This is a genomic window from Streptomyces paromomycinus (assembly GCF_003865155.1).
In the GTDB taxonomy this organism is placed as follows: Bacteria; Actinomycetota; Actinomycetes; order Streptomycetales; family Streptomycetaceae; genus Streptomyces; species Streptomyces chrestomyceticus.
The window spans coordinates 6,872,043-6,983,458 of sequence record NZ_BHZD01000001.1 but is presented as its reverse complement, the minus strand read 5'-3'; the positions used below and the strand labels follow the sequence as shown (position 1 = coordinate 6,983,458).

The following is a 111,416-nucleotide window of genomic DNA, read 5'->3' as shown; positions in this document are numbered from 1 at the left end:
ACCCCTCGGTCGCACTCGGGGTCGTACCCCGCGTAGCGCAGTGCCCAGCCCGCCGCCTCCTCGGCGGCGACCACCGGGCCGCGCCCGGCGAGCACCACGGCACCCGCGCACCAGGGCGCGGGCCCCTCGGTCGCCTCCCGCACCCCGTCGACCAGGCACCGCATCCAGGCGGGGTCCAGCCCCGCGGCGGCGGGGGTGCCGTGTCGCAGTCCGGTTGCGTTCAGAGCCTGGTCCTCTCGCCGGTCCCGGTGGCGGTCTCCTCCCTACGCTGCCACGGGCGGCACATTCCCAGGAAGCTCAGCAGCGCCAGTACGCCGCAGGAGAGCTGGACCACGGCCATCGGTACGGCGGTGTGCTCGCCCGCGATGCCGACCAGCGGCGAGGCGACGGAGCCGAGCAGGAAGGTGGAGGTGCCCAGCAGCGCCGAGGCGGAGCCCGCCGCGTGCCCCGAGCGCAGCAGCGCCTTGGTGTTCGCCGACGGCATGACCAGGCCCATCGCGGACATCAGGACGAACAGCCCGGCGGCCATCGGCCACAGCCCGACGTCACCGAAGACGCCGCCGGCCATCAGCAGCAGCACGGTCGCGGCGGCCGTGATCAGGCCCAGGCCGATGCCCAGCACCACGTCCAGGCTGACCCGGCCGACCAGCACCTTGCCGTTGATCTGGCCGACCAGGACCAGGCCCACGGAGTTGACGCCGAACAGCAGGCTGAAGGTCTGCGGGGAGGCGCCGTAGATCTCCTGGATCACGAACGGCGAGGCCGAGATGTACGCGAACAGCGCGGCGAAGGCGAACGCGCCGACGATCAGGTAGCCGGAGAAGGCGCGGTCGGCGAGCAGGCCGCGCATGGTGTGCAGGGCCTCGCCGAGGCCGCCGGAGTGCCGCCGCTCGGGCGGCAGCGTCTCGTGCAGGCGGCGCCAGACCAGCAGGGTGAGCAGCACGCCGACGACGGTGAGCACGACGAAGACCCCGCGCCAGTCGGTGACCTGGAGGATCTGCCCGCCGATCAGCGGCGCGACGACGGGGGCGACGCCGGAGATCAGCATCAAAGTGGAGAAGAAGCGGGCCATCGCCACGCCGTCGTACAGGTCGCGCACCACGGCCCGCGCGATGACGATGCCGGCCGCGCCCGCCAGGCCCTGGAGCAGGCGGAAGGCGATGAGCAGCTCGGCGTTGGTGGCCAGCGCGCACAGCGCGGTGGCGATGACGTAGATCACCATGCCGGCCAGCAGCGGCCGGCGGCGGCCCCACTTGTCGCTCATCGGACCGACGACCATCTGCCCCAGGGCCATGCCCGCGAGGCAGGTGGTCAAGGTGAGCTGGACGGTGGCGGCCGGGCTGTGCAGCGCTTCGGTGACCTCCGGCAGGGCCGGGAGGTACATGTCCATGGAGAGCGGGGGCACCGCGGTCAGGCCACCGAGGACGAGGGTGACCAGCAGGCTGGTACGGCGGGACGCGGCGGGCGCCGCCGCCACGTCCCGCTCGGCTATCGGAACGCTGTCCTGGGGCTCCGTCGTGCCGGTGCCGGGGTCCGTCATGAGTGTCTCCATGGATGATTGATGGCTTGACCATGGTGTCATGCACGGAACGGGCCCCGCGCCCTTTCGGACAGGACCTTCGGCGGGGGTCCAGGGTCCTAGGACCGGAACCGGGCCCCGGTGGTACGGGGATCAGTGGGCCCCCGGTGATACGGGAGTCAGGGGCCCCGGTGGTACGGGCCTCAGGCCGGCTTCAGCCCCGGATCGCCCGCCTCGGACACGAACGACCCGGCCGTGATCACCGGCGCCCCCGGCTTCGTCACCTTCGCCACCGTACGGAAGTCGGCCCGCGCCTTCTCGCGGTCCAGCGTGACGGTCACGTAGCCGCGCCGGCCGTTGTAGAACTTCAGGTGCGGGTTGGCCGCCATGTAGGTGCCCCAGTTGGCCGGCTTGTCCGCCCCGTCCTCGCCGCTGGCGATCGAGGTGGTCACGAACTCCACGCCCGCGGTCCGCGACGTCTCGTCCCGGAAGTCCCGCTTGATGTCGAACGCGTAGTGCACGTGCACGTCGCCGGTCAGCACGACGAGGTTGTCCACGCCCGCCGCCTCCGCGCCCTTGAGCACCCGCTCCCGGGAGGCCGGGTAGCCGTCCCAGGAGTCCATGCTCAGCTTGTAGCCGGGTCCGGTGGCGTTGCGCCGTTCGGCGAAGGTGACCTGCTGCGGCAGCACGTTCCACAGCGCCGAGGAGGAGCGCCAGCCGTCGATCAGCCAGCGCTCCTGCTTCGCGCCGGTCAGGGTGCGCTTAGGGTCGGTGGACTCGGGGCCCGGGGTACGCCAGCCGTCGCCGTACGCCTGGTCGGAGCGGTACTGGCGGGTGTCCAGCACGTCGAACTGAGCGAGCTGTCCGAAGTGCACGCGACGGTAGAGCTGGGCGTCCGGCCCGTTGGGGCGCTGCGGGCGGCGCAGCGGCTGGTTCTCCCAGTACGCACGGTAGGCGGCGGCCCGGCGCAGCAGGAACTCGCCCTTGGGGGCGTTGTTCTCGCTGATGTCGTCGGCGTAGTTGTTCTCCACCTCGTGGTCGTCCCACGTGACGATGAACGGGTGCGCAGCGTGCGCGGCCTGGAGGTCGGGGTCGGACTTGTAGAGCGCGTACCGCAGCCGGTAGTCCTCCAGCGTCACCGTCTCGCGGTTGAAGCGCGCGGGCAGCTTGCGGTCGGTGTACTTGCGGGCGCCGCCGACGGCGTCCACCGGGTACTCGTACAGGTAGTCGCCGAGGTGGAAGACCACGTCCAGGTCCTCCTTGGCCAGGTGCCGGTGAGCCGTGTAGTAGCCGTCGTGGTACGCCTGGCAGGAGACGACGCCCAGCCGCAGCTCGTTGTTCTTCGCGCCGCGCGCGGGAGCGGTACGGGTGCGGCCGACCGGGCTGATCCAGTTTCCGGCCCGGAAGCGGTAGTAGTAGACGCGGTCCGGGGCGAGGCCGGTGGCCTCGATGTGCACCGCGTGGTTGAACTCCGGGTGCGCCTCGGCCCGCCCGCGCCCCGCCAGCCGCCGGAACTTCTCGTCGTACCCGACCTCCCAGCGCACCGTCACCCGGGCCTTGGGCATACCGCTGCCCGGCTCGTACGGCTTCGGCGCCAGCCGGGTCCACAGCACGACGGAGCCGGGCAGCGGGTCGCCGGAGGCCACCCCGAGCGTGAAGGGGTTCTCGGTGATCTTGCGGGCGTCGGCCTCGACGGCGGCGTACGCGACGCCGGTGCCCGGCAGGTTGGCCGCGAAGGCCAGCGCCGCGGCGGCCCCGGTACCGGTGAGGAAGCGGCGCCGGGCGAGCTGTGCGGCGGCGGCCCGCAGCTCCTGCGTGTACGGGGCGTCCTGGGGCCCCTGCTCGGGCCGCGCGTCCTGCTCGTACTGACCTTGACGGGCCATCTGCCCCTCCCTGGACTGGTGTTGTCACCAGCGATTGGAGGGGCGGACGAGGGCGTTCCGCTGTCCCAGGTTCGACGCACACATGACAACCGGATGATGTCTGCGCCCGTATCGGACGCCCCCGGACAATCACGGCGCGGCCCGGCGGCCCCGGGGCCGCCGGGAGCCCCGGGACCGCCGGGCGCAGCCTCCGCCGCCCGAGCGGCGCTTCCGTAGGATTCGGGGCATGGCTGAACTGATGGTGCGCGACGGCACGTGGTCCTTCGACGGCGACCGGGTGTGGATCGTGCCGGGGCAGGAGCGGAGCGTGCACCGGCTGCGGCAGGACCTCGGCGAGACCTCCGTCCCCCTGGAGGCGCTGGCGGGCATCGCGTACGAACCGGCGCGCAAGGGCGGCCGGTTGCGCCTGCGGCTGCGGGACGGCGCCGACCCGCTGCTGCACGTCACCGGCGGCAGCCTGCCGGACGACGCCAACCCCTACCAGGTGAGCGTGGACCCGGACCGTACCGGCGTCGCCGAGTACTTCGCCGACGAGGTGCGCCAGTCTTTGCTCCTCGACCAGGTGGTGACCGGACCCACCGACCGCTACCTGCTGCCGGGCCCCGCCGTGCCGCTGTCCGCCGCGGGCGTGGACGGTGTGGCGACCTTCGACGGGGAACGGGTGCGCATCGACTGGCGCTGGACCACCAGCGAGAGCAAGAAGCACGCGGGCGCGCGGGACTTCGCCCTCGCCGACCTGGCCGGGGTCGACTGGCGGCCCGCCTCCGGGCTGGAGTCCGGCTATCTGCGCTTCCGCCCGAAGGGCGTCACGGCGAAGCTCAAGCCGGAGCACGACCCGAACGCCATCGAGCTGTGGGGCTTCAAGAAGGAGAGCGGCCGCACCGCGCTGCTCGCGGCCGCGGTCGCGGCACGGCTGCCGCACCCGTCGGGCGGTTCCGCACCGACCGCGGCGGCCCCGGTGGCCGCGGCACAGCCCGTACCGTCCCTGAAGGCTGCGGCGGACCCGGGCCCCCAGGGCGGCGGCCAGGACGCCGACGTCCTGCTCCGCCGACTGCGTGAACTCGGCGAACTCCACCGGGACGGCATCCTGACCGCCGAGGAGTTCGCCGCGGCCAAGGCGGCCGTGCTCAAGAACTTTCACGGGGCGGGGTGAACGGTTCGTCCGCGGCGGCTCCGCGAGCCCGCCCCCGCGGGCGTGCGGGCCGCGCGCCCGCTCGATCGGCCGTGACCAGTCCGGCGCCCCCGCCCCCCGCGGGCGTGCGGTCCGCGCCTTACCCTGCCGCCATGACGACACCCGAGACCCGCCCCGGAACCACTCCCCCGCCCGCGCCGACCGCCCTGATCACCGGCGCCGGTTCCGGCATCGGCCGGGCCGTCGCCCTGGCCCTCGCTGGGGCCGGCTGGTCGGTGGTGCTCGCCGGACGGCGCGCCGACGCGCTGGAGGAGACCGCCCGCCTGGCGGAGCGGAGCGGCGACGGCCCCGAGGGCCCCGCCGCCCTGTGTGTCACGGCCGATGTGACCCGCCCCGACCAGGTGGACGCCCTCTTCGCCGCCGCTCGCGCCCGCTTCGGCCGGCTGGACCTGCTCTTCAACAACGCCGGAACGTTCGGCCCGCCCGTACCGCTGGAGGAACTGGCGTACGACGACTGGCGTACGGTCGTCGACACCAACCTCACCGGCGCCTTCCTCTGCGCCCAGGCCGCCTTCCGCGCCATGAAGGAACAGGACCCGCGCGGCGGCCGCATCATCAACAACGGCTCCGTCTCCGCACACACACCGCGCCCGCACTCCGTCGCGTACACCGCCACCAAGCACGCCATGACCGGCCTGACCAAGTCGCTCTCGCTGGACGGGCGTCCGTACGACATCGCCTGCGGACAGATCGACATCGGCAACGCGGCGACCGAGATGACCGGACGGATGCAGACCGGCATCCTGCAGGCCGACGGCAGCACCGCGGTCGAACCCGTGATGGACGCGGCCGACGTGGCCCGTACCGTGCTGCACATGGCGCAGCTGCCGCTGGGAGCGAACGTGCAGTTCGCGACGGTGATGGCGACGGCCATGCCGTACATCGGCCGCGGCTGACGGCCTCCCGTCCGCCGCCCCGCCGGCCGGACTTCGGCGCGACGCGCTCCTGACAGACGGCGCGTCCGGTGGGACTCTTCCTGACGCACGTCCATCCGCACCGCTCATCTGCCGGGCCGCGGAACCCGCGGCCACGTAGTCGACGGCCGCGCGGTTCGCCACCACGCGGCCTTGCAGAAGGAGTCACGCGTGAGACGAAACGTCAGCACCTCCCCCGGCACCCGTCGGCGCGGCGCGTCCCGTGCCGTCGCCTGCGCCCTGACCGCCGCCGGCGCCCTGCTCGTCTCGGCTCTCCAGACCGGTGCGGCGGGTGCGGCCGGTCCGGCCGGCACGGATGCGGCCTCGGCCTCGGTCCGTACGGGTACGGGTGCGCCCTCCTCCGTGGCCGACTTCTGGACGGCGGAGCGGATGCGCGAGGCCACCCCGCTGGACCTGCTGTCGGCCGGGACCGACGGGTCCGCGAAACGGTCGGCCACGGCGGAGAATCGATCCGCCGCTGCGAAGAGCCGATCCGCCACCGCGGAGAAACGGCCCGCCACTGCGGAGAAACGATCCAGCAGCGCGGCGGGCGCGAACCCCGCCACCACACCCACCCGACGCGGTTCCGAACGCACCGTACGCCCCACCCTCCCCGCCACCGCCACGTCCACCCCCGCGTCGGCCCCGGCCCCCAAGTCGTTCCCGCAGGCGGGCGCCCCGTGGACCGGTGACGGCGCCGTGACGAACACCGCGGGACGGGTGTTCTTCACGTACCAGGGCCGTACCGCCTCCTGTTCGGGCAACGCCGTCACCAGCGCGAACAAGAGCACGGTGCTCACCGCCGGGCACTGCGTGAAGCTCAACGGCGCCTGGCACGGCGACTGGGTCTTCGTGCCCGGCTACCACGACGGCCAGGCCCCGTACGGCAAGTGGGCCGCCGCCAAGACCCTCGCCACACCGCAGTGGACGGCGAGCGAGAACATCAACTACGACATCGGCGCCGCGGTCGTCGCACCGGTCGGCGGGCAGCGGCTCACCGACGTCGTCGGCGGCCAGGGCCTCGCCTTCAACACCGGCTACAACAAGCCGATGTACGCCTTCGGTTACCCCGCCGCCGCGCCGTACGACGGCAGCAAACTCATCTACTGCAGCGGCAACACCATCAAGGACCCGCTGTTCTCCACGGACCACGGCCTGTCCTGCAACATGACCGGCGGCTCCAGCGGCGGGCCGTGGTTCACCTCGTTCGACGAGGCGAGCGGCACCGGCCTGCAGTCCTCGGTGAACAGCTTCGGCTACACCTTCCTGCCGAACACCATGTTCGGGCCGTACTTCGGTGACGATGCCGAGAACCTCTACGACGAGGCGCAGTCGAGCTGACCGGACCGCCCCGCCCGGCCCGGACTCCGAACCGAGGGGCCGTCACACACGCCGTCCGGAGGGGTGCGCCCAGCGGCCGCCCCTCCGGACGGCAGGCACCGCACGGGGTTGTTCCCCGGAGTTCTCCTTTCCGGGGCTGCCCGACAATTCACGCACACGTTATGCGGAAATCGGTATGCCCCCGGCGCCATTCTCACGCTTTTCATGACCTTCTCATCAAAAACTCATCAACCCCCGTCCACCAGCCGCCTTAGCGCCGGAGCAGCCCTCGAACGGATCATGAATTCCCCACCCGCCACCGTCCCCCCACTGTCCGATTTTTTCTCTTGCGGAATGAAAGACCCCCACTCCGGGCAATTCGGTGCTAGCGTCCACCGAGCGGAAGTGCACTTCCTGCTCACTGATTCCTTGCCCGACCATCCGTCGCGAGGGGACTTCCATGGCAGTGACCGACAGCAGTGCGAGCAGCGGCCCGGCGCCCGCCCCCGAAGAGGTCGGCGCGATGTACGACCGGTTCGGCGACCTGCTCGCCATGGTGCTCGGCCGCAGCGCCCTGCACGTCGGCATGTTCGTCCCGCACGGCGAACGGACCGCGGCCACCTCCCTCCTCGGCCTGTCCGACCTCGCCCAGGACCGGCAGACCGAGTTCCTCGCGGACATCCTGGCCGAGGGCCTGCCGCCGGACCCGCGCCTGCTCGACATCGGCTGCGGCACCGGCGGCCCCGCCATTCACCTGGCCCGGCGCACCGGCGGCCGGGTCACCGGCATCACCGTCAGCCGGGAACAACTGGCCCGCTGCGGGGAACGGCTGAACGCCGCCACCGGCCTCGAAGGCCGCGTCGACTTCACGTACGGCAACGTGATGCGGCTCGACCACGCGGACGACACGTACGACGCGGCCTGGTCCGTCGACTGCTTCCCGCACCTCTCCGACCGGCCCGCCGGACTGCGCGAGGCCCGGCGCGTCCTGCGGCCCGGCGGCCGTCTGCTGATGACGGAGTTCGCCCGGCGCGGCACCGGCATTCCCCCGGAGACCGAGGCATTCACCCAACTGTGGGCGTCCCCGCCGCCCACCCCCTTCGCCACCCTTCTCGGAGAGGTCGAAGAAGCCGGATTCCGCGTCGCCCGCGTACAGAACATGACAGCGAACGTCGCACTGTGCGGCGAGCTGATGTACGTGCTTTATCAAGAACGGCGCGACGAGATCGAGCAGCGTTTCGGAAAAGAGGCCGTCGCGCACACCGATCCACTGATGGAACCGTTCCGTGCGTTCTGCCGGGACCACGTGGACTATTACCTGCTGCTGCTCGGCAAGCCGGAAATCTGACCGGCTGATCCGATCCGGGCCCGGCAGCCCCGCCCGCACCGACCCGAGAGCTGACTTCCCCCTATGGTCGCCAAACCGCCCTCCGGCCTGCCCGTTTCCCCGCCCTCCCCGCCTTCCGCCGCCTCCCCCACGCCGGCCGCACCGCTGTCACCCCCCGCCCAGCGCACGCCCCCCTTACCTCCGGACACCGCACCGGGCCGGCGGCCGCGCCGCCGCTGGGAGGTGTGGCGCTCGCCCGAAGGCCAGCCCCGCTGGGCGCGACCCGCGCTGCTCGGCGTCGCGGCCCTGGCCGCGCTCCTCTACGCCTGGAACATCACCGCCGGCGGCCTGGCCCCGTACTACTCGGTCGCCGCCCGCAGCATGACCGAGAGCTGGAAAGCCTTCCTCTTCACCGCCTACGACCCGTCCGCCACCATCACCCTCGACAAGATCGGCGGCTTCCTCTGGCCGCAGGCCCTCTCCGCCCGCCTCTTCGGCTTCCACGACTGGGCCCTGACCCTGCCGCAGTGCATTGAAGGCGTCGTCGCCGTCCTGGTCCTGTACCGGGTCGTACGCCGCTGGCAGGGCCCCGCGGCCGGCCTCCTGGCCGCCGGACTGCTCACCCTCACCCCCGTCACCGCCTCCCTCTTCGGCCACCCGATCCCCGACGCGGCCCTGATCATGTGCCTGGTGCTGGCCGTCGACCGCTTCCAACTCGCCGTACGCGGCGCCCGCCTGCGCTCGCTGGTGTGGGCCGGCGTGTGGGTGGGGCTGGCCTTCCAGGCCAAGATGATGCAGGCGTGGCTCATCGTCCCCGCCCTCGCCATCGGCTACCTCGTCACCGCCCCCGTCACGCGGCGCGCCCGGATCGGCCACCTGCTGACCGCCGGGGCCGTGCTGTTCGCGGTGTCCTTCTCGTGGGTGCTGATGATGACCTTCACCCCTAAGGACGTACGTCCGTACGCGGACGGCTCGACGAACAACAGCGCGCTGTCGACGGTCTTCGAGTACAACGGCTTCAGCCGCCCGGCGGACAACGGGCCGGGTGGGCAGGGCGGTCAACCCGGAGGCACCGGAGGTCACCCCGGAGGCCCCGCCACAACCGGAGGCCCCACCGGCCACACCGCCACCCCACCCGTCGCAGGCACGCGACCGCGCCCCCGCCCAGCCACCGCCACCGGCGGAAAACCCTCCCACTCCCACCGCAAAATGGTCAGCCTCGGCAGCGAAAAGAACACCTGGTACAAGCTCCTCACCCCCCGCTTCACCCCGCAGATCGGCTGGCTGTACCCCCTCGCCCTCATCGGCCTGGTCCACGGCCTGGTGCTGCGCGGCAGGCGTCCCCGTACCGACCGGCTGCGCGGCGGCTATCTGATGTGGGGCGGCTGGCTGCTGACCACGGCCGTCGTCCTGAGCGTGGTCGACATCCCGCACACCGCGTACGTGGCGGGCCTGGCCCCCGCGCTGGCCGCGCTGGCCGCCGCCGGAGCCGTCACCCTGTGGCGCACCCACCGCACCGCCACCAGCGCCCCTGCACGCCTGCTCCTCCCCCTGACGATCACCGTCCAGGCCGCCTGGGCATCCTCCCTCGCCGCCGACCACACCGGCTTCGCCCCCTGGCTCATCCCGACGATCATCACAGCAGCGCTCGTCAGCATCACGACCCTTCTCTCGTACGGCCGCACCACCGGCCGCCGCCTGCGCCCCGTGGCCCTCACCGCCCTGACCGCCACCTGCGTCGCCCTCTTCGCCGCCCCGGCGGCCTGGTCGCTGTCCGTACTGGACCAGCGGTACGCGGGCTCGTCCTTCGAGGCGCACGCCGGCCCCGGCGGCCAGAACGCCTCGGCCGGCGCACCGGGCAGCGCGGTGTACGGAGGCGCGGGCGGCGCCTCGTACGACATGTCACCGGCCCCGCTGACCGCCGCCCAGAAGCGCCTGCTGGGCTACGTACAGCGGCACCACGGCAACGCCACGTACACCCTCTCCGCCGACGGCGGCTGGGCCCGCTCCCGGGCCATCACCCACACCGGCCTGCCGATCCTGCCCCTGGGCGGCTTCGCCGGAATGGCCACGTCCGTCACCCTCGCCGAGTACCGGCACCTCGTGGCCTCGGGCCAGCTGCGCTTCGCCCTCCTGAACCCCACCGTCCCCGCGGCCGGCCGCCCCTCCGAGACCTCCAAGATCAACACCTGGGTCCGCGCCACCTGCACCAAGGTCAACCCGAAGGCGTACGCCTCCGACCCCACCACCCCCGAACCTCTCTACGACTGCGCCCCACCCTCCTGACCTCCGCTCTCCCTCCTTCTCCTCCTCCTCCTTCTCCTCCCTCCCTCCCCGTGCCCTCCCACCCCTCTCCTCGTTCACCGTGATGTGTCTCACGAGGCGTGTGGTGGCCCGTGAGGCGGGTATCCGCCCCGGAGTCACGGGGCAGAGCACCGGTATGAAATGGTAGAAATACGGAGCAATGCCCCCCGCGGAGAGGAGACGTCATGTCGTCGAAGCGACGCCGTAAGAAGAAGGCACGCCGGAAGAACGGCGCCAACCACGGCAGCCGTCCCCAGTCCTGAGCGGCCCCGCCCGCCGGACTCCGGACATGCGAAGACCCCCGGGACACCGTCCCGGGGGTCTTCGCTGTCTCAGGGCGCTGCGTACCCGTTACGCGGCGTCCACGACGCCCGAGGACTTCACCTCGACGTTCGCGGAGGTGGCACCGGAGCGGGAGCCCAGCCCCTCGATCTTCTTGACCAGGTCCGAGCCCTCGACGACCTCGCCGAAGACCACGTGCGCGCCGTCCAGCCACGGGGTGGCCACGGTCGTGATGAAGAACTGCGAGCCGTTGGTGTTCTTGCCGGCGTTCGCCATGGAGAGCAAGAACGGCCGGTCGTGCTTCAGCTGGAAGTTCTCGTCCTCGAAGCGGTCGCCGTAGATGCTCTTGCCGCCGGTGCCGTTGCGGCGGGTGAAGTCGCCACCCTGGAGCATGAACTCCGGGATGACCCGGTGGAAGGGCGACCCCGCGTAACCGAAGCCGTGCTCGCCGGTGGCCAGCTCGCGGAAGTTGCGCGCGGTCTTGGGGACGACGTCGTCGTACAGCTTGAAGACGATGCGGCCGGCGGCGTCGCCGTTGATGGTGATATCGAAAAATACGTTGGAACTCATGGAGCCCATCCTTCCACTTCCCCCGCCCACCCTGACGCCCCAGGGCGACGCTGGTCGCCGGCCGCCCCCGCGCTGAGCATGAAGAAAGCCTCCACCGCTCCGGTGAGGAAGTGACGCGGGACACATGGCCCCGAACCGATCGCACAGGCCGGCCGACGGCCTGCCGGGCGAACGCGACCAGCCCGGCGAAGGCGGTGGGTGCGGCGTCAGGGCCGGCCCGTCCGGGTCGTTGCGGTCACGGACAGGGGCCACGCCATGCGAAGTGGCGAGGTTCGTGGCGACCTGTTGCCACTGTGGAAGGACGGGCGCCAGATGAAGGCCCGGGAGCCGGACGTCACGAGATGCCCTTCCGCGCCTGCTGAAGCAGTACCCCTGGTCCAGCCCGAGAGCGCTTCGGCCTGTAGCCGAGGTATTACCGCAACAGCGTTAACGCGCACGCGGGTTACCCATCCAGCAGCGCACCCCGCCGCTCCGTCGGGGAGCGGCGGGGCGCGTGCGCGGACCGGCCCCGCCGGTCAGACGGCGGCTCGCCGGGCGAACTCGACCAGCCCGGCGAAGGCGGTGGGGCGCAGCATCAGGACCGGGCCGTTCAGGTCCTTGCTGTCACGGACGGGGACCACGCCGCGCGAGGCGACGAGGTTGGTGGCGACCTCTATGCAGTCGCCGCCGTTGTCACTGTATGAAGACTTGGCCCAACGAGGGGCAGGGGGATCGATTATCACAAGGTGCCCTTTCGCAACTGCTCGATCATGGCCACAGACGCCGCCTGCGACAGCGATTCGGCCTGGAGTTGATGGTAGGCCGTCATCATGGGCATCACGACCGTGGCCTCTCGGTCTAAGTTTCCCTGAGCCTGGGACTCGGCATAGCAGACCACAGACCGGTCTGGGAGCGTCAGGATGTTGACGGGCAGATTGAGCGTGCGACGCTCACCCATTTCATATGGGGCCACCTGAAGGATCGTGTTCGGCCGCGCAGCGAACTCCACTAGACGTTCCTGTTGCCTCGCCATGAGCTCGGGGCCGCCAACGGGTCGGCGGATGCAGCTTTCGTCCATGATCACAAACACCATGGGTGCACGGGGCCGAACAAGCATGGCCTGTCGCTCCGCCAGGAGCGCGACCCGTTCGTCTGCCTGGGCCCTGGTGATCGCCTCCCTCTCCACTGCGCTCTGCGCCAGTACCGCCGCGTACTCCGGCGTCTGCAACAGCCCAGGAATGATCCCGATGTTGTACAACCGGATCTCCACGGCCCGGCCCTCGTACCCGACGTACTCCGGGAACCCTTCCAGCAAACTTCCGTGCTTGATCTCACGGAACTCGCGCTCGAACGAGTTCGCGACGCCGACAAGGCCCAATGCCCTGTCGGTACTACGCGAGAACGGAAGGGTTGGAGGTTTGCGACCAGTTTCGACCGCCGAAATGTGCACGCTGGAGTACCCCATGCGTCCGGCGAGATCTTCTTGGGTCCAACCTCGCCCTTCACGCAGACTGCGCAGGCGCGCCCCGAAGGCAGCCTGCGGACTGCTGCCCGGCCTCAACTCTTTGCGGTTCAGGTGGATTCACCAGCTCTCCATGCGGGTTCGGCAAGTTGAAGGAGCACCGACTCTAGGCCACGCTGAACCCCTCCGGTAGCCAATCGACCACGGAGCGGAGTGAAATCCTCGCCGCGCAGTGAATCCCGATTGACGGGGCTGCGCGACTTGATCGTATTTCGGCGTTCCCCCCACGAACGGTGACCACAAGTGACCAATTTCCACCCCAGCCCCGGCCGGCAGAACCTCACCCGGCTCATGCGCTCACGCGGACGCGACGGCATGCTCCTTTTGCGCACCAGTAGCAGCAGTGACGCCGCCGTCAACACCCCTCAACCCGAAGGCGAGACCATGACATCTCCCGCCCCCGTACCCACCCGCAAGGAAATCCAGATCACCGGCATCCGGAGGCACGTCGCCGAGTGCGTCACGTCCGTCAAGGACGGCCCGTGCGGCGCCCGTTCGAATTCCTGGGACTCCGCCCTGCACCTGGACGTGTGGATTCGCGCCCACGCGGACGAGTACGAACACAAGAAGTTCGTGAAGCGCACGGAAGAGCCGGTCAACGTCTACACCAAGCCCACCCAGGGACGGCAGTGAGAGGCAGCGGTGACGCGTCAGCGCCCGGACGCCGGCCGCCGGGAGGCCGGTGGGCCGGCGGGCCGGCGGCCGAGAGGTTCCCCTAAGGGCGGTCGAATACTGCCGACATACTGGTGAACGGTAGGGCACCCGCAGTGTTCGCGGGGCAACTGCGCTTGTGCTGTGCGGGGTTGGCCTCAGGGGCGCAGCAGGGTGGGCTCCTACCGGGGGAAGACGACACCTGGCGGCGCGTCGCCGATGGTGGTGGTCCACGAGTCGGATCCTACGGCCCTCCGGGAGGACGTATGCGTAACCGCCACCTCACCCTGCCCACCCCCACCGCGGGAACGGTGACCACCTCGGACGACGACCAGGACCGGGCGGCTCTCGATGCACTGCTCCGCAGGCAGGAGCAAGCCTGGGCGGACAAGGACGGCGCGGCATTCGCCGCCACGTTCGCCAAGGACGCCGACCTCGTCACCTTCAACGGTGATTACCTGCGCACCCGGGAGGCGATCGCGCAAGGCATGCAGTACTACTTCGACCACTACATCGAAGACACCACGCTCCGCACGCTCGATGAACATGTGCGCTTCGTCAACCGGCGTACAGCCGTCGTCGTCCGGACGACCTGCCAGTTACCGGCGGGCGAGAGCGAGTGCCGGGCGGGCTCGGAGTCCGTCAACACCAATGTGCTGACCAAGAAGAACGGGATATGGCTCCAGCAGTCCTTCCAGAACACCCGTAAGACGGCGCTGCCTCGCTCATGACGTGACAGTCGCAGTCTCCCTCCGGCCCGGCGTCCTGCCGGGCCGGAGGGCCTTGCGACGGCTGGCGGCGGACGAGTCGGCCTGTACGCCGGGTTCTGTCACCGAAGGGCCTTGCGGCCCGTCGGGAGACGGCCATCCATCTAGGGCTGCCGTTGCCGGCAGCCTCGTGCGGTCTACCCGCGGACTCGGGCGGGCCGCCCTCGATCGTCCGCGCAGAAACACCGGGGTGTTTCCTCTTGACCTTGCTCCGGGTGGGGTTTACCTAGCCCTCCGAGTCACCTCGGAGGCTGGTGGTCTCTTACACCACCGTTTCACCCTTACCGGCGCCTTGCGGCACCGGCGGTCTGCTTTCTGTGGCACTGTCCCGCGGGTCACCCCGGGTGGGCGTTACCCACCACCCTGCCCTGTGGAGCCCGGACGTTCCTCGGGAGGATGCGGTGCATCCCCACGCGGCCGTCCGGCCGGCTCGTCCGCCGTGCGGACCATGGTACCTCCCGGTCGGCCAGGGCTTGACCTTGTCGCAGCGGCAACGTTTTTACTGTCCTTACTGGGTGCAGGAACGTATCGGGAGGGGGCGTTACGTGGACGAGGGACGCGGTGGAGGCGCCGGGCGGCGGTTACTGGCGTACGAGAAGCGGTGGATGGCCAGTCTGGGCCTGTGGGTGACGCGGCGGCGGGACGGCGTGGGGGCCGGGGAGCGTGCGCTCGGGTATGCGCGGGCGCAGGCGCCGATGTGGTACGGGCTGCTGTTCGTGTGCGTGGTGGAGACGGTCGGCGCCACGATGCTGCTCGCGAAGATTCCTGTCGCGCACTGGGTCATGCTGGTGCTGGACGTGTACACCCTGGCCCTGGTGCTGGGTCTCCAGGCCGCCGCCGTGACCCGGCCGCACGTCGTGGGGCCCGGCGGGCTGCGCGTGCGCAACGGCGCGCTGCTGGACGTGTGGATACCGCTGGAGCGGATCGCGTCCGTCCGCTACGACCTGCGCTTCCCGAAGACGGAGACGGCCGGGCGGCAGACGCAGGAGCAGGACGGTGTGCTGGAGCTGGCGGTTGCGGCGCAGACCTGTGTGACGGTCGAGCTGACCGAGCCGGTCACCGCCGTGAAGCTGCTGGGGCAGCGGGTGCAGGCCCGTACCGTGCGCTTTTACGCGGACGAGGGGCGGGCCGCGGTCGCCGCCGTCAGGGAGGCGATCGCCCACCGCGAAGAGGGGGCGGGTGCGGACGGCAGGAGCGTGATCACGCCGGTGTGAAGCGGACCGGGGACCGCCCCGGGTCGGCTTCGGTGAGGCGGACGGGCAGGCGGTGGCCCAGTGGCAGCGCCGGGACCTGCTCGCCGCCGTCGAGGCGGCCGATCACCGCCGGGTCGTCCAGGTGCACCGTGCCCCGGTCCGGCCGGTCGTCCCGGACGTCGACCACATAGCCGTCGAAGACCTCCCCGAGCCGGTGCTGCATCAGCGCCGCCTCGACCAGGTCGACGCACTCCCGCTCGACCCGGGCGGCCCGGCGGCCGCCCTCCGTCATCTCGCCGGGCAGGGCAGGCAGTGCCGTACGCACCCAGTCGGGCGGTTCCCTGCCCGCCGCGGCGGCCAGGCACAGTTCGGCGCCGTAGCGGTCGGCGAGGCGCCGCAGCGGCGCGGTGACGTGCGCGTACGGGGCGGCGACGGCGGCGTGCCGGGCGTGTTCGGGGGGCGGTGGGTCGCCGTCGAAGACGGTGTAGCCGGCGCCGCGCAGCAGGGCCGTGCAGTCCTGGAGGAAGGCGGCGTGGGTGGTGCGGGTGGGGTCGAGGGTGCGGACGAGGGCGGCGTACGAGGTGTGGGGCGGCCAGTCGACGCCGAGGGCGTGGGCGGTGCGGCGCAGGCGGGCGACGGCGCCGTCCGGGGCGGCGGGGAGCGTCCGCAGGACGCCGGTGCCGGAGGAGAGCATCAGCTCGGCCGCGGCCATGCCGGTGAGCAGGGAGATCTGGGCGTTCCAGGCGTCGGCGGGGCGGGGCGCGCGGTAGGCGAGGGTGTAGCCGTCCGGATGCTCGACGATCTCCTGCTCGGGGACGTTGAGGGAGATGCCGCCGCGGGCGACCTCTTGGTCCTCGCGGAGGCGGCCGATCGTGCGGAGGAGGGAGAGGGGCTCCTCGGCGGTGCCGGTGTCGATGGCGCGTTGCACGCCCTCGTAGTCGAGGCGGGCGCGCGAGCGGACGAGGGCACGGCGTACGTCGGTCGAGCGCAGCGCGCCGTCCGCGTCGAGGTCGAGCCGCCACAGGACGGCGGGGCGGTCCTCGTCGGGGAGCAGGCTGGCGGCGCCCTCGCCGAGGACGGGCGGGTGCAGCGGGACGTGTCCGTCGGGGAAGTACAGGGTCGTCACGCGGCGGTGTGCCTCGGCGTCCAGCGCGCCGCCGGGAGTGACGAAGGAGGCCACGTCGGCGATGGCGTAGTCGACGCGGTAGCCGCCGCCGGGGCGCCGGGAGAGGTACATCGCCTGGTCGAGGTCCATCGAGCCGGGCGGGTCGACGGTGAACAGCGGGATGTCGGTCGCGTCGGTGGCGGCGGTGTCGGCGGGCGGGTGCGGCCAGCGCGCGGCACTGTCCGCCTCGGCCTGCGCGGAGAGCGGGAACGTCTGGGGGATGTCCAGCCGCGCCCGCAGTTCCCGCAGCGCGGCACGCACGGGTGCCTCTGCTGCTGCGGTCACGCGGAGGTGGCGGCGGGGCATGTTTTTGAGCGTAGGGCGGTTGGGGGGCCGGGGCACCTCAGGGAGAGGGCGGCGGGAGGGAGCGCCGGGGCGGGGGCCCTCGGGCTGCGGTTCGTGCGTGCGGCGAACCGTAAAGTGGCGGGGCCAGTGCACAGAAGGCTAAGGAGAAGCGCGTGCTCGTGTTGTTGCCGCCGTCCGAAGGGAAGGCCGCGTCCGGGGGCGGGAAGCCGTTGGACCTGGGGGCGCTGTCCCTGGCCGGGCTGAATCCGGCGCGGGAGGCGGTGCTGGAGGAGTTGGTCGGACTGTGCGCGGCGGACGAGACGAAGGCACAGGAGGTCCTGGGGCTGAGTGACGGCCTCAAGGGCGAGATCGCCAAGAACGCCGGGCTGCGCGCGGCCGGGACCCGGCCGGCCGGGGAGATCTACACGGGCGTGCTGTACGACGCGCTGGGGCTCGCCACGCTGGACGCCGGGGCGCGGCAGCTCGCCGAGTCGTCGCTGCTGGTGTTCTCGGGGCTGTGGGGCGCGGTACGGGTGGGCGACCGGATTCCGTCGTACCGCTGTTCGATGGGGGTCAAGCTGCCGGGCCTGGGCGCGCTGGGCGCGTACTGGCGTGCGCCGATGGCCGAGGTGCTGCCCGAGGCCGCCGGGGACGGGCTGGTCCTCGACCTGCGGTCGGCGGCGTACGCGACGGCCTGGAAGCCGAAGGGCGAGGTCGCGGAGCGTACGGCGACGGTGCGGGTGCTTCAGTCGAAGATCGTGGGCGGGGTGGAGAAGCGGTCGGTGGTGAGCCACTTCAACAAGGCGACGAAGGGGCGGATGGTGCGCGACCTGCTGACGGCGGGACGGACACCGGACGGTCCCGCGGAGCTGGTCGAGGCGCTGGGCGATCTCGGGTACGTGGTGGAGGCCGAGGCGCCGGCGAAGGCGGGCAAGGCGTGGGCGATCGATGTGGTGGTGAAGGAGCTGTAGGGGCGCAGCCCTGGCGGCACCCATAGCGTTGCAGCATCCGCAACGATCGTTGCGGATGCTGCGGGACGGGCGCACTATGGGCACCGTGACTGACGCTGCCCCCTCCCCCGCCACCCCGCCCTCCGTGCTGGGCCTCGCCCCCGTGATCCCGGTCGTCGTCCTCGACGACGCGGCCGACGCCGTCCCGCTCGCCCGCGCGCTCGTGGCGGGCGGGCTGCCCGCCATCGAGGTGACGCTGCGTACGGCGGCCGCGCCGCGGGCGATACGCGCCATCGCCGACGCGGTCCCGGAGGCGGTCGTCGGCGCCGGTACGGTCCTGACCCCCGAGCACGTGGACACGGCGGTCGCGGCGGGCTCCCGCTTCCTGGTCAGCCCGGGGTGGTCGCCGCGGCTGCTGGCCGCGATGAAGGCCACCGGCCTGCCGTTCCTGCCGGGTGTCTCGACGGCGTCGGAGGTGGTGACGCTGCTCGACGAGGGCGTGACCGAGATGAAGTTCTTCCCGGCGGAGGCCGCGGGCGGCACGGCGTACCTGAAGTCGCTCGCCTCGCCGCTCCCCCGGGCCCGGTTCTGCCCGACCGGCGGTATCGGCCTGGCCTCGGCGCCCGCCTATCTGGCGCTGCCGAACGTGGGCTGCGTGGGCGGTACGTGGATGCTGCCGTCGGACGCGCTGCGCGCCAAGGACTGGGGCCGGGTGGAGCGACTGGCCCGCGAGGCCGCGGCGCTGCGCTGAGGCAGCGGCGCGGCCGGGCGGGCGCTGCGGCCGCGTGCGCCTGCGAACAACGCCGCGGCCGGGCGGGCGCTGCGCGCCGAAGCTCTACGGCGTGACGATCGGGAACGACGGGTCCGGCACCGTCAGGTAGCCGAAGACCGTGTCCGCGGCCGGCTGGTCGTCGACGTGGATACTGCCCGCCTTGACCGCCGCGTCGAAGTTCCGCTGGAACAGCGGCCCTTCGAGGACGAGCGAGTCGAACGTCGCCCTGGTCAGGGAGATGGTGGCCTGCGGCTTGCCCGCGTACAGGTCCTTGCCGTCCACGTAGACCAGCACGCCGTTGCGCAGCGTGGTGGTGCACTCCTGGCCGGTGTCGGTGAACTGCCACTGGAGGACGATCGCGGCGCGCTGCTCCTGTGCCGCCGTCGGCCCGTCCACGCTGCGTGCCATCGCCGCGAAGACCTGCTCCAGGGTCATGCTGTGGACCAGGTCCGGCGCGCCCTTGCTGGTGGGCTGCTGCGGGCCGGTGCGCAGTTCCTCGGCGCCGGTCAGATAGAAGTTGCGCCACGGCCCGTTCTCGGCGCCGTAGCCGAGCTGGGCGAAGACCTTCCTCTGGAGGGTCTTGGCGTCCTGGACCGCCTTCTCGGAGACGGTGGCGGGGTCGGCGAAGAGGACGTGGTTGAGCAGTTCGGCGATCCAGCGGTACGTCCGCGAGTCGCCCTGGGGGCTGTCGTACGCCTCCTGTGCCTTCCGCACGACGGCTTCGGCGCCGCCCATCGCCGCCACGTACCGCGTACCGGCCTCCGTCGGCGGCAGGTTCCACAGGTGGGCGGGATTTCCGTCGAACCAGCCCATGTACCGCTGGTACACCGCTTTGAAGTTGTGGCTGAGGGAACCGTAATAGCCCTGGTTGTACCAGTGCTCGGCGAGACCGGAGGGCAGGTGCTGGAGTTCCTCGGCGATCTCGATTCCGGTGTGGCCCCGGTTGATGAGCCGCAGCGTCTGGTCGTTGAGGTACGCGTACATGTCCCGTTGATTGCTGAGGAATTCAAGGATGCTTTCCTTGCCCCAGCGCGGCCAGTGGTGCGAGGCGAATTCGGTTTCGGTGTGCTCGCCGAAGGTCTGGATCGCGTCGGTGAGGTATTTCGCCCAGGCGTGTGCGTCCCGCACCTGGGCGCCGCGCAGGCTGAGGATGTTGTGCTGGTTGTGGGTGGCGTTCTCCGCCATGCACAGGGCGCGCAGTTCGGGGAGGTAGATGTTCATCTCCGCGGGGGCCTCGGTGCCGGGCGTCAGCTGGAAGAGCAGCCGTACGCCGTCGATGACGCGGCGGTGCAGCCCCTCCCGCCACGGGATGACGTCGGCGGGCGACCAGTCGTCGCTGGTCACGGCCTGGGCGCTGCCGATGTAGTCGGTCGGCGGCAGCAGGGTGACCTCACCGGTGGAGACGGTCAGGCCCAGGCCCGAACCGACCTGCGCGTACGGGCTCTTGCCCAGCTCCGCCGCGTACATGTACTCGGCGCGGCGCTGCATCGCCGGGCCCGCGTAGACGTTCTCGCTGACGGCGTGCTCCAGGAACCCGTCGGGCGCGACGACCGGGAGGCCGGCGGGAATCTCGTCGTTCCGCTCGGCGAACAAGCCGCGGGCGCCGCCGAAGTGGTCGACGTGGCTGTGGGTGTAGATCAGCGCGCGGACCGGGTTCCGGTTCCCGGTGGTGTCGCGGTACAGCTTCAGGGCGGCCTGCGCGGTCTCGTAGCAGGCCAGCGGGTCGATGACGATGAGCCCCTGGTCGCCCTCGATGATCGTCATGTTGGACAGGTCGTAGCCGCGCACCTGGTAGACACCGCCGCGGGCGCCGGAGGTGACCTGGAACAGTCCGGCCACCGCGGTGAGCCGGCCCTGGCGCCACAGGCTCGGACTGACGGTCGGGGGCGCCTGATCGTCACCGTCGGTCAGGAAGTCGTACGCGGTGAAGCTCCACACCACCTTGCCGCTGTCCGACCGGGAGTAGATCACCGGTACGTCCGGCTGCGCCAGGAGCCCCCGCTGCGCGTCCTCGAAGTCCTGCGAGCCGCTCTGCCGGAGGCGCTCCGCCGCCTTCCGGTTGGCCGCCGCGACGGACGCGGAAATCTCGACGGGCTCGGTGTACTCGCTGGGCATACCAACCTCCGTACAGGCATGCGGAATTCACGCATGTGGCGAGGGAAAAGGCGCTGGTCGCGCCGTGGTTGCGAGTGACGTTATGGAACCGGTGCACGGGTTACAAGGAACCAATCAAGCCAGCAGCGGTAACCGGTCCCGCACCGGAGAAAAGCGCAGGATTCACGCCAGATGAAAGGGGCTGGAATGGAGGGGGCGGGAGGCCGGCAGCGGCACGGAAAAAACCGACCGGTGATACGGAAAACCGCCCGCGGCCCTTCTGGGGCACACGGGCGGGGAGGTTCCTCAAGGCGCCTCAGGGACGCACGGTCCGCAGCGTCAGCGCAGATGCGCCGTCTCGTTCAGCAGCCGTACCGACGCGTTCCCGTCGGAGTAGTACGCGACGGCCGACAGGGACGCGGCGGAGAGCTCCATCCGGAACAGGGAGTCCGGCGGGGCGCCGAGGGCGAGCCGTACCAGCGTCTTGACCGGGGTGACGTGCGTGACCAGCAGCACCGTACGGCCCGCGTACCGGGCCAGCAGCTTGTCGCGGGAGAGGGCGACGCGGCGGGCGACCGAGGCGAAGGACTCGCCGCCGGTCGGCGCGGCCTTGGCGGAGCCGAGCCAGGCGGCCAGGTCCTCGGGGTGGCGCTCCTGGACCTCGGCGAAGGTCAGCCCCTCCCAGGCGCCGAAGTCGGTCTCGCGCAGCCCCTCGTCGACGCGTACGTCCAGGCCGAGGCGGGCCGCGACGGTCTCGGCCGTCTGCCGGCAGCGCTTGAGCGGCGAGCTGACGACGGCCTGGACGGTGCCCCGGGCCGCGAGCGCGGCGGCGACCGCAGCGACCTGCCGGTGCCCGGCCTCGGACAGCTCCGGGTCGGAGCCGCCGCTGCCGGAGAACCGCTTCTGCGGTGTCAGCGCGGTCTCGCCGTGCCGCAGCAGGACGAGGGTGGTCGGCGCGCCCAGGTCGGCGGGCGCCCAGCCGGCCGGCGGCGTCTTCGGCCCGTCGGCCGTACCGGTCTCCGCGGCCTCGGCCGCCGCGTCGGCCGCGCGGGCGGCGGCACTGCGCGCCGGGCCGCCCGCGTCCAGCTCGGCACGGGAGTCGCGCGGCTCCCACTGCCGGCCGGCCTTGCCCGCGTCCATGGCCTCGTTGGCGAGCCGGTCGGCGTGCTTGTTCTCCTCGCGCGGGATCCACTCGTACGTCACCCGCGAGGGCGGGAAGACGCTGCGCGCCTCCGCCGCCAGCGGCCGCATGTCCGGGTGCTTGATCTTCCAGCGCCCGGACATCTGCTCGACGACGAGCTTGGAGTCCATCCGCACCCGGACGTCCGCCTCGGGGTCCAGCGCGTGCGCGGCGCGCAGACCGGCCAGCAGCCCCCGGTACTCGGCGACGTTGTTGGTCGCCGTGCCGATGTACTCGGCGGCCTCGGCGAGCGCCTGCCCGGTCTCCGGGTCGATGACGACCGCGCCGTAGCCCGCGGGCCCCGGGTTGCCCCGGGACCCGCCGTCGGCCTCGACGACGAACGTACGGGCCACGGTCTACAGGCCCGAGTCGGGCGTGCGCACCAGGATGCGGCTGCAGTTCTCGCAGCGCACGACCTTGTCGGCGGGCGCGCTGCGCACGTCGTTCAGCTCGGTGATGTCCAGCTCCAGGCGGCAGCCCTCGCAGCGGCGCTGGTAGAGGCGGGCCGCGCCGAGGCCGCCCTGCTTCTCGCGCAGCCGGTCGTAGAGCTTGAGCAGGTCGGCGGGGATGTCGGCGACGGTCAGCGCGCGCTCCTTGCGGACCGTGTCGGCCTCGGCGTCGATCTCGGCCCAGGCGGCGTCCCGGCGGCCGGTGGCGTCGTTGACCTTGGCCTGGACGGACTCCACGCGCCCGGTCAGCTCGGTGACCCGCTCCTGGGCGGACTCGCGGCGCTCCATGACCTCCAGGACGACGTCCTCCAGGTCGCCCTGGCGCTTGGCGAGGGAGGCGATCTCCTTCTGGAGGTTCTCCAGGTCCTTGGGCGAGGTGATGGCGCCGGAGTCCAGGCGCTGCTGGTCGCGGGCGGCGCGCTGGCGCACCTGGTCCACGTCCTGCTCCGCCTTGGTCTGCTCGCGGGTGGTGTCGCTCTCCTCGGTCTGCGCGGCGACGAGCAGGTCGCGCTGCTGGGTGAGGTCGCCCTCCAGGGTCTGGATCTCGGCCAGCTCGGGGAGGTTCTTGCGCTTGTGCGCGAGCTGGCTGAGCCTCACGTCCAGGGCCTGGACGTCGAGGAGGCGGATCTGGTCGGCGGGCGCGGCGTTCAGCGGGGGGCTCCTGATGTATTCGTCGGGGTCGTGCGGGCGTCGGACGCCGCGTGGGCGGTCCAGGGGTCGGTGACCGTGCGCGACACATGGGTGCGCAGGTTCCAGCCGTGCCGGTCGGAAATCTCGTCGAGCTGGGCCGCGGCCTGCTCGCACCAGGGCCACTCGGTGGCCCAGTGGGCGGCGTCCAGCAGCGCCAGCGGGCTCTTCTGGGTCGCCTCGGAGGCGGGGTGGTGGCGCAGGTCGGCGGTGAGGAACGCGTCCACACCGGCCGCCCGTACGTCGTCGAAGAGGCTGTCGCCGGAGCCGCCGGAGACGGCGACCGTGCGGATCGTACGGTCCGGGTCGCCGGCGATCCGGACGCCCTGCGCGGTGGCGGGCAGCCGGGCGGCGGCGTACGGGCCGAACTCCGCGAGCGTCATCGGGCGCGGCAGCTCGCAGATCCGGCCCAGGCCGCGGCGGCCGTGCGGGTCGGTGTCGTCCGGCACCAGCGGACGCAGGATCCGCAGGTCCAGCGCGCCGGCCAGGGCGTCGGAGACGCCGGGGTCGGCGGTGTCGGCGTTGGTGTGCGCGACGTGCAGCGCGACATCGTTCTTGATCAGTGTGTGCACGACGCGGCCCTTGAAGGTGCCGGCCGCGACCGTGGTCGTACCGCGCAGGTAGAGCGGGTGGTGCGTGACGAGCAGGTCGGCGCCGAGCCGGACCGCCTCGTCGGCGATCTCCTGCACGGGGTCGACGGCGAACAGGACCCGGCGCACCTCGGCGTCCGGATCACCGCAGACCGTGCCGACGGCGTCCCACGATGCGGCCCGCTCGGGGGGCCAGAGGGCGTCGAGCGCGGCAAGGACTTCAGACAGTACGGGCACGGGTGGAAGGTTACCTCCCAGCCGTACCGGTGTGCCGGGCCGCTTCGGGCGGCGGTCCGGCAGGCCGGGGGCCGCGCGGCCGCCGGGGCGTACCGCCAGGACGGGCTCCGCCGGGGCGCTCCGGCGCCGTGGCCGTGCCCGCCGCCGCCCCGGCCTGCCGCACAGAGCACATCCACCCCCACACCTCAAGGCGAACCGGACATCGGCCACTCTTTTGCGTGAAGTGCCGCAACCTTCCCTGCTCGTTTGAGAGTGCGAAAACTAGCTTCGACCGCACTGACTGGAGGTGAGCACCCGATGACAGCCTGTGTCACCGAGGACGCCGCGGCGCCGGACACCTGGCAGCACGGCGCGGCGCTGACGATCGCCGCCGACGGCTCCTACGCCGCCCGGCTCGCGCGGCACGCGAGCACCGGGAGCTGGTACCCCGAGCGCTGGACGCTGGCGGGGCCCGAGCCGTACGCGGTCCCGCTGCCCGGCCACCAGCCCGAGGAGGCGGACACCGGGCTGCTGCCCCTCACGGACGGCCGGGTGCTGATCCGGCGCCGGGCCGCGGACCGCTGCACGCTCGGCCTGCTGTACCCGACCGGTCCGGGCACCGGCGAGCTGCCGCTGGGCGCCGTCGAGGCGGCGGAGCTGACGCTGCTGCCCGCCGCGCCGTGCGGCTCGCGCGCGTACGCGCTGGCGCCCGGCGAGCACTCCACCGTGCTGTGGCTGGTGCACGACGGCCGGCAGTCCACCGTCCCCGGCCGGGCGCGCTCCGTCCCCGCCTGCGTCGCCGAGATCGAGGGCCGCTGCACGGGCGGCGTCTGGCTGGACCGTACGGGCCGGCTGCTGGCCCTGGACCAGGAGCTGGCGGGGCGCACCAAGACGGTCGCGGTCGACCTGGAGCGCGGCGGTGAGATCAGCCCGCTGCTCCAGATCACCGAGGAGAGCAACGACCGGCTGCTGCTGGCCGACCCGGACAGCGGGCTGCTGGTGCTGCGGTCGGACGCGGCGGGGCACGACCGGCTGGGCTGGGGCGTGCTCGGCAGCGCGCTGCCGGTGCGTTTCCCGGAGTGCCTGCGGCTGCCGGACGCGGCGCTCCGGCCGTTCGCCGTGCAGTCGGGACAGGCGCTGGCGCCGGAGAGCAGCGCGGTGGCGTTCCGTGTGGACGCGGCCGCCGGGACCTGGCTGGGCGTCTGGCGGCCGGCGGAGCGCCGGCTGCGTCAGCTGCCGCCGCCGCGCGGCTGGCTGGCGGGCACCGGGCTGTGGACGCGGGACGGTGAACTGCGGCTGCCGTTCGAGACACCGGCGGTGCCGTGCGGGGTGGCCCGGCTGCCCGCACAGGCCACGGGGGCGCAGACCCGGGATGCCGCGCCCCTCGTGCTGTCCGGCGGTGCCGGGCGCCGCGCGGAGCCGTCCGGCGTGCCCTGTTTCGCCGGTGATCCCTGCGGTGCTCCCTCCGGCGACCTGTCACCCACCGGTTTCCCGGTCAGAGCGGCACGATGGGTACGTATCCCCGCAACTCCCGCGGGGATGCCCGTCCGTACGCAGCCACCGCCCGCCCCCTCCACATCATCCTCACAAACGGAACCCGTGACGCAGGAACCGTTCGACGCTGCCGGACATCCCTCTCCGTGCAGACCGGTGCCGCTGCAACAGGCGCCGCTGGCGGTCCGGGAGGCCCGGTAGAGCAAGATCGTTCGCTTCGTTAGTATCGGCGGTCGACCGGCCGCCGACGGCATCTCGCCGCGGCACTTCCCAGTGGTGACTGGGAGAGGTCCGACGCGTACCGCCGTAAGCGATCCGACGGAGTGACTCCCCGCATGTCCGAAGCCCGAACCGATACGACCCAGGCGCGCCCGCAGGACGCCGGCCGGGCCGCCACGGCGGCAGGCGCCGGCAGACACCGCGGCCCGGCCGCCTCGGAGGACACCGAGGCGTCCCCGAACGGCAGGCACCGCCGGGACCAGCAGCCCCAGGACGCCTGAGAGCCCGCGTCCGGGTTTCCGGGGCGCCCCCCCGGACCGGGCGCCACCCGACGGCCGTGACCTCCGTACCGCCCGGTCAGGGGTACGGCGGGCACGGCCGTCGGGTGTGTGCGGGGCCGGAGGGCTCGCCTCAGGAGGCCGGAGGACGCGGCTGGTTCAGGAGGCCGGAGGACGCGGCTGGTTCCGGAGGCCGGAGGGTTCACCTCCGCTTGAGGCCGAGCACCTCCGCCGCCGCGAACGTCTCGTGCGGCGGGCGCTCCGCGTAGTACGGCGTCAGCACACCGTCCAGCTCCGCGTACGTGAAGGCGTCCTTCGCGGTGTCGAACTGCGCCGCCACCTTGGGCCGTTCGACCACCGCGACCATGCCGCCGTGCACCACGAGCAGCTGCCCGTTGACCCGCGCCGCGGCGGGCGAGGCCAGATAGCCGACGAGGGGCGCGACGTGTTCGGGGGCCAGCGCGTCGAGGGCGCCGTCCCCCGGCACCTCGAACCCGGCGAAGACGTCCTCGGTCATCCGGGTGCGGGCGCGCGGGCAGATGGCGTTGACGGTGACCCCGTACTTGGCCAGGGCGAGCGCCGAGGAGGTGGTGAGGCCGACGATGCCGCCCTTGGCCGCCGCGTAGTTGGGCTGGCCCGCCGAGCCCGCGAGGAACGCCTCGGACGAGGTGTTGACGATCCGCCCGTACACGGCTTCGCCGGCGGCCTTGGACCGTTCGCGCCAGTGGGCGGCGGCGAAGTGCGTGGTGTTGAAGTGGCCCTTGAGGTGGACGCGGATCACCGAGTCCCACTCGTCCTCCGTCATGGAGAACACCATCCGGTCGCGCAGGATGCCCGCGTTGTTGACCAGGACGTCCAGCTTGCCCCAGCGGTCCACGGCCTGCTGGACCAGGCCGCGGGCCGTCGCGTGGTCCGCGACGTCACCGGCGTGCGCGACGGCCTCGCCGCCCGCCGCGCGGATCTCGGCGGCGGTCTCCTCGGCCGGGTCCGCCGACGCGGCGCCGGAACCGTCGCGGCCGGGCTGCCCGTAGTCGTTGACGACGACGGCCGCGCCGAGCCGGGCGAGTTCCAGCGCCTCCGCCCGGCCCAGGCCGCGGCCCGCCCCGGTGACGATCGCGGTCAGGCCGGCGAGCGGCCGTTCGGTGGGAGCAGTCACGTTCTCGGCTTCCTCTCGTTCGTCGGGGGCGTGCCGCCCGCGCCGGGACGGGTCACATCTCGATGCACGTACGGAGCGCGACACCGGTCCGCATCTGCTCCAGCGCCTCGTTGATCTCCGGAAGCCGGACCCGGTGGGTGATCAGCCCCTCCAGGTCGATCCGGCCCGCCCGCCACAGCGCGATGACCTGCTCGTACGAGCGCAGCACGGCCCCGCCCCCGTAGAGCGACGGCAGGATGCGCTTCTCGTCGAAGAACAGCTCGAACATGTTGACCCGGAAGTGATCGTCCATCGCCCCCGCGCCGACCACGCAGAGCGTGCCGCCGCGCCGGGTCGTCTCGTAGGCGGTGCGGGCGGTGGCGGACCTGCCGACGACCTCGAAGACGTAGTCGAAGCCCTCGCCCGCGGTGATCCGCTGGATGGCGTCGGCCAGTTCCTCCGGGGCGACCGCTTCCGTGGCGCCGAAGCGCAGCGCCGCCTCGCGGCGCGCGGCCACCGGGTCCACCGCGACGATCTGCGCGGCGCCGCACACCCGCGCGCCCTGCACGGCCGAGATCCCGACGCCGCCGCAGCCGATCACCGCGACCGACGCGCCGGGCGCCACCCGCGCGGTGTTCACCGCGGCGCCCAGCCCCGTCGTCACACCGCACCCGACCAGCGCCGCGATCTCGTACGGCACGTCGTCCGGGATCGGTACGGCGCAGTTGGCGGCGACCACCACCTCCTCCGCGAAGGTGCCGGTGCCCGCGAAGCCGAAGACGTCGCACGGGTCGGCGCCGGGACGGCGGAAGTTGGGGGTGCCGGCGTTCATGAACCCGGCCAGGCACAGGTGGGTCTGGCCGCGCTTGCAGGACGGACACGTACCGCAGGCGGGCAGCCAGCACATCAGCACCCGGTCCCCCGCCGTCAGCCCCTCGACACCGTCGCCCACCTCCACGATCTCGCCCGCGCCCTCGTGGCCGGGGACGAAGGGCGCGGGCTGCGGCAGCACCCCGCTCATCGCGGACAGGTCGGAGTGGCACAGCCCGGTGGCCCGGATGCGGATGCGCACCTTGCCCGGCCCGAACCCCACCGCCTCGACGCCGTCGAGGACTTCCAGCTTCTCCTGCCCTGTCTGGTGCTGAATCGCTGCGCGCATGTGCGCTCCCTTCGCGGGGCGGCCAGAGTGGGGTGGTCATGTACGGCCGGGCGTGTCCTTACACACCCGGCGAGCCGGTCTCGACGACGGTGTCCGCCAGCACCGGCGCGTCCTCCCGATCGGCCGCCGTGACCGACACCAGGACCCGCTCCGGCTCCCGCCACATACGGACGCGCAGCGTCTCGCCGGGGAAGACCACCCCGGCGAACCGGGTGGTGTACGCGGCGACGCGCGCCACGTCGCCGCCCAGCACCTCGTCCACCACCGCCTTCAGCGTGATGCCGTAGGTGCACAGCCCGTGCAGGATCGGCCGGTCGAAGCCGGCCAGCTTCGCGAACTCGGGGTCGGCGTGCAGGGGGTTCCAGTCGCCGGACAGGCGGTAGAGCAGGGCCTGGTCCTCCCGTACGGTCCGTTCGACGGTACGGTCCGGCGCGCGCTCGGGAAGTTCCCGCCGGCTGGACGGGCCCCGCTCCCCGCCGAAGCCGCCCTCCCCCTTGACGAAGATCTGCGTGTCGCACGTCCACAGCGGCCCGTCGTCGTCGGCCGTCTCGGAGCGCAGCACGATGACCGCGGCCTTCCCCTTGTCGTACACGGCGGGCACGGTGGACGTCTGGACGGCCCGGCCCCGTACGGGCAGCGGACGGTGCACGGTCACGGTCTGGCCGCCGTGCAGGACGGCGGCCAGGTCCACGTCGATGCCGGGCGCGGAGAGGCCGCCGGCCAGCGCCATGCCGCCGCCCGCCACCGTCGCGAAGCTGGGCAGGACGTGCAGTCTGCTCTCCAGGGTGTAGCGCAGCTCGCCGGGGCCGGTGGCGGGCACGCCGGCGCCGATGCCGAGGTGGTAGAGCAGGACGTCCTTCGGCTCCCAGGCGAGTTCGGTGGTCCGCGGCTCGGCGGAGGTGGCCTTGGCGGCGTCGATGGGCATGGGGCTGCTGCTCCTTCACCACGGTGGGAAGACCCCGGCCCGGCCGTCCGCACCGTCGGCCGTGCCGGGGTCGCCTGCGGTCGGCCGTCGCGTCGGCGGTCCGGCGGTACGGGGCCGGCCACGGCGTCCGGCCCACCGTTCTAGAACGCGTTCTATCCGACGGCTCCCATGTATAGCCGATCCGGCGGAAGCCCGGAACCCCTGACGCCCCGTCAGGTGGGCGCGACGCCCCCGCCCGCCCGGCTCTGTGACATTTGTCGGTACCGACCGCGTACATTCACCCCTGCCGGGGCCGCGGGCGCCGTCGGTAGCGTCGCGGACGGAGTACGGACAGCGGCGCGGAACAGGGAAGAGGCAGTACGGAACGTGCGCAGGAACCGGCAGACCGAAGCGGACAGCCAGGACGGACGGGGCGGCCTGGAGGCGCAGGAGGCGCGGGACGCGTGTGACGGGCGGGGCCGGCTCGGCCGCCGCCGTACCCGTAAGCCCACCGCGCCGGGCTGGTCCGGTCTGCTCGACGTACCGGTCGAACCGCACAAGGGTGCCGGGGCCGAAGAAAGCGACGGGCGCGACTCCACCAAGGGCAAGGGCCCGCGTGCCTACACCTTCCTGCCGTGGCTGCTGATGGGCATGGGCGCCCTGTCCAACATCATCAGCGGCAAGTCCCAGAACACGTGGCTGGCGGGCGTCGGGCTGCTCGCCTTCAACTCCCTCTACATCTTCGTCGTCTTCTCCGCCTTCAACCCCCGCTACCGCGACTCCCGCGTCCCCGTGTACGGGCTCGCCGCCCTGACCGCGGTCACTTACACCATCTCCATCGCCTTCGGCCACGCCTGGCTGCTGTTCTTCCCGCTCCTGTCCCTGGCCTCCGGCGCGGTCCGGGCGATCCGCGGCAAGCCCCACTTCATCCTGCTGTTCGTCCTCAGCGGCTCCGCCGGCACCATCGCGGGACGGCTCGTCGGCGACCACTGGGAGGCCGCCGCCATCGGCTACGGCACCTTCATCTCCGGCATGGTCACCGCGACCGTCCTGAGCCTCTTCGACACCGTCAAGCAGCTCGACGCGACCCGCCAGGAGCTGGCCCGCACCGCCGTGGAGAAGGAACGCCTGCGCTTCTCCCGGGACCTGCACGACCTGCTCGGCCACACCCTGTCGGTGATCGTGGTCAAGGCGGAGGCGGTACGGCGGCTGGCGCCGCGCGACCTCGACGCGGCGCTGGCCCAGACCGCCGACATCGAGGCGGTCGGCCGCCAGGCGCTCACCGAGATCCGCGAAGCGGTCACCGGCTACCGCGAGGGCAGCCTGAGCACCGAGTTGGACCGCGCCCGGTCCGCCCTGGAGGGCGCCGGCATCGAACCCGTCGTACGCCAGTCCGGGCCGCCGCTGCCCCCGCAGGCGAGCGCGCTGCTCGGCTGGGTCGTCCGTGAAGGTGTCACCAACACCGTGCGGCACAGCGGCGCGACCCGCTGCGAGATCGAGGTCCGCACCGACGCCGCCGGCGACCGGGCCCGCCTCACCGTCACCGACGACGGCCACGGCCCCGCCCCGGCCGCCACTCCTCCCGTGACCGGCGGCACCGGCCTCAAGGGCCTCACCGAACGCCTCGCGGCCGCCGGCGGCACGCTGGACACCGGGCCGGACGGCCGCCGGGGATTCCGACTGGTGGCGGAGCTGCCGTTGGGCGGCGAGGAGCCGATGAGGCGCTAGCGTGTTCCTTACCGCACAGTTCCGCCCCACGGTGCAACTTCGCTCTCATGGGATAACTCCCGCCCCGTCCGGGACAACCTCTAGCTGAGTTCCCGCGACTACGAACGGAGAACCCCTGTGCGCATGACCGACATCCAGCGGTGCGAGGTCCGGCCCGGACGCCTCGTGGAGTGGACGCTGCACCCGGCGGTGGTCGAGGCCGCCATGAGCCTGCCGAACGACGTACGCCCGCCCGCGTACATCCAGGAGTCCCACGTGCGCACGGCACGATCCGTACGCGAGGACGGGCTGTTCGTCCCCACCTGGCTCGGCACCGCCTTCGACATACCGCGCAGAGTCGACCTCGACGTCCTGCAAGAGGCGCTGCGGACCTGGACCCTCCGCCACGAGACGCTGCGCAGCGGTTTCCGCTGGGCGGGCGACGAGATGCAGCGGTTCACGCTCGACGCCGACGACGTCGTGCTGCACCGTACGGAGGTCGGTGAGTTCACCGACGCGGCGGCCCTGACCCAGCATCTGCAGGACCGTTTCGACACCGCGGCGGACGCGCTCAGCTGGCCGAACTTCATCTTCACCGCGGTCGTACGGGACGACAGTACGAGTGTCTACATGGCGTTCGACCACAGCAACGTCGACGCGTACTCCATCCAGCGGATCACCGCCGAGATCCACGAGCTCTACGCGGCCGGCCTCGACCGCCGCACCGTGGACACGGCGCCGGTCGCCAGCTACGTCGACTTCTGCGCGACCGAACGCAGCACCGCCGACCAGGTCGACGACACCCACGAGATCGTCGCCCGCTGGCGGAAGTTCATCGCCCAGTGCGACGGGAAGCTGCCGAACTTCCCCCTGGACCTCGGCCTCGACCCCGGCGGCCCGCTGCCCACCCAGAAGTTCCTGCACGAGATGCTGGTGGACGACGCGGCGGCGGCCGCCTTCGAGGCGTACTGCCGCCCGTACGGCGGGAGCTTCATCGGCGTCCTCGCGGCCACCGGCCTCATCGTCCGCGACGTCGGCGGCCACCCGGTGTACCGCACCGTCGTGCCCTTCCACACCCGGGCGAAGTCCCAGTGGTCGGACTCCGTGGGCTGGTACGTGGGCGGCGCGCCGATCGAGGTGCCCGTGGGGCAGGCGCCGGACTTCGTCACCGCCATGCAGATGGTCCGTACCGCGTTGCGCGAGAACCGCTCGCTGTCCCGGATTCCCCTCGCCCGGGTCCTCCGGCTGCTGGGCTCCGACTTCCGGCCCACGTCCCCGGACCTGTACTCGATCGTCTCGTTCGTCGACGCGCGCGGCGTCCCCGGCTCCGCACAGTGGCAGGACCTCAAGGCGTACGGGCTGATCCGGGTCTCGTACGGCGACCAGGTGTGCGCGTGGATCACCAGACTCCACGAGGGCCTGCAGTTCGCCGGCCGCTACCCGGACACCGACGCCGCATACGGCAGCCTGCGGCTGTACGTCGAGCGGCTGCGGGAGATCGTCCTCTCGGTGGCACGCGAGGCCGCCGTGACGTCCGTCTGACGCGGCCTGGTTCCCTGGTCCACGCCGGACCGCCGGCCGGGACCCGTTCCGTACGGGGCCCGGCCGCTTCTCCGCACGGGCCCCGGCCACGTCCACGGACGGGCCGCTCCCCCTTACCCCCGGCCCCGGGCACGCCCCATAATCGGTGGGCACAGGACCTCTTCCACCGGCTGCCGGTCCGTCGGGCAGCCGGCCGGCCCGTCCGCGGGGAGGAGCGATGTTCCTGGCAGCCGGCGATTCCCAGTCCAGCCTGGCGATCGGGCTCTCCCTGCTGAGCCTGCTGACTTCTTCCGCCGCCGCGTGGTTCGCCCTGCGCAGCGCCCGGGCGTCCGAGGACTCGGCCCGGGCCGGTTCGCGCAGCGCCTGGGCCGCCGAGCAGTCCGCGATGATCGAACACGGTCGCTGGAGCCAGGACACGTCGGAACGGCAGCAGGCCAGGCTCGCCCCGAGATTCGAGCAGGACGAGGAGGGCCAATGGCACCTGGTCCTCTACAACCGGGGGCGGTCCGACGCGCACTCCGTCGGTGCGTGGCTCAACCCGGTGGAGGGCCCGTCCCCGGGATTCACGGCCGAAGCGATCAGTGACCTGGAGTTCGGCATGACCATCGACTCCGAGGACAAGGCCTGGCTGCCGCTGGTCGTGCCGCAGGGCAGGACGACCGTGGTCCATGTCCATGTGCAATGGGAAGACGGCCAGGGGATCAACTACGACGACTGGAACTGCCGCGTTCCCTGGTGACCGTGCGGCCGCCTGACCGCACCCTGCCCAGGCCCCGCCCCCGCGCTGGCTAGGCTTGCCCCATGACTGATCCGGGCGGCGAGCAGGCCGAACCATGTGTGAAGGTGCTCCTCGCCGAGGACCAGGGCATGATGCGCGGCGCGCTCGCGCTGCTGCTCAACCTGGAGGACGACATGGAGGTCGTCGCCCAGGTGTCGGCCGGGGACGAGATCGTACGGACGGCGCTGGAGGCGCGGCCGGACATCGCGTTGCTGGACATCGAGCTGCCGGGCCGCAGCGGGCTGGACGCCGCGGCGGAGCTGCGGGAGGCGCTGCCGTCCTGCAAGGTGCTGATCGTGACGACGTTCGGCAGGCCCGGATACCTGCGGCGGGCGATGGAGGCGGGCGCCTCCGGTTTCCTCGTCAAGGACGGGCCGGTGGAGGAGCTGGCGGCGGCGATCCGGCGGGTGCTGGCCGGGGAGCGGGTCATCGATCCGGGGCTGGCCGCCGCCGCGCTCAGCGCGGGGCCCAATCCGCTGACCCAGCGTGAGCGCGACGTGCTGACCGCGTCCGTGGACGGGGCGACCGTCGCCGACATCGCGGGGAAGCTGCACCTGTCGCAGGCGACGGTGCGCAACTACCTCTCCGGTGCCATCGGCAAGACCGGCACGCGCAACCGTATGGAGGCGGCGCGTACCGCCCGCCAGAACGGCTGGCTGTAGTGCCGGGCCGGTCCGTCAGCTCTGTGTGCCCTCCTGGAGGTAGCTCTCGTACCCCTTCGCGTCCATCAGGCCGTCGAGTTCGGCGGGCCGGGACAGTCGGAGGACGATCAGCCAGCCCGCGCCGTACGGCTCGTCGTTGATCTGCTCGGGGGCGTCGTTGACGGTCTCGTTGACCACGAGGACCGTACCGGTCAGCGGTACGTAGACCTCGGTGACGGCCTTGACCGACTCCAGCGACCCGAACGCGTCGCCCGCCTCGAACCGTTCGCCCTGCTTGGGCAGTTCGGCGTACACGATGTCGCCCAGCTGCCGCTGCGCGTGGTCGGTGATGCCGACGGTGACCTGATCGCCTCTGACCCGGACCCACTCGTGGTCCTTGGTGTACGAAAGATCCGCGGGGATGTTCGCCATGCCGCGGACGGTGCCACCGCGCCCGGGCGGAGGGAAGGCTTCCGGCGGCCGGGGTCCGGGCGGCCGGTCACGTCCGCAGGTACGACGCCCCGTTGAGGTCCAGCACCGCGCCCGAGCTCCACTGCGCCTCCGGGGACGCCAGCCACCGTACGGCGGCCGCGACCTCCTCCGGGACGGCGACCCGGCCGAACGGGCTCTGGGTGCGGATCGCCGCGCCCTCGGCGCCGGTCAGGCGGTGGGAGACCCGCTCCGTGTCGATGAAGCCCGGGGCCACGGAGGCCACCGCGATGCCGTACGGGGCGAGGGCGACGGCGAGCGACTGGCCGAGGGAGTGCACGGCGGCCTTGGTGGCACCGTAGGCGGGGTGGTCGGGTTCGCCGCGGAAGGCTCCTCGGGAGCCGATGTTGACGATCCGGCCGCCGGTGCCCTGCGCGATCATCGCCTGGGCAGCGCCGTGGCTGAGGTGGGCCGTGCCGAGCAGGTTGACGGTGACGTGCTGCTGCCAGGCGGCGGCCCACTCGTCGTACGGGGTGGTCGCGGGCGGGTGCGCGGTGTTGACGGCGGCGTTGTTCACCAGGACGTCGAGGCCGCCGAGCGCCTCGACGGCCGCCCCGGTCAGCGCGGCGGCGCCGGACGGGTCGGTCAGGTCGGCGCCGAGCAGGACGTGACCGCTGCCGGGCAGCGCGGCGAGGGTCTCCTCGGCGTCCGCGCGCCGCGATCCGTAGTGCACCGCGACCCGGTCACCGTTCTCGGCGAAGGTGCGGGCGAGGGCCCGGCCGAGGCCGCGCGAGGCGCCGCTGACCAGGACGCGGCGGCCGGTGGCGGGGAACGCCGGGACGGGGGTCGCGGGGGCGGGGGTCACGGGCGCGGGGGTCACGGGCGCGGGGTCAGTCATGGTGGGCGTCCTCGGGTCGGCGGGGCAGGGCGAGAACCATCAGGAGCACGCTCGCCAGCAGGATGACCGTACCGACCTGGAAGGCGAGGCCGTACCCGTCGGCCATCGCGGCCCGGCCGCCGTGGTCCGCCGCGATGCGGGTGGCCGCGACCGTGGACAGGATCGACAGGCCGAGCGCGCCGCCCATCTGCCGCGAGGTGTTGATCAGACCGGAGACCAGGCCCTGGTCGGAGAGCGCGGCGCCGGAGGTGGCGATGGAGGCGATCGGGGTGGCGGTCAGGCCCGCGCCGAAGGCCATCAGGACGCCGGGGCCGAGCAGCGTGCCGAGGTAGGTGCCGTCGGCCTCCATCTGCCCCTGCCAGAACATGCCGGCGGCGGAGATCAGCGCGCCCGCGACGGCCAGCGTCTTGGCGCCCGCCCGGTTCATCAGGCGCGGCGCGATCTTGGAGCCCAGCACGATGCTCAGCGAGTGCGGGATGAAGGAGAGGCCGGCTTCCAGGGGCGTGTAGCCGAGGACGTTCTGCACGTAGAGGGAGAGGAAGTACCACATGGAGAACATCGCGGCGCCGGCCAGCACCATGGCGCCGTTCGCCGCGTACACCGAGCGCAGCCGGAAGAGCGTGAGCGGCATCAGCGGTGCCTTCGTACGGGCCTCGACGGCCACGAAGGCGAGGAGCACCAGCAGGCCGGCGGCCAGCGGCAGCAGCGCGCTCGCGGAGGTCCAGCCGTCCGACTCGGTCTGCACGATGCCGTACGCCGCCAGGGCGAGGCCCGCCGTCACCAGCAGGGCCCCCGGCACGTCGAGCCGCCGCCCCTCGCCGCGCCGGCTCTCGGTGAGCCAGAGCAGCGCCCCGGCCAGCACGAGCGCGCCGACCGGCACGTTGATCAGCAGCACCCAGCGCCAGGTGAGGTACTCCGTCAGCACGCCGCCGACCAGGCCGCCGACGGCGCCGCCGCCCGCGCCGACCGCGGTCCAGGTGGCGATGGCCCGGGTCCGGGCCGGGCCCGCGGGGAACGCGGTGGTGAGGATGGTGAGCGTGGCCGGGGAGAGCACCGCCGCGCCGACGCCCTGGACCGCGCGGGCCGCGATCAGCTGCCACGGCTCCTGCGCCAGGCCGCCCGCCAGGCTGGCGACGGTGAAGAGGGTGAGCCCCACGACGAATATCCGCTTGCGCCCGAAGAGGTCGGCCACCCGGCCGCCGAGCAGCATGAACCCGGCGAAGGTGATCACGTAGGCGTTGACCACCCATTGCAGCCCCAGCTCGCTGAGCCCGAGGCCGGCGCGCATGCTCGGCAGCGCGACATTGACGACCGAGACGTCGAGGACGACGAGGAACTGACCGGCGCAGACCAGCAGCGTCACCAGCCAGACGGGCGGGGTGCGGCGGGCGTTTTCGGGCAGCGTGGCGGGGGTTGCTGTCGGGGGCATGGTCTCCATAGTTGCACCTGACACGCGTCGGTGGCATCGGATTATCGGACCGGAAGTGGCCGGTCCGGGGGCTTAGGCCGAAGATCGCCGGGGGTGGACCGAAGGGCGCAGGGCCGGACCGGGGGCGCCGGGCCGGACGGTGCGGTGCGCGCGCGTCGGCGGCCTCTAGGGTTACCGCAATTGATCACCGGGAGCGCGCGGTCGACCACGCGCGCCCCCTGCCAGGGGAGACACCATGCGCTTACGCAGCCGTGCAGCATTACTCATTGCCTTACCCAGCGTGGCCGTCCCGGCCACCCGCGCCACGACCGGCCCGGCCGCCCCGACCGCATGCTGACCGCCGTCTTCCGCGGGCACGAACAGTTCGTCGCCCTCGCCGTCGTCCTCTCCTGCGCCGCGGGCGTGGTGACCTTCGCCGCCGCCCGCAGGAGACAGGGCCCTCCGGTGGCCTGGGGGCTGTGGGGCGCCTGTACGACCGCCACGCTCGCCCTGACACTGTGGAGCACCGGCGACGGGGGCGAGGCGGCGTCGTGCACCGTGAACCTCGATGTCTTCGAGCCCTTCCGGCAGACCCAGGGGCTGCTCAACTTCGGGATGCTGGTGCCGTTCGGCCTGCTCGGTGTCCTGGCCACCGGGCGCCCGGTCCTGACCGCCGGTCTCGGCCTGCTGCTCCCGGCCGCGATCGAGACGGTCCAGGCGCTGGCCCCGATAGGGCGGGCGTGCGACACGAGCGACCTGGTGAGCAACGGTCTGGGCGCGCTGCTCGGGACGGCGGTCGGCACCGTACTCGCGAAGTTCGGCCGCGGTACCCCCTTGTCCCCGGGCGTGACCAGGAAAGCTTTGCTCGGCGGCGGAGCGGCGGCCGCCGTCATGGCGGCCCTGCTGTTCTCCACCACCGAGTTCACCGTCGTCAGCCGCACGGTGAACGCCGTGCCGGCCACGGCGGAGCAGCAGGCCGCGATCGACGGCCGGCTCCGGGCCGCCTTCGGTGGCGCGTACCGCGCCGACGACCACAGCGTCACGCTCGGCGAGGACGGTACCGGCACCGTCACCGCCTTCTTCGGCGTCGGCTCCGCCGAGCTGAGCTGGCCGGACCAGGCCGAGTTCACCGCCTCGATGCCCCCGGCGGACGTGGCGCCCGGTGCGGCGTTCGCGGTGCCCGGCACCACGCGGCGGCCCGCGACCGGGCCGGACGCCGTACGGATCGCCGAGGCGTACGGCGGCCGGTACGCGCCCGGGTGGCTGAAGAACGCGAAGGTCCAGGTCTCGCGCAGCGGCCCGGAAGCCGGCCTCGGCTGGCGCGTCCGCTGGCGCCGGTGGGAAGGCGAGGTCCTCCTCCCCGGAGGGCTCGACGTGCTGGTGGACAGCGCGGGGCGCATCAGCGAACTGACCGAACGGACAGCGGTCGATTCCGCACGCGCCGACGCTGACGGATGACCGGGGCGGGGCGGGGCCGGGCCTGAGCGGGAGCCAGAGGCGGGAGCCGGGCCGGGGCGGGGCGGGGCCTTCGGCCCCTCCCTCACCCCTTCCGCAACACCGTCACCACCGCCGCACCCCCCAGCCCGATGTTGTGCGCGAGCCCGACCCGTGCTCCGGGTACCTGGCGGGCGCCCGCCGTTCCGCGTAGCTGCCACACCAGCTCGGCGGTCTGGGCCAGGCCGGTTGCGCCGAGCGGGTGACCCTTGGAGATGAGGCCGCCGGACGGGTTGACCACCCAGCGGCCGCCGTGGGTCGTGGCGCCGTCCTCGGCCAGCTTGCCGGACCCGCCGTCCGCGCACATGCCGAGCGCCTCGTACGTCAGCAGTTCGTTGACCGAGAAGCAGTCGTGCAGCTCGATCACGTCCACGTCCTCGATGCCGAGGCCGCTCGCCTCGTACGCCTGCCGGGCCGCCGCCCGGGACATCGGGCGGCCGACCACGTCGACGCAGGAGCCGGAGGCGAAGCTGTCCTGCGTGTCCGTCGTCATGGCCTGTCCGGCGATCTCCACCGCCCGGCCGGCCAGGCCGTGTTCGCGGACGAACCGTTCGGAGGCGACCACGGCGGCGGCCGAGCCGTCCGAGGTCGGTGAGCACTGGAGCTTGGTCAGCGGCCGGTGGACGGTCCGGGCGGCGAGGATCTCCTCGACCGTGTACACGTCCTGGAACTGGGCGTTCGGGTTGTCCGCCGAGTGCCGGTGGTTCTTGGCGCCGACGGCGGCGAGCTGCCGTTCGGTGGTGCCGTACCGGTCCATGTGCTCGCGTGCGGCGTTGCCGAAGATCTGGGCGGTGGGCGGGGTCGTCTCGAAGCCGTGCGCGGCGGCCATCACGCCGTAGTGGCGGGCCACGGGAGAGGTCGCGAAGTCGCCGCTGTCCGCGCCGCCGCCGAGCGCGCCGCGTTTCATCTTCTCGAAGCCGAGGGCCAGTACGCAGTCGTTGAGGCCGGAGGCGACGAACTGCCGGGCCATCATCAGGGCGGTGGCGCCGGTCGCGCAGTTGTTGTTGACGTTGTAGACGGGGATGCCGGTCAGGCCCAGTTCGTAGACGGCGCGCTGGCCGGCCGTGGAGGCCTGGTAGCAGTAGCCCACCGCTGCCTGTTCCACGGCGCTGTACGGGATGCCCGCGTCGGCGAGAGCCTTGCCGCCCGCTTCCCCGGCCATGTCCCAGTACTGCCGGTCGCGGGTTTCCGGCTTCTCGAACTTCGTCATGCCCACGCCGATGATGTACGCCTTGCCGGCCATGTGCGTCCTCCTCCTCGGGGGCGCCCGGGGCCCTGGTGCCCGGGCGCCCGGGGTCAGATCAGCGGGCGCGGCTCCGGGTCCCTGGGCAGGCCGAGCAGCCGCTCCGCGACGACGTTCAGCTGCACCTGCGTCGTACCGCCCGCGATCGTCAGGCAGCGCGACATCAGGAAGCCGTGCAGGGCGCGTTCCGCTTCGCCCTCGCCCGTCGCGCCCTCCGGGCCGAGGAGTTCGAGCGCCAGCTCGGCGACCTTCTGCTGGTGCGCGGTCTGCACCAGCTTGCGGATGCTGGCCCCGGCGCCCGGCTCCCGGCCCGCCACCTGCTGGAGGGTGGTGCGCAGTCCGATGCAGGCCAGCGCGTGCGCCTCGGCGGCCAGCGCGCCCACCCGCTCGCGGACCGCGCCGTCCAGCCCGGCGGTCCGCTCGATCAGCGCCTCCAGACCGGTGCTGAAGGTCACCTGGTCGGCCATGTGGACGCGCTCGTTGCCGAGGGTGTGCCGGGCCACCTTCCAGCCGTCGTCCACCTCGCCCACCACCGCGTCGGCGGGCAGCAGGACGTCGTCGAAGTACACCTCGCTGAAGAGCGCGTCGCCGGTGATCTCCCGCAGGGGCCGTACCTCGATGCCGGGTGCCGACATGTCGACCAGGAAGAAGGTCAGGCCCTGGTGCTTCGGCGCCTCCGGGGCCGTCCGGGCGAGCAGGATGCCGTACCCCGCCCACTGGGCCGCCGAGGTCCACACCTTCTGGCCGTTGACCCGCCAGCCGCCGTCCACCCGCTCGGCCCGGGTGCGCAGCGCCGCCAGGTCGGACCCGGCCTCCGGCTCGGAGAAGAGCTGGCACCACAGCCGGTCGCCGCGGAGCGTCGGCAGCAGATGGCGTTCCTGCTGCTCCGGGGTGCCGTAGGTGATCAGGGAGGGCACCACCCAGGTGGCGATCCCCAGGTCGCTGAGCCGGACCCCCGCGTCCCGCAGTTCCCGCTGGACGGCCAGTTGCTGCACGGGGCCGGCGTCCAGGCCGTACGGGGCGGGCAGGTGCGGCGCCGCGTACCCGGTGGGCGCCAGCTCGCGCCGTACGGCTCCGGGGTCGAGGCCGCGTACCTTCGCGATCACCGCACGGGCCTCCTCGCGGTACCGGGCCGCCTCCCGCGACCGCTCCGCCGGCAGGTCCGTCCGCAGCTCGCGCCGGGCACCCCCGGCGCCGTACCCGGCCGCCCGCAGCCGGTGTTCCGCGCCGCCGCCCAGCAGTTGGCGGGCCACGGTCGCCCGCCGCAGATACAGGTGCGCGTCGTGCTCCCAGGTGAAGCCGATGCCGCCGAGGATCTGGATGCAGTCCTTGGCACAGGTGAAGGCGGCGTCCAGGGCGGTGGCGGCGGCCAGTGCGGCGACCATGCCGCGGACCGGCGGGGCCTCGTCCGCCGCGCGCGCCGCGTCCCACGCCAGGGCGCGGGCCTGCTCGACGCGTACGAGCATGTCCGCGCAGAGGTGCTTCACCGCCTGGAACTGGCCGATCGGCCGCCCGAACTGTTCCCGCACGCGGGCGTGCTCGGCGGCGGTGTGCAGGGCCCGGTCCGCCGTGCCGCACGCCTCGGCCGCGAACAGCGTCGCGGCCAGGTCCCGTACGAGGGCGGAGTCGAGGTCCAGCACCCGCGCGGCCGGGACCGTGACGTTCTCGGCCGTCACGCGCGCGGCCGGGCGGGTCGGGTCGGCGGCGGACGGCACCCGTACGGTGAGCGTGTCGGCGTCGACGGCGAGCCAGAGGGTGCGGGGCGGGGGCGGGTCGGCGGGCGATGCCGGTGCTTCCGACCGGCCCGCCGGTTCCATCGCTTCCGCCGCTTCTGCCGGGCCACCCGGACCCGCCGCTTCCGCCGGACCCGCCGGACCCGCCGCTTCCGCCGGGCCCCCCGGACCCGCCGCTTCCGCCGGTTCCACCAGCTCCGCCGCCAGGACGATCAAGTCGGCGTCACCGCCGCCGAGGACGGGCGGCGCGGCGCCGTCCAGCACATGGCCGTCCGCCGTCCCGGCTATGCGGAGCGTGCCCGCGCCGAGCGCGACGGCACCGATGCGATCGCCGGTGGCCAGGGCGCGCGCCAGGTCGGGGGCGCCGCCGCGCAGCAGCAGTTCGGAGGCGAGCACGCTGGGCAGGTACGGGCCGGGCAGCGCGGCACGGCCGGTCTCCTCCAACACGACGGCGAGGTCGAGCAGTTCGCCGCCGCCACCGCCGCACGCCTCCGGCAGGTGCGGCCCGAGCAGGCCCATCTCGGCGAGCCCGTCCCAGTACGCGGGGCGCCCGCGCCGGCCGGGCCCGGCGTCGAGCAGCTTGCGCACCTCCTCCGGAGGCACGGCCCGGGCCGCCCAGCCCCGTACCGCCTCGGCCAGCTCCCCTTGCTCCGGTGTGATTCCGATGCCCATGCCGGGCAGACTAGAACACGTTTCAAACTGACGGTAGGTCAGATCGGGCATCGGAAGGGCCCGTCCGAGGCGGGCCGGGCGGCCCCGCCCCGGGCCGCACCACCGGCCGTACGGCACGGCCGTCCGTACGCCCCCGCCCGCGCGGCACCCGGCCTCGAACTCCCGCACCGCCGGATTCCCCACCGCCTTCCCCCTCCGCATTCCCCCGCCCCCGGAATTCACCACCCCATTCCCCGCCACCCCGCCATACCCGGCACACCTCCGAACACCCACCCGCCCCTCCACCCGTCCGTCCCCCGCATTACCGGCACGTACGATCCGTCGTTATGAGTCACCGCCGCACTCCGGTGACCGTACGACCGAGGAGGAATCCCCATGGCCGCCGCGAACACCCCCAAGCCGGAGATACTCGCCGCATTCGAGGCGGCAAAAGGGTTCATGCCGGTCGACGAAGGGCTGGCCCTTTACGCGGCCGCCGGTGAGGCCGCGGCACTGGGGCTGCCACTCGTCGAGGTCGGCACCTATTGCGGGCGCTCCACGCTTCTGCTCGCCGACGCCGCGCGCGCGGCGGGCGTGACAGTCGTCACCGTCGACCACCACCGCGGCAGCGAGGAGCAGCAGCCCGGCTGGGAGTACCACGACCCGGCCGTGGTCGACCCCGAAGTGGGCCTGATGGACACCCTGCCCACCTTCCGCCGCACGCTGTACGCGGCCGGGCTGGAGGACCACGTCGTCGCCCTGGTGGGCCGCTCCCCGCAGGTCGCCGCGCTCTGGAACACCCCCGTCGGCCTGGTCTTCGTCGACGGCGGCCACACCGACGAGCACGCCACCGCCGACTACGAGGGCTGGGCGCCGCACGTCGCGCCCGGCGGGCTGCTCGTCATCCACGACGTCTTCGCCGACCCGGCGGACGGCGGCCAGGCCCCGTACCGCGTCTACCGGCGCGCCCTGGAATCCGGCGCCTTCACCGAAATGTCGGCACACGGATCGCTGCACGTCCTGCGTCGTACCGGTGAAGGGCACTGACCCCACCACTACGATCGCGATGTGACGAACGGCAGTACATTCCCCCCGCGCCGCCGTTTCGGCGGCACCCTCGTCGTCGTCCTGGCCGCACTGCTGGCCGCCTGCGCGGCGGGCTGGCTGATCTGGCGGTCCGCGAGCGGGCACGGCGGTGACAAGCCGCCCAAGGCCCTGCCCGCCGCGAGCCCGGCCTCCCCCGGCGGCCGGCCCGGCACGGACGGCGCCCCCGGCAAGGACGGCACTCCCGGCGCCGGCGGAGCGGACCGGGCGGACGGCGGCGGCGCCGGGCAGGGCGGAGACCGGGACGGCAAGGGAGACCAGGCCGGGCCCGGCGGCCGCACCGGAACCCGGCTCCAGGGCAAGACCGTCCTCCTCGACCCCGGCCACAACCCCCACAACCGCGACCACACCCGCGAGATCGCCCGCCAGGTGGACGTCGGCAACGCCCGCAAGGAGTGCGACACCACCGGCACCTCCACCAACGACGGCTACGCCGAGGCGTCCTTCACCCTCGACGTGGCGCGGCGCGCCCGTACCCTCCTCCAGGCCGAGGGCGCGAAGGTCGTCTTCACCCAGGACGGCGACCGCCCGTACGGCCCGTGCGTCGACGAGCGGGCCCGCGCCGGGAACGCGGCGAAGGCCGACGCCGCGGTGTCCGTGCACGCCGACGGGGCGGGCGACGGCAACCGCGGCTTCCACGTGATCCTGCCCGCGCGGGTCATCGCGGGCGCGGCGGACACCTCCGCCATCGTCGGCCCGTCCCGGCAGCTCGGCGAACGTCTGGCGGGCCGCTTCGTGGCGGCCACCGGGAGCGCCCCCGCCAATTACCTGGGCGGCGGGACCGGGTTGGTCGTCCGGTCCGACCTCGGCGGCCTCAACCTCTCCAGCATTCCCAAGGTGTTCCTGGAGTGCGGCAATATGCGCGATCCGAAGGACGCCGCGCAATTGACCGATCCGCAATGGCGGGAAAAGGCGGCCCGCGGGATCGCCGAGGGCATTACGGGCTTCCTGACCCGGTAGCGGCCGGCGCCGATACCGACTCGATACCTGACCGATACCGACAAGACGGCCCACAGGATCCGGCGGTAGGTTCCCCCTTACGATGGGGGGCCACCCCGTGCCTCGCCACGCGCCCACCAGCGCTTACGGCAGCGACAGCGAAGACCAGAACACCGGAACCGACAAAGGACCCTTACGTGAACATCCGCTCCCTCACTAGAGGCGACGGCGTGGTGATCGGAGCAGCGGTGTTGCTGTTCATCGCCTCGTTTCTCGACATCAGCTCGTACGACGGATCCGACTGCACCGGCAGCTTCTGCCCGAAGATCACGTCCGCGAACGCCTGGGACTCACTGTCCCTGCTGATGGGCATGTTCCTGGCCGGCGTGATCGCGGCCGCCCTGATCGTCGTGGCCCGCGCCCTGCCGCAGCCGCTGAAGGTGGCCGGCCTCGACCTCGGGCAGTTCGGCGTCGCGTGGACCGTGTTCGTCGCCTGGTTCGCCTTCTGGACGACGGTCAACAGCGGCGGCGCAGGCGCCGGCCTGATCCTCGGCCTGATCGCCGCGCTCGTGCTGGCCGCCGCGGCCGTGGCCACGCCGCTGGTACCGGCCCTGAAGGCCGGGCTCGTGCCGGCCCCGCGGCCGCAGACCCCGTCCCCGTACGGCGCGGCCCAGGGCCAGGGGTACGGCTACCCCGGCGCCCACCAGCAGCAGCCGGGCCACGGCGGGTACGGCTACCCGGGCGCCCAGCAGCCCGGCCAGGGCCAGCCGCAGCCGGGGCAGGCCCAGTCCGGCCCGCAGTCGTACGGCGGGCAGCAGCCCTCCCCGGCCGCCGCGCAGCAGCCCGCGCCCGCCGCGGACTTCGCGCCGTTCTGGTTCGCGGTGCCGGTGGCGCGTCCGCTGTACGGCGAGGACGGCGCGCCCACGCCGATCGCCGAACTGGCGCCCGGTACCTGGTACCTGGCCGTGGACCAGCGGGGCCAGGCCCTCGTCGCGCAGACGCAGGACGGGCGCCGCGGCGTCCTCCAGGACACGACCGGCATCCAGCGCGGCTGACACCGCCCGCCGCCCCACCGCACGGCCTCTCTCCCGTTCCGGGTGAGGGGCCGTCGCCGTACCCGCCCTTCCTTTCACCCCCCACCCTCCGTACAGTGCACCGACCACCCACGGCACCTGACGGACCGTCACCTCTTTGGGGCTCACCATGCGACTCGGCCTGGCACTCGGCTACTGGGGCCGCGGCCCCGACCCCCGGCACGTCGAACTCGCCCAGGAGGCCGAACGGCTGGGCTACGACTCCGTGTGGACCGCGGAAGCCTGGGGCTCCGACGCCTTCACCCCTCTCACCTGGATCGCCGCCCGCACCACCCGGATCAGGCTGGGCACCGCCATCGCCCAGATGGCCGCCCGCACCCCCACCGCCACCGCGATGCAGGCCCTGACTCTGGACCACCTGTCCGGCGGCCGGATGATGCTCGGGCTCGGCCTCTCGGGACCGCAGGTGGTGGAGGGCTGGTACGGCCGCCCGTTCCCGGCCAGTCCGCTCACCGCCACCCGGGAGTACGTGGACATCGTGCGCCAGGTGCTGCGCCGGGAAGCCCCGGTCACCTCCGACGGCCGCTTCCACCCGCTCCCCTACCGCGGCCCCGACAGCACCGGCCTCGGCAAACCCCTCAAGCCCATCACCCACCCCCGCCGCCCCGGCCTCCCCGTCCTCCTCGGCGCCGAGGGCCCCAAAAACATCGCCCAGACCACGCGCATCGCCGACGGCTGGCTCCCGCTGTACTGGTCCCCGTACCGCACCGACGCCTACGAGGCGTCCCTCACCGGCGCCCCCGAGGGCTTCCTCGTCGCCCCGATGGCCCGCGCCCGGCTCTGCGACGACGTGGCCGAGGGCCTGCTCCCCGTCAAGGCCATGCTCGCCTTCTACATCGGCGGCATGGGCCACGCCTCCCGCAACTTCCACGCGGACCTGATGTCCCGCATGGGCCACGAGGAAGCGGCCCACCGCATCCAGGACCTGTTCCTCCAGGGCCGCCGCGACGAGGCCGTCCAAGCCGTCCCCGACACCTTCGCCGACGACATCTCCCTCGTCGGCCCCCGCCCCCGCCTCGCCGACCGCCTCACGGCCTGGCGCGAGGGGCCGGTGACCGACCTCCTCGTCACGGCCCCTGACGTGCAGACCTTGCGGGTACTGGCGGAGCTGAACGGATAGGGCGCACCTCGCGGCGGCCGGCGATCCGGCGGATCACCGGCCACAGTGCCCGTCACCTCAGCCGAACACCGCCATCCCCAGCCACTCCTCCAGGAACGCCCGGTCCCCGGTGACCTCGATGCCCGGTGTGCCGACCGGGAGGCGGCGGTAGTAGACGCGGAGGAGGTCGGCGGCGGGGCCCTGGAGGGTGGTGGTGGCCGGTTCGGTGGAGTGACGGTAGGCGGGGGTGGTGCCGGTGAAGTCGAGGAGCCAGTCGGCGGGGGCGCCGGGCGGGGTGTCGGTCGCGTGCAGACGGAGGGTGCGGTCGCTGCCGAGGAGGGTGTTGAGCGGGTGGTCGGGCCGGAGGGTGGGGAGCAGGCACATCAGCTGCGACCACTCCTCTATGGTGTCGGCGGCGACCTCCGGGTCCAGGGGGAAGGCGGCGCCCGTGGTGGCGGCCGCGTCCGCCCGGTGAATGATCGTCTCGTGGGTCATCCGCCGGGGCCAGAAGCCGGACGGCTGCCCCGGGGCCCAGGCCCAGACCGGTGCGTCGGGGCCCGCCTCGCGCATCGCCCCGGCGGCCAGCTGCGCGCCTTCGTCGAGCCAGGCATCCAGGGCCGCCGGGTCGTCGGCGGACGGGCCCTTGGCGTCGGGGACCGACTCGTAGGACACCATCTCGGTGGCCCGGGTCCGTACGGTCATGGCGGCCCAGCGGTAGGCGCCGCCGACATGCCGGACGAGGTCTTCCAGGGTCCAGTCCGGGCAGGTCGGCACGGTCGCCGTCAGGTCGGCGCCCCGTACGGTCTGCCGGAACCGGTCGGCCTCCACGAGGACTTCGGCACAGTAACGGTCGTGGTCGAGTGTTCCGTTCATGGTCGTCATGGGTCGCACAGTAGCGGGTATTAGCGGTGGGTGCCTCCGTTTATTTGGAACGGAGGGTGGTGGGCGGGGAGTTGTTTAGGGCGGGAGGGGGCGGCTACCCGTGCGTCATGTCCAGGAGACACCGGTACGCAAGCAGTCACGCGGCCACGGCCGTCACCGTCGTCGCGGACGTCACGGCCGTCATCCTCGGCCTGTGGATCGCGATGTACCTGCTCGACGCGAACCGCGCCAACGACCTGGTGCACTTCGTCCAGGGCGCGGCGCGGTGGCTGGCGGGCTGGTCCTACAACCTCTTCACCTTCGACGCCGACTGGCTGCGGACGCTGCTGAACTACGGGCTGCCCGCGATCGTGTACCTGTTCGTCGGGCACGCGCTGGCCGCCCGCATCCGGCGGATCGAGCGGGTCGAGCGGTGAGGAGGGGCGGGCCCGGGGCGCCCCTCCGTACGCGTCAGCGGCAGCAGTCCGGGTCGAGTCCGGTCGGCAGGCGCTCGCCCCCGAAGACGGCGGTGGTGGCCTCGTCTCCCCCCAGCGCGGCCACGGCCAGCAGCATCGACCCGGCCGTCCAGGAAGTCTGCTCCTCGGGCCAGACCGCGTCGTCGTCGAAGACGTAACCGGTCCAGTACATGCCGTTGTCGGCACGCAGGTGCTGGACCCATTTGAGGATCTGCACGGCGCGGTCGGACTCGCCCATCGCCCAGAGCGCCAGGGCCAGTTCGGCGCTCTCGCCGCCGGTGACCCACGGGTTGGGCAGGACGCAGCGTACGCCGAGGCCGGGGACGACGAAGTCCTCCCAGGCGGACTCGATGCGGTCCTTGGCGGCGGTGCCGCGCAGGGCGCCGCCGAGGACCGGGTAGTACCAGTCCATGGAGTAGCGCGCCTTGTCGAGGAAGCGTTCGGGGTGGTGCCGGATGGCGTGGCCGAGCCGCCCGAGGGCCAGTTCCCAGTCGGGCTGGGGCTCCTCGCGCTGGTCGGCGAGGGCGAGGGCGCAGCGCAGGGCCTGGTAGACCGAGGAGGAGCCGGTCAGCAGGGCGTCGGTGACGGGTGTGCCGTCGTCCTCACGCTTCCAGCCGATCTCGCCGCCGGGCTGCTGGAGTTCCAGGACGAACTCCATGGCCGCGTACACGGCGGGCCACATGCGGTCGACGAAGGTGTCGTCGCCGGTGGACAGGTAGTGGTGCCAGACGCCGACGGCGAGGTACGCGCAGAAGTTGGTCTCGCGGCCGCGGTCGGTGGGGGCGGCGGCGTCCCCGTCGGCGTAGGCCGCGTACCAGGAGCCGTCCGGGTTCTGGTGCCGGGCCAGCCAGGCGTACGCGGCCTCGGCGCGCTCGTGCTCACCGGCCGCGTCCAGGGCCATGGCGGCCTCGGTGTGGTCCCACGGGTCGAGGTGGTGGCCGCGGAACCAGGGAATGGCACCGTCCGCGCGCTGGGCCGCCAGGATGCCGGCGACCGTGCGGGCCGCCTGTTCGGCGGTCAGCACTCCGGGCAGGACCAGGCGTTCGGTACGTCCTGGTGTGGTCACTTGGCGGCCCCGGCGGCGGCAGTGTCCGCGGTGGTGGCGTCCGCGGCGGCGTCCCCGGCGGCCGGTGCGGGCAGGTGCGGCTTGGTGGCGTAGGCGACGAAGCTCTTGCCGATGACCGGGTTGAGCAGCTGCTCGGCCATCCGCGTGGCCAGCGGCTTCTTCATGATGTCCCAGACCAGCAGCTTGTGGTACGCCTTGACCGGCAGCGCCTGGTCGTTGTCGACGCCGAAGGCGCACTTGAGCCACCAGTAGGGGCTGTGCAGCCCGTGCGCATGGTGGGTGCCGTACGGCTTCAGGCCCGCCTCGCGCATCTTGCCGAGGAGTTCGTCGGCCTTGTAGATGCGGATGTGGCCGCCCTCGACCTCGTGGTATTCGTCGCTGAGCGCCCAGCAGACCTTCTCCGGGCCGTAGCGCGGCACGGTCACCGCGATCCGCCCGCCGGGCCGCAGCACCCGCACCATCTCGGCGAGCACCCCCTTGTCGTCGGGGATGTGCTCCATGACCTCGGAGATGATGACGACGTCGAAGCTCTCGTCGGGGAACGGCAGGGCCAGCGCGTCGCCCTCCATGGCGGTGGCGGTGGCGCCCGCGGGGGCCTCCCCGGCCTCCTTCATCGCGGCGAACCACTTGGCGACCTCGCGGATCTCCTCGGCGTTCTGGTCGAGCGCCACGACCTGCGCGCCGCGCCGGTAGCACTCGAAGGCGTGCCGGCCCGCGCCGCAGCCCAGGTCCAGGACGCGGTCGCCCTGCGCCAGCGGGAATCGGGAAAAGTCGACGGTCAGCAAGGGCTCTCTGCTTTCGTCCTGGGGGGGAAGCCGGGGGCGGGCTAAGCCCGGCGGCGGGTCCTGGCGGTGGTCGTGACGGTGGTGGTGACAGTGGTGGTCGGTGCCCGTCCGGGCCGCATCAGGCGCGGCCTGCGGGGGCCGGGGCGGGCGCGGTGGCGCGGCGGGTGCGTGCGGCGCGCCCGCGCGGGTTCTGCAAGGCGATGGCCTCCCGGTAGCGCTCGGCGGTGCCGATGGCGGCCTGGCGCCAGGTGAAGCGGGCGAGGACGCGTTCGCGTCCGGCGGTGCCGAGGCGGCGGCGCAGCCGGTCGTCGTCCAGCAGCCGGGTCAGTCCGGCGGCCAGCGCGTCCGCGTCGCCGGGCGGTACGGACAGACAGGTCTCGCCGTCCGGTCCGGAGACCTCGGGGATGGCGCCGCCGGTGGTGGCCAGCAGCGGCGTACCGGTGGCCATGGCTTCGGCGGCGGGCAGCGAGAAGCCTTCGTAGAGGGAGGGGACGCAGGCGATCTGAGCGCCGCGGACCAGGTCCACGAGTTCGGTGTCGCTGATGCCCTTGACGAATTCGATGGCGTCGCCGAGGCCGTGCCGGGCGATGGCGGCGGCCACCGGGCCGTCGTCGGCGCGCTTGCCGACGACCACCAGGTGGGCCCGGGGGTTGCCGGCCCGGACCTTGGCCAGGGCTTCGACGAGGTGGACGAGGCCCTTGAGGGGGACGTCGGCGCTGGAGGTGGTGACGATGCGGCCGGGGATCTCGGGGACCGACGGATCCGGCGAGAAGAGGTCGGTGTCGGCGCCGATGTGCACGACGTGGATACGGCCGTCCCGTACGCCGAGGTGGTCCACGATCTCCTGACGGGAGGAGCCGGAGACGGTCAGCACCGACGGCAGGCGGCGGGCGACGCGCTTCTGCATCCGGGTGAAGCCGTACCAGCGGCGGACCGAGGCGCGCCGCTTCCAGCCGTCGGCGGCGTCGAGGTCGAGCTGCCGGTCGACGGTGATGGGGTGGTGGATGGTGGTGACCAGGGGCGCGCCGAGGTCGCCGAGCAGGCCGTAGCCGAGGGTCTGGTTGTCGTGCACGACGTCGAAGTCGCCGCGGCGGGCGGCGAGGTGGCGGCGGGCGCGCAGGGAGAAGGTGAGCGGTTCGGGGAAGCCGCCGGTCCACATGGTGCCGACCTCGACGGCGTCGATCCAGTCCCGGTACTCGCCGCGCTTCGGCGTGCGGAACGGGTCGGGCTGGCGGTAGAGGTCGAGGCTGGGCAGCTCGGTGAGGGTGACGCCGCCGCCGGACGCCGTCCGTACGGTGTCCGCGTCGTCGAGGACCGGGTACGGCTGGGCGCCGATCACTTCGACGGTGTGGCCGAGGCGGGCCAGTTCGCGCGAGAGGTGGCGGACGTAGACGCCCTGGCCGCCGCAGAACGGGTTGCCCTTGTAGGTCAGCAGGGCGATGCGCAGGGGGCGGTCGCCGTCCGGCCCGGCGGAGGCGGCGGGGGCCTCGGCGGGGTGCTGCGCGGCTGCCTGGACGGCCTCGGCGGACACTCTCGGCCCCCTTCTCGCTGGACTTTCGCCGGAGCGTAACCGCTGGCGCTAATCTAGAACAAGTTTCAGTACGGTTCGGCCGCGGCCGGCCGGCGACCGGCCCGCGGCGTCTGCGGGCCACGGCGGCCGGCAGGCTACTGATGAGTTCAAGGAGCTTCGAATCTACCGGCCGGAAACCCGGCGGAAAGAGCCGCACCAGGTGATTCGCGCCACCACCTGCGCCCCTGCCATGCTGTGCCGATCGCAGGACCGGTACGCGCCGCACCGCGGACGGACTGTCACGGAATGGGACATATGACTACGGACTCCACAGCGACCGGAGCGGCGCTCCCTCCCAGTCCGCCCCTGACCGCACGTCAGGAGGCCCGGCGCCGCCGCATCCTGCACGCCAGCGCCCGGCTGGCCGGCCGCGGCGGGTTCGACGCCGTGCAGATGCGCGAGGTCGCCGAGTCGTCGGACGTCGCGCTCGGCACCCTCTACCGGTACTTCCCCTCCAAGATCCACCTGCTCGTGGCGACCATGCAGGACCAGTTGCAGCACATGCACGAGACGCTGCGCAAGCGCCCGCCGACGGAGCGGGAGCCGGGCGCCCGGGTGGCGCAGACCCTGATGCGGGCCTTCCGGGCGCTGCAGCGCGAGCCGCAGCTGGCGGACGCCATGGTGCGCGCCCTGACGTTCGCCGACCGCTCGGTGAGCCCGGAGGTGGACACCGTCTCCCGGCTCACCACCGCGATCATCCTGGACGCGATGGGACTGGACGGCGCACCGACGCCGGAGCAGCTGTCCGCCGTCCGGGTCATCGAGCACACCTGGCACTCGGCGCTGATCACCTGGCTCTCCGGGCGTGCCTCGATCGCCCAGGTGAAGATCGACATCGAGACGGTGTGCCGGCTCATCGACCTCACCGCGCCCCGGCAGCGCGGCTGACCCGACGGCTACGAACGGGTAACCCCTAACCTGGCGCATTCGGGGCGCGCACACCCCCAACGCGCGCCCCCGCGCCCCCGCTTGGCCAATTCTTCGGGTCCATGACAGCGGCATTGCCGGTATGAATTCCGGGTACTCGCAACGGTGCCGGTACGCGGGGTCTTGGAGGGGGACTGCAGTGATCCGGGTGCTACTCGTGCATGACATCTGTCTGTTCCGGTGGGCATTGGCAGAGGTGCTCGACCGGGAGAACGACATCGACGTCTCCGCCGCCACCACCCGGGACGCGACGGACCGGGTGCGCGCCGTGCGCCCCGACGTCTGTGTGGTGGACGCGGAGAGCCCGGAGCCCACCGGGCAAGGCATATTGCGCAAGTTATCCAAACTCGCGAAAGGGAAAGGCCCGGGGAAATCACCGGCCCTGCTGGTGCTGGGCTCGGCGCACCGGCCCGGACCGCTGCGCCGGGCATTCGAGGCGGAGGCCCTCGGGTACGTCGACAAGGAGGCCTCGCCGGTGCAGCTGACCACCGGAATACGGCAGGTGGCGGCGGGGAAACGGTTCATCGACGGATCGCTGGGCTTCGGTTTCCTGCAGGCCGCCGACATCCCGCTGACCCGCCGCGAGCTGAGCGTGCTGTCACTGGCCGCCGAGGGCTCCTCGGTCTCCGAGATCGCCGGCGTCCTGCATCTGTCGACCGGGACCGTGCGCAACTACATGTCCGCCATCACCCGCAAGACGGGTGCCCGCAACCGCGTCGACGCCATCCGCATCTCGCGCGGCGAGGGCTGGCTGTAGCGGCGCGGCGGCCGGGGGCTCCGCGTGGGCCCACCCGCCGGTCAGCTCGCGGTAGAGCGCGGACCGCCGCAGCAGTTCGCCGTGCCGCCCCGTACGGACGTGTGTACCGTCCATCACCAGCACCCGGTCGGCCCGCAGCGCCGAGCTGATGCGGTGCGCGACGACGATCAGCGTGCCGCCGGGCCGGGCCGCGAAGGCGCGTTCGGCGCGGGCCTCGGCCTCCGGGTCGAGGTGACAGGTCGCCTCGTCCAGGACGATCAGCGGCGCCCGCGCGAGGTAGGCGCGCACCAGGGCGAGCAGCTGGCGCTCCCCCGCGGACAGTTCGGCGGGGGCGAGCGTGGCGTCCGGCCCGCCCAGGCGCGCGAGCAGCGCGCCCGCGCCGATCTCCGCGGCGGCCGCCAGGAGGTCGGCGTCCGGGACCCGGCCGCCGGGACACAGGTAGGCCAGGTTCTCCCGCACGGTGCCGGAGAAGACGTACGCCTCCTGCGGTACGAGCACCCGGTCCGCGGTGGCGGGGCGGCGGACCTCGCCGCTGCCGGGCTCCAGCATGCCCGCGACCAGCGCGGCGAGGGTGGACTTGCCGATGCCGCTCGGGCCGACGACGGCCAGGTGCCCGCCGGCCGGCACGGTCAGGTCCAGGCCCCGCAGGACCGGGTCGGCGTGCGGGCCGTACGCGAAGGTCACACCGGTGAGTTCGACGGCGTACCCGTCACGGGGCGTACGGTGCGACCCGGCGCCGGCCGCGCCGGTGGCCGGTTCGGCGGTGAGGCGGCGCAGCACGACGCCCAGGCGGGTGCCGGCCGTACCGAGTCCGTGCATCAGGCTCTGCAGCGCGGGCAGCAGCGACTGGGTGAGGTACGCGAGGGCGCCCACCAGCGCGCCGGGCGTCACCCCGCGGCCGAGCAGCCAGGGCGCGGCGAGCAGCAGCAGGACGATGGGCAGCCGGCCGCTGATGCCGAGGGCGAGCACCCGGCTCACGCTCCAGCGGGCCAGGGCGCGGGATGCCCGCAGTTCGGCGTCGAAGCGTTCGCCCGCCGCGGCGGCCACGGTCCGCTCCGCGCCGGCCGCGGTGATGTCCCGCAGCCCGCCGACCGCCGTGCCGGTCTCCGTGGCGATGGCCTCGTCCGCGGCGAGGAACGTCTCCTGCCGGCGGGCCATCGGCCGCAGCGCCCCGGCGAACAGCGCCAGCCCGAGCACCAGCGGCGGCACCACCAGCAGCAGGAGTACGGGTGCGAGCGAGCACAGCCCGACCAGCGCGCCGGCGGTGACGAAGACGAAGGAGCGGGACACCAGCACCAGTCCGGCGAAGGTGTCGCGGGCGATCTCGACCTGGTGGGTGAGCCGGGAGACGGCCGCACCGTCCGGTGCGTACAGCCCACGCGTGACGACCTTGCGCACCAGGGTGTCGCGCAGCGGTTCCACCAGGTCGGCCACGGCCCCGTAGACCCGGGCCGTGCCGTACGCCCCGGCGCCGACGCAGACCGCCGCGGCGGCCAGCCAGGCGGCGCCGACGACGGGGCTGCCGCGCAGGAACCCGTCGTCGAGGGCGTGCGCGAGCGCGAACCCGAACAGGAACGTCTGCCCGGACTCGACCAGCGACCAGCCCGCGAGCCGGGCCAGCACCGTACGCCGCCGCTTGAGGAAGCGCAGTCCGGACCGCCGCAGCGGGGCCCCCGGGACGACCCTGTGCCGCTGGGCCTCAGACATGCGCGGTCTCCTTCGGGGCCGTGGCGAACAGCGCCCGGTACGCGGGCAGTTCCCACAGTTCGGCGTGCGGCGCAAGGGCGCGAATCCGCCCGTCGTCGAGCCAGGCCACCAGGTCGGCGCGGGCGGCGGTGGCGGCGCGGTGTGCGATGACGATCCGGGTGCCGGCCTTGACGTCGTGCAGCAGGGCGTGGGTGACGTTCAGTTCGGTGACGGTGTCCAGGCTGGAGGTGGCGTCGTCCAGGACGAGCAGCCGCTCGGCGTGCGCGAAGGCGCGGGCCAGCCCGAGGCGTTGCAGTTCGCCGCCGGACAGCGGGGCGTCCGCGCACGGGGTCGCGTAGCCGTCCGGCAGCCGGTGGATGAAGGGCGCGGCGCAGGCGGCTTCGGCGGCGGCCTCCACCTCCTCGCGTTCGGGGGCGTACGAGCCGAGCGTCAGCGTGTCGCGGAGGGTGGTGCCGAGGAGCGCCGGGCGTTCGAAGGCGTAGCCGACCGCGCGGCGCAGCGCGTCGTGCGACAGGTCGCGCAGCGGTACGTCGTCGAGGGTGATCATGCCGGAGTCGGGGTCGGCCAGCCGTCCGGCGACGGCGGCCAGCACGGACTTGCCGGTGCCGGAGCGACCGACGACGGCGAGCGAGGTGCCGCCGGGCACCGTGAGGTCCAGGCCGCGCAGCACGGCCCGGTCACCGCGCCGCACGGTCACGCCGTGCAGCTTCAGCGTGCCGTCGCCCGCGCCGAGCTGCCGCCTCCCGTAGGGCATCGCGGGCACCTCCAGGGCCTCCGCGATGCGCCGGGCGGCGGCGCGCGCGTGCACCAGGCTGTTCAGCCGGCCGACGATCTGGCCGACCCCGGTGGCCAGCGCCGCGTACCGGGAAGCCGCGAGCAGCGCGCCGACGGTCAGCGCGCCCTGCGACAGCCGGACGCCCGCCACGCACAACACGGCGATCTGGAGCAGCGGTACGAGCATGGCGGCCTGGGCCGTGGACCGTCCCAGGACGTGCCACATGCGGTGCCCGTGCCCGGCGAGGCCGGGCAGCGGGGCGAGGATGCGGGCGGCCTCACGGCGCTGGGTGCCGGCGGCGGCGATGGTACGGGCACCGCCGACCGCTTCGACCAGGCGTCCGGCCATGTCGCCCTGGCTCTCCTGGTACCGCCCGACGCAGTCGCCGGTGTCGCGCGCGAACGCGCGCAGCAAGAGGGCCAGCAGCGGCATGCCCAGCAGGAAGGCGACGGCGGTCCACACGTCCACCAGCGCGAGGGCGGCCAGCGCGCCGACCGGGGTGAGCACGGCGGCGACGGAGGCGGCGAGGGCGGTGGGCGCGGTACCGGCGTGCGTGGCGTTGCCGACGACGCGGGTGACCAGGTCGCCGGTCCCGTACCGCTCGGTGGCGCGCGGTCCGGCGGCGAGCAGGTGGCGGGTCAGGCGCCGCCGTATCCAGGCGGTGCCGCGGGCGTCGGTGGTGCCGGTGAGCAGCCCGTCGAGGGCGTCCAGCAGGACGATCAGGCAGGTCAGGACCGCGCAGAGGGTGAGCCAGCCGGCCGCGGGCCGGTGGTCGAGCAACAGGTCGAGGGTGTGTCCGAGGGCGGCGGGCAGCGCCAGGCCGAGGCCGGCCGATGCGGCGGTGAGCAGCAGGAGCGCGGTGGCGCGCAGGGCACTGTGGCGCAGGGCGCCGGCCAGCAGCCGGTCGGCGGGGGTCACGGTCACAGCCTCTCGACGGGGTGTGCGTGCGGCCCGCGCAGGGGCCGCACGCACGTCCGGATCACAAGTCCCGGATCTGGGCTACCGGTTCAGGCATTCCGGCAGCGGTTCCGACCGGTCAGGTCAGAGACACAGGACGATGCTGGCCTCGCTCCAGCAGAGCAGCAGGCTGGCCTCGCTGCCGCCACCGCCGCCGCCGTGCTCGGGAGCGTCCATCGCCTGAAGGTCGAGAAGCGCCATGACACTTTCCTCTCACTATGGGGACGTAGTTGTACTGGTGTTGCTGTACTGCTGTGTTACTCGGTGGTGCTGTGTTGCGGGTGTTGCTGCGGTTCCGGATGACGGGTCTCCCCGTGGCACCCGGTGGTACGGCTCCGGCACGGCGGCCGGGGCCGGCTCTAGGGCCGCCGGACCTCCGCGGAGGGCGGCGGCGGGAGGAAGGGCAACTGGACGGGCCGGTCGTGCAGCGCGGCACCGAGGGCCAGCAGGCAGCCCGCCGTACCGGTCGCCAGGTCCATCGACAGGCGCATCATCTGGTCGCCGGGGAAGGCGAGGTGCTTCTGGTAGGGCATGGCGTACCAGCCCAGGTAGGAGATCTGGGCCGCCAGCGCACCGTCCAGGTCGGCGCCCGGCGTGGTCGTACGCGCCAGGTGCAGGACGCACCCCGCGCGGCCCCGGAAGAGGCCGGGCTGCGCGTAGAAGCGGGACCGGGCGGCGGGCAGGATCGCGGTCCGCGCCTCCTGGAACTCCTCGTCCGCGCGGTGCGCCAGGTAGTCGTCCAGCACCGCCGCGATGCCGACACTGCCGGCGCCGAGGTACGGCAGCGTCCGCCAGCCCTCGTCGACGACCAGGGTGCCGTTCTTGTTCCGTACGCAGCGCGCCAGGTCGCGCCGGAGCGCCTCGGCCGCGAGGTCGAGCAGGCCCGGGTCGCCGGTGGACTCGTACAGCCGCAGGAACAGCAGCGCGGGTCCGCTGGCGCCGCGCAGCAGGCCGGCCCGCTTCCCGCAGGCGTCCAGCCGGTCGGCGGTGTGCCCGGCGGCCTCCAGGGCCCGGTCGCGCAGCTCCTGTTCGCCCCGGGTGCGGGCGAGGTGGTCGAGGGCCAGGCCGACGCCGGCCAGGCCGCCGTGCAGGTCGGGCGCGAGGCGGTGCCACTTCTCGGCGAGGACCCGCTCCATCAGTTCCATGGCCCGCTCGGGGTGGCCCAGCCGGTCCAGCACGCAGGCGACGCCGGACAGCCCGTCGTAGAAGCCCAGCGAGGTGCCGGGAGGAGGCGGGGCGGTCTGCCGCAACAACCACTCCTCGCCTTCCCCGTACCTCCCGGCACCGGTCTCGGCGAGCGCGTACAGGACGCCGGCGGCGCCGTACGCGATCCCCAGTCCGCCGCCGTCCGTGAACTGGGCGATGTCGCCGGGGAAGAGCCGGTCGGTGCGTTCGGGGGTGGCGGAGGCCAGGATGCCGGCGACCATCGCGTCGCGGCTGTGCGGCCAGTCGGCGGGCTCGGCGGGGAGGTAGGGCGCAAGGCCCGTACGGCGCTTCGCGGACGGCACGGGGGCCGTCCCGGACGCGGCCGGTTCCTCCGGCTTCCCCTGGATCACCTCCACCGCCTCGGCCAGGAACTCCGCCGGGACGCCGGGGAATTCGTGCGCCACGATCTCGGCGAGGTGCGCGGCCTTGTCCCGGTCGATGACCAGCAGCGTGGTCATCGGCAGGAACAGCGCGAGCCGCAGGCAGGCGAGCGCGTACCGGTCCACCTCGAAGCCGGTGCGGTCGGCCGGGGCGATGAAGCCCGGGTGGGCCAGCGTCTGCCGCTGGGCCTCGCCGGCGTCCGCGGCCGCCTCGAAGTCCAGGAGTTTCACGCCGCTCTCGTCGGGCGCGACCATGATGTTGAACATGTGCAGGTCGTTGAAGACGACGCCGCGGCGGTGCACGGCGGCCACCACGTCCTCGACCGCCGCGTGGACGCCCAGCGCCCACCGCGTGTAGTCGGCCAGCGCGGACGGCTCCGGCGTGGGCCCCATCAGCGGGTGCCGCTCGGCGAAGAACGCGTTGAGGGTGCGCCCCTCCAGGAAGTCCATGACCAGGAAGCGGTGGTCGTCCAGGGTGAACCAGTCACGGACCTCCGGCGCGACGCCCAGCCCGGACAGCTTCTCCAGGGCGGCCCGTTCGCGCTCCAGACGGGTGACGGCGTCGGCCCGGTCGGCGGCCAGCCCGGCGTGCGGCCGGGCCTCCTTGAGGACCACCTTGTCGCCGGTGCGCCGGTCCCGGCCGAGGTAGACGCCGCCGCCGTTGGAGAAGTGCAGGGCGGACTCGATCTGGTACGGCAGGTCGGTGACGGTGGTGGAGTTGCGGGCGGCGAGCTGCGGGGCGAGGAAGTCCGGCAGCTCGATCCACTCCGGTACGTGGAATTTCGGCTCGCGCCGGTCGGGCACCAGCTTGCCGTCGGCGTTCTCGATCGCGCCGACCAGGTTGCCGTGCTCGTCGACGCAGTAGCGCCGGGTGAAGCCGCCGTACCGCACGTAGAGCGGGCCGTCCTGCCAGCGCAGGTCGCTGAGGATGTACGGGCCCGGCTCGCCGGCCAGCAGCGCGCCCAGTTCCCGCAGGACGGTGTGCAGCTGCTGCTCGTCCGACGGGTAGATCGTGGCGAACTTGCCACTGGAACCGCGGTCGGCGTACTTGGAGTTGCGCAGGTGCAGCGGGCGCGGCCCGGGGACGAACTTGAACGGGACCAGCCGGGCGACGCAGTAGTCCCACACCTGGGACGCCAGCTTCTCCGCGTTGTCGGTACAGGCCGAGACGTGGATCTTCCAGCCCTGCGGGGGCAGTCCGGGACGCGGCTGTCCTGCGTCGTCGACCGGGTTCACGTGGAGCCAGTCCCCGGAGAGGAAACACCGCCACCCTTCGGGGACTGCGCGCTGCGCCGCTTCGTACAGGGGTCCGTGGCCCGACGCGGCTCCGTTCCCTGCGGACAGACGGTCCGGGGTCTCGTAGAAGAATCTGTCGGCGAGACAGTAAACCTCGTACCGCTTGTCCATCGTCTCCCCCCTCGGCGGCGTGGCACAGAGATTTCCACGCCGCCGGGGAGCGTTAACAGTCACAGATGTCACGAGGTCACCGTGAGAAGTTCACGGGTTACTGGCGGTACGTCCCGGTGGGCGCGGGCCTCGCACCCGTACCGCCCGGCGGGCGGGACGGTTCACTCGTCGGGCGGGAAGACCGCCTCCCCCGTAACGGCGAGCGTCACGGTGATCGCTTCGACGGGACAGCCCTCGGCCGCCGCCAGCACGTCGTCGCAGGCGTCGCACTCGGGCCGCACGGGGTGCGACTGGCGGGCCGCGTCCAGCTCGAAACCGCCGGGGGCGGTGGCCGCACACAGGCCGGAGCCGATGCAGACGCCCCGGTCGACCTCGACGTGCCAGCGGGGCCCCTCCGGCCCGGCCCCCGCGCCCTTCCCGCCCTTCCCGCCCTTGCCGTCCGTACCGCTCATACCGTCCCTCACCCCTCCGCCGGCAGATGGATCATCTTGTGCTCCAGGTACTCGCCGAAGCCCTCGGGCCCGAACTCCCGCCCGATGCCGGAGTTCTTGTATCCGCCGAAGGGACCCAGCATGTCGATGCTGAAGGTGTTCACGGAGTAGGTACCGGTCCGCACCCGCCGGGCGACCTCGATGCCGCGCTCGGTGTCCGCGGTCCACACCGAGCCGGACAGCCCGTACTCGGAGTCGTTCGCGATCCGGACCGCCTCGGCCTCGTCCTCGTACGGCAGCAGGCAGATCACCGGGCCGAAGATCTCCTCGCGGGCGATGCGCATGGAGTTGGACACCTCGCCGAACAGGGTCGGCTCCACGTACCAGCCGGTCTCCATCGCCTCCGGCCGCCCGCCGCCGGTCAGGACCTTGGCGCCCTCGCGCTGTCCGAGGGCGATGTAGTCCAGCGACCGCTGCTGCTGGCGCCGGGCGACCAGCGGCCCGAGCTCGGTCGCCGGGTCCAGCGGGTCGCCCACGCGCAGGGCGGACGCGGCGGCGGCGAACCGCTCGGCGATCTCGGCGTAGCGCTCGCGCGGCGCGAGGATGCGTGTCTGCCCGATGCACGCCTGCCCGTTGACCAGCCACGCGAACGGCGCGATGCCCGCCACCGCGGCGTCCAGGTCGGCGTCCGGCAGGATGACGGCGGCCGACTTGCCGCCGAGCTCCAGCGTCACCCGCGTCAGGTGGCGCGCCGCGACCTCCATGACACGCCGGCCCGCGGCGACCGACCCGGTGAAGGCCACCTTGTCCACGTCCGGGTGCCCGACCAGGTACTCGCTCACCTCCCGGTCGGCCGGAAGGATGGACAGCACGCCCGGGGGCAGCCCGGCCTCGCTCACGATGTCCGCCAGCAGGTAGGCGTCCAGCGGCGTCTCGGGCGACACCTTGAGGACCACCGAACAGCCGGCCAGCAGCGCCGGCGCCAGCTTGGCCGCCGCGGTGAACTGCGGCACGTTCCACGGCACCACGGCCGCCACCACCCCCACCGGCTCGCGCCGCACCAGCAGCGGCCCGAGCACACCCGCCCGGCGTTCCTCGAACGGGAAGTCCCGGGCGACCGTGATCGCCGCGTCCCACGCCATCATCGCGGCCAGCGCCTGCACCATCACACTGGAGGTGTACGGGGTGCCGTTCTCCGCGCTGATGACCCTGGCGATCTCCTCGCTGCGCACGGCGAAGGCGTCCTTGACGCGGGTGACCACCGCGATCCGCTCCGCGAGCGGCGTCTGCGCCCACACCCCGGAGTCGAAGGAGGCGCGGGCCGCGGAGACGGCCCGGTCCACATCGGTCCGCGAGGCGTGCGGCACCCGGCCGATGACCTGCTCGGTGTGCGGCGAGACCACCTCGATGGTGCCGCCGCCGGCCGGATCGGTGAACTCGCCGCCGATGTAGAGCTGTTCGTACTCGACGAGTGCGCTCATGGCTGCCGCCTCCTGGGGTCGGACGGGATCGCGTGGCGAACCGGACTGACACGGAAAGTTCCTGACACAGCATCAGGACTGATACCAGTTCTAGTTATGCTGGGCAATGCTCGACACCGGCGGCCCGGCACGGGGCTCCGCACGGTGGCGCGGTGGTTACGGGGGCGCGGCACGTCCGCGCGGACGCGGAGGTGCGGCGGATGACGGCAGCGGCCCGGACCGGGACGGCGGCGGCCGGGCCCCGGGTGACCGACCACCGGGGCGGCGTGTGGTCGATCGCCGTCCCCATCCCGGACAACCCGCTCGGCCACACCCTCGTCCACCTCCTGGAGACCGGCCGCGGCCCGGTCCTCGTGGACACCGGGTGGGACGACCCGGACGCCTGGGACACCCTGACCGCCGGGATCACCGCCTGCGGCTTCGACGTCACCGACCTGCACGGGGTCCTCGTCACGCACCACCACCCCGACCACCACGGCCTCTCCGCCCGCGTACGGGAGGCGTCCGGCGCGTGGATCGCCATGCACGCGGCGGACGCCGCCGTCGTGCGCCGTACCCGGGAGGCCGAACCCGGCCGGTGGCTGGACCACCTGATCACCAAGCTGGCCGCGGTCGGCGCGCCCGACAGCCACCTGGCGCCCCTGCGCCGGGTGCGCGCCAAGGGCCCGGTGCGCGACCTCCCCGGGCAGCGGGCGGCGCTGCCCGACCGCGAGATCGCGCCCGGCGCGCTCCTCGACCTGCCCGGCCGCCGGCTGCGCGCCGTCTGGACGCCCGGCCACACGCCCGGCCATGTGTGCCTGCACCTGGAGGAGGAGCATCCGGCCCGGCGGCCGGGCCACGGCCGGCTCTTCTCCGGTGACCACCTGCTGCCGGGCATCAGCCCGCACATCGGGCTCTACGAGGACCCGGACGACGCGACACCCGGCGATCCCCTCGGCGACTACCTGGCCTCCCTGGAACGCGTCGCCCGGCTGGCGCCCGCCGAGGTGCTCCCCGCCCACCAGCACCCGTTCACGGACGCGGCCGGCCGGGCGCGCGAGCTGCTCGCCCACCACGAGGAGCGGCTGGCCGGACTGCGCGCGCTGCTCGCCGTACCCCGCACGCCGTGGCAGCTCGCCGAGGCCATGGAGTGGAACCGGCCGTGGGAGCGCATCCCGTACGCGTCGCGCACCATCGCGGTCGCGGAGGCGGAGGCGCATCTGCGGCGGCTGGTGCGGCTGGGGCTGGCGGAGGCGGTGCCGGGACCGGAGCCGGTGGAGTACCGGGCGGTGTGCGGCGGGCACCTGCCGACCGGCCCGTACCCGGGACGCGCCCGGCCCGCCGGTTAAGGTGTGCGAGACAATTTCATCCTGTGCCCGATCGGGGGAAGCCGGTGGAAATCCGGCGCTGACCCGCAACCGTGATCCGGGACGTACGGCCGCCGTGCGCCCGCCGAGCCGGAGCACCCGCTGGGGCACGACCAAGGCTCCCGCCACCGGAAGGCCGCGTCTCCTCGCGCGGACGCCCGGCGCGCGGCACCGTCGAGGTATGCGGAGCTGAGCCCGGTGCCACCGCGGCCGGTCGTCGACCGGCGGGCGGCGGGGCGTCCGAGTGCGGCTGCGCACCCACCGCAGCACTCACCGCAGCACCCACCACCGGCCCACCGCGGACCCACCGCGGCGACCTGATCCGAGAGGCACCGACCCGATGGCCACCACGGCTTCCCAGGCTCCCCTGGCTCCCAGGGCTTCCACGGCCCCCACCTTCGCCGTCCTGGCGCGCCGCGCCGCCGCGGCGCTGGCCGGGGCCGCCGTGCTGTGCGCGGCCGGTGCCCCCGTGGCGGCCGCCGACTCCGCCGCGCCCGCCGCGCAGGCGTCGAAGCTGCCGGACGGGCTGTACGGCACCAAGGACCCGCAGTACGACGGCGTGTGGCGGCAGTCGCTCGCCCTCCTGGCGCAGCGCACCGTCGGGGTGCGTCCGTCGGTGACGGGCGTCGACTGGCTCGCCGGGCAGCAGTGCTCCGACGGCGCCTTCAGCGCCTACCGCGCCGACCCGGCCAAGGCGTGCGACGACAAGACCATGCGGGACACCAACCAGACGGGCGCCGCGGTCCAGGCACTGGCCGCGCTCGGCGGGCACGACGACGCCGTGCAGAAGGCCGTGAAGTGGCTGAAGTCGGTGCAGAACGACGACGGCGGCTGGCCCTCGACGGGCGGCTCGCCCAGTGACGCCAACTCCACCTCCGTGGTGATCGGCGCGCTCAAGGCGGCGGGTGAGAAGCCGGAGTCCGTGCAGAAGGGCGGCAAGTCCCCGTACGACGCGCTGGTCACCTTCCAGCTGGGCTGTGACGCGAAGGAGGGGGAGCGCGGCGCGTTCGCCTTCCAGCCCAAGGACGGCAAGCTGGCACCGAACGCGGACGCCACGGCCGCCGCCGTGCTCGGCGGACTGGGCGACGGCTTCGTCGTCGACCCGGCGGGCAAGGACGTCAACGAGCCGGTCAAGCCCCTGAAGTGCGACGGCGAAGCGGCGGACAAGGACGCGGGGCGGGACCCGAAGCAGGCCGCCGAGGGCGGCGCCGCCTACCTGGCCGCGGTGCTCGGCGCGAACGGCCAGCACCTGAAGTCCGCGATGCCCGGCGCCGAGGACCAGCCCGACGTCGGCAACACCGCCGACGCCGTGGTGGCCCTCGCCGCCGGCTCGCACGGTGCCGCCGCGCAGGCGCCGCTGAAGTGGCTGGAGAAGAACTCCGCGAACTGGGCCAAGGAGGCCGGCCCGGCCGCGTACGCGCAGCTGGTGCTCGCCGCGCACGCCGCGGGCGCCGACCCGCGCTCCTTCGGCGGCGCCGACCTGGTCGCACAGCTCAACGCCACCGGCCCCAAGCCGGCCGGCAGCTCCGCCCCGTCCGCCACGCCCGAGAAGGACGCGCAGGACCAGGACGACCAGAACTCCGGCGTGTGGTGGATCTTCGGCATCGTGTTCGTGGCGAGCGTCGGCGCCGGGTTCCTGCTCAGCGGCCGCCGGAAGAAGAGCGACATCTGATGCGCCTGCCGCGGTCCCGCTCCGCCCGTCTCCTCGGCGCCCTGGCCCTGGCCGGTACGGTCACGGGCCTGGGCGCGGCGCCCGCCCAGGCGCAGGAGTACCGCTACTGGTCCTTCTGGGACGGGCCCGCCGCCGGTGCCCCGGCCGCCAAGGACGGGGGCTGGTCGTACGCGACCGAGGGGCCGGCCACCAGCCGCCCCCGGGACGGCGCCGTGGCGGGCTTCCGTTTCACCGTCAGCGCCGACTCGGCGGCGGCCGGCAAGCCGCGCCGGGCCGCGGACTTCGCCGCGATCTGCGGGCAGACGCCCGCGCAGGACGGCACCAAGCGCGTCGGCCTGGTCCTGGACTTCGGTACGCAGGCGGAGGCGGCGGCCGGGGAGAACCCGCCGCCGGTCCGTACGGAGTGCGCCCGGCTGCCCGAGGACGGGACGGTCGGTGACGCGCTGGCGGCCGTCGCCAAGCCGCTGCGGTACGACGCGAACGCGCTGCTGTGCGCGATCGCCGGATATCCGAAGGCGGGGTGCGCGGACAAGGCATCCGGTGCTGCCTCTGAGTCGGCTTCCGGTTCGGCTTCTGGTTCGGCTTCCGGTTCCGGTGCGCCGGAACCGGGTGCTTCCCAGGGCACGGCCGCCGCCGGGAAGCAGGCGGACGACGACGCTTCGGGCGGCCCCTCCGCCGGACTGATCGGTGGCCTCGCCGTCCTGGTCGTCCTGGGCGCGGCGGCCGGGTGGCAGGCTCGCCGCCGCCGCGGATGAGCGCCCGCGTCCTCGGCGTCCCCCGCGCCACCCGCTCCACCGCACTGCACGCGGGCGCCTGGTGGCTGTGGGCGCTGGGCCTGGCCACCGCGGCGTCCCGGACGACCAACCCGCTGCTGCTGGGCCTGCTGATCGGCGTCGCCGGATACGTCGTCGCGGCGCGCCGCACGGACGCGCCGTGGGCCCGCTCCTACGGCGCGTTCCTCAAACTCGGCCTGCTGGTGATCGTCATCCGGCTGGTCTTCGCGTTCCTCCTGGGCTCGCCCATCCCCGGTACGCACACCCTGGTGACGCTGCCGGAAGTGCCGCTGCCCGAGTGGGCGCGCGGGGTGCGCATCGGCGGCCGGGTCACCGCCGAGGGCATGCTCTTCGCCTTCTACGACGGGCTGAAGCTGGCCACCCTGCTGATCTGCGTCGGCGCCGCGAACGCGCTCGCCAGCCCGGCACGCCTGCTGAAGTCCCTGCCGGGCGCCCTGTACGAGGCGGGCGTCGCGGTCGTCGTCGCGATGACCTTCGCGCCCAACCTCGTCGCCGACGTCCAGCGGCTGCGCGCCGCACGCCGGCTGCGCGGCCGCCCGGACCGGGGGGTCAAGGCGCTGCTCCAGGTCGGGCTGCCGGTCCTGGAGGGCGCGCTGGAACGTTCGGTGTCGCTGGCGGCGGCGATGGACGCGCGCGGCTACGGCCGTACGGCGCAGGTGCCGTCCGCCGTACGGCACACCACCACCGCGCTCACCCTCGGCGGCCTGCTCGGGGTCTGCGCCGGTACGTACGGGCTGCTGGCCGGCACCGGGGCCGCGTACGGGCTGCCCGTGCTGCTCGCCGGGCTCGCCGCGGCCCTCGCCGGGCTGTGGCTGGGCGGCCGCCGGTCCGTACGCAGCCGCTACCGGCCCGACCGGTGGGGCGTGCGCGCCTGGCTGGTGTCGGGCTCCGGCATCGCGGTGGCCGCCCTGACGATCTGGGCGAACTCCTACGACCCGGCCGCCCTGCACCCGCCCGCCGTACCGCTCACCGCCCCCGTCCTTCCCCTGTGGCCCGCGGCCGGTGTCCTGGTGGGACTGCTCCCGGCGTTCGTCGCGCCACTGCCGCAGCGGGCGGCGGGGGCCGAGGTGGCGACGGGACCGGAGTCGGGGGCCAGGACGCGGGCCGGGTCGGAGGCCGGGACAGGAGCCGGGCCGGGGCCGGGAGAACCGGGCGCCGGGCGGGCACGGGTAAGGAAGTCTCCGGCGCAGGGCGCGCCGCACACGAAGGAGTCCCCTCAGTGATCCGCTTCGACCAGGTGTCGGTCACCTACGGGGACGCCGCGCAACCCGCCGTCCAGGGCGTCGACCTGACCGTGCCCGAAGGTGAACTGTGCCTGCTCGTCGGCCCCTCCGGCGTCGGCAAGTCCACCGTGCTGAACGCCGTCTGCGGCCTGGTGCCGCACTTCACCGGCGGCACCCTGCGCGGCCGCGTCACCGTGGCCGGCCGGGACACCCGTACCCACAAGCCGCGCGAACTGGCCGACGTGGTCGGCACCGTCGGCCAGGACCCGCTCGCCCACTTCGTCACCGACACCGTCGAGGACGAACTCGCGTACGGCATGGAGTCACTGGGCCTGGCCCCGGACGTCATGCGGCGCCGCGTCGAGGAGACCCTGGACCTCCTCGGCCTCGCCGACCTGCGCGACCGCGCCATCACCACGCTCTCCGGCGGGCAGCAGCAGCGCGTCGCCATCGGCTCGGTGCTCACCACCCACCCCAAGGTGCTGGTCCTGGACGAGCCGACCTCCGCCCTGGACCCGGCCGCCGCCGAGGAGGTGCTCGCCGTGCTGCAGCGCCTGGTGCACGACCTCGGCACGACGGTCCTGCTGGCCGAACACCGGCTGGAGCGCGTCGTCCAGTACGCCGACCAGGTCATCCTGCTGCCCGCACCCGGCGCGCCCCCGGTCGTCGGCGCGCCCGCCGACATCATGGCCGTCTCCCCCGTCCACCCGCCGGTGGTGGCCCTGGGCCGGCTCGCCCACTGGTCACCGCTGCCGCTGTCGGTACGCGACGCCCGCCGCAAGGCGTCGTCGCTGCGGGAGCGGCTGGCGGGGGTGGAGCCGGAGGGGAGTGGAGGGCTCCCCGGGGCGACGGGGTCGGTGACGGAGGCGGTGACGGAGGCGGAGGCGGGCGCCGGTTCCGGGGCGGCCGGCTTCGACGCCGGTTCCTTCACCGGTCTCGGCACCGGTCCGGAGGACGCCGGCTCTGCCCGCAAGCGCTTCGGGCGGTGGCGCCGCCGCGCGGACCGGCACCGGGCCGGGGCGACGCCAGGGGCCGGGTCCGGGTCCGGGTCCGGGTCCGGACAGGCGTCCGTGTCCCCGTCGGCCCCCACGTCCGTGTCCCCGTCGGCCCCCACGTCCCTGTCCCCGTCGGCGCCCACGCCCGGGTCCGGGTCCGCGCCCGCGTCCGCGGGTTCCGGTGGCCCGCTCGCCGCCGAGGCCGTCGGGCTCTCCGTACGGCGCGGCCGGATCGACGCCCTGCACCGCGTCGGCCTGACCGTCCGCGCCGGCGAGACGGTCGCCCTCATGGGCCGCAACGGTGCGGGCAAGTCAACCCTGCTCACCACCCTCGTCGGCATGCACGAGCCCGCCGCCGGCTCGGTGCACGTCGGCGGCGCGGCTCCGCACCGCACCGCACCGCGTACGCTGCTGCGGCACGTCGGCCTCGTGCCGCAGGAGCCGCGCGACCTCCTGTACGCGGACACCGTCGCCGCCGAGTGCGCCGCCGCCGACCACGACGCGGACGCCGCCCCCGGCACCTGCCGCGGCCTGGTCACCCGGCTGCTCCCGGACGTACAGGACGGCACCCACCCGCGCGACCTCTCCGAAGGCCAGCGGCTCGCCCTCGCGCTGGCCGTCGTACTGACCGCCCGGCCGCCGCTGCTCCTGCTCGACGAGCCGACCCGAGGTCTCGACTACGCGGCCAAGGGCCGTCTCGTGGAGCTGCTGCGCGGGCTGGCCGCCGAGGGGCACGCGATCGTCCTGGCCACCCACGACGTCGAACTGGCCGCCGAGCTGGCCCACCGGGTCGTCATCCTCGCGGACGGCGAGATCGTCGCGGACGGCCCCACCGCCGAGGTCGTCGTCTCCTCGCCCGCCTTCGCGCCGCAGGTCTCCAAGGTGCTGGCGCCGCTGCCGTGGCTCACCGTGCCCCAGGTCGCCCACGCCCTGGAGGCCACGGCATGACCCGTACGCTCCCCGCTCCGCCGGACCGGCAGGCACGGGCGGTCCGGCTGGGCCCGCGCGCCGTGGCCGCGCTCGTCCTCGTCTCCGTTATCGGCGTGATGGCCTTCGGCTGGCCCCTGCTGGCCGGCTCCGCCTCCGGCCTCGCGCACTCCGCGGACGCGCCGTGGCTGTTCGCGGCCCTGCTGCCGCTGCTCCTCGCCGTCGTCGTGGCCACGATCGCCGACACCTCGGCGTCCTCGGCGACGGGCGGCGCGCCCGGCCTCGACGCGAAGGCCATCGCCATGCTCGGTGTCCTGGCCGCCGCGGGCGCGGCGATGCGCCCGCTGGGCGCGGGCACCGCCGGCATCGAGCCGATGTTCTTCCTGATGGTGCTGTCCGGACGGGTACTGGGGCCGGGCTTCGGGTTCGTGCTCGGCTCGGTGTCGATGTTCGCCTCCGCGCTGCTGACCGGCGGGGTGGGGCCGTGGCTGCCGTTCCAGATGCTGTCGATGGGGTGGGTGGCGATGGGCGCGGGCCTGCTGCCGGGACCGGACCGGCTGCGCGGCCGCCGCGAACTCACCATGATCGCGGTGTACGGCGGGCTCTCCGCCGTCCTGTACGGCCTGGTCATGAACCTCCAGGGCTGGCCCTACATCGGCGGCATGGCCACCGGCGTCTCCTTCGTGCCGGGCGACCCGCTGCCCGAGAACCTGGCGCGCTTCGTCGCCTACTGCCTGGCGACCTCGCTGGGCTGGGACCTGCCCCGGGCCGCGGTCACGGTGATCCTCACCCTCACCCTCGGCCCCACCCTCCTCAAGGCGCTGCGCCGCGCCACCCGCCGCGCGGCGTTCGACGCCCCGGCGACGTTCGGCCCGGGGCCGAACCGTAACCTCTGAAACCACACTCTGCCCCTTACCACCACCCCGTCCCCTGTGACCCCACCCACAGGACTTCCGCCCCGGTACGACCGCCCTTCGTAGATCGCGCGCCTGCGTCGATCCGCTCCCCCTCGGGCCGGGACGGGCGGGACCTTTCACCTCGCGTGCGAGATCCACTAGTACGTCCGGGTATTGCCAACCCCGCCGACCACTTCCCAGGGTGGATGTCGTCGCCGAGCGCAGCGTGCTTCTTCCCCCCTGGCCGCAGCCTCGGCGGCGCCCCTTGCACCCGTCGGAAGGTTCCCCCTCCCGTGAGCGTCACCTCGTCCACGATCACCAGCCGTCTCGCCGCCCGCAAGAAGGCCGCCGTCGCCGTCGGCGCCGTCGCCCTGGGTGCCTCGGCCGCCGCCTTCGGCGCCACGCCGGCCCAGGCCGCCGCCCCCGCGCAGGCACCGTCCTCCGCGAGCGCGAGCGACGCCAAGGCCGCGGCGCACAAGCTGATCCCGGACCAGGCCCAGTACCAGTGCTTCAGCAACATCGTCGAGCGCGAGAGCGGCTGGGACCCGACCGCCACCAACCCGTCCAGCGGCGCCTACGGCCTGGTGCAGGCCCAGCCCGGCTCGAAGATGGCCTCGGCGGGCGCGGACTGGAAGACCAACCCGGAGACCCAGATCAAGTGGGGTCTGGACTACATGAACTCCACCTACGGCAGCCCCTGCGACGCCTGGAAGTTCTGGCAGTCCCACAACTGGTACTGAGCGGCCCGCGGCAGCTGACTGCTCCTGAAGCGGCCGACGCCCCGGCGTCGGCCGCTTTCGTGCACCCGGACTGCTGTACGTCCGGATGATGATCACTTAGCGTTCGGCGCATGACAGAGCGACGTGCGATTCTCAGCGGTTCGGCCTTCGAGGAGCAGATCGGCTACGCCCGTGCCGTGGTGGACGGCGACTGGGTGCATGTGTCCGGGACGACCGGGTTCGACTACACGACCATGACGATCTCCGATGACGTGGTGCAGCAGGCCGAGCAGTGCCTGCGCAACATCGAGGCCGCGCTGACCGAGGCCGGGTGCGGCTTCGCCGACGTGGTGCGGGTGCGCTACCTCCTTCCCGACCGCGCGGACTTCGAGCCGTGCTGGCCGGTCCTGCGGCGCTGTTTCGGCGAGGTCCGGCCGGCCGCCACGATGATGGTGTGCGGCCTCGCCGACCCCCGGATGAAGATCGAGATAGAGGTGTACGCACGGCGGGTCACGCCGTGACCGGACGGCGAGGAGGCCGGGGCGGGGCCCGGCCCGGTCAGCGCCCGGTCGCCCCGTCCATCCGCTCGCGCAGCAGGTCGGCATGGCCGTTGTGCCGGGCGTACTCCGCTATCAGGTCGACCATGACGCGGCGCAGTGAGACCGGATCACCCGAGGCCGCGTGGATGCCCGTCGCGTCCAGGGACGGTGCGCCGGCCACGATACGGCGGGAGTGCTCGCACTGCTCCCGCCAGACGGCCAGGGCTTCCTCCGGGTCGCCGGACAGGTCGTCGAAATCCTGGTCGGGGTCCTCGTCGGAGTAGTGGAGCATCGGGGTCCGTTCGCCCGCGAACTGGATGTGGAACCACCACCGCTCCACCCCGGCGAGATGCCGTATCAGCCCGTGCAGGCTCATGCTCGACGGCGGCACCGTCCGCTCCGAGAGCCGCTCGGCGGGCACTCCCGAGCACTTCAGCTCGAAGGTGGCGCGGTGCCACTCCAGATAGCTGGTGAGGATGTCCCGCTCGTCCCCCACCAGCGGCGGGCGCTGCCGCGCGCCGCCCTCGTCCGCCCACAGCGGCGCGTGATTACCCGGCGGTACCGGTGGCGGCCACGCGCCCCGAGCCCCTGATCCAGCCCCCGGTCCGGCCCCGGCTTCAACCCCTGATTCGGTCATGAGGCGAGTGTGACAGGGACCACTGACAACGCCCCTTCGCCTCCGCCCGTCACAACCGCTGAAGGATCGTCCCCGTCGCCAGTCCTCCGCCCGCGCACATCGTGACCAGCGCGAACTCCTTGCCGGTCCGCTCCAGTTCGTGCAGCGCCGTGGTGATCAGGCGGGCGCCCGTGGCGCCGACGGGGTGGCCCAGGGCGATGGCGCCGCCGTTCACGTTGACCTTCTCCAGATCCTGGTCGAAGACCCGCGCCCAGGACAGGACGACCGACGCGAACGCCTCGTTGATCTCCACCAGGTCGATGTCCTTGAGCGACATCCCGGCCTTGCCCAGCACGGCCCGCGTCGCGTCGATGGGCCCGTCGAGGTGGTAGTGGGGGTCGGCGCCGACCAGCGCCTGGGCGACGATGCGGGCCCGTGGCTTGAGTTTGAGCGCGCGGGCCATCCGCTTGGACGCCCACATCACCGCGCTCGCGCCGTCCGAGATCTGGGAGCAGTTGCCCGCCGTGTGCACGGCGGTCGGCATGACCGGCTTGAGCCCGCCGAGCGCCTCCATGCTCGTGTCGCGCAGCCCCTCGTCGCGGTCCACCAGCCGCCACATGCCCTGCCCGGCGGCCTGTTCGTCCTCCGTGGTCGGCACCTGCACGGCGAACGTCTCGCGCTTGAAGCGTTCCTCGGCCCAGGCCGCCGCGGCCCGCTCCTGCGAGCGCAGCCCGAGCGCGTCGACGTCCTCGCGGGTCAGCCCCCGGTTGCGGGCGATGCGTTCGGCCGCCTCGAACTGGTTGGGCAGGTCCACGTTCCACTCGTCCGGCCAGGGCTTGCCGGGCCCGTGCTTGGAGCCGCTGCCCAGCGGCACCCGGGACATCGCCTCCACGCCGCACCCGATGCCGATGTCGATGACGCCGCCCGCGACCATGTTGGCGACCATGTGGTTGGCCTGCTGGGACGAGCCGCACTGGCAGTCCACGGTGGTGGCGGCCGTCTCGTACGGCAGGCCCATCGTCAGCCAGGCGGTGCGGGCCGGGTTCATGGACTGCTCGCCGGCGTGGGTGACCGTGCCGCCGACGATCTGTTCCACGCAGTCCGGCTGGATGCCGGTGCGGTCGAGCAGTTCGCGGTAGGTCTCGCCGAGGAGGTAGGCGGGGTGGAGGTTGGCGAGCGCGCCGCCGCGCTTGCCGATCGGGGTGCGTACGGCTTCCACGATGACGGGTTCCGCGGCCATGACTGACTCGTCCTCTCCTCACGTCCCGCAGGACGTCCCGGCACCCCCGACGACGGAACTGGTACGCGTTCTAGTTCCCTGGTCAGTCTCTTTGAGCCGCGGGCGGCGGCGCAAGGGTGCTGCACGGGCCTTCCGCCCCCAACGGGCGCGCGGAGGCGGCACTTGACGCCCCGCTCCCCCTTGCCACTTATAGAACTCGTTACTACCTTCACCGCCATGAGCTGACGGCCCGTCAGGACCGCCGGTCGGCATCCGCACGACGACGGGCCGCCAGGACCCCCGACCGGCACCGGGCCGGACCAGAGCTGGAGTCACCGAGATGCCATGCCCCGAGCTGCCCGACGGGTTCGACTTCACCGACCCCGACGTCTACCACCGCCGCGTACCGCTGCCCGAGTTCGCCCGGCTGCGGCGCACCGCGCCCGTATGGTGGAACGCCCAGCCGCACAACATCGCCGGCTTCGGCGACGACGGCTACTGGGTGGTGACCCGGCACGAGGACATCCGGGAGGTCTCCACCCGGCCGGAGGTCTTCTCGGCGAACCGCAACACCTCGATCATCCGCTTCAACGCGGCCATGACCCGCGACAAGATCGACGTCCAGAAGCTGATCATGCTGAACATGGACCCGCCGGAACACACCCGGGTCCGGCAGATCGTCCAGCGCGGCTTCACGCCCCGCGCGATCCGCGCTCTCGAAGGCGCCCTGCGCGACCGCGCGCGGACCATCGTCGCCGCCGCCCGCGGCAAGGAGTCCGGCGACTTCGTCACCGACATCGCCTGCGAACTCCCGCTCCAGGCCATCGCCGAGCTGATCGGCATCCCCCAGGACGACCGGTCCCGCATCTTCGACTGGTCGAACAAGATGATCGCGTACGACGACCCCGAGCTGGCCGTCACCGAGGAGGTCGGCAGCACCGCGGGGGCCGAGCTGATCTCGTACGCGATGAACCTGGCCGCGGCCCGCAAGGAGTGCCCGGCGCAGGACATCGTCAGCCGGCTGGTCGCGGCGGAGGACGAGGGCAACCTCGCGTCCGACGAGTTCGGGTTCTTCGTCCTCCTGCTGGCCGTCGCGGGCAACGAGACGACCCGCAACGCGATCACCCACGGGATGCACGCCTTCCTGACCCACCCCGACCAGTGGGAGCTGTACAAACGGGAACGGCCCGGCACCGCGGCCGAGGAGATCGTGCGCTGGGCGACGCCCGTCGTCTCCTTCCAGCGCACCGCCACCCAGGACACCACCCTGGGCGGCGAGCGGATCGGCGAGGGCCAGCGCGTCGGCCTCTTCTACGCCTCCGCCAACCACGACCCGGAGGTCTTCGAGAACCCCGGGACGTTCGACATCACCCGCGATCCCAACCCCCATCTGGGGTTCGGCGGGGGCGGCCCGCACTTCTGCCTCGGCAAGTCGCTCGCCGTCCTGGAGATCGACCTGATCTTCCAGGCCATCGCCGACACCGTGCCGGACATCGCCCTCGCGGGCGCCCCGCGCCGGCTGCGGTCGGCCTGGCTCAACGGGGTGAAGGAGCTGCGGGTCCGGTACGCGTAGGCCGTGCGCGTACGCGAAGACGCGGCGGAGCCGGGCGGTACGGCGGCGCGCCGGTACGGCGGTGCTGCCGGGCGGCGGGCCCGCGTGTCTCTTTTTGCGTCTCCTGTGGTTCCTTCGGTCCTCAACCTTGCCAACGGCTACTGGCAGACTTACATTCAACTCGCCAGTAACACCGGCCAGTTCTTCACACCCTCCACCTGATCGCCACACGCTTGCCGTTTCCTGGCCCGGTGCCCAGCACGTCCCCCCACAACTCTCGGCTGCGCGATCCACCGCACTTCGAAGGGGACCACTCTCATGAAGGACGCACACGGCAGACACGTCACGGGGCGGGTCAGCTGGCGCAAGTTCGCCGTGCTGTCCGTCCCGGCCTTCGCCGGGACCGCGGCACTGGCCATCGCCCTGGCCAACGGCGCGCTGGCGGCCTCGTTCGCCGTATCGGGACAGCAGTTCAAGGTGTCCGCCGCCTCCCTCAACGGCGAAGGCTTCGCCCAGTACGGCGGCGTGGACCAGAACGCCCGCGGCGACCTGCTGCCGGTGGCCGTGACCGCCATCAAGAAGGCCGACCTGCACAAACTGTGCCAGTCGGTGGTCACCACACTGCCGGTCATCGGCGACATCTCCCTCAACCTCACCGCGGGCGGCGGCAAGACACCGGTCCATGCCACCGACCTCTTCGTGGACGCCACCCAGCTCTCCGGCAACGCGTCCTTCAACAACATCGAGATCGGCCGGGACGCCTCCACCCTCGACAAGGGCCCGGCGACCGCACAGGGCATGCAGGACCTGTTCGCCCAGCAGGCCGACGATGTCAACATCACCGACCTCAAGCAGACGGCCTGGGCGACCAACGCCGGTACCTTCCGGCTGTCCGGCCTGAGCATGAAGATCTCCAAGGGCAAGAAGGAATGCTTCTGACCGGGCAGGGCTCCTGGCGGCGCGGGCGGGCGGCCTGGCGGCGCTGGCGCAAGGGCCGCCCCTTCTGGGGCGGGCTGGCGGCCGTCGTCGCCGGTGCGGAGATCTGCGCCATCCCGCTGGCACCGCTGAAGGTCATGCTCCAGCAGGGCATCGCCGGAATCCCGTCCGTCCTGATGGGCCTGGTGATGATCCTGATGGGCCTGTCCGCGTGGTTCGCGCCGCACTACCGGGGCCTGGCCGGCATCCTCACCGTCCTGGTGTCCACCGCCGCACTGGTGATGTCCAATCTCGGCGGGTTCCTGTTCGGCACGATCGTCGGCATCCTCGGCGGCGGCATGATCTTCGCCTGGCAGCCACGCCCGCTGCCGGAGCCCGAGCCGGGGCCGCAGGCGGATGCGGGTACGGGCCCCCGACCGGAGCAGGGGCCGGAACCGGTTCCGGGTCCGGGGCCGTCCGACGGCGAGCCGTCCGCACCGCACCGCACCCAGCCGCAGAGCTGACCGGGCCGCGCGGCAGGTCAGCGACGTAGGTGTACTTCGACGCCCTGGTACGGGTACGGCGACGCTTCCGTACCCGTACGGCGCCGCCCTCGTCCCCGTAAGACAGCTTCCGTACCCGTACGGCGCCGCCCTCTCGCCCGCAAGACCGCACCTCCGTACCCGTACGACGGTGTCCGCCATGGTCCCACCGGGTCGCCGGGCCCCGTCCCACGCGTACGGCGGGCTCGCACACCCCCCTGACCCGCAGGTGTTCGCAGGCACCTGCGTCGCCCCATCAACACCGCTCGCAGAAGGAGAACCGCGATGACGCACAGACCCGCACGCTCTCGCGCACACCACTCCGTCGCACGGCGGCCGCGCGCCCTGCTCGCCGCCGGTACGGGCATCCTCGCGACCGCATCCCTCTCCCTGGCCCTGACCGGCTCGGCCACCGCCCAGCCCACCGGGGCACCGGTCACCCCCGGCGCGACCACCGTCACCCCGGCCGGTCATTCCTACGCCGCCACCCTCAGCGGCAAGGCCACCTTCAAGGCCGGTTCGGTGACGGTGACCTGCACCGTCTCCAACGCCACCGGCCAGGTCCCGGACGCCCCGGGCAACTCCAACGCCTCCGGCCCGGTCAGCAACGGCATCTCGGCGCCCAGCTACACCTCGTGCACCACCAGCATGCCGGGCGTCAGCGCCACCATCCAGACGTCCGGCGCCTGGGGCGTCACCATGCAGAACGGCGCACCGAGCACCGCCGGGCTGACCATCCCGACCGGCGGTTTCGTGCTCAAGACCAGCGGTCTGGCCAGTTGTACGGTGACGGCCGCCCCCACCGGCGCGGCGACGGTGACCGGTGCCTGGGCGAACGGCGCGCCGTCCACCCTCACCTTCACCAACGCCTCGGTACCGGTGAAGGTCGTCGGCGGTTTCGGCTGCCCGACCAGCGCCACGACGTCGGCCTTCAACGCCACGTACAAGGTGGCCGACACCACCGACCCGGCGTCGCAGATCACCGTCACCGGCTGACGGGCGGTCCGGCTGACAGCCGCTCCCGGCTGACGGCCGGCTCCGGCTGACGGCCGGGAGGCGTCCGCCGCCGCCCCCTCAGCCGCGGGCGCCCCCGGCCGTCGTCAGTCCGTCGCCCTCACCCGCCGGTGAGGGCGACGGCAACCGTCACCGCGCCGGTCACCAGCAGCCCCGCCACGACGAGCAGGCCCGTCAGCAGGCGACGGCGCAGCACCCGGTACACGCCCTCGTACTCGGCGCGGAGTTCTCCGCTGCGGGCGGCGATCCGCCGCAGGCAGGCCCGGGAGAATTCCAACTGGTCGGCCTGGTACTGCTGCTCGACCTCCGCCTGCTGCGCGCGGGTCAGCCACGGCAGCCGGGCGCTGAAGTCGCGGGCGCGCTCCTTCTCCGCCTCCCAGAGCAGATATCCCTCGATCTCGTTGACGGCCTCGGCTGTGCTCATCGGTGTGCTTCCGCTCATACCAGCACCTCGTGTTCCTTTTCACGGTCCAGGCCGGGCGTACCGACTTCCGGGTGGTGCAGGTCGAATGCCGGGGATTCGGACCGGATGCGCGGCAGGGAGGTGAAGTTGTGCCGCGGCGGCGGACAGGAGGTGGCCCACTCCAGCGAACGGCCCCAGCCCCACGGGTCGTCGTCCGTGACCTTTTCCCCGTACTTCGCGGTCTTCCAGACGTTGTAGAGGAACGGCAGCAGCGACAGGCCCAGCAGGAACGAGGCGATCGTCGAGACGGTGTTGAGCGTCGTGAAGCCGTCGGCGGCCAGGTAGTCGGGGATGCGGCGCAGCATGCCCTCGGCACCCAGCCAGTGCTGGACGAGGAAGGTGCCGTGGAAGCCGATGAAAAGCGTCCAGAAGGTGATTTTCCCGAGCCGTTCGTCCAGCATCCTGCCGGTGAACTTCGGCCACCAGAAGTGGAAGCCGGCGAACATCGCGAAGACGACGGTGCCGAAGATGACGTAGTGGAAGTGGGCGACCACGAAGTAGGAGTCCGTCACGTGGAAGTCCATCGGCGGCGACGCCAGAATGACGCCGGTCAGCCCGCCGAAGGTGAAGGTGATCAGGAAGCCGACGGCCCAGAGCATCGGTGTCTCGAAGGACAGCGAGCCCTTCCACATCGTGCCGATCCAGTTGAAGAACTTCACCCCGGTCGGCACCGCGATCAGGAATGTCATGAAGGAGAAGAACGGCAGCAGCACGCCGCCCGTCGCGTACATGTGGTGGGCCCAGACGGTGACCGAAAGGCCCGCGATCGAGATCGTCGCCGCGATCAGCCCGAGGTAACCGAACATCGGCTTCCGGGAGAAGACCGGAATGACCTCGGAAATGATGCCGAAGAACGGCAGCGCGATGATGTAGACCTCGGGGTGGCCGAAGAACCAGAAGAGGTGCTGCCACAGCAATGCGCCGCCGTTGGCCGCGTCGAAGACGTGCGCGCCGAATTTACGGTCCGCCTCCAGCGCGAAGAGGGCCGCGGCCAGCACGGGGAAGGCGAGCAGGACCAGTACGCCGGTCAGCAGCACGTTCCACGTGAAGATGGGCATGCGGAACATCGTCATGCCGGGCGCGCGCATACAGACGATGGTGGTGATGAAATTGACCGCGCCCAGGATCGTCCCGAAGCCGGACAGCGCCAGGCCCATGATCCACATGTCGCCGCCGATGCCCGGGGAATGCACGGAGTCGGAGAGCGGCGCATAGGCGAACCAGCCGAAGCCGGCGGCGCCCTGCGGCGTGAGGAACCCGCCCACCGCGATCAGTGAGCCGAAGAGGTACAGCCAGTACGCGAACATGTTCAGCCGGGGAAAGGCGACATCGGGGGCGCCGATCTGCAGCGGCATGATCCAGTTCGCGAAACCGGAGAACAGCGGCGTCGCGAACATCAGCAGCATGATCGTGCCGTGCATCGTGAACGCCTGGTTGAACTGCTCGTTCGACAGGATCTGATGGCCCGGCCTGGCCAGCTCGGCGCGCATCAGCAGGGCCAGCAGGCCGCCGACGCAGAAGAACGCGAACGAGGTGATCAGGTACAGCGTGCCGATGGTCTTGTGGTCGGTGGTCGTCAGCCACTTCACGGGGGACTTCATGCACCGTAGGTGTCCGGGGCCGCCGGAAACTTCACCGCGGCAGGGTGTGAAGATCGCGGACGTGCCGGACACCAACAGATCATGAGCAAGGACGCAGCCGCCGGGGACGGCCCGGACGAGGACCTCGGCGCGGGCCCCGGCGCGGACCCCGGCCCGGACGTCGACCGGGACGTGGACGAAGCCTTCGCCGCCGCCTACCGCACGCACTACTGGGCGGTCAGCCGCTTCGTCGCCCGCCGGCTGGACAGCGGACAGGAGGACGACGTCGAGGAGGTGGTGGCGGAGGTCTTCTCCATAGCCTGGCGGCGGCGCGCCGAGCTGCCGCCGTCTCCGCTGCCCTGGCTGTACGGCGTGGCCCGCAACTGCCTGTCGAACACGGTGCGCGGCTTCGGCCGTTACCGGCGCCTGCTGCACCGCCTCGGCAATCACGAGGCCGCGCACCGCCGTCAGACCGTGGACAGCCCCGACTCGGAACGTCCGGGGTCCTGGGTGCACGAGGCGCTGGAACGTCTCTCCCCCGCCGACCAGGAGGTGTTGCGCCTGACGGCCTGGGAGGAGCTGACCCTCCAGGAGTTGTCCGTCACCCTCGACTGCAGCCAGAGCGCGGCGGCCATGCGACTGCACCGGGCGCGCAACCGGCTCCGTACGCAGATAGACCGTCTCCGGCCGAAGGGGGCGCCGGAGCCAGGGCCCGACCCGGGGCCCGTCGCTCCCCCGCCGCGCCCGCGCGCGCACCGCACACCCGCACGCCGTACCCCCGCACGCCCCCCTTTGCCCGCACCCGCGGTGCCGACCCGAGCCGGAGGCCGCAGCCTTGACTGACGAACTGGAGCTGCTGCGGCAGGCCGATCCCGTACGGTCCGACGAGGGGCCCTGGCGCGACCGCCCGCTCACCGCGCGCGCCGAACACCGGCTGGCCGCGCTGACGAGCGCCGACGCGCCGTCTTCCACGCCGGAGCGCATCCCGGAGCGCGGCCCCCGTCTCCCCCGTGCTGCCCGGCCCCGCCGCACCCGCCGCCTGCTCATCGGCGCCACCGCCGCCTCGGCCGCCGCGATCGCAGCCCTCACCCTCACCTTCTCCGGCGTCAGCACGGCACCGGCGGCGGCCTCCCCCACGGCGCTCGTCGTGCAGCCCGACGCCCCGGCCCTGCCGCTGGACGAGGTCGCGCGCCGGGCGGAGGCGTACGCCCGCGCCCGGCACGACGCCCCGAAGCCGCACCGGGGCAGCCACCTCCAGAGCTGGTACCTCAGCATGGAGACCGGCCCCGACGCCCAGCCGCCGGTCACCATCCCCGAGGAGCGCATCACCCGCTGGAACCCGGACGGCAGCGGCTCCGAACTCGTCGTCGCCACCGACCCCCGGCACCCCGGCCGCCCGGTGATCAACGACGCCGACGGCACGTGGCGCACCGTCAACGACGGCAAGGTCCTGCACCGCAAGACGTACCCCCCGGGCACCCGCCTGGACGACCCGGCCACCGGCGACGGCACGCTGCCCGCGCGGCCGCCCGCCGATCCGGACGAGCTGCGCTCCTACCTGTCCACCTTCTACAGCGGCGCCGGCACCGAGACGCAGCCGCTGCTGATGGCCCTCTCCTCCTTCCTCCAGGAATGGACCCCGGGCCCGCGCGAGTCGGCGGCACTGGTCCGGATGCTCTCCCGGATCAAGGACCTCCGCCCGGCCGGCCAGGTCGTCGACCGTCTCGGGCGGCGCGGCCAGGCGTACGCGTACCGGGGCACGGACGCGTCGCAAGGGTCGATGGACGGCACCCTGCAACTGGTCGTCCTCGACGCGGAGACCGGTCGGATCCTCGGCATGGAGACGACGTTGACGAAGGACGTCCCCGACTTCAAGATCAAGTCGGGTGACGTGCTGTCGTACGAGGCGTGGATGCCGTGAGGTGCGGGCGGGCCGCCGGCCGGTGTCTCTCCGGCGGCCCGCGCCGTCCGCCCAGCGGCTGTCGCCTCTCCGGCAGGCCCGTGCCGTCCACGCCGTCCGCCCAGCGGCTGTCGCCTCTCCGGCAGGCCCGCGTCCATCCGTTCAGTGACCAAGCCGCTCCAGGGCCTGCTGCGGATAGCGCGCGCCCGCCACCGCGTCGGCGGGCACCGCCGCGCGCAGCCGCGCGACCTGCTCCGCGGTGAGGGTCAGGTCCGCCGCGGCGGCGTTCTCGGCGACATATCGCGCCCGCTTCGTACCGGGAATCGGCACGATGTCCTCGCCCTGCGCCAGCAGCCAGGCGAGCGCCGCGCGCGCCGGCGGCACCTCCAGCTCGTCGGCCACGCGGCGCACCGCGCGGACGAGCTGCAGATTGCGCTCGATGTTCTCGGCGGAAAACCGCGGCCAGCGTCGCCGGTTGTCGTCCTCGCTCAGCTCCTCGCGCGAGGCGAGCGCCCCCGCGAGCATCCCGCGCCCGAGGGGCGAGTACGCCACCACGGTCACGCCCAGCTCGCGGCAGGTGGCGAGCAGTTCGCCCTCGACCACGCCCCGGGTGAACAGCGAGTACTCGACCTGGACCGCGCTGACGGGATGCACGGCGTGCGCCGTGCGCAGCGTCCGCGGGCTGACCTCCGAGAGGCCCAGGTGGCGCACCTTGCCCGCCGCGACCAGCTCCGCCATCGCGCCGACGGTCTCCTCGACCGGTACGGCGGGGTCGCGGCGGTGCGCGTAGTAGAGGTCGATGTACTCGACGCCGAGCCTGCGCAGCGAGGCGTCGCAGGCGACCGGTACGTACCCGGGCGATGTGTCCACCGTGTCGACCCGCCCGGTCGCCGGGTCGTGCCGCAGCCCGAACTTCGTCGCGAGGACGACGTCCTCCCGCGCGCTCCGGCCGCGCAGCCAGTCGCCGACGAACTCCTCGTTCGCCCCGCGCCCGTACGCGTCGGCCGTGTCGAGGAACGTCACCCCCAGCTCCGCGGCCCGGTCGAGCGCCCGTCGCGCCTCCGCCGGATCGGCGGGCCCGTACGCGACGGACATCCCCATGCACCCGAGCCCCACGGCCGACACCGCGGCCCCGCCCGGCCCACCGAGCCGTCGACACCTCATGGCGTTCCTCCATCACTCGCCGGGTCTGCTCCGCCGAGTGGCAGGGTACGGCCGGATGGCTGATGCTTGATGGGCGCGACGATCCCGCGGCGCGGCAGCCCCACGCTGCCGCGCCGCTCGCGTCCGGCGCCCGGCACCCGCGCCAGGCGCCCGACCACGTCAGGCCAGGGGAACGTTGACGCAGGCCAGGCGGGCACCCGCGGTCCCCGCCTGGCCCGGTTCGGTGTGCGTCTTGTGCTCGTGGACGACCACCGAGCGGGCCTGTCCGTAGCGGACGTGCCAGTTGACCCTGGCGACCGAGGAACCGTCGCCGTCCGCGTCCGTCTTCAGGTCGAGCCACACCTCGTTGCGCGGGTTGGCGTAGGCGGGGTCGGTGGAGGGCTGCACCGGGTCGGGGACGTTCTGGTAGTGCGGGCCGGAGTCGGCCGGTTTGGGCCCGCAGGGCTTGGTGTGGACATGAGCGCCGTACGTACGGTCCGGGAGCAGGCCCGCCAGGCGCAGGCCGACGACCGTACGGGCGTCCTTGCCGGAGCCGTACCGCTTCTCCACGACCGTGACCCTGCTGCCCTCGGGCACCAGGGCCGGATCGTGGGTGACGGCCTCCCCCGTCGGCGACGCGGTGAAGTGGGCACGGACGGTCACGCTGGTGCTCTGCGCTCCCATGGACGGCGCGACGGCGGGCGCCATCGCCAGTGATGCGGTCAGCACTGCTGCCGTAGCGATAGACATGCGACGCACCCTCGCGTCCCGGCGCGCCGGCCGGAACCGGGTATTCGGTCAGGCGGGGTGTACGGGGACGTTATGGAAGAGGTGTGGGGGAAGGGTTGCGGGAGGGTTTGCGGGGCACACGGGAGGCGGGGTCGAGGAGGCCCTGAAGTGGGCCCGGTGAACCTTGGAAAAATTGTCGGTCATGGCCCGCATACATCCGCCCGGAGTGGGCAGGGTCAGGTCCGTGCCGTGCATATCCGGCGCACAACAGGGCAATTCGGTTGCGGTGATCCTGGCGAGATGGATCACATTCATAAAGGCCGGATAAGGCCCCTCGGGGCGCTTCCTTCCCTGCCAGGAGCAGGGATCCACGCTGTTGCGCCGCCATGCGCTCACTGTCCGTGATGAGCCGCTCTGCCCCTATGGTCGACCTTTGCCCGTCACGCCATGGCGGGCCCGACCCGCCAGGTGCGGGTGTTCCATGCAGTCGTCCCAGAGAGCGCAGGCGAGCGAGCACGTGCCGACGCAGTCACCCGTCGCACCGCGGACCCGTACCGGTGGTCCCGTAACCGAGTCGGAGAAACCGGCGAAACCGGAGAAGCGGGGGCCGGGCAGCGGCAGCGACGACGTCACCGTCGTCGATCCGTCCATGGTCAAGCGGGCCGTCTCGGCAGCCGCCGTCGGCAACGCGATGGAGTGGTTCGACTTCGGCGTCTACAGCTACATCGCGGTCACGCTCGGACAGGTCTTCTTCCCGTCCGGCAACCCCACCGCGCAGTTGCTGTCGACGTTCGGCACCTTCGCCGCGGCCTTCCTGGTCCGCCCCATCGGCGGCATGGTCTTCGGCCCGCTCGGCGACCGTATCGGCCGCCAGAAGATCCTCGCCATCACCATGATCATGATGTCGGCGGGCACCTTCGCGATCGGCCTGATCCCCTCGTACGCCTCCATCGGCGTCGGGGCACCGATCCTCCTGCTGGTCGCCCGGCTGATCCAGGGCTTCTCGACCGGCGGCGAGTACGGCGGCGCCTCCACCTTCATCGCCGAGTACGCGCCCGACAAGAAGCGCGGCTTCCTGGGCAGCTGGCTGGAGTTCGGCACCCTCGCCGGTTACGTCGGCGGCGCCGGCCTGGTCACGCTGCTGACCTACCTCTTCCGCCACGACCACGACGCCCTGCTCTCCTGGGGCTGGCGCATCCCGTTCCTGGTCGCGGGGCCGATGGGCATCATCGGTCTCTACCTGCGGATGCGGCTGGAGGAGACCCCCGCCTTCGCGCAGCTGGAGAAGGATGCGCGGTCCAAGGAGAAGGAGCGCCGGGAGGCCGAGAAGAAGATCGGCCTGCGCGAGATGATCTTCGGTCAGTGGCGCCCGATGCTGCTCTGCGTCGGCCTGGTCCTGGTCTTCAACGTCACCGACTACATGCTGCTGTCGTACATGCCCAGCTACCTGACCTCGGAGCTGAAGTACGACGAGACGCACGGACTGCTGGTCGTGCTGGCGGTCATGGTCGTGATGATGTGCGTGCAGCCCTTCGCGGGCCGGCTCACCGACCGCTTCGGACGCCGTCCGGTCATCGCGACCGGCTGCGTCGGCTTCCTGGTGCTGTCCGTGCCGTCGCTGCTGCTGATCCGGCAGGGTTCGCTGGCCGGCATCGCGCTGGGCATGGCCGTCCTCGGCCTGCTGCTGGTGTGCTTCACGTCCACCATGCCGTCCACACTGCCCGCGCTGTTCCCGACCAAGGTGCGCTACGGCTCGCTGTCCATCGGCTTCAACGTCTCGGTCTCCATCTTCGGCGGTACGACTCCGCTGGTGGTGACCGCGCTGATCGGCGCCACGGGCAACAACATGATGCCGGCGTTCTACATGATGGCCGCCGCCGTGGTCGGCGGGATCGCGGTCCTGCTGATGTCGGAGAGCGCGCGCAAGCCGCTGCCGGGGTCGCCCCCCTCGGTCGAGACGGAGTCGGAGGCGCGCGCGCTGCGCCGGGCCGCCGGTGCGGGCTCAGGATCGGGTTCGGGTCCCAAGGCCGCTTCGGGCAAGCGACGGGTGACAGCGGAGTCGCCTGCCTGATACGGCCGGTGGCGCGAGCCTAGGCCCCGTAACCCCCGCAACGCCGGTGCGCGAGGACGAGACCGTCCTCGCGCACCGGCGTTTTCGGCTGTGTGTGAGGCCTCTGCCTCAGGTGTCGCTCGGGCGGTTCGGGCCCACCCACCCGCCGTTGTCGCAGGTGCGTCCCGTCGGGTCCTTCCGGCCGTGCGCGTACAGTCCGTCCCCCGTGGTCGCGCCGGACGGCGAGGGGAAGAAGCTGGTGTAGGCGAAGCGGCAGCTGTCACCGCCCGCCGAACGGTCGTGCGCGGGACAGGCCGACGCGACGGGAACGGCGGCCAGGACGGCGCCGGCCGCGGACACCGACACCACCGCGGCACGGGTGAACTTCCGCAAGGAGTACAAGGGGTTGCCTTTCGTCACCGGGCCGCGCCCTCGCGCGCCCCGGCCGCCATGCTGGCGGGAAACCGCCGTCCCGGCCCGGCCACACTCCGGCGCACCGGCGGCTGCAACCCCAACAGCGGACGCGACCGTCACCACCGCGCCGCCGCCCCGTTGAACCCCTTCGGGTCACTGCTCCACGAGCCGTACGAACGGTATGTTCTCCCCCGCCTGCCGGTAGCCCTCCGCCGTGCCGTCCACCTCGAACCCCATGTACGCCGTCAACTGGCGGGCCGCCTTCGGATGCTTCGGCGCGTACCGCGCCATGATCCGGCCGCCCTCGTCGGCGGGGAGGAAGTGCGCGATCACGGCACACCGCCTGCGGCCCACCTGGATGGTGGCCCTGGGCTGCGCCTGAAGGTTGCGGTACCACTGCGCACCCGGGCCGAAGCCGGAGGCCAGCGTCCACGTACGGGCCTGCCGGTCGTACGACACCACCTCCAGGACGACGCGCCGGGTCTTGCCCGACGTACGGCCGAGGTGCTCCAGAAGCAGCAGCCGCTTGCCGAAAAGGCCACCGAGACCGAGCCGGTAGAGGTGGATCGGAGCCCGGAAGGCCAGCCGCTTCCAGCCCGTCGGCCGCGCCGGCCTGCCGACCCGCCGCGCCGCCCGCGGTGCCTGCGACGGCCCCTGTCCCGCTTCTGAGTTCGACATACTCCGACGCTAACCCCGACCACCGACAACGGAAGTGGCGCAACCGGCCGAGCTGCGGCACTCGGACGGACCGGCCCTGCCCCCGGGGGCGCGCCAGCGTTCAATACGGCGCTCCGCGTCCGGACGACGCTCACCGCATGAGCACAGACCTGACTGCCGCCCCGTCCCGCGAACCCGTCCTGTGCTTCGCCGCCGACAACCTCGACCTGGCCGGTGTGGCGGTCCACGCCCCCCGCAAGCCGGTCGACAAGGTGATCAAGGGCCTGAAGCTGCACGGCTGATTTCCCGGCCGGCCCCGGCCCCCGGCCGCCGCCCGCCGGGCGGCCCTGGTCTCCGTCCGCCGGACGGTATGGGGCACGATGTTCGGTATGAGCATCGTGAAGATCAATGTGCTGACCGTTCCCGCCGAACAGCGGGAGGTCCTGGAGAAGCGCTTCGGCGCGCGGGCCGGTTCCGTGGAGTCCTCGGACGGCTTCGAGTGGTTCGAGCTGCTGCGCCCGGTCGAGGGCACCGACAGCTACTTGGTGTACACGCGGTGGCGTGACGAGCAGGCCTTCGAGGCGTGGATGGAGGGCCCGATGAAGGCCGCGCACCAGGGCGGTGGCGCGGAAGGCGGCGAGCGGCCCAAGCCCGCCGCTTCCGGGTCGACGCTCTGGTCGTTCGAGGTGGTGCAGCAGGCCGGGCCGAAGGAACAGGGCTGAGCGTCCGGGGTCCGGGGGCGCCCGGGGCGGCTCAGAAGTCGAGCAGACGCTGGGCGGTCTCCCGGTAGTGGCGCAGGGCGACGCGGAGCTGTTCGGTGTCGGCGTTGCCCTGCTCCCAGGAGGTGTGCAGGGAGCGGCGGCGGGCGGCCAGGGCCTCCGGCAGGAGGGCGGCCAGCTCTTCGTAGATGCCGTCGGCTTCCTGCACGGCCTCACGGGGGCGGTCGACGAAGCCGTTGACGGCGTGGTCGAGCCGCTGCCGCAGCTTCTCCCGGGCGTCGGAGGGGAGCAGAGGCTCGGGGGTGCCCGCTCCTCGGCCGAAGCCCTCGCCGTGGGTGGAAGAGGCGGGTGCGGACGAGGCAGGAGAGCCCGGTGTGCCGGGACCGCCGGTCGTTCCTGCCGGGTAGTCGGTCTCGGTGCCGGGCAGACCGGCGTACACACCGGGTACGGACTCGGTGGCGCCCGACGTGGCGGTGGGCGGCGGTGCGGCCGGCTGCTGCGCGCTGCGGTCGCCCTCGTACGCGGCGGCTCCGCGCTCCGGAGGCGGCATACCTTCGCTCGCCGCGCGCTCCTGGGGCGTCTCGACGGGACCGGTCCCGCGCTCGTCGTAGGTGCTCATCGCGCACCGCCTTCCGCGGTGTCGTGCCCGTGGCCGCCGCCGTGCGTCCAGGGGGAACGCAGCCGGTCGCCGAGCCGCCGGGCGGTGGGCTTGTGGTTCCGGGTGCCGGGCCGGCCGGCCGACGGGGCGTGGCCGTCGCGGGCCGGGTCGGTGCGGCCGTGCGCCGTGCCGCCACGGCCGTGGTCCCGGGGGCCGTGGTCACGGCCGTGCGAGGTGGCCGAGCGGCCCGTACCGGCTTCGAGGAGTTCGGTGAACAGGGCGCGCGCGTGCACCACTGCGGCCCGCAGTTCCTCGGTACCGGCGGCGTTCTCGGGCCGGTTGTTCCGGGCGCGTACGGCGGTCTCGTGGGCCTTGCGGTAGTCGTGGACGCCCTGCGCGTGGTGGACGGAGAGCGCGTCGGTCTGCTCGTCGTAGGTGTCCGCGGGGTAGCCGCGCTCCCGGGCGAGCCGGCCGATCAGCAGGTCGGCCTCGACGACGGCCTGTTCGGGCTCGTCGACGAACTGCCGCTGCACGGCCTCCCACCGCTCCTCGTACTGCAGGCGCAGTTCGGCGGTCAGCGGCGTCGGGCGGAACGCGCCGTGGCGGTCCAGCCGCTGGTTCAGCTCGCGTTCGGCGGCCGCGGTGTCGCCGTCGTGCACGGCGACGGCCCGTTCGTACTCCGGGCCGAAGCGGCGCCGCAGACCTCTGCTGCCACTGCGCGCGACCTTGGCGCGTGCCATGAGGACGAGAGCGGCGATCACCAGGAGCGCCACCACAGGGACGATGATCAAGGTGATGGACATACGGATCGGGTAGCCACGCCGCCGGACGCCAAACACGGGCTGCTGACGGGCCCTTGGGGCGCGCGGTCCGGCCGGCACGATGCCGACGGCCCGGCCCAGCACGATACCGACGGCCCAGCCCGGCACGATGCCGACGGCCCAGCCCGGCACGATGCCGACGATCCGGCCCGGCACGATGCCGACGATCCGGCCCGGCACGATGCCGACGATCCGGCCCGGTGGGCGCCACCGCCCGGCCCGGCGAGCCGCCCGCGCGATATCCGCAGGCGGCGCTCCCGCCCGTACCGGCACAATGCCGCCATGACTGAAGCCGCCACCAGGCGTCTGCCCGAGACCTGGCACCTCACGGTCGAGCCGGACGACTCGCCCGCCGCGACCGCCCTGTTCCGCGAGTACTACACCGAGGTCGCGCAGCGGTACCACACCCTGCGCGGGCAACCGCGGATCACGTCCGAGGAGATCGACGAAGGCGTCGCGGAGTATCCGCCCGGTCAACTGGTGGCACCGGGCGGCGCGTTGTTCATCGCCCGACAGGCCGGCGAAGCCGCCGGCTGCGCCGGGCTGCTGCTCATCGACGGCGGGCGTACGGCGGAGCTGAAGCGGGTCTTCGTCCGCGAGCCCTGGCGCGGCCGGGGCGCGGCGGGCGTGCTGCTGCGCGCCGTCGAGCGGCATGCGGCGGAACTGGGCGCCGAGCGGCTCCGGTTGGACACCCGGCGGGATCTCACCGAGGCCGTCGCGCTGTACCGGGCGTACGGGTACAGGGAGATCCCCGCGTACAAGGAGGACCGTTACGCGGAGATCTTCTTCGAGAAGGCGGTGGCGGCCCCGTACCGCTGAGCCCGGCTCGCCTCTCGGGCGGCGGCTCTGCTCAGCGCCCCGCCGGCGGCCGGCGTCGGCGGGTGTCGTCCCCGCGCGGGCTCTCCGCGTCCGAGCCGCACAGTTCCGCCGTCAGCTCGTCGACCAGCTCCGTGAGGTCGGTCGGCCGGTCCTCGGTCCACCAGTCCCCGAGCAGTTCGGCCAGCGACGCGCGGCGCGCCGCGGCCAGCCGTTCCGCGATCGCCCGGCCCTTGTCGGTGAGGACCAGCGGCAGCCCCTCCCGTACGGCCAGGCCGCGCTCCTCGATCTGCCGGGTGGCCTCGGCGATCACCCGCAACGGCACGATGCTGCGCTCGGAGAGCAGCGCGGGCTCCACCGACCCGAAGCGGTGGATGCGCAGCAGCATCCAGCTCGCCGCGGGCCGGAGGTCCAGCCCGGCCGTTTCGGTGATCCGCTCGTAGACCGCCTTGCGGCCCTCCAGGCTGCCCAGCCGGGACAGCGCGCGGCAGACCTCGTCGTACGAGGAACGGTGTACGGGGTTCGAGGAGAGCACCTCGGAGGTGTCGGGCGCGGTGACGCCCCGGCGCAGCGGCTCCTCGCGCAGGAACCAGGCCAGGACGAAGGCGATCAGGACGACCGGGACCGCGTAGAGGAAGACGTCGGTGATGGAGGTCGAGTAGGCGTCGAGGACGCCGGACGCGGCGTCGGGGGGCAGCTGTCCGACCGTCCGCGGGTCTTCCGCGATCCTGGACGGGTCGGTACCGGGCGGCAGCTGCTTGCCCGCGAGGGCGTCGGCGATCCGTGGCCCCAGCTTGTTGGCGAAGACCGTGCCGAAGATGGAGACGCCGAAGGAGGAGCCGATCGAACGGAAGAAGGTGGCGCCCGAGGTGGCGACGCCGAGATCCTGGTAGTCGACGGCGTTCTGCACGATCAGGACCAGGACCTGCATGACCAGGCCCAGCCCGAAGCCGAAGACGAAGAAGTACAGGCTCATCACGGTGGTGCCGCTGTCCGGGCCGAGCTGGTGCAGGAGCAGCAGGCCGACGGCCGTGACGGCGGTACCGGCGACGGGGAAGACCTTGTAGCGCCCGGTACGGCTGACGAGCTGCCCGGACCCGGTCGAGGACAGCAGCATGCCGATGACCATCGGCAGCATGTGCACCCCGGACATGGTCGGTGAGACGCCCTGCACCACCTGGAGGAAGGTCGGCAGGTAGGTCATCGAGCCGAACATCGCGAAGCCGATGACGAAGCCGATGACCGCGGTGAGGGTGAAGGAGCGCAGGCGGAACAGGCGCAGCGGGAGGACCGGTTCGGCGGCCCGGCGCTCGACGGCGACGAACCCGGCCAGCAGGACCAGGCCGAGCACCCCGAGGCCGATGATCTGCCAGGAGCCCCAGCCGTAGCTGACGCCGCCGAGCGAGGTCATCAGGACGAAGCAGGCGGCGACCGCGGCGATCAGGAGGGTGCCGAGGTAGTCGATGCGGTGCGGAGTGCGGCGGACGGGGATGTGCAGCACCCCGGCGATCACGGCCAGGGCGACGATCCCGATGGGCAGGTTGATGTAGAAGACCCAGCGCCAGCTCAGGTGGTCCACGAACAGGCCGCCGAGCAGCGGCCCGAGCACGCTGGTGGCGCCGAAGACCGCGCCGAACAGGCCCTGGTAGCGGCCGCGGTCGCGGGGCGGCACGATGTCGCCGACGATCGCCATCGACAGCACGATCAGGCCGCCGCCGCCCAGGCCCTGGACGGCGCGGAACGCGATCAGCTGCGGCATGTCCTGCGCGATGCCGCACAGCGCGGACCCGATCAGGAAGATCACGATGGCGGTCTGGAACAGCCGCTTGCGCCCGTACTGGTCACCGAGCTTGCCCCACAGCGGGGTCGCCGCGGTCGAGGCCAGCAGGTACGCGGTGACCACCCAGGACAGGTGGTCCAGGCCGCCGAGGTCGCTGACGATGGTGGGCAGCGCGGTGGCGACGATGGTCTGGTCGAGTGCCGCGATGAGCAGACCGAGCAGCAGCGCGCCGATCGCGACGAGGACCGTCCGCCGGGACTGCCCCTCGCCGGGCACGGCCGGGGCACCGGTGTCCTGCGCCATGAGCGTCTCCCTCCTCGTGCGGAGCGGGGCCGGGCTTCGGTTCCATCCTGATCGTTTCGGTGGGATACGGCCTGCTGGGCGCCGCGCGGACCGGTGGTGCCCGAAGGCTCCCTGTGCAGGAAGGGATCAGACCGGGATAATCACTGACCGATCGAGAGGTTCAGGAGGGGGAACGCTCGTGACGGCTCAGTCCTGCCCGCACTGCTCGGCACCCACGCGTGACGACGGACGGCCGAGGTGTCTGTGCGAGGCGGCCGGCGCCGAGGACTTCGATCCCCTGCGGGTACGCCCGTACGTGCGGCTGCCGGACGGGGCGGACGTCACCGGGACGGCGGCGGGCACGACGGCGGACGCCATGCGTCCCGACCCGCGTCCCGCGCCGCGGTTCGGCTCCCGTACGGTGCCGCCGGCCGGGTCCCGGACGGGGGCGCGCGCCGGGTCACGCGCGGGCCTGCGCTCCGGAGGGCGGACGGAAGCACAAGCCGGTTCGCACGCCGGCCCGCAGGGCGGTCCGCACGCCGGTTCACCTGCCGACACCCGCGCCGTCCCCCGTACCGACACCCGCGACGAGGCCATGGCCGACGCCCGGGCCCGCACCGGCGCCGGGGCCGATGACCTCACCTCCACCGCAACCGACACCGACGCCCCCGCCCACGAAGCCTCCCGGCGCCGTAAGAAGCAGGCGGCTCTCGCCGCCATGGCCGTCTCCGCGGCGGGCCTGGCCGCGGGCGCGGTGCTGCTCAGCGGCGCTCTGCTGGCCGACACGGACCAGGACCGCGCGCTGCCCGACAACCACCGGCACATGCCCAGCGCCGCCCGCTCCTCGGGCAGCGGCGACGGCAGCCCCGGAAGCGGCGGCGGCCCGGGGCGCCGCGCCGCGCCGCCGCCCGCGGTGCCCACGCCGGCGCCGCAGCAGGTCACCAGGGCCGAGCCGTCCGCCGGCCCGTCCCACGCCTCGTCCCCGGCCCCCGGCCCGTCGTCGGCCCCGAGTACGGCCACGGCGTCCGGCAGCATCACCAGCGCCCCGGAGAGCCGTGCGCCGAGCAGCCCGCCGGACGGGCCGATGGTGCTGCGGGAGGGGGCCAGTGGGCCGGAGGTCCTGGAGCTGCAGCGGCGGCTGGAGCAGGTGGCCGTGTACCCGGGTCCGGAGAACGGCCGTTTCGACGTCGCCGTACGCGAAGCCGTCGCCGCGTTCCAGCGGTTCCACCGGCTGCGACAGGACCCGGCCGGTGTTTACGGGGTGCAGACCCGGCGGTCGCTGGAGGCCCGTACGGTCGAACCGTGAGCCGGTGCGCGGGGCGTCCGAGGCCGGTGCGCGCGGGGCGCCCGGGGCCGGTGCGCGCGGGGCGCCCGGGGCCGGTGCACACGGGCCGTCCGAGGGGGCGGTTGGCCTCTCGCGGAGGCTCTTTGTATCGTGTAGGAACAAAGTGGTTCCGCCCGCACTCCCTGACCGGCGGGCGGAGCCGCTTGACTCTTTCCTCAGCGCCCAGGAGCCCGCCGATGCCGGCAACCACCCCGCTCATAGCCCGCGCCCTGCTGCTGGACATGGACAGCACGATCGTGAACTCCGAGGCCGTGGTCGAGCGCTGCTGGCGCCGCTGGGCCGCCGAGCAGGGGCTCGACGCGGACGAGGTGCTCAAGGTGGTGCACGGCCGGCAGGGCTGGGCCACGATGGCCGCCCTGCTCCCCGACCGCCCGATGGAGCTCAACCACGAGGACAACCGGCGGATGCTGGAGCAGGAGACCGCCGACGTGGACGGCGTCGTCCCGGTGCCCGGCGCGCCCGCCTTCATGGCCGCCCTCGCCCGGCTCCCGCACGCCCTGGTGACCTCCGCCGACATCGCCCTGTCCGACGCCCGCATGGGCGCGGCCGGGCTGCCGATGCCGGACGTACGGATCACCGCCGAGTCGGTCAGCGCCAGCAAGCCGGATCCCGAGGGCTTCCTCAAGGGCGCGGCCGAGCTGGGGTACGCGCCCGAGGACTGCGTGGTCTTCGAGGACTCCGAGGCCGGCATCGCGGCCGGGCGCGCGGCGGGGATGCGCGTGGTCGGCGTCGGTGAGCGGGCCGCGGCCTTCGGCCCCGACGCCCATGTGCGCGACCTGGAGCAGATCCGGGTCGAGGCGCTCGCGAACGGGTCGATCGCGCTGCACATCGAGGGCTGAACCGGCCGGGACAGGCGCCACCCGCGCCGGTGGCGCCGCCCGTCCGTCCTGCACTCAGCCCACGATCGCCTCGTACAGGCTGAATCCCGCGAGCAGCACCATCACCGCCGCCGCCACCTTCGTGATCAGCTTGAGCGGTACGTACTTCATGAGCGTGCGGCCGCCGAGGATGCCCAGGCCCGCCACCGCCCACAGGGCCAGCACCGCGCCGACGCCCACCGAGACCGGGTCGTCGTAGCGGGCGGCGAGGTTCGCGGTCATGATCTGGGTCAGATCGCCGAACTCGGCGACCAGGATCATCATGAAGCCCGCCCCGGAGACCTTCCAGAAGCTCTGGTCGGCGGGCTTCTTGACCTCTTCCTCGTCCTCGTCCTTCTTGAAGAGCAGCACGGCCGCGCCCGCGAGGAAGAGCACGCCGACGACCGCCTGCACGAGGCGGTGCGGGAGCAGGGACAGCACGCTGCCCGCGGCGATGGCGAGCGCGACGTGCACGGCGAAGGCCGCGGCGACGCCGGCGAACACGTACGAGGCGCGGTAGCGGGTGCCGAGCATCAGCCCGGCGAGGGCGGTCTTGTCCGGCAGCTCGGCCAGGAAGACGACGCCGAAGACGACGGCGGCGACGGTGAAACTGAACACGGGGTGTCTTACCTCGATCGGTCGGGCCGCACCGAGGGGCCCGGAAAAGGGGTCGCTTCGGCACGGCAGCGTCTCTTGCGCACACGTGCGTCTGCGCAAACACTGCGGCCGAAGGTCTCGCTGGCGCGGCAGGGACACCGGTCTCCTGCCACGCTCCGGGCGCCGGCCCACCGCGGGCGGCCTGTCACCTGGGCGGTGGCGGCCGACGGGCGGGCAGTATGTCGACGGTCCGGCGAAGAGCTACTCCCCTTCTGCTGCGGCCAAGGGTACGCGGTGCAGCCGCCCGCGGGCCACCAGCTCCAGCACCACCGCCACGGCCGCCGCCTGGACGGCGAGCAGCGCCACCAGGACGAACATCTGCACGGCGCCCGCCTGAACGGGTGACGCGCCGCCGAGCAGCATGCCGACGAAGGCCCCGGGAAGTGTGACGAGCCCCACGGTGCGTGTCTGGTCCAGGCCCGGCAGCAGCGCGTCGGACGCGGCCGGACGGGCGACCTCCATCCGGGCCTCCCGGTCCAGCAGGCCCAGCGCCAGCCCCGCTTCCACCTCCCCGTGCCGCGTCTCCAGCTCGTCCAGGGCCCGCCGCCCGCCGAGGACGGTGGCGGTGAGGGCGCCGCCGATGAGGATGCCCGCGACGGGGATGAGGGTGATGCCGCGCGGCGGTACCAGGCCGGTGAGCACCAGGGCGCCGACGACCGGCACGACCCCGGCGGCGAGGGGCGCCGCGGCCCACCACCAGGTGCGGTTCGGGGTGAGGCGGCGGCCCGCGGTCCGTACGGCGACCGTGAACATCAGCACGAGGAAGCAGAGCAGCCAGGGCACGGACCGGACGACCCAGCCGATGAGGTACGAGACGGCGGCGAGCTGGAGGGCGGCGCGCAGGCCCGCGAGGGCGACGGCCCGCGCGTGGCCGAGGCGGGCGAGCGCGGCGGCGGCCACGGCGGCGGCCAGCAGGACGGCGAGAGCGACCCCGAGGGTGGCATTGACCGGCAGCAGCACGCGCTCACTGTAGGGCGGCGGCGGAAGGGCGCGCCGGATGCGCCACGGCGGAGGCCGGCGCTCCGGAAGGGGCGCACGCGCCCGCGCGAGCCACATTCCGGAGCGCCGGGGGCGGGTGACGTCACGTCAACCCCTTGAACTGACGTGACCATGTCGCCACTCTGTTACCTGGAGCCCGCCCGGTGGCAACCCCACGGCGCCACCATGAGCTCCGTCCAGCCCTTCAACTTCCCCCCACTGACAGGGAGTTACGATGCCCAAGGTCTACGCGCGTCGCGTATCGGTCGCCGCCGGGTCCGCCGCCGCCCTCGCCTGCACGCTCGTGCTCGGCGCCCAGAGCGCCCAGGCCGCACCGCCCACCCCGCCGGACGCCGCCACGGCCCGTACGTACCTCGCCCAGCTCAAGGAAGCGCCCCAGGGTTCGCAGGACGGCTACAGCCGCGACAAGTTCCCGCACTGGTCCGACCAGGGCAAGAACTGCAACACGCGCGAGGTCGTCCTCAAGCGGGACGGCGAGAACGTGCAGACCGACGGCAAGTGCGCCTCGACCAGCGGCACCTGGAAGTCGGCCTACGACGACGGCGTGTGGAACAAGGCGTCCGACGTGGACATCGACCACGTCGTCCCGCTGTCCGAGGCGTGGAAGTCCGGCGCCTCGAAGTGGACGACCGAGCGCCGCAAGGAACTGGCCAACGACCTCACCCACTCGCAGCTCATCGCCGTCACCGACAACGTGAACCAGGAGAAGGGCGACAAGGACCCGGCCAAGTGGCTGCCGCCGAAGACCTCGTACCACTGCACGTACGCCCGGATGTGGGTGTCGGTGAAACACGTGTACGGGCTGACGGCCGACGCGGCCGAGAAGGCGGCACTGAAGAAGATCCTGGACCGCTGCTGAACACCGCCTCCCGGCGGCCGCTGCTGAATGGTTACTCCTGCTGCCACGCCGACCGGCGCAGGACCCGGCAACCGGCTGACGCAACCGTACGACCGGATGGCTCCGTCTTTCCCCGCGAGGAGGCCGGAGCCGTCCCGTCGCCCCGCGACCGGCTCCTATCCTCTGAGCACATACGTACGGGCACCGGCCCGTACGAGGGGAGGATCGCCGATGGCCGAGCTGCTCCTGGGGCCGCTGCTGCGGTACGTGGACGAGATCAGCGCGACGGTGTGGGTCGAGACCGACCGGCCCTGCGAGGTGCACGTCCGCTGCGAGAACGGTGCCGGCGGCGCCGAGCGCACGTGGCAGGTGGCCGGGCACCACTACGCGCTGGTGCCCGTCGCCGGACTGACACCGGCCGGCGAGACCCCGTACCGGGTCCTGCTCGACGGCGAGCAGGTCTGGCCGCAGCCCGGCAGCCGGTTCCCGCAGAGCACGATCCACACACCGGCGGCCCCGGGCGGCGACCCGGCGGACCAGCACCTGCGGGTCGCGTTCGGCTCCTGCCGCTGGGCCGCGCCGCCCGCCGACGCGCACGACCCGGTAGGCCCGGACGCCCTGGACACCCTCGCCGCCGCGCTCGCCGCCGACCCGACGCGCCCGCGCCCGGACGTCCTGCTCCTGCTGGGCGACCAGGTGTACGCCGACCAGACCTCGGACGCGACCGCCCGGCTGCTCGCCACCCGCCGCGACACCTCCGAGCCGCCCTGGCAGCAGGTCGCGGACTACGAGGAGTACACCCACCTCTATGCCGAGTCCTGGCTCGACCCGGAGGTCCGCTGGCTGCTGTCCACCGTCCCCAGCTGCATGATCTTCGACGACCATGACGTCATAGACGATTGGAACACCTCCGCCGCCTGGCAGACCCGGATGCGCGCGACCTCCTGGTGGCGGGAGCGGGTGCTGGGCGGCCTGATGTCGTACTGGGTGTATCAGCACCTGGGCAACCTCTCCCCCGCCGAACTGGAGAAGGACGAGCTGTACGCCCGGGTGCGCGCGCTACCGGACGGCACCGACCTGGTGCGGGAGTTCGTCTCGGCGGCCGACGCCGACCCGGGCTGCGCGCGCTGGAGCTACCGCCGCGACTTCGGCCGCGTACGGCTGGTCATGGTCGACACCCGCGCCACCCGCGTCCTGGACGAGGGACGGCGGGCGATGCTCGACCCGGCCGAGGCGGAGTGGCTGCGCGAACAGGTGCTGGCCGACCACGGCGCGTACGACCACCTGCTCATCGGCAGCTCCCTGCCCTGGCTCCTGCCGAACCTGATCCACGACGCGGAGGGCTGGAACGCCGCCCTGTGCGCCGGGGCGCGCGGCGCGCGCTGGGCGCGCCGGAGCGAGTCGCTGCGGCAGCGGGCCGACCTGGAGCACTGGGCGGCGTTCCCGGAGTCTTTCGCCGCGCTCACCGACCTGCTCACCGAGGCCGGTTCGGGCGACGCGGCACCGGCGACGGTGTGCGTGCTGTCCGGCGACGTGCACCACGCGTACGTGGCCGAGCCGCACTGGCGCGACCGCTCCGCACCCGACGCGCGCGTTCTCCAGCTGACCTGTTCACCCGTGCACAACAGCATTCCCGCCACCATGCGGGCCGGCTTCCGCTTCGGCTGGAGCCGGCTCGGCCGTCTGCTGGGCCACGCGCTGGCCCGGCACGCCCGGCTGGAGCGGCCGTCGATCGGCTGGCGGCGCACGGGCGGCCCGTGGTTCGGCAACCAGTTGATGACCCTGGCGCTGAACGGGCGCACCGCACGGCTGCGGCTGGACCAGGCGCAGCGCGAGCGGGGCGACGGCGCACGGCTGGTCTGCGCGTGGGACGAGCAGGTCGCGGGGCGGCCGGAGCGGGAGACGGCGAAGGGGCCGGAGGAGGCGAAGGGGCGGGGAAAGGGGAAGGGATAGGTCCGGGACAGGAGAAGGGCAGGTCTTCCCTCTCACTTCCCCCCCTTTCGCCGCGTTCTCCACCTGTTCTTTTGCCTGACCTGTCGCCGCGCTTTCCGTCGGACCGGGCTTCTGCTGCCGTCGAAGAGTTCCGCCCGGCGGACGGCCGCATTCCGGGGCATCCCGGGGTGAATTCGGTGGCCAGTACAAATACTCGCGCCGCCGCGCGCCGCCACACGGGCGCCACTTCGCGCCATGACCGTTTTCGGCCAACGGCCGGATATGGCCAGATGTTGAACTTGCAAGTACCTATTAGGTCTCCCTAACCTTTCTCCTTGTCGGTTCCCGTCCCCGAAACCGCAGGAGTTCCCTCATGTCCGCTCCCTCCCCGGTGACCGAGTTCACCGAACGAATCAAGCCGCACACCCTCTCGCTCTTCCGCATCGTCACCGGCCTGCTCTTCGCCTGCCATGGCGCGTCCTCGCTGTTCGGCATCCTGGGCGGCGCGATGGGCAAGGGCCTGACCGTTCCCGCGGGCAGCTGGCCCGGCTGGTACGCGGCCGTCATCCAGTTCGTCGGCGGCCTCCTGGTGATGCTGGGCCTCGGCACCCGCGCCGCGGCCCTGATCAGCTCCGGCTCCATGGCGTACGCGTACTTCTCGGTGCACGCCGGCGAGTCCCTGTGGCCGCTGCAGAACGGCGGCGAGCTGTCCGTGCTGTTCTGCTGGGCGTTCCTGCTGCTGGTCTTCACCGGCCCCGGCACCTGGTCGCTGGACCACCTGTTCTTCCGCTCCCGGCAGCCGGCCGACGCCGCGGCCGGCGTCCAGCGCGAGCCGAGCGCGGCCTGACGGCAGACCGGCGGCCCGTACGGCCGCCACCCGGCGACGAGCGGCGGCCCCCGGTGCACACCGGGGGCCGCCGCTCTTTCGGAGTTGTGCCGGAGTCCGACGACGGGCAGCACCGGCGCCGCCGCCGGAATCACCGGAACCGTCAGAAGAGCTTCCCCAGGAGGCCGCTGACGGCCTTCGCGGCTTCCTTCGACTGGTTGAACGGCACGGAGTAGCAGGCGACCACCCGGCCGGCGGTCCCCGCCACCCCGGCCTTGGTCGCGGTACGGCGCTCATGGATCACCACGGACCGCGCCTCGCCGGACCGGAAACGCCAGGCGTTCCGGGACGCGGAGCTCGCCTCGCCCTTCCCGTCGGTCGTGAAATCCAGCCAGACCTCGTTCTTCGGGTTGGCGTACGCCGGGTCGACGGAGGGCGTACGCGGGTCCTTGCGGTGCTGGTAGTGCGGCCCCGAGCTCTCCGGGCGGACTCCGCACGTCCCCGTGTGGACGTGCGCCCCGTACGTGCGGTTCGCCACCAGGCCGGCCACCTGCAGGCCGACCCGGGTGCGGGCGCTGTCGGCGCGCTCGCTGACCGTGACGCGGGAGTTCACGGGCACCAGCTTGGGGTCGTACGTCAGCGCCCGGCTCAGCATCGCGCCGTTCGGGCGGGTGAACTGCGCCGCGATGGTGACCGAGTAGTCCTGATTGACGGTGTTCTTCGTGACCTTGTCGCCGTCCGCCGCGACCGCCGCCGGGGCGAGCAGGAGTGTGCCCGCCGTGGCGAGGGCCGCCACGGAGGCGCCCGCCGCCCTGGCGGCCGGGCGCGGCCACGTCCGCGTCGCCGGCGGTGTCACGCCACTCCTGGCCCGCCCCCCGTTCACGGACCGCCCGCGGCCGGCGGCCGGCCCCGCCGCGCTCTCCGACGATTCCGGCGCCGCCGACGACTCCCTCAACCTCTGCATCCCTGTCTCCATTCGTGTGCCGTTCCGCTCCGGAGCACCCTGTTTGCGCGCTTCACAAGGCACTTATTTCGGCACATAACATGCCCAAAGCCGCGCTCTTTTGCGCCACGACCGGAGCAGACGGGTGACAGTGCCGCCCGGGGCGGTCCCGCGGGGGTGTGAAGCCGACAACACCGTGCGCCCTGGAACGTCACGGCGGACCGGCCAGGCGTACGCTGTATGGCGGTACAGCCGCCCCAGCCGCCGATGCGACGTCGCGGCAGGGGATCGGATCAGGAGCAGTACGTTGTTGGAAAGCCTGGGGTCGTTGAGCGACACCCCTTGGGTCTACGCGATCGTCGGACTCTCCGTACTCCTCGACGTCTTCGTGCCGATCCTGCCCAGCGGTGTCCTGGTGATCACCGCCGCCACCACGGCCGCGGGCACCCGTACCGCGGCCGGCGCGGTGGGCGTCTCCACCTCCGTACGCGGTGACGCCGACCTCGCCGAGATGCTGGCCCTGGTGCTGTGCGCCGCGACCGCCTCGGTGCTCGGCGACATGGTCGCCTACCGGCTCGCCTGGCGCGGCGGCGACCGCTTCGACCGCGCCATCGCCCGCTCCCGGCGGCTGACCGCGGCCCAGGAACGGCTCGGCGCGGCGCTGACCCGGGGCGGCGGCGGCATCGTCGTCCTGGCCCGCTTCGCGCCCGCCGGACGGTCGGTGGTCAGCCTCGGCGCGGGGGTCGCGCACCGTACGGTCCGGGAGTTCCTGCCGTGGTCCGCGCTGGCCGGGCTGGCCTGGGCCGCGTACGGGGTGAGCCTCGGCTATGTGGGCGGCCAGTGGCTGGGCGTGTCGTGGATCAGCACCGCGATGTCGGTGTTCGCGCTGTTCGCGGCCGGGTCGGCGGCGGTCTTCCTGATGCGCAGGCCGGAACGCCGGGACGCGGCGTTCACGGCGGCCGGCTCGGACTGACCGGCTGCCGGAGGCCAAAAGACGCAGGTCCGGGGCCGGAAACTCAAGGCCGGGGAAAAGCCCGAGCCGATTGTCAGACCCCGGTGCGACCATGTGGGCATGGACAACTGGCAGTGCCGCCCCGAGACTCCCGAGGACGTTCCGGCCGTCCGCCGGATCATCCTCGCCGCCTTCGAGACCGCGGGTGAGGCCGACCTCGTCGACGCGCTGCGGCAGGACCCGGCGGCCTGGCTGCCGGGTCTTTCGTACGTGGCCGGGCCCGCCGCCGGGCCGGCCGGCAGCGCGGCGGCGCCCGCGCCCGTCGTCGCGCACGCACTGCTCACCCGCTGTCACATAGCCGGCGAACCAGCCGTCGCGCTCGCGCCGTGCGCGGTGCTGCCCGCGTACCACAAGCAGGGCGCGGGCAGCGCGGTCGTCCGGGCCCTGCTGGACGCGGCCCGGGCGGCCGGCGAGCGGACGGCCGTCGTGCTGGGCCACCCGCCGTACTACCCCAGGTTCGGCTTCGAGCCCGCCTCCCGCTTCGGCATCCTGCCGCCGCAGGAGTGGCCGGACGAAGCGTTCCTGGCCCTGTCCCTGGACGGCAGTACCCCTCCGCGCGGCACGGTGCGCTACGCGGCGGCGTTCGGCATCGACTGAGGAGACGGGCAGAAGGAATCAGGCGACCGGGGCGGCTCGGGCCGCCCCGGTGGGTCGGGCGAGTGGTGCGCGGGTTGCGGGCGCTCGCGCTACTCCGCTTCCCGGCTCCGCTCCGTCTCCTCCGGCACGACCGCGATCGGGCACACCGCGTGCAGCAGTACGGCGTGGGCGACCGAGCCGAGCCGGCGGCCGACCGGCAGCCGCCTGCGGTGCCGGGCGACCACGACCAGATCGCCGGCCTTGGACGCCTCGACGAGCTGCCCGGCCGCGTCCGCGTTCCGCAGCTCTGCCGTCACCGCCACCTCGGGGTAGCGCTCGCGGTACGGCGCGAGCGTCTGCGTCACCTGCTCGACCAGGGCGTTCTCGTACTCCTGCTGGGTGCCTTCGTAGGCCGCGACGTATTCGAAGGACGGCGGCGTCAGCATCGGCCAGGCATAGCCGGAGACCACCTTGAGGCGGGCACCGCGGCGGCTCGCCTCGGCGAAGGCGAAGCCGATCGCGCCCGGCTCGTCCGAGGAGGCGTCGACGCCCAGGACCACCTGCGGCGGGTCCGGGCGGACCACCTCACCGTCCGCACCGACCGCGGCACCGGCCCGGTCCGGGCGCGGCACGACCACCACGGGCCCTTCCGAGTGCGCCGCGCACGCCATGCCGTTCGAGCCGAGCAGCAGGCTGGCGAAGCCGCCGCGCCCGCGCGAGCCGAGCACCAGCAGCTGCGCCTCGGCGCCGAGGGCGGGCAGCAGCGTGTCGGTGAGCCCGCTGAGGCTGCGGAACTCGATGCCCGGCAGCCCGGCCGTGTCGGCCCGCCCGTCCAGCGTCTTGCGCAGCTCGTCCAGGACCGGGTCGCCGATGCCGGATTCGGCCGCCGCGCGGCCCTCCGAGGTGACGTACGGCCAGACGTGTACGACCTGCAGCGGCGCGGACCGCAGCCGGGCCGCCTCGATCGCCCAGCGCAGCGCCCGTTCGCTGTCGGGAGATCCGTCCACCGCGACAATGACCGGCAGGGTGTCCATGTACGCCTCCATACGACCAACAGCGTGTGCTATGCCCAACTATTTCCATACTCCTACCCCGTGCCGTCCCGAAGACAGGGGACGAAGGTCCCTCCCCGGCACGGAGTAGAGTCGAACGTCACTTCTCAGCCCCTTACCTGGGACGCAATGAACACACTTCAGGCCCCGCAGTCCGTCGAGTGGACCGAGGCCGGCGCGGCCCGCACCGCACGCTGGCGTTCCGAGAGCGGCACGCCGGCGCCCCGCCGGGTGGTCGTCGCCGACGACCGTACGAAGGCCGACGACGCCTACAAGCTCGCCTGCGAGGGCACGGCGCTGCTGTGGCGCGGCGACTTCCACAACGCCCGCCAGCTGCTGACGGCACTGGCCCGCCGGATCGACCGCCGCCCGCGCAAACGGCCGCCGGCCGACCCCGCCCAGGCATTCCACCTGCACCGGGCCGCGCAGAGTCAGCGCGCCCGCGTCCTGGGGATGCTGCTGGTGTCCCTGGACCCCGGGTACGGGCTCGCACTGCGCCGCGCGCCCGACGTACGGGAGGCGTGCCTACAGGCGTACGGCCCGGACACCCAGGACACCCAGGACACCCAGGATGCGCACCCCGCCCCGCCCCTGATCGTCTCGCTGCGCGAACTGCTCGGGGTGATCGGCGCGTACGAATGGCGCAGAAACGGCGTCCGCATACCGGCGCTCGGCGGCGACCGCGTCCACCCCTACTACGGCGTCTTCTCACCCGTGCGCGGCGAGTACGTCGACCTGGTGGCCCGGGCGCCCCTGCCCTCCGTCCCCGGGCCGGCGTTCGACATCGGTACCGGCACCGGCGTCCTGGCCTCGGTGCTGGCCCGGCGCGGTGTGTCCCGTGTGGTGGCCACCGACCAGGACCCGAGAGCCCTGGCCTGTGCGCGGGAGAACACCGAACGGCTCGGCGTGGCCGACCGCGTGGAGATCCTGGAGGCCGACCTGTTTCCGGCCGGCCGCGCGGCCCTCGTCGTCTGCAACCCGCCGTGGGTGCCGGCCAAGCCCACCTCCCCCGTCGAGTACGCGGTCTACGACCCGGGCAGCCGGATGCTCCGCGGCTTCCTGAACGGCCTGGCCGCCCACCTCGAACCGGGCGGCGAGGGCTGGCTGATCCTGTCCGACATCGCCGAACACCTCGGGCTGCGCTCCCGCGCCGAGCTGACCGCCGCGTTCGACGCGGCGGGCCTGACGGTCCTGGACCGTCTGGACATCCGGCCCCGGCACCCCCGCGCCCGCGACGCCGACGATCCCCTGCACGCCGCCCGCGCCGCCGAGGTGACCTCGCTGTGGCGGTTGGGGGCGGCGGAAGCTGCGGGGACCACAGGGGCCGAAAGGGCCGAAAGGGCCGAAGAGGAACCCCGGACATGACCGAGACCAGGAGCGAGACCGAGACCGAGACCGCGCACCTGCCACGACTCGTGGAGCGCGCCCGGCGGCTCGCCGCCTCCGCCACCCCGGCCCGCCGCCGGCTCCTCGGGATCGCGGGGCCGCCCGGCTCGGGCAAGTCGACCCTGGCCGCCCGTCTGGTGGCCGGGCTGGCCGGGTCGGCGGTGCTCGTGCCCATGGACGGTTTCCACCTCGCCGAGGCGGAGTTGCGCCGGCTGGGGCGCACGGACCGCAAGGGCGCGCCGGACACCTTCGACGCCGCCGGTTACGCGGCCCTGCTGGCCCGCCTGCGCTCCCCCGCCCCGGACACCACCGTCTACGCCCCGGCCTTCGACCGCCGCATCGAGGAGCCGGTGGCGGGCAGCGTCCCCGTGCCGCCCGACGTGCCGCTCGTCGTGACCGAGGGCAACTACCTGCTGCTCGACGGCCCGTCGTGGCCGGACGCCAGGAAGTGCCTCGACGAGGTCTGGTACGTGGATCTGGACGACGCGGAACGGGTGCGGCGCCTGGTCGACCGGCACGCGCGGTTCGGCAAGTCACGGGCGCACGCCGAGCGGTTCGTGCGGATCTCGGACGAGGCCAACGCCCGTCTGGTGACGGCCGGGCGGGAGCGCGCCGACCTGGTCGTCAGGTTCGGCCCGGACACGGCGCCGGAACCGTACGGCGGGGCGTGAGCGCTTCCGTGGCCGGTCAGCGCGGCCGTAGCCGTAGCCGTAGCCGTAGCCGTAGCCGTAGCCGTACGGCGGAGCGTGCGGGCTCCGTGGCCGGTCAGCGCACCTTCTCGTAGACCTCTATGCGGCGCCCGACGGTGTCCGTGCGGTCGGTCCGCTCGAAGTGCCGGCCGAGGACGCGGAGTTTCTCGGTCTCGCGTACGGGTGCGGGCGGTGCGGCCCGGCGGGTGTCGGTGACGACCACGATGCGGGACTTGGCCAGCATGGCGCTCCGTATGTGCGCGGCGCTGCCCTCGACGCCCTTGATGGTGCCGGAGGCCGCCGGGCTCTCGGCCAGCGCCAGGTCGTCGAGCCCCGTGAAGGCCGTCGGCGTCACCAGCGCCGTGTCGCGCCGGGCGGCCGGTATGAACAGCACGCCGTCGCCCGTGCGCGCGGCCGCCGCGACCCGGTCGGCCGCCCGCAGCACGTCGTCCGCCCGGCTCTTCGGCGCGCGCAGGCCGGTCTCCACGGGCAGCAGCGCCACAAAAGCCGTCGCCGTCACCCCCGCGAGCAGCACCCCCGTACGGACCGGGAGCGCCTGGACGGCAGCGGCGACACCGACGCCGAGCAGCAGGGCGAAACCGAGGTTGGTGTAGAGGACGTAGCGGTCCAGGTAGACGGGCTCCACGAGAGCAGAAGCCAGCAGGAGACCGCCCTGCGGCACGGCGAGCAGCGGCAGCCCGACGGAGGCCGGTGACACGGCCGCGCGGCCACGGCCCGGGTAGGGGACGCGGGCGCACGCCAGCGCCACGAGCAGCAGTACGCCGACACCCAGCAGCGTGGACACGGCGACGGGCTTGATCCACGACACCTGGCCCGCCTGGGCCCGGCTGGCCAGGATGAGCGGCAGCGCGCCCGCCAGCACCAGGGCCGCCGACACCGACCACGGGGCGAGCAGCGGGCGGGCACCGCGACGGCGGGCGACGAGCACGGTGACGGCGTGCGCGGGCAGGACGAACAGCGAGAACCAGTTCAGCAGGGCCGTGGTGAGCATGACCGTGCCGTAGCCCGCCCAGCGCGGCCAGCGGCGCCGCCGCACGGCCGCCGCTTCGTTCTCCGACGCGTCCGCCGCGCTCACCAGAAGCCAGGTGGCGACCGCCGCACCGGCCGTGACCAGCGCGTACGCCCGGCCTTCCTGGGCGTAGTGCTGGATGTTGGGTATCAGTGCGAGGACCAGCCCGGCGGCCAGACCGGCCCACGGCCCGGCGAGGCGGCGTCCGGCCGCGGCGGTGGCGGCAGCGGCCGCGGCGACGGCCAGGACGGACGGCATCCGGAGTACCGCCGGGCCGGCGCCGAAGAGCTCGAAGACACCGTGCATCAGCACGTAGTAGAGGCCGTGCACGACGTCCACCTGGCCGAGCAGGTCCCAGATCTCCGCCACCGAACGCTGCCCGACCTGCCAGGTCACGGCCTCGTCCCGCCACAGGCTGTCCTCCCGCCGGATGCCCCACAGACCGAGCGCCAGCGCCAGCAGGGCGGGCAGCACCGGGACGGCGAGCCGCGCGAAGGCAGGAGCGGGTGCGGGTGCGGGGGCGGGGGCGATTGCGGTGGTGATGCCGCGTCGGGTGGGGAGGGCAGCGACCGGTGGGGCGGGGGCGGCTTCAGCGGGCATGGCGAGGACTCTACACTGTACGTATACACCACATGCATACATCGCATGTATACACCTGATGCGTAGGCCGCTACCTGCAACTTCGCAGGTAGCGGCGCTGTATCGCCCTACCGCCCCTTCCCGCTACCGCCCCGCCCCCCGTACGAACGGAGCCCTCGGCGCAGTGCCCGACCAGACCGCCGCCCGCGCCACCGCCGCAGTCACCCATGCGTCCGCAATCGCCCATGCGTCCGCACCCGCCCCCGCGTCCCCGCCCGCAGCCACGCCCGCGTCCGCCCGTCTCCGTACGGCGTTCCCGCCCCTGCTCGCCGCCTGGTTCCTCACCCGGCTCTGGCTGGTGCCCGCGGCCCTGAAGATCAGCCCGTTCGTGGGCGGCGGCGGGCTCGACCCGTCCGTGAGCAAGGTCTACACCGGCTGGTACGCGGTCCTGAGCGGCGGCAGCTTCCCGCTGCACGACGTGAGCTGGCAGTACCCGCCGGGCGCGGCCCTGCCGATCCTGGCGCCCGGTCTCGTCCCCGGCCTCGGCTTCGGGCACGCCTTCATCGTGCTGGCCGCGCTGTGCGACGCCGCGATCTTCGTTCTGCTGGTGCGGGTGGCGCGGCGGCGTGGCCGTTCGCTCGCCGGGCCCTGGCTGTGGACCGTGGGCCTGGCCGTCCTCAGCACCATGCCGTGGAACCGGTTCGACCTGCACGTGACCGCCCTGGCGATGCTCGCCCTGGTGACCGCGTCCGCGCGGCACGCCTGGGCCGGCCGGGCCTTCGGCGCCGTGACGGCGCTCGCCGCCGTCATCAAGGTCTGGCCCGCGCTGCTGCTCGCCGGTACGGCGCGGGGCCGTCGCACCCGTACCGCCTGGGCGGCCGCCGCTGTCACCGGTGCCGCCGTGACCGCCGCTCTCGCCCTCGCCATGCCGAACGCGTTCTCCTTCCTCTCCGCCCAGGAGTCGCGCGGCATCCAGATCGAGTCGGTCGGCTCCCTGCCGTTCCATGTGGCGCGGCACCTCGGCTGGAGCGGCACCTGGGCGGCGAAGGACGGGTCGCACGAGTTCGTCGGCCCGTGGGTGGACGGGGTCAGCGTCGCCATGCAGGTGTCGACCGTGCCGGCCTTCGGCTGGCTGCTGTGGTGGCGGCGCCGGTCGGACCGCACCGGTGCCCGGGTCCTGCCGGACGCCGCGCTGACCGCCACGCTCCTGTTCGTGGTCACCAGCCGGGTGATCAGCCCGCAGTACATGGTCTGGCTGCTCGGTCTGGCCGCGGTCTGCCTGCTGCGCGGCGACACCACCCAGCGCCCGGTCGCCCTGCTGATCCTGGCGGCCTGCGTCTTCACCACGCTGGACTTCCCGCTCCTGTACCGGGGACTGCGGGACGACGCGTCCTGGCTGTCCATCGCCAACCTGTACGCGCGCAATCTGCTGCTGCTCGCCGCGGCCTGGCTGTCCGCCCGCCGCCTGTGGCGCGGGACCGTGCCCGCACGCCGCCCGTCCGCACCCCCTTCCCGATGAGGCAGGAAAAGACAGCACAAGACAGCACCGGCTCGGGAACTTCGGCGTCCTCTCATCCGTACACAGAACGGAATCGTCGGATCTCGCGGATGCGGCACGCGCCGCGCGGGGTGACAACTGCCGGGCCCAGGGCGCAACTTCCGTAACGACACCGTCGATGTCATCATGACACCATGAGTGTCACCGAGGGCAGCGCGGACTCCGCCGAGCACCTCGCGTACGCGGTGCTCCGCCGCCTGTGGCCGCTGCACCGGAACCCCGCGCGCCCCGGTCTGTCCGATACGACGCATCCGCCCCGGAAGTCTCGAACACCCCGGGAACCTCGAACACTCCAGGCACCTCAAACCTCCCGGGGGCCCGAACGGCCCGCACCTCCCCAGCAGACCGAGCGCCCCACACGACAGCAGCACCCCACACAGGACGGCACGGAGCATGACGACCGAAGACATCCAAGGAACCCGAGAAGACCAGGGCATCCAAGGAATCCAGGTGGCCGGGGCCTGGGGCACGGAGGTCGAGAACGACACGGTCCCGGTCGAGAACGGCGAGCTGTTCTACGAGGTGGCCGGCGTCGGCACGGAGGGCGACCCCTCGGTGGTGCTGCTGCACGGCGGGATGCTCGACCAGCGCATGTGGGACGAGCAGTTCACCTGGCTCGCCCAGTCGGGCCTGCGCACGGTCCGCTACGACGCACGCGGCCACGGCCTGTCCTCCACCGTCGACGGCGACTACGCCAACCACGAGGACCTGCGCACCCTCCTCGACCACCTCGGCATAGCGCGCGCCATCCTCGTCGGCCTCTCGCACGGCGCCCGTATCGCCCTGGACATGGCGCTCGCCCACCCCGACCGCGTCTTCGCGCTGGCCCTGGCCTCGCCCGGAGTGAGCGGCCGGGCCTTCACCGACCCGTTCATCCTGGAGCACATCAAGGAGCAGGTGGCCGCCGTCACCGACGAGGAGGACGGCACGGAGCGCTACATCGAGCACTTCCTGCGCATGTGGGTGGACGGCCCGCACCGCGCCCCCGACGCCGTGGACCCCGCCCTGCGCGAGCGGCTGCGGGCCTCGGCGGACGCCAACGTGGTCGTGCACGCGGGCGGTATGGGCGCCGGAGTGCCGATCGAGGTCGGCGCGTACGAGCGGCTGGCGGAGATCCGCGTACCGACCCTGGTCCTGGACGGCGACCTGGACAGCTCCGACATCTCCGCCAACGCCCACGCCATCGCCCTCGCCGTGCCGGGCGCCCAGCGGGTACGCATCCCGGGCGCGGCCCACATGGTGAACCTGGAGAACCCCGGCCACTTCGACCAGGCCTTGCACGGCTTCCTCTCGGGTCTTCCGTACTGAGCCTGCGTCCACACCGGCTCACGCGCCTGCCCCTGTCCCCCGTCCCTGCCCCCTGCCCCTGCCCCTGCCGTCGGGCGTCCGGGGCGGGGTGCAACGATGAGCGGGTCATGATTGCGGGGCGTCTTCTCAGGGGATTGCGGTCCGGGGTGTTCGCGGCGGTGTGTGTACTGCTCGCCGCCCTCGGCCACGCCCTCATGTCCGACGCGCCCGTGCCCTGGTGGGTGCTGCTCGGCGCGGTGACGGCAACGGCCCTCGGGGCGTGGAGCCTCGCCGGCCGCGAGCGGGGACCGCTGTTCGTGACCTCGCTGACGCTGGCGACACAGGCCGCACTGCACTGTGCCTTCTCCTTCGGCCAGTCGGTGGCGGCCACCGTGTCCGCCGGCGCCGCCACCGGGGGCGGACAGGCTTCCCTGGCCCAGCGGTGGGCGGCCTCGCTGATGTGCGGCACGGTCGGCCCGATCCCGCAGCGCGAGGCCGAACAGATGCTGCACGAGGCGGGGATCGGACGCCGGTACGGCGAGGCCATGGCCGGCATGCATACGGTGCACTCCGCCCACGGCACCCACGGCACCCAAGCCGCGCACGACATGCACGCCCTGCACGACATGCCGGGTATGGGCGGCAGCATGACCGGCATGGTCGCGGCGCACGTCCTGGTCGCGCTGCTGAGCGCCTGGTGGCTGTGCGGCGGCGAACGGGCGGCGTTCCGCGTCGTACGGACCGTCTCCGTACGGCTGTTCGTGCCGCTCGCCCTCGTCCTGCGCGCGGTCCTGCCGGAACCGCCCCGGCCTGCCCGCCCGGTACGCCGCGAACCCCGGCAGCCGCTGCGACGACTGGTCCTCGTCCACGTCATCTGGCTCCGCGGCCCGCCCCGGGAGACCGCTGTCCGCTGACAGCACGGTCACACCCAGGACTTGGTGCCGCACGCCGGCCGGTCCTGGTCCTCGTAATCGTCACCGGTCCCGATCGTCGTCCGTCGAGTACACGGCGGGGCCGGGTCTCCCGAAGGACTACTGATGATGACTCCTGTCCTCGCCGTCCCCGTATGCGGCGGACCGCCGCAGCCGGTCGAGCAACCCGCCCAGCGCCGATGCGCGCTCCGACCAGAGACGGCAGTCCGCGCACCCCGCCAGGTGGGCGTCGAGCAGCCCGCCCGTGACGCCCGGCGGCAGCTCTTCGCCGTCGAGGCGGGCGGAGACGGCGGTTCGTACGCGCGAGCAGTGCATGACCCCATCCTCTCCGACGTGCGCGGCAGCGGTTCCGCGACCGGCAGCGGGGAGGTGCGGCGTGCGCGATGACCGTACGGTGACGGCCTGGGCCCTGGCGGCCCGTACCGGGGACGAGACGGCCGTGGAACGGTTCGTCCGCGCGACACAGCTGGACGTACGCCGCTACGTCACGCACCTCAGCGGCGACGCGCAGGCCGCCGACGACCTGGTGCAGGACACCTACCTGCGGGCCCTGCGCAGCCTGCCCCGCTTCGAGGGCCGGTCGTCGGCCCGTACGTGGCTGCTGACCATCGCCCGACGGACGGTCGCCGACCGGCTGCGGTCGATGGCCGGCAGACCGCGGCTCGCCGGGACCGACGACTGGCAGACCGCGGTGGAGAAGGCCCAGCCGCGCGGCGTGCCCGGTTTCGACGAAGGCATCGCCCTCACCGAACTGCTGTCGGCGCTGCCCGCACCCCGCCGGGAGGCGTTCGTACTGACCCAGCTGCTGGGCCTGCCGTACGCGGAGACGGCGGCCATCGCCGGCTGCCCGGTGGGAACGGTGCGCTCCCGGGTGGCACGGGCCCGCGAGACGCTGGTGTCCTTGCTGGCGGAGGAAGCGGATCCGGCGGAGGAGCGGGAGGGGGAGCGGGGAACAGCCCGTACGACGTGCAGCGTGGGCGCGCTCGGGCCCGCACGCACCGCCCGCGTCTCGGCAGGCTCCGCCGCGTGAGGCGCTGGGCCGGGCCGGAAGCCTGAAGGCCGGTGTCCCGGGCGCGCGCCCGGGACACCGGCCTCCGGCTCTCTGCGTGCGGTCGGATCAGAGCCGCATGTGGTCGGATCAGAGCCGCGTGCGGTCGGATCAGAGCCGCAGCTGACCCGGTCGTACGGCGACAGCCTCGGCGGTGACAGGGCCGCTGTGCCGGAAGTGCAGCGTGAAGGTGAGCCGGTCGCCCGGTGCCAGGCGCGGTGGCGGGCTGACCATGACGTCCAGGCCGGTCGGCGCCATCCGCAGTGCGCCGCGCGCCGGGACGGCGACGGCGCCGGCCATCTCCATCCGGTGCGCCCCTTCGGCGACCTCGACATCGCGGCCGACCATGGCCCGCAGCCCGGCGGGGCCGGTGACGCCCGTCAGTTCGTCAGCGGTGGTACCGGTGTTGCTGATGGTGAAGAAGGCCGCGGTGGCTTCCGTGTTGGAGGCGGTGAGGATACGGCCGTCGGTCACGTCCAGCCGGGGCGGGGTGCCCGCGTTGCCGGTGACGGTCCAGGCGGTGAGACAGCCGAGGGTCAGCACACCCGCGAGGAGCGGTACGGCGGCGGCGCGCAGAGTGGCAGAGGTCATGGGGTGTCCGGGGTGATCGTGGAGGAGGTGCGGGAGATGCGGGAAGGACGGGAGGTGCCGGGGGCGCGAGAGGTGCGGGAGGCCGGCCGCCATGCCCGTAGACGCAGACTGTTGCCCACCACCAGCAGTGAACTCGCGGACATCGCGGCGGCCGCGGTCATCGGGTCCAGCCGTCCGACGGCGGCGAGCGGCACGGTGACCAGGTTGTAACCGAAGGCCCAGACGAGGTTGGCGCGGATGGTACCCAGCGTGCGCCGGGCCAGCCGTACGGCGTCGGGCACGGCCTGGAGGTCCTCGCGCAGCACGGTGACGTCGGCCGCGCCGATCGCGGCGTCCGTACCGCTGCCCAGGGCGATGCCGAGGTCCGCACGGGCCAGCGCGGCCGCGTCGTTGACTCCGTCACCGACCACCGCGACCCGGCCGCCGTGTTCCTTCAACGTGGTGACCAGCGCGGCCTTCTCCTCGGGGAGCGCCCCGGCGTGGATCTCGGTGATGCCGAGGTGACCGGCGACAGCCCGCGCGGTGGCCGTCCGGTCCCCGGTGGCCAGCACCGGCCGCAGGCCGAGGCGGCGCAGGTGGTCGACGGCCCGGTAGCAGTCGGGCCGCAGCGTGTCGCCGATGGAGAAGACGGCCTGCGGGGTGCCGTCGACGGTCACCAGTACGGCGGTGTGCCCGGCGGTCTCGGCCGTACGGACCGCGTCCGCGAGCGGGGCGGGCAGCGCCGACAGTTCGCCGGGCCGCCCGACGGTCACGGACCGGCCGTCCACCTCGCCGGTCACGCCGTACCCAGCGGTCGCGGCGAAGTGCCGCGCGGCGGGTGGCGGCCGGTGCTCGGCGAGAGCTTCGCGGCGCAGGTCGGCGTACGCGGTGATGGCGCGCGCCAGGGGGTGTTCGGAGCCGTGCTCCACGGCGGCGGCCAGCCGAAGGGTCTCGTCGGCCGTGAGGCCGGGGGCGCCCGCGGCACCCGCCACACCACTGACCCCGGTAGCCCCCGTATCCCCCGCACAGACCGTCATGGCGATCACGCTCATCCGCCCCGTGGTCAGCGTGCCGGTCTTGTCCAGCACCAGGGTGTCGATGCGCCGCAACCGCTCCAGGGCCTGCGGTCCGCTGACCAGAATGCCCAGCTGCGCACCCCGGCCCGTGGCGGCCAGCAGGGCGGTGGGGGTGGCCAGTCCGAGCGCGCAGGGACAGGCGACGACCAGGACGGCCACCGCGGCGGTCACCGCCACCTGCGGGTCGGCGCCCGCGCCCAGCCAGAACCCGAGGACGGTCACGGACACCGCCAGCACGGCCGGGACGAAGACTCCCGCGACCGCGTCGGCCAGGCGCTGTGCCTGGGTCTTGCCGGTCTGCGCCTCCTCGACGAGGCGGGTGATCCGGGCCAGCCGGGTGTCCGCGCCGACCGCGGCCGCCCGTACTTCGAGGAGGCCGCCGACGTTCACCGCGCCGCCCACGACCGCCGAGCCCGGCCCGGCCTCCACCGGGCCGCTCTCGCCGGTGACGAGGGAGAGGTCGAGGGCGGAACTGCCGTCCACCACCGTGCCGTCGGTGGCCACCCGCTCCCCGGGGCGTACGAGGAACCGGTCGCCGACCTGGAGCCGGGCCACCGGAATACGACGTTCCACAGTGGCGGCACCGTCCGCGAGGCCGCCACCGGCGCTCTTGCCCGCCGTGTCGGCCGGTACCCGTACGGACACGTCCTTGCCGACCAGTTCGGCCAGCGCCCGCAGCGCGGACCCCGTACCCCGCCGGGCCCCGGCCTCCAGCCGCCGCCCCGCGAGGACGAACAGCGGTACGCCGACCGCCGCT

At 73.1% G+C, this 111,416-nt stretch carries 103 protein-coding genes, 1 other RNA gene, 1 pseudogene and 1 riboswitch (2 of these 106 cut by a window edge); of the genes and pseudogenes, 56 read left to right on the top strand and 49 right to left on the bottom strand.

Annotation, left to right across the window (positions count from 1 at the left end; genetic code table 11):
• The 3 genes from OEIGOIKO_RS30105 to OEIGOIKO_RS30095 all read right to left on the bottom strand — a co-directional run.
• A protein-coding gene (locus tag OEIGOIKO_RS30105; protein ID WP_246177619.1) for a serine hydrolase domain-containing protein crosses the window boundary here: on the bottom strand, positions 1 to 164 show its 5' portion. The gene continues 982 nt to the left of window position 1, outside the view; the window shows 164 of its 1,146 coding nt (coding positions 1-164); it begins with the start codon at positions 162 to 164; its stop codon lies beyond the left edge, outside the window.
• Between the two features lie 56 nt (positions 165 to 220).
• Positions 221 to 1,540: a multidrug effflux MFS transporter gene (locus tag OEIGOIKO_RS30100; RefSeq protein ID WP_125056677.1), complete on the bottom strand. Its 1,320-nt coding sequence runs from the start codon at positions 1,538 to 1,540 to the stop codon at positions 221 to 223.
• 182 nt (positions 1,541 to 1,722) lie between these two features.
• Positions 1,723 to 3,402, bottom strand: a complete 1,680-nt coding sequence (locus OEIGOIKO_RS30095; RefSeq protein WP_246177616.1) for an alkaline phosphatase D family protein — start codon at positions 3,400 to 3,402, stop codon at positions 1,723 to 1,725.
• 226 nt (positions 3,403 to 3,628) lie between these two features.
• On the opposite strand from OEIGOIKO_RS30095, the gene OEIGOIKO_RS30090 reads away from it, so the two are divergent.
• The 6 genes from OEIGOIKO_RS30090 to OEIGOIKO_RS44000 all read left to right on the top strand — a co-directional run bounded on the left by OEIGOIKO_RS30090 (position 3,629) and on the right by OEIGOIKO_RS44000 (position 10,722).
• The gene (locus tag OEIGOIKO_RS30090; RefSeq protein WP_125056676.1) at positions 3,629 to 4,555 is read left to right on the top strand and encodes a DUF4429 domain-containing protein; all 927 of its coding nucleotides are present in this window, start codon (positions 3,629 to 3,631) and stop codon (positions 4,553 to 4,555) included.
• Positions 4,556 to 4,686: 131 nt separating this feature from the next.
• A complete protein-coding gene (locus tag OEIGOIKO_RS30085) occupies positions 4,687 to 5,490 on the top strand; it encodes an SDR family oxidoreductase (protein WP_125056675.1) in 804 nt (267 codons plus the stop codon).
• A 189-nt stretch (positions 5,491 to 5,679) separates the two neighbouring features.
• Entirely contained in the window at positions 5,680 to 6,849 is a 1,170-nt protein-coding gene (locus tag OEIGOIKO_RS30080; protein ID WP_125056674.1) for a peptidase, read from the top strand.
• 439 nt (positions 6,850 to 7,288) lie between these two features.
• On the top strand, positions 7,289 to 8,176 hold the full coding sequence (locus tag OEIGOIKO_RS30075; RefSeq protein ID WP_246177614.1) for an SAM-dependent methyltransferase: 888 nt from the start codon (positions 7,289 to 7,291) through the stop codon (positions 8,174 to 8,176).
• Positions 8,177 to 8,239: 63 nt separating this feature from the next.
• A complete protein-coding gene (locus tag OEIGOIKO_RS43605) occupies positions 8,240 to 10,441 on the top strand; it encodes an ArnT family glycosyltransferase (protein WP_218040019.1) in 2,202 nt (733 codons plus the stop codon).
• Positions 10,442 to 10,644: 203 nt separating this feature from the next.
• A complete protein-coding gene (locus OEIGOIKO_RS44000) occupies positions 10,645 to 10,722 on the top strand; it encodes a 50S ribosomal protein bL37 (RefSeq protein WP_370443954.1) in 78 nt (25 codons plus the stop codon).
• Positions 10,723 to 10,810: 88 nt separating this feature from the next.
• Here OEIGOIKO_RS44000 and OEIGOIKO_RS30065 read toward each other — a convergent pair whose 3' ends face one another.
• From OEIGOIKO_RS30065 to OEIGOIKO_RS30055, 3 genes are all read right to left on the bottom strand, one after another.
• Entirely contained in the window at positions 10,811 to 11,311 is a 501-nt protein-coding gene (locus OEIGOIKO_RS30065) for a peptidylprolyl isomerase (protein ID WP_125056673.1), read from the bottom strand.
• Between the two features lie 515 nt (positions 11,312 to 11,826).
• Positions 11,827 to 12,027: a DUF397 domain-containing protein gene (locus OEIGOIKO_RS30060; protein ID WP_125059137.1), complete on the bottom strand. Its 201-nt coding sequence runs from the start codon at positions 12,025 to 12,027 to the stop codon at positions 11,827 to 11,829.
• Positions 12,028 to 12,029: 2 nt separating this feature from the next.
• Positions 12,030 to 12,866: a helix-turn-helix domain-containing protein gene (locus OEIGOIKO_RS30055; protein WP_125056672.1), complete on the bottom strand. Its 837-nt coding sequence runs from the start codon at positions 12,864 to 12,866 to the stop codon at positions 12,030 to 12,032.
• A 330-nt stretch (positions 12,867 to 13,196) separates the two neighbouring features.
• Between OEIGOIKO_RS30055 and OEIGOIKO_RS30050 the strand changes: the two genes are divergently transcribed.
• Positions 13,197 to 13,445, top strand: coding sequence for a DUF7848 domain-containing protein (locus tag OEIGOIKO_RS30050; protein WP_125056671.1), 249 nt, complete (start codon positions 13,197 to 13,199; stop codon positions 13,443 to 13,445).
• 284 nt (positions 13,446 to 13,729) lie between these two features.
• Positions 13,730 to 14,194, top strand: coding sequence for an SgcJ/EcaC family oxidoreductase (locus OEIGOIKO_RS30045; RefSeq protein ID WP_125056670.1), 465 nt, complete (start codon positions 13,730 to 13,732; stop codon positions 14,192 to 14,194).
• 68 nt (positions 14,195 to 14,262) lie between these two features.
• On the opposite strand, the gene rnpB is transcribed toward OEIGOIKO_RS30045, so the two are convergent.
• Positions 14,263 to 14,663, bottom strand: an RNA gene (gene rnpB / locus OEIGOIKO_RS30040) — RNase P RNA component class A.
• Between the two features lie 112 nt (positions 14,664 to 14,775).
• On the opposite strand from rnpB, the gene OEIGOIKO_RS30035 reads away from it, so the two are divergent.
• Positions 14,776 to 15,444, top strand: coding sequence for a hypothetical protein (locus tag OEIGOIKO_RS30035; RefSeq protein ID WP_125056669.1), 669 nt, complete (start codon positions 14,776 to 14,778; stop codon positions 15,442 to 15,444).
• Here OEIGOIKO_RS30035 and OEIGOIKO_RS30030 read toward each other — a convergent pair.
• Positions 15,431 to 16,894: an RNB domain-containing ribonuclease gene (locus tag OEIGOIKO_RS30030; protein WP_125056668.1), complete on the bottom strand. Its 1,464-nt coding sequence runs from the start codon at positions 16,892 to 16,894 to the stop codon at positions 15,431 to 15,433. The two genes, OEIGOIKO_RS30035 and OEIGOIKO_RS30030, sit on opposite strands and share 14 nt — an antisense overlap.
• 152 nt (positions 16,895 to 17,046) lie before the next feature.
• Between OEIGOIKO_RS30030 and yaaA the strand changes: the two genes are divergently transcribed.
• Both yaaA and eda read left to right on the top strand, forming a co-directional pair.
• On the top strand, positions 17,047 to 17,844 hold the full coding sequence (yaaA, locus tag OEIGOIKO_RS30025) for a peroxide stress protein YaaA (protein WP_125056667.1): 798 nt from the start codon (positions 17,047 to 17,049) through the stop codon (positions 17,842 to 17,844).
• Between the two features lie 76 nt (positions 17,845 to 17,920).
• A complete protein-coding gene (gene eda, locus OEIGOIKO_RS30020; RefSeq protein WP_174857240.1) occupies positions 17,921 to 18,574 on the top strand; it encodes a bifunctional 4-hydroxy-2-oxoglutarate aldolase/2-dehydro-3-deoxy-phosphogluconate aldolase in 654 nt (217 codons plus the stop codon).
• A gap of 84 nt (positions 18,575 to 18,658) precedes the next feature.
• On the opposite strand, the gene OEIGOIKO_RS30015 is transcribed toward eda, so the two are convergent.
• From OEIGOIKO_RS30015 to OEIGOIKO_RS30000, 4 genes are all read right to left on the bottom strand, one after another.
• On the bottom strand, positions 18,659 to 20,710 hold the full coding sequence (locus tag OEIGOIKO_RS30015) for an alkyl/aryl-sulfatase (RefSeq protein WP_125056665.1): 2,052 nt from the start codon (positions 20,708 to 20,710) through the stop codon (positions 18,659 to 18,661).
• Between the two features lie 318 nt (positions 20,711 to 21,028).
• Positions 21,029 to 22,222 carry a bifunctional RNase H/acid phosphatase gene (locus tag OEIGOIKO_RS30010; protein ID WP_125056664.1) on the bottom strand — a complete coding sequence of 398 codons (1,194 nt, stop codon included), beginning with the start codon at positions 22,220 to 22,222 and terminating at the stop codon, positions 21,029 to 21,031.
• Positions 22,223 to 22,225: 3 nt separating this feature from the next.
• A complete protein-coding gene (locus tag OEIGOIKO_RS30005; protein ID WP_218040068.1) occupies positions 22,226 to 22,969 on the bottom strand; it encodes a zinc ribbon domain-containing protein in 744 nt (247 codons plus the stop codon).
• Positions 22,966 to 23,832, bottom strand: coding sequence for a Nif3-like dinuclear metal center hexameric protein (locus tag OEIGOIKO_RS30000; protein WP_125056663.1), 867 nt, complete (start codon positions 23,830 to 23,832; stop codon positions 22,966 to 22,968). The genes OEIGOIKO_RS30005 and OEIGOIKO_RS30000 overlap by 4 nt, the downstream gene beginning before the upstream one ends.
• A gap of 297 nt (positions 23,833 to 24,129) precedes the next feature.
• Here OEIGOIKO_RS30000 and OEIGOIKO_RS29995 point away from each other — a divergent pair, with 297 nt between their 5' ends.
• Both OEIGOIKO_RS29995 and OEIGOIKO_RS41890 read left to right on the top strand, forming a co-directional pair.
• The gene (locus OEIGOIKO_RS29995; RefSeq protein ID WP_125056662.1) at positions 24,130 to 25,506 is read left to right on the top strand and encodes a hypothetical protein; all 1,377 of its coding nucleotides are present in this window, start codon (positions 24,130 to 24,132) and stop codon (positions 25,504 to 25,506) included.
• A gap of 134 nt (positions 25,507 to 25,640) precedes the next feature.
• A complete protein-coding gene (locus OEIGOIKO_RS41890; protein ID WP_170251918.1) occupies positions 25,641 to 25,805 on the top strand; it encodes a hypothetical protein in 165 nt (54 codons plus the stop codon).
• Positions 25,806 to 26,004: 199 nt separating this feature from the next.
• On the opposite strand, the gene OEIGOIKO_RS29990 is transcribed toward OEIGOIKO_RS41890, so the two are convergent.
• The 3 genes from OEIGOIKO_RS29990 to OEIGOIKO_RS29980 are packed head-to-tail and all read right to left on the bottom strand — an operon-like array spanning position 26,005 to position 29,021.
• Complete coding sequence (locus tag OEIGOIKO_RS29990; RefSeq protein WP_125056661.1) at positions 26,005 to 26,958, bottom strand: 3-oxoacyl-ACP reductase; 954 nt, start codon at positions 26,956 to 26,958, stop codon at positions 26,005 to 26,007.
• 52 nt (positions 26,959 to 27,010) lie between these two features.
• Positions 27,011 to 28,096 (bottom strand): Zn-dependent alcohol dehydrogenase, encoded by a 1,086-nt coding sequence (locus OEIGOIKO_RS29985; RefSeq protein WP_125056660.1) that lies wholly within the window; start codon positions 28,094 to 28,096, stop codon positions 27,011 to 27,013.
• 58 nt (positions 28,097 to 28,154) lie between these two features.
• Positions 28,155 to 29,021 (bottom strand): MaoC/PaaZ C-terminal domain-containing protein, encoded by an 867-nt coding sequence (locus OEIGOIKO_RS29980; RefSeq protein ID WP_125056659.1) that lies wholly within the window; start codon positions 29,019 to 29,021, stop codon positions 28,155 to 28,157.
• 510 nt (positions 29,022 to 29,531) lie between these two features.
• Between OEIGOIKO_RS29980 and OEIGOIKO_RS29975 the strand changes: the two genes are divergently transcribed.
• The 4 genes from OEIGOIKO_RS29975 (at position 29,532) to OEIGOIKO_RS29960 (ending at position 33,689) form a co-directional block, all read left to right on the top strand.
• Entirely contained in the window at positions 29,532 to 30,728 is a 1,197-nt protein-coding gene (locus tag OEIGOIKO_RS29975; protein WP_371859031.1) for a sensor histidine kinase, read from the top strand.
• A 123-nt stretch (positions 30,729 to 30,851) separates the two neighbouring features.
• Positions 30,852 to 32,249: a condensation domain-containing protein gene (locus tag OEIGOIKO_RS29970; RefSeq protein ID WP_125056658.1), complete on the top strand. Its 1,398-nt coding sequence runs from the start codon at positions 30,852 to 30,854 to the stop codon at positions 32,247 to 32,249.
• A 217-nt stretch (positions 32,250 to 32,466) separates the two neighbouring features.
• Entirely contained in the window at positions 32,467 to 32,988 is a 522-nt protein-coding gene (locus tag OEIGOIKO_RS29965; RefSeq protein WP_125056657.1) for a hypothetical protein, read from the top strand.
• A gap of 62 nt (positions 32,989 to 33,050) precedes the next feature.
• Positions 33,051 to 33,689: a response regulator transcription factor gene (locus OEIGOIKO_RS29960; RefSeq protein ID WP_125056656.1), complete on the top strand. Its 639-nt coding sequence runs from the start codon at positions 33,051 to 33,053 to the stop codon at positions 33,687 to 33,689.
• 15 nt (positions 33,690 to 33,704) lie between these two features.
• Here OEIGOIKO_RS29960 and gcvH read toward each other — a convergent pair whose 3' ends face one another.
• The 3 genes from gcvH to OEIGOIKO_RS29945 all read right to left on the bottom strand — a co-directional run bounded on the left by gcvH (position 33,705) and on the right by OEIGOIKO_RS29945 (position 36,433).
• On the bottom strand, positions 33,705 to 34,100 hold the full coding sequence (gene gcvH / locus OEIGOIKO_RS29955) for a glycine cleavage system protein GcvH (protein ID WP_125056655.1): 396 nt from the start codon (positions 34,098 to 34,100) through the stop codon (positions 33,705 to 33,707).
• A gap of 67 nt (positions 34,101 to 34,167) precedes the next feature.
• Positions 34,168 to 34,995, bottom strand: a complete 828-nt coding sequence (locus tag OEIGOIKO_RS29950; protein ID WP_246177610.1) for an SDR family NAD(P)-dependent oxidoreductase — start codon at positions 34,993 to 34,995, stop codon at positions 34,168 to 34,170.
• The gene (locus OEIGOIKO_RS29945; protein WP_125056654.1) at positions 34,988 to 36,433 is read right to left on the bottom strand and encodes an MFS transporter; all 1,446 of its coding nucleotides are present in this window, start codon (positions 36,431 to 36,433) and stop codon (positions 34,988 to 34,990) included. Before OEIGOIKO_RS29945 ends, OEIGOIKO_RS29950 begins: the two co-directional genes overlap by 8 nt.
• Positions 36,434 to 36,754: 321 nt before the next feature.
• Between OEIGOIKO_RS29945 and OEIGOIKO_RS29940 the strand changes: the two genes are divergently transcribed.
• Positions 36,755 to 37,861 (top strand): VanZ family protein, encoded by a 1,107-nt coding sequence (locus OEIGOIKO_RS29940; protein WP_125056653.1) that lies wholly within the window; start codon positions 36,755 to 36,757, stop codon positions 37,859 to 37,861.
• An 82-nt stretch (positions 37,862 to 37,943) separates the two neighbouring features.
• Here the strand turns inward: OEIGOIKO_RS29940 and OEIGOIKO_RS29935 are convergent, their stop codons facing one another.
• Entirely contained in the window at positions 37,944 to 39,140 is a 1,197-nt protein-coding gene (locus OEIGOIKO_RS29935; RefSeq protein WP_125056652.1) for a lipid-transfer protein, read from the bottom strand.
• Between the two features lie 53 nt (positions 39,141 to 39,193).
• Positions 39,194 to 41,545, bottom strand: a complete 2,352-nt coding sequence (locus OEIGOIKO_RS29930) for an acyl-CoA dehydrogenase (RefSeq protein ID WP_125056651.1) — start codon at positions 41,543 to 41,545, stop codon at positions 39,194 to 39,196.
• A gap of 375 nt (positions 41,546 to 41,920) precedes the next feature.
• Here OEIGOIKO_RS29930 and OEIGOIKO_RS29925 point away from each other — a divergent pair, with 375 nt between their 5' ends.
• The 4 genes from OEIGOIKO_RS29925 (at position 41,921) to OEIGOIKO_RS29910 (ending at position 45,781) form a co-directional block, all read left to right on the top strand.
• Positions 41,921 to 42,571 (top strand): class I SAM-dependent methyltransferase, encoded by a 651-nt coding sequence (locus OEIGOIKO_RS29925; RefSeq protein ID WP_170251916.1) that lies wholly within the window; start codon positions 41,921 to 41,923, stop codon positions 42,569 to 42,571.
• Positions 42,572 to 42,592: 21 nt separating this feature from the next.
• A complete protein-coding gene (locus tag OEIGOIKO_RS29920; RefSeq protein WP_125056649.1) occupies positions 42,593 to 43,588 on the top strand; it encodes an N-acetylmuramoyl-L-alanine amidase in 996 nt (331 codons plus the stop codon).
• Positions 43,589 to 43,764: 176 nt separating this feature from the next.
• Positions 43,765 to 44,622, top strand: coding sequence for a DUF5336 domain-containing protein (locus tag OEIGOIKO_RS29915; RefSeq protein ID WP_125056648.1), 858 nt, complete (start codon positions 43,765 to 43,767; stop codon positions 44,620 to 44,622).
• A 148-nt stretch (positions 44,623 to 44,770) separates the two neighbouring features.
• Positions 44,771 to 45,781 carry an LLM class F420-dependent oxidoreductase gene (locus OEIGOIKO_RS29910; protein WP_125056647.1) on the top strand — a complete coding sequence of 337 codons (1,011 nt, stop codon included), beginning with the start codon at positions 44,771 to 44,773 and terminating at the stop codon, positions 45,779 to 45,781.
• Positions 45,782 to 45,838: 57 nt separating this feature from the next.
• Here the strand turns inward: OEIGOIKO_RS29910 and OEIGOIKO_RS29905 are convergent, their stop codons facing one another.
• Entirely contained in the window at positions 45,839 to 46,642 is an 804-nt protein-coding gene (locus OEIGOIKO_RS29905) for a maleylpyruvate isomerase N-terminal domain-containing protein (RefSeq protein ID WP_307721251.1), read from the bottom strand.
• A gap of 107 nt (positions 46,643 to 46,749) precedes the next feature.
• Here OEIGOIKO_RS29905 and OEIGOIKO_RS29900 point away from each other — a divergent pair, with 107 nt between their 5' ends.
• Positions 46,750 to 47,058, top strand: coding sequence for a hypothetical protein (locus OEIGOIKO_RS29900; RefSeq protein WP_125056646.1), 309 nt, complete (start codon positions 46,750 to 46,752; stop codon positions 47,056 to 47,058).
• Between the two features lie 34 nt (positions 47,059 to 47,092).
• Here OEIGOIKO_RS29900 and OEIGOIKO_RS29895 read toward each other — a convergent pair whose 3' ends face one another.
• The 3 genes from OEIGOIKO_RS29895 to OEIGOIKO_RS29885 form a co-directional block, all read right to left on the bottom strand.
• Positions 47,093 to 48,163, bottom strand: a complete 1,071-nt coding sequence (locus OEIGOIKO_RS29895) for a prenyltransferase (protein WP_125047397.1) — start codon at positions 48,161 to 48,163, stop codon at positions 47,093 to 47,095.
• Positions 48,160 to 48,948, bottom strand: coding sequence for a class I SAM-dependent methyltransferase (locus OEIGOIKO_RS29890; RefSeq protein WP_125056645.1), 789 nt, complete (start codon positions 48,946 to 48,948; stop codon positions 48,160 to 48,162). Before OEIGOIKO_RS29890 ends, OEIGOIKO_RS29895 begins: the two co-directional genes overlap by 4 nt.
• Before the next feature lie 118 nt (positions 48,949 to 49,066).
• A complete protein-coding gene (locus tag OEIGOIKO_RS29885) occupies positions 49,067 to 50,479 on the bottom strand; it encodes a glycosyltransferase family 4 protein (RefSeq protein ID WP_125056644.1) in 1,413 nt (470 codons plus the stop codon).
• A gap of 294 nt (positions 50,480 to 50,773) precedes the next feature.
• Between OEIGOIKO_RS29885 and OEIGOIKO_RS29880 the strand changes: the two genes are divergently transcribed.
• Complete coding sequence (locus OEIGOIKO_RS29880) at positions 50,774 to 51,406, top strand: TetR family transcriptional regulator (RefSeq protein ID WP_125056643.1); 633 nt, start codon at positions 50,774 to 50,776, stop codon at positions 51,404 to 51,406.
• Between the two features lie 178 nt (positions 51,407 to 51,584).
• Positions 51,585 to 52,202 carry a response regulator transcription factor gene (locus tag OEIGOIKO_RS43160; RefSeq protein ID WP_371858982.1) on the top strand — a complete coding sequence of 206 codons (618 nt, stop codon included), beginning with the start codon at positions 51,585 to 51,587 and terminating at the stop codon, positions 52,200 to 52,202.
• 249 nt (positions 52,203 to 52,451) lie between these two features.
• On the opposite strand, the pseudogene OEIGOIKO_RS43995 reads toward OEIGOIKO_RS43160, so the two are convergent.
• The 6 genes and pseudogenes from OEIGOIKO_RS43995 to OEIGOIKO_RS29845 form a co-directional block, all read right to left on the bottom strand.
• A pseudogene (locus OEIGOIKO_RS43995) lies at positions 52,452 to 53,021 on the bottom strand (ATP-binding cassette domain-containing protein); the annotation flags it as partial.
• A gap of 880 nt (positions 53,022 to 53,901) precedes the next feature.
• Positions 53,902 to 55,608, bottom strand: a complete 1,707-nt coding sequence (locus OEIGOIKO_RS29865; RefSeq protein WP_125056640.1) for an ATP-binding cassette domain-containing protein — start codon at positions 55,606 to 55,608, stop codon at positions 53,902 to 53,904.
• Positions 55,609 to 55,725: 117 nt separating this feature from the next.
• Positions 55,726 to 55,842, bottom strand: a complete 117-nt coding sequence (locus OEIGOIKO_RS29860; RefSeq protein ID WP_063726143.1) for a SapB/AmfS family lanthipeptide — start codon at positions 55,840 to 55,842, stop codon at positions 55,726 to 55,728.
• 158 nt (positions 55,843 to 56,000) lie between these two features.
• Complete coding sequence (gene lanKC / locus OEIGOIKO_RS29855; RefSeq protein WP_125056639.1) at positions 56,001 to 58,634, bottom strand: class III lanthionine synthetase LanKC; 2,634 nt, start codon at positions 58,632 to 58,634, stop codon at positions 56,001 to 56,003.
• Positions 58,635 to 58,795: 161 nt separating this feature from the next.
• Positions 58,796 to 59,086: a ferredoxin gene (locus OEIGOIKO_RS29850; protein WP_125056638.1), complete on the bottom strand. Its 291-nt coding sequence runs from the start codon at positions 59,084 to 59,086 to the stop codon at positions 58,796 to 58,798.
• Positions 59,087 to 59,094: 8 nt separating this feature from the next.
• Positions 59,095 to 60,546, bottom strand: a complete 1,452-nt coding sequence (locus tag OEIGOIKO_RS29845) for an aldehyde dehydrogenase (RefSeq protein WP_125056637.1) — start codon at positions 60,544 to 60,546, stop codon at positions 59,095 to 59,097.
• Positions 60,547 to 60,746: 200 nt separating this feature from the next.
• On the opposite strand from OEIGOIKO_RS29845, the gene OEIGOIKO_RS29840 reads away from it, so the two are divergent.
• The 8 genes from OEIGOIKO_RS29840 (at position 60,747) to OEIGOIKO_RS29805 (ending at position 69,639) form a co-directional block, all read left to right on the top strand.
• A complete protein-coding gene (locus OEIGOIKO_RS29840; protein WP_125056636.1) occupies positions 60,747 to 61,874 on the top strand; it encodes an MBL fold metallo-hydrolase in 1,128 nt (375 codons plus the stop codon).
• Positions 61,875 to 61,884: 10 nt separating this feature from the next.
• Positions 61,885 to 62,013, top strand: a riboswitch (cobalamin riboswitch).
• Positions 62,014 to 62,232: 219 nt separating this feature from the next.
• The gene (locus OEIGOIKO_RS29835; protein WP_125056635.1) at positions 62,233 to 63,564 is read left to right on the top strand and encodes a prenyltransferase/squalene oxidase repeat-containing protein; all 1,332 of its coding nucleotides are present in this window, start codon (positions 62,233 to 62,235) and stop codon (positions 63,562 to 63,564) included.
• Positions 63,564 to 64,319: an EGFR-like transmembrane domain-containing protein gene (locus tag OEIGOIKO_RS43155; RefSeq protein WP_174857239.1), complete on the top strand. Its 756-nt coding sequence runs from the start codon at positions 63,564 to 63,566 to the stop codon at positions 64,317 to 64,319. Before OEIGOIKO_RS29835 ends, OEIGOIKO_RS43155 begins: the two co-directional genes overlap by 1 nt.
• Positions 64,316 to 65,581 (top strand): energy-coupling factor transporter transmembrane component T, encoded by a 1,266-nt coding sequence (locus OEIGOIKO_RS29825; RefSeq protein WP_246177607.1) that lies wholly within the window; start codon positions 64,316 to 64,318, stop codon positions 65,579 to 65,581. Before OEIGOIKO_RS43155 ends, OEIGOIKO_RS29825 begins: the two co-directional genes overlap by 4 nt.
• Complete coding sequence (locus OEIGOIKO_RS29820; protein WP_125056633.1) at positions 65,578 to 67,524, top strand: ABC transporter ATP-binding protein; 1,947 nt, start codon at positions 65,578 to 65,580, stop codon at positions 67,522 to 67,524. Before OEIGOIKO_RS29825 ends, OEIGOIKO_RS29820 begins: the two co-directional genes overlap by 4 nt.
• Positions 67,521 to 68,399 (top strand): ECF transporter S component, encoded by an 879-nt coding sequence (locus OEIGOIKO_RS29815; protein WP_125056632.1) that lies wholly within the window; start codon positions 67,521 to 67,523, stop codon positions 68,397 to 68,399. The genes OEIGOIKO_RS29820 and OEIGOIKO_RS29815 overlap by 4 nt, the downstream gene beginning before the upstream one ends.
• Positions 68,400 to 68,692: 293 nt before the next feature.
• On the top strand, positions 68,693 to 69,139 hold the full coding sequence (locus OEIGOIKO_RS29810) for an aggregation-promoting factor C-terminal-like domain-containing protein (protein ID WP_125056631.1): 447 nt from the start codon (positions 68,693 to 68,695) through the stop codon (positions 69,137 to 69,139).
• Positions 69,140 to 69,249: 110 nt separating this feature from the next.
• Complete coding sequence (locus OEIGOIKO_RS29805) at positions 69,250 to 69,639, top strand: RidA family protein (protein ID WP_125056630.1); 390 nt, start codon at positions 69,250 to 69,252, stop codon at positions 69,637 to 69,639.
• 37 nt (positions 69,640 to 69,676) lie between these two features.
• Here OEIGOIKO_RS29805 and OEIGOIKO_RS29800 read toward each other — a convergent pair whose 3' ends face one another.
• Together OEIGOIKO_RS29800 and OEIGOIKO_RS29795 are read right to left on the bottom strand one after the other, a co-directional pair.
• Complete coding sequence (locus OEIGOIKO_RS29800) at positions 69,677 to 70,294, bottom strand: DinB family protein (protein ID WP_125056629.1); 618 nt, start codon at positions 70,292 to 70,294, stop codon at positions 69,677 to 69,679.
• Positions 70,295 to 70,343: 49 nt separating this feature from the next.
• Entirely contained in the window at positions 70,344 to 71,513 is a 1,170-nt protein-coding gene (locus tag OEIGOIKO_RS29795) for a steroid 3-ketoacyl-CoA thiolase (protein WP_125056628.1), read from the bottom strand.
• A gap of 319 nt (positions 71,514 to 71,832) precedes the next feature.
• Between OEIGOIKO_RS29795 and OEIGOIKO_RS29790 the strand changes: the two genes are divergently transcribed.
• From OEIGOIKO_RS29790 to OEIGOIKO_RS29775, 4 genes are all read left to right on the top strand, one after another.
• Positions 71,833 to 73,065, top strand: coding sequence for a cytochrome P450 (locus OEIGOIKO_RS29790; protein ID WP_125056627.1), 1,233 nt, complete (start codon positions 71,833 to 71,835; stop codon positions 73,063 to 73,065).
• Positions 73,066 to 73,362: 297 nt separating this feature from the next.
• A complete protein-coding gene (locus OEIGOIKO_RS29785; RefSeq protein ID WP_125056626.1) occupies positions 73,363 to 73,983 on the top strand; it encodes a DUF6230 family protein in 621 nt (206 codons plus the stop codon).
• Positions 73,974 to 74,483: a DUF6114 domain-containing protein gene (locus OEIGOIKO_RS29780; RefSeq protein ID WP_125056625.1), complete on the top strand. Its 510-nt coding sequence runs from the start codon at positions 73,974 to 73,976 to the stop codon at positions 74,481 to 74,483. The genes OEIGOIKO_RS29785 and OEIGOIKO_RS29780 overlap by 10 nt, the downstream gene beginning before the upstream one ends.
• 303 nt (positions 74,484 to 74,786) lie before the next feature.
• A complete protein-coding gene (locus OEIGOIKO_RS29775) occupies positions 74,787 to 75,497 on the top strand; it encodes a hypothetical protein (protein WP_125056624.1) in 711 nt (236 codons plus the stop codon).
• A 118-nt stretch (positions 75,498 to 75,615) separates the two neighbouring features.
• Here OEIGOIKO_RS29775 and OEIGOIKO_RS29770 read toward each other — a convergent pair whose 3' ends face one another.
• The gene (locus OEIGOIKO_RS29770; RefSeq protein ID WP_125056623.1) at positions 75,616 to 75,957 is read right to left on the bottom strand and encodes a hypothetical protein; all 342 of its coding nucleotides are present in this window, start codon (positions 75,955 to 75,957) and stop codon (positions 75,616 to 75,618) included.
• A complete protein-coding gene (gene ctaD, locus OEIGOIKO_RS29765; RefSeq protein WP_125056622.1) occupies positions 75,954 to 77,579 on the bottom strand; it encodes an aa3-type cytochrome oxidase subunit I in 1,626 nt (541 codons plus the stop codon). The genes OEIGOIKO_RS29770 and ctaD overlap by 4 nt, the downstream gene beginning before the upstream one ends.
• 81 nt (positions 77,580 to 77,660) lie before the next feature.
• Between ctaD and OEIGOIKO_RS29760 the strand changes: the two genes are divergently transcribed.
• Positions 77,661 to 78,401 carry an RNA polymerase sigma factor gene (locus OEIGOIKO_RS29760; protein ID WP_125056621.1) on the top strand — a complete coding sequence of 247 codons (741 nt, stop codon included), beginning with the start codon at positions 77,661 to 77,663 and terminating at the stop codon, positions 78,399 to 78,401.
• Entirely contained in the window at positions 78,394 to 79,479 is a 1,086-nt protein-coding gene (locus OEIGOIKO_RS41885; RefSeq protein ID WP_170251914.1) for a CU044_5270 family protein, read from the top strand. The genes OEIGOIKO_RS29760 and OEIGOIKO_RS41885 overlap by 8 nt, the downstream gene beginning before the upstream one ends.
• Positions 79,480 to 79,620: 141 nt before the next feature.
• Here the strand turns inward: OEIGOIKO_RS41885 and OEIGOIKO_RS29745 are convergent, their stop codons facing one another.
• The gene (locus OEIGOIKO_RS29745; RefSeq protein ID WP_125056619.1) at positions 79,621 to 80,622 is read right to left on the bottom strand and encodes an aldo/keto reductase; all 1,002 of its coding nucleotides are present in this window, start codon (positions 80,620 to 80,622) and stop codon (positions 79,621 to 79,623) included.
• 159 nt (positions 80,623 to 80,781) lie between these two features.
• A complete protein-coding gene (locus tag OEIGOIKO_RS29740; RefSeq protein ID WP_125056618.1) occupies positions 80,782 to 81,351 on the bottom strand; it encodes a superoxide dismutase family protein in 570 nt (189 codons plus the stop codon).
• A 460-nt stretch (positions 81,352 to 81,811) separates the two neighbouring features.
• On the opposite strand from OEIGOIKO_RS29740, the gene proP reads away from it, so the two are divergent.
• A complete protein-coding gene (gene proP / locus OEIGOIKO_RS29735; protein ID WP_246177606.1) occupies positions 81,812 to 83,401 on the top strand; it encodes a glycine betaine/L-proline transporter ProP in 1,590 nt (529 codons plus the stop codon).
• 108 nt (positions 83,402 to 83,509) lie between these two features.
• On the opposite strand, the gene OEIGOIKO_RS29730 is transcribed toward proP, so the two are convergent.
• Complete coding sequence (locus OEIGOIKO_RS29730; RefSeq protein WP_125056617.1) at positions 83,510 to 83,782, bottom strand: hypothetical protein; 273 nt, start codon at positions 83,780 to 83,782, stop codon at positions 83,510 to 83,512.
• 165 nt (positions 83,783 to 83,947) lie between these two features.
• Positions 83,948 to 84,472, bottom strand: a complete 525-nt coding sequence (locus tag OEIGOIKO_RS29725) for a nitroreductase family deazaflavin-dependent oxidoreductase (protein ID WP_246177605.1) — start codon at positions 84,470 to 84,472, stop codon at positions 83,948 to 83,950.
• 137 nt (positions 84,473 to 84,609) lie between these two features.
• Between OEIGOIKO_RS29725 and OEIGOIKO_RS42190 the strand changes: the two genes are divergently transcribed.
• Both OEIGOIKO_RS42190 and OEIGOIKO_RS29715 read left to right on the top strand, forming a co-directional pair.
• A complete protein-coding gene (locus OEIGOIKO_RS42190) occupies positions 84,610 to 84,753 on the top strand; it encodes a DUF2000 family protein (protein WP_174857238.1) in 144 nt (47 codons plus the stop codon).
• A gap of 87 nt (positions 84,754 to 84,840) precedes the next feature.
• On the top strand, positions 84,841 to 85,173 hold the full coding sequence (locus OEIGOIKO_RS29715; RefSeq protein WP_125056616.1) for an antibiotic biosynthesis monooxygenase family protein: 333 nt from the start codon (positions 84,841 to 84,843) through the stop codon (positions 85,171 to 85,173).
• A gap of 31 nt (positions 85,174 to 85,204) precedes the next feature.
• Here OEIGOIKO_RS29715 and OEIGOIKO_RS29710 read toward each other — a convergent pair whose 3' ends face one another.
• Positions 85,205 to 85,789 carry a hypothetical protein gene (locus tag OEIGOIKO_RS29710; RefSeq protein ID WP_125056615.1) on the bottom strand — a complete coding sequence of 195 codons (585 nt, stop codon included), beginning with the start codon at positions 85,787 to 85,789 and terminating at the stop codon, positions 85,205 to 85,207.
• Positions 85,786 to 86,769, bottom strand: coding sequence for a hypothetical protein (locus tag OEIGOIKO_RS29705; protein WP_174857237.1), 984 nt, complete (start codon positions 86,767 to 86,769; stop codon positions 85,786 to 85,788). Before OEIGOIKO_RS29705 ends, OEIGOIKO_RS29710 begins: the two co-directional genes overlap by 4 nt.
• A 102-nt stretch (positions 86,770 to 86,871) precedes the next feature.
• Here OEIGOIKO_RS29705 and OEIGOIKO_RS29700 point away from each other — a divergent pair, with 102 nt between their 5' ends.
• Positions 86,872 to 87,408 carry a GNAT family N-acetyltransferase gene (locus OEIGOIKO_RS29700; protein WP_125056614.1) on the top strand — a complete coding sequence of 179 codons (537 nt, stop codon included), beginning with the start codon at positions 86,872 to 86,874 and terminating at the stop codon, positions 87,406 to 87,408.
• Between the two features lie 31 nt (positions 87,409 to 87,439).
• Here OEIGOIKO_RS29700 and OEIGOIKO_RS29695 read toward each other — a convergent pair whose 3' ends face one another.
• A complete protein-coding gene (locus tag OEIGOIKO_RS29695) occupies positions 87,440 to 89,488 on the bottom strand; it encodes an MDR family MFS transporter (RefSeq protein WP_125056613.1) in 2,049 nt (682 codons plus the stop codon).
• 178 nt (positions 89,489 to 89,666) lie between these two features.
• Between OEIGOIKO_RS29695 and OEIGOIKO_RS29690 the strand changes: the two genes are divergently transcribed.
• Positions 89,667 to 90,773, top strand: a complete 1,107-nt coding sequence (locus OEIGOIKO_RS29690; protein ID WP_125056612.1) for a peptidoglycan-binding domain-containing protein — start codon at positions 89,667 to 89,669, stop codon at positions 90,771 to 90,773.
• A 215-nt stretch (positions 90,774 to 90,988) separates the two neighbouring features.
• Positions 90,989 to 91,651 (top strand): HAD-IA family hydrolase, encoded by a 663-nt coding sequence (locus tag OEIGOIKO_RS29685; protein WP_125056611.1) that lies wholly within the window; start codon positions 90,989 to 90,991, stop codon positions 91,649 to 91,651.
• 54 nt (positions 91,652 to 91,705) lie between these two features.
• On the opposite strand, the gene OEIGOIKO_RS29680 is transcribed toward OEIGOIKO_RS29685, so the two are convergent.
• The gene (locus OEIGOIKO_RS29680) at positions 91,706 to 92,287 is read right to left on the bottom strand and encodes a TMEM165/GDT1 family protein (RefSeq protein ID WP_125047363.1); all 582 of its coding nucleotides are present in this window, start codon (positions 92,285 to 92,287) and stop codon (positions 91,706 to 91,708) included.
• A gap of 240 nt (positions 92,288 to 92,527) precedes the next feature.
• Positions 92,528 to 93,286 (bottom strand): ABC transporter permease, encoded by a 759-nt coding sequence (locus OEIGOIKO_RS29675; protein ID WP_125056610.1) that lies wholly within the window; start codon positions 93,284 to 93,286, stop codon positions 92,528 to 92,530.
• 253 nt (positions 93,287 to 93,539) lie between these two features.
• Here OEIGOIKO_RS29675 and OEIGOIKO_RS29670 point away from each other — a divergent pair, with 253 nt between their 5' ends.
• The 3 genes from OEIGOIKO_RS29670 to OEIGOIKO_RS29660 all read left to right on the top strand — a co-directional run bounded on the left by OEIGOIKO_RS29670 (position 93,540) and on the right by OEIGOIKO_RS29660 (position 96,942).
• Positions 93,540 to 94,184, top strand: a complete 645-nt coding sequence (locus OEIGOIKO_RS29670; protein ID WP_125056609.1) for an HNH endonuclease family protein — start codon at positions 93,540 to 93,542, stop codon at positions 94,182 to 94,184.
• Between the two features lie 210 nt (positions 94,185 to 94,394).
• Positions 94,395 to 96,116, top strand: coding sequence for an alkaline phosphatase D family protein (locus OEIGOIKO_RS29665; RefSeq protein ID WP_246177604.1), 1,722 nt, complete (start codon positions 94,395 to 94,397; stop codon positions 96,114 to 96,116).
• 352 nt (positions 96,117 to 96,468) lie between these two features.
• Complete coding sequence (locus OEIGOIKO_RS29660) at positions 96,469 to 96,942, top strand: DoxX family protein (RefSeq protein ID WP_125056608.1); 474 nt, start codon at positions 96,469 to 96,471, stop codon at positions 96,940 to 96,942.
• A gap of 142 nt (positions 96,943 to 97,084) precedes the next feature.
• Here OEIGOIKO_RS29660 and OEIGOIKO_RS29655 read toward each other — a convergent pair whose 3' ends face one another.
• A complete protein-coding gene (locus OEIGOIKO_RS29655; RefSeq protein ID WP_246177603.1) occupies positions 97,085 to 97,777 on the bottom strand; it encodes a superoxide dismutase family protein in 693 nt (230 codons plus the stop codon).
• 394 nt (positions 97,778 to 98,171) lie between these two features.
• Between OEIGOIKO_RS29655 and OEIGOIKO_RS29650 the strand changes: the two genes are divergently transcribed.
• Positions 98,172 to 98,837: a DedA family protein gene (locus tag OEIGOIKO_RS29650; RefSeq protein ID WP_125056606.1), complete on the top strand. Its 666-nt coding sequence runs from the start codon at positions 98,172 to 98,174 to the stop codon at positions 98,835 to 98,837.
• A gap of 99 nt (positions 98,838 to 98,936) precedes the next feature.
• Entirely contained in the window at positions 98,937 to 99,473 is a 537-nt protein-coding gene (locus OEIGOIKO_RS29645) for a GNAT family N-acetyltransferase (RefSeq protein WP_125056605.1), read from the top strand.
• An 89-nt stretch (positions 99,474 to 99,562) separates the two neighbouring features.
• On the opposite strand, the gene OEIGOIKO_RS29640 is transcribed toward OEIGOIKO_RS29645, so the two are convergent.
• Positions 99,563 to 100,486, bottom strand: a complete 924-nt coding sequence (locus OEIGOIKO_RS29640) for a universal stress protein (protein ID WP_125056604.1) — start codon at positions 100,484 to 100,486, stop codon at positions 99,563 to 99,565.
• A gap of 147 nt (positions 100,487 to 100,633) precedes the next feature.
• On the opposite strand from OEIGOIKO_RS29640, the gene OEIGOIKO_RS29635 reads away from it, so the two are divergent.
• Entirely contained in the window at positions 100,634 to 101,869 is a 1,236-nt protein-coding gene (locus tag OEIGOIKO_RS29635; RefSeq protein ID WP_125056603.1) for a methyltransferase, read from the top strand.
• The gene (locus tag OEIGOIKO_RS29630; RefSeq protein ID WP_125056602.1) at positions 101,866 to 102,561 is read left to right on the top strand and encodes a nucleoside/nucleotide kinase family protein; all 696 of its coding nucleotides are present in this window, start codon (positions 101,866 to 101,868) and stop codon (positions 102,559 to 102,561) included. Before OEIGOIKO_RS29635 ends, OEIGOIKO_RS29630 begins: the two co-directional genes overlap by 4 nt.
• A 94-nt stretch (positions 102,562 to 102,655) precedes the next feature.
• Here OEIGOIKO_RS29630 and OEIGOIKO_RS29625 read toward each other — a convergent pair whose 3' ends face one another.
• On the bottom strand, positions 102,656 to 104,209 hold the full coding sequence (locus OEIGOIKO_RS29625; protein WP_125056601.1) for a glycosyltransferase family 39 protein: 1,554 nt from the start codon (positions 104,207 to 104,209) through the stop codon (positions 102,656 to 102,658).
• A 163-nt stretch (positions 104,210 to 104,372) separates the two neighbouring features.
• Here OEIGOIKO_RS29625 and OEIGOIKO_RS29620 point away from each other — a divergent pair, with 163 nt between their 5' ends.
• The 3 genes from OEIGOIKO_RS29620 to OEIGOIKO_RS29610 all read left to right on the top strand — a co-directional run bounded on the left by OEIGOIKO_RS29620 (position 104,373) and on the right by OEIGOIKO_RS29610 (position 107,947).
• Positions 104,373 to 105,707: a glycosyltransferase family 87 protein gene (locus OEIGOIKO_RS29620; RefSeq protein WP_170251912.1), complete on the top strand. Its 1,335-nt coding sequence runs from the start codon at positions 104,373 to 104,375 to the stop codon at positions 105,705 to 105,707.
• 432 nt (positions 105,708 to 106,139) lie between these two features.
• Positions 106,140 to 107,054, top strand: coding sequence for an alpha/beta fold hydrolase (locus OEIGOIKO_RS29615; RefSeq protein WP_125056599.1), 915 nt, complete (start codon positions 106,140 to 106,142; stop codon positions 107,052 to 107,054).
• A 158-nt stretch (positions 107,055 to 107,212) separates the two neighbouring features.
• Positions 107,213 to 107,947: a PE-PGRS family protein gene (locus tag OEIGOIKO_RS29610; protein ID WP_246177601.1), complete on the top strand. Its 735-nt coding sequence runs from the start codon at positions 107,213 to 107,215 to the stop codon at positions 107,945 to 107,947.
• Between the two features lie 117 nt (positions 107,948 to 108,064).
• Here OEIGOIKO_RS29610 and OEIGOIKO_RS29605 read toward each other — a convergent pair whose 3' ends face one another.
• Positions 108,065 to 108,280, bottom strand: coding sequence for a zf-HC2 domain-containing protein (locus OEIGOIKO_RS29605; RefSeq protein WP_125056597.1), 216 nt, complete (start codon positions 108,278 to 108,280; stop codon positions 108,065 to 108,067).
• Between the two features lie 61 nt (positions 108,281 to 108,341).
• Between OEIGOIKO_RS29605 and OEIGOIKO_RS29600 the strand changes: the two genes are divergently transcribed.
• Positions 108,342 to 108,995, top strand: coding sequence for a sigma-70 family RNA polymerase sigma factor (locus OEIGOIKO_RS29600; protein ID WP_246177600.1), 654 nt, complete (start codon positions 108,342 to 108,344; stop codon positions 108,993 to 108,995).
• A gap of 129 nt (positions 108,996 to 109,124) precedes the next feature.
• Here the strand turns inward: OEIGOIKO_RS29600 and OEIGOIKO_RS29595 are convergent, their stop codons facing one another.
• Together OEIGOIKO_RS29595 and OEIGOIKO_RS29590 are read right to left on the bottom strand one after the other, a co-directional pair.
• Positions 109,125 to 109,604 carry a copper chaperone PCu(A)C gene (locus OEIGOIKO_RS29595; protein ID WP_125056596.1) on the bottom strand — a complete coding sequence of 160 codons (480 nt, stop codon included), beginning with the start codon at positions 109,602 to 109,604 and terminating at the stop codon, positions 109,125 to 109,127.
• Positions 109,601 to 111,416, bottom strand: the 3' portion of a protein-coding gene (locus OEIGOIKO_RS29590) for a heavy metal translocating P-type ATPase (protein WP_125056595.1). The gene runs 554 nt beyond the window's last position; only the last 1,816 of its 2,370 coding nucleotides appear in the window; the start codon falls outside the window, past its right edge; it ends in the stop codon at positions 109,601 to 109,603. Before OEIGOIKO_RS29590 ends, OEIGOIKO_RS29595 begins: the two co-directional genes overlap by 4 nt.

Bases quoted from the DNA above. Each gene is read 5' to 3' on its own strand.
- OEIGOIKO_RS29710 (WP_125056615.1), bottom strand. From the start codon at position 85,789: ATGAGCACCTACGACGAGCGCGGGACCGGTCCCGTCGAGACGCCCCAG.
- OEIGOIKO_RS30015 (WP_125056665.1), bottom strand. From the start codon at position 20,710: ATGCCCAGCGAGTACACCGAGCCCGTCGAGATTTCCGCGTCCGTCGCG.
- OEIGOIKO_RS29740 (WP_125056618.1), bottom strand. From the start codon at position 81,351: ATGTCTATCGCTACGGCAGCAGTGCTGACCGCATCACTGGCGATGGCG.
- OEIGOIKO_RS29905 (WP_307721251.1), bottom strand. From the start codon at position 46,642: ATGACGACCATGAACGGAACACTCGACCACGACCGTTACTGTGCCGAA.
- OEIGOIKO_RS30065 (WP_125056673.1), bottom strand. From the start codon at position 11,311: ATGAGTTCCAACGTATTTTTCGATATCACCATCAACGGCGACGCCGCC.
- OEIGOIKO_RS29685 (WP_125056611.1), top strand. From the start codon at position 90,989: ATGCCGGCAACCACCCCGCTCATAGCCCGCGCCCTGCTGCTGGACATG.
- OEIGOIKO_RS29645 (WP_125056605.1), top strand. From the start codon at position 98,937: ATGGACAACTGGCAGTGCCGCCCCGAGACTCCCGAGGACGTTCCGGCC.
- OEIGOIKO_RS29825 (WP_246177607.1), top strand. From the start codon at position 64,316: ATGAGCGCCCGCGTCCTCGGCGTCCCCCGCGCCACCCGCTCCACCGCA.
- OEIGOIKO_RS30045 (WP_125056670.1), top strand. From the start codon at position 13,730: ATGCGTAACCGCCACCTCACCCTGCCCACCCCCACCGCGGGAACGGTG.
- OEIGOIKO_RS29625 (WP_125056601.1), bottom strand. From the start codon at position 104,209: ATGCCCGCTGAAGCCGCCCCCGCCCCACCGGTCGCTGCCCTCCCCACC.
- OEIGOIKO_RS29660 (WP_125056608.1), top strand. From the start codon at position 96,469: ATGTCCGCTCCCTCCCCGGTGACCGAGTTCACCGAACGAATCAAGCCG.
- OEIGOIKO_RS29995 (WP_125056662.1), top strand. From the start codon at position 24,130: ATGACAGCCTGTGTCACCGAGGACGCCGCGGCGCCGGACACCTGGCAG.
- OEIGOIKO_RS30085 (WP_125056675.1), top strand. From the start codon at position 4,687: ATGACGACACCCGAGACCCGCCCCGGAACCACTCCCCCGCCCGCGCCG.
- OEIGOIKO_RS29725 (WP_246177605.1), bottom strand. From the start codon at position 84,472: ATGTCGAACTCAGAAGCGGGACAGGGGCCGTCGCAGGCACCGCGGGCG.
- OEIGOIKO_RS29780 (WP_125056625.1), top strand. From the start codon at position 73,974: ATGCTTCTGACCGGGCAGGGCTCCTGGCGGCGCGGGCGGGCGGCCTGG.
- OEIGOIKO_RS29850 (WP_125056638.1), bottom strand. From the start codon at position 59,086: ATGAGCGGTACGGACGGCAAGGGCGGGAAGGGCGGGAAGGGCGCGGGG.
- gcvH (WP_125056655.1), bottom strand. From the start codon at position 34,100: ATGGCGAACATCCCCGCGGATCTTTCGTACACCAAGGACCACGAGTGG.
- lanKC (WP_125056639.1), bottom strand. From the start codon at position 58,634: ATGGACAAGCGGTACGAGGTTTACTGTCTCGCCGACAGATTCTTCTAC.
- OEIGOIKO_RS30050 (WP_125056671.1), top strand. From the start codon at position 13,197: ATGACATCTCCCGCCCCCGTACCCACCCGCAAGGAAATCCAGATCACC.
- OEIGOIKO_RS29930 (WP_125056651.1), bottom strand. From the start codon at position 41,545: ATGGGCATCGGAATCACACCGGAGCAAGGGGAGCTGGCCGAGGCGGTA.
- OEIGOIKO_RS29880 (WP_125056643.1), top strand. From the start codon at position 50,774: ATGACTACGGACTCCACAGCGACCGGAGCGGCGCTCCCTCCCAGTCCG.
- OEIGOIKO_RS29615 (WP_125056599.1), top strand. From the start codon at position 106,140: ATGACGACCGAAGACATCCAAGGAACCCGAGAAGACCAGGGCATCCAA.
- OEIGOIKO_RS29785 (WP_125056626.1), top strand. From the start codon at position 73,363: ATGAAGGACGCACACGGCAGACACGTCACGGGGCGGGTCAGCTGGCGC.
- OEIGOIKO_RS29695 (WP_125056613.1), bottom strand. From the start codon at position 89,488: ATGGCGCAGGACACCGGTGCCCCGGCCGTGCCCGGCGAGGGGCAGTCC.
- OEIGOIKO_RS29760 (WP_125056621.1), top strand. From the start codon at position 77,661: ATGAGCAAGGACGCAGCCGCCGGGGACGGCCCGGACGAGGACCTCGGC.
- OEIGOIKO_RS29790 (WP_125056627.1), top strand. From the start codon at position 71,833: ATGCCATGCCCCGAGCTGCCCGACGGGTTCGACTTCACCGACCCCGAC.
- OEIGOIKO_RS29840 (WP_125056636.1), top strand. From the start codon at position 60,747: ATGACGGCAGCGGCCCGGACCGGGACGGCGGCGGCCGGGCCCCGGGTG.
- OEIGOIKO_RS29910 (WP_125056647.1), top strand. From the start codon at position 44,771: ATGCGACTCGGCCTGGCACTCGGCTACTGGGGCCGCGGCCCCGACCCC.
- ctaD (WP_125056622.1), bottom strand. From the start codon at position 77,579: ATGAAGTCCCCCGTGAAGTGGCTGACGACCACCGACCACAAGACCATC.
- OEIGOIKO_RS44000 (WP_370443954.1), top strand. From the start codon at position 10,645: ATGTCGTCGAAGCGACGCCGTAAGAAGAAGGCACGCCGGAAGAACGGC.
- OEIGOIKO_RS29805 (WP_125056630.1), top strand. From the start codon at position 69,250: ATGACAGAGCGACGTGCGATTCTCAGCGGTTCGGCCTTCGAGGAGCAG.
- OEIGOIKO_RS29985 (WP_125056660.1), bottom strand. From the start codon at position 28,096: ATGCGCGCAGCGATTCAGCACCAGACAGGGCAGGAGAAGCTGGAAGTC.
- OEIGOIKO_RS29925 (WP_170251916.1), top strand. From the start codon at position 41,921: ATGGCCGCCGCGAACACCCCCAAGCCGGAGATACTCGCCGCATTCGAG.
- OEIGOIKO_RS29745 (WP_125056619.1), bottom strand. From the start codon at position 80,622: ATGAGGTGTCGACGGCTCGGTGGGCCGGGCGGGGCCGCGGTGTCGGCC.
- OEIGOIKO_RS29595 (WP_125056596.1), bottom strand. From the start codon at position 109,604: ATGACCTCTGCCACTCTGCGCGCCGCCGCCGTACCGCTCCTCGCGGGT.
- OEIGOIKO_RS29800 (WP_125056629.1), bottom strand. From the start codon at position 70,294: ATGACCGAATCAGGGGTTGAAGCCGGGGCCGGACCGGGGGCTGGATCA.
- OEIGOIKO_RS29770 (WP_125056623.1), bottom strand. From the start codon at position 75,957: ATGAGCGGAAGCACACCGATGAGCACAGCCGAGGCCGTCAACGAGATC.
- eda (WP_174857240.1), top strand. From the start codon at position 17,921: ATGGGCACCGTGACTGACGCTGCCCCCTCCCCCGCCACCCCGCCCTCC.
- OEIGOIKO_RS29970 (WP_125056658.1), top strand. From the start codon at position 30,852: ATGACCGACATCCAGCGGTGCGAGGTCCGGCCCGGACGCCTCGTGGAG.
- OEIGOIKO_RS29960 (WP_125056656.1), top strand. From the start codon at position 33,051: ATGACTGATCCGGGCGGCGAGCAGGCCGAACCATGTGTGAAGGTGCTC.
- OEIGOIKO_RS29715 (WP_125056616.1), top strand. From the start codon at position 84,841: ATGAGCATCGTGAAGATCAATGTGCTGACCGTTCCCGCCGAACAGCGG.
- OEIGOIKO_RS29605 (WP_125056597.1), bottom strand. From the start codon at position 108,280: ATGCACTGCTCGCGCGTACGAACCGCCGTCTCCGCCCGCCTCGACGGC.
- OEIGOIKO_RS29835 (WP_125056635.1), top strand. From the start codon at position 62,233: ATGGCCACCACGGCTTCCCAGGCTCCCCTGGCTCCCAGGGCTTCCACG.
- proP (WP_246177606.1), top strand. From the start codon at position 81,812: ATGCAGTCGTCCCAGAGAGCGCAGGCGAGCGAGCACGTGCCGACGCAG.
- OEIGOIKO_RS41890 (WP_170251918.1), top strand. From the start codon at position 25,641: ATGTCCGAAGCCCGAACCGATACGACCCAGGCGCGCCCGCAGGACGCC.
- OEIGOIKO_RS29775 (WP_125056624.1), top strand. From the start codon at position 74,787: ATGACGCACAGACCCGCACGCTCTCGCGCACACCACTCCGTCGCACGG.
- OEIGOIKO_RS42190 (WP_174857238.1), top strand. From the start codon at position 84,610: ATGAGCACAGACCTGACTGCCGCCCCGTCCCGCGAACCCGTCCTGTGC.
- OEIGOIKO_RS29845 (WP_125056637.1), bottom strand. From the start codon at position 60,546: ATGAGCGCACTCGTCGAGTACGAACAGCTCTACATCGGCGGCGAGTTC.
- OEIGOIKO_RS29945 (WP_125056654.1), bottom strand. From the start codon at position 36,433: ATGGAGACCATGCCCCCGACAGCAACCCCCGCCACGCTGCCCGAAAAC.
- OEIGOIKO_RS30090 (WP_125056676.1), top strand. From the start codon at position 3,629: ATGGCTGAACTGATGGTGCGCGACGGCACGTGGTCCTTCGACGGCGAC.
- OEIGOIKO_RS29640 (WP_125056604.1), bottom strand. From the start codon at position 100,486: ATGGACACCCTGCCGGTCATTGTCGCGGTGGACGGATCTCCCGACAGC.
- OEIGOIKO_RS29980 (WP_125056659.1), bottom strand. From the start codon at position 29,021: ATGCCCATCGACGCCGCCAAGGCCACCTCCGCCGAGCCGCGGACCACC.
- OEIGOIKO_RS29815 (WP_125056632.1), top strand. From the start codon at position 67,521: ATGACCCGTACGCTCCCCGCTCCGCCGGACCGGCAGGCACGGGCGGTC.
- OEIGOIKO_RS43155 (WP_174857239.1), top strand. From the start codon at position 63,564: ATGCGCCTGCCGCGGTCCCGCTCCGCCCGTCTCCTCGGCGCCCTGGCC.
- OEIGOIKO_RS30095 (WP_246177616.1), bottom strand. From the start codon at position 3,402: ATGGCCCGTCAAGGTCAGTACGAGCAGGACGCGCGGCCCGAGCAGGGG.
- OEIGOIKO_RS29635 (WP_125056603.1), top strand. From the start codon at position 100,634: ATGAACACACTTCAGGCCCCGCAGTCCGTCGAGTGGACCGAGGCCGGC.
- OEIGOIKO_RS29965 (WP_125056657.1), top strand. From the start codon at position 32,467: ATGTTCCTGGCAGCCGGCGATTCCCAGTCCAGCCTGGCGATCGGGCTC.
- OEIGOIKO_RS30030 (WP_125056668.1), bottom strand. From the start codon at position 16,894: ATGCCCCGCCGCCACCTCCGCGTGACCGCAGCAGCAGAGGCACCCGTG.
- OEIGOIKO_RS43605 (WP_218040019.1), top strand. From the start codon at position 8,240: ATGGTCGCCAAACCGCCCTCCGGCCTGCCCGTTTCCCCGCCCTCCCCG.
- OEIGOIKO_RS29630 (WP_125056602.1), top strand. From the start codon at position 101,866: ATGACCGAGACCAGGAGCGAGACCGAGACCGAGACCGCGCACCTGCCA.
- OEIGOIKO_RS30075 (WP_246177614.1), top strand. From the start codon at position 7,289: ATGGCAGTGACCGACAGCAGTGCGAGCAGCGGCCCGGCGCCCGCCCCC.
- OEIGOIKO_RS29900 (WP_125056646.1), top strand. From the start codon at position 46,750: ATGTCCAGGAGACACCGGTACGCAAGCAGTCACGCGGCCACGGCCGTC.
- OEIGOIKO_RS29950 (WP_246177610.1), bottom strand. From the start codon at position 34,995: ATGACTGACCCCGCGCCCGTGACCCCCGCGCCCGTGACCCCCGCCCCC.
- OEIGOIKO_RS29665 (WP_246177604.1), top strand. From the start codon at position 94,395: ATGGCCGAGCTGCTCCTGGGGCCGCTGCTGCGGTACGTGGACGAGATC.
- OEIGOIKO_RS29935 (WP_125056652.1), bottom strand. From the start codon at position 39,140: ATGGCCGGCAAGGCGTACATCATCGGCGTGGGCATGACGAAGTTCGAG.
- OEIGOIKO_RS29940 (WP_125056653.1), top strand. From the start codon at position 36,755: ATGCTGACCGCCGTCTTCCGCGGGCACGAACAGTTCGTCGCCCTCGCC.
- OEIGOIKO_RS29860 (WP_063726143.1), bottom strand. From the start codon at position 55,842: ATGGCGCTTCTCGACCTTCAGGCGATGGACGCTCCCGAGCACGGCGGC.
- OEIGOIKO_RS29700 (WP_125056614.1), top strand. From the start codon at position 86,872: ATGACTGAAGCCGCCACCAGGCGTCTGCCCGAGACCTGGCACCTCACG.
- OEIGOIKO_RS29795 (WP_125056628.1), bottom strand. From the start codon at position 71,513: ATGGCCGCGGAACCCGTCATCGTGGAAGCCGTACGCACCCCGATCGGC.
- OEIGOIKO_RS29670 (WP_125056609.1), top strand. From the start codon at position 93,540: ATGCCCAAGGTCTACGCGCGTCGCGTATCGGTCGCCGCCGGGTCCGCC.
- OEIGOIKO_RS30100 (WP_125056677.1), bottom strand. From the start codon at position 1,540: ATGACGGACCCCGGCACCGGCACGACGGAGCCCCAGGACAGCGTTCCG.